The following is a 115,343-nucleotide window of genomic DNA, read 5'->3' on the forward strand; positions in this document are numbered from 1 at the left end:
CGGCGGGGCCGCACCACACCCACGTGACAGATGTCGCCGAGTTGACGGCGGCGTACCTGGTTCTCGCGCCGGAGCGCCAGCAGCTCAGCGTCTTTATGCAGATCAGCGCGGACCAGCACTGTCAGTAGGCCGGACAAGGCCCTCACCAACCGGTAGACCAGCGATGAGAACACCCTTGCGATGGTCGCAGCCGAGGCGCCGATCGACGATCCTGCGGATGTCCTCCGGCATCGGCACCGTGCCAGGGTCAGTCAGACCTGGCTGACCGCGCCCACAGTGACCAGCACGATCGTGGCCGCCAGCCATGCCCGGCCCCAGCGCTGGGTCAGCATCCCGGTGGTCACGTTGACAGCCGCGGCCATCACAACCGTTAGGGCGGCGGCGACACTCCGCTTCACCATCATCCCTCCCCGTCCCTGGACGGAAACGTGGCCGCCATGGGTGACGTGCCCCACGTTCTTCACCACCAGGTCACTTCCGGTTCCGGTGGACGATCTCCTTGTCGCCCTTGCCCGGATACGCCATGATGAGCAGCCGCTGCCCACTCTGCGCCTCGCCCTCCCAGGGGAACCAGGCGTAGTGCACGCGGATGCGGTAGTGCCCTTCGCGCTCGTTGAGGGCGAGGTTGGGCAGCTCGGTGCCGCTGAGGCTGTCGTAGAGCACGATCTCGCCGCCCGGGCTGTAGTAGCCGACCTCGACCACCTTGTCCCAGCCCTTGGTCTCGACGGGCGGCCGGCGGGTATAGGTCTCCAGGGTGACGCAGAGGTCGAAGTCGGGGTGGGTCATGACGGCCAGGACGCCGCGCGCGGAGGAGACCAGCCCGTTGCCGGCGTCCATGTCCGGCTCGGTCTCCTCCTCTCCTTCCCCCTCGTACGTCTGCAGCACCCCGTAGTCGGTCCACTGCGGCTCCTTCATCCGGATCGCCCGGGCCGGCTTGATGCGCGGGCGGTGGCGCGGCGTGGCGTCGCACATGGCTTGGGAGTCGGCCTGCATCGCCGCGATCTCCTGGTCCTGCTTGGCCTTCGCGGCCTGGACGATGGTGGTGGCGCTGGGACAGATGCCGGCCAGAGGATGGGTGAGGGATGCGCGGTCGATCTTCAGCCGGGCCAGCTCCCGTGGGTCGTTGCGGGTGTGGACGCCGCACAGGTGGCGCCCGTAGGCGAGCACGACCTGGTCGGGCGTGGTGTCGGGGAACGCGTGCAGGCCCTGTGCGCCGTAGTCGCCGCGCAGGGAGCACACGAACTTCTGCTCGGCCGTCAGCTCGCGCGGCTCCGCCTCGCCCGTGTCGATCTCCCACCACTTGGGCATCTCGCAGTCCGTGACGGGGCCGCGGGCCATGTCCGCTGCGGGCAGCAGGCACAGGGCCACGGCCGAGGCGAGCCCCGCCAGGAGGACGTGGTGGCGGACGCGGTGGGCGGGCGGGGCGGCGTACAGGAGGAGCAGGATGAGGCCGGAGGCGGTGAGCGCGAGGGCGTACCAGAGCGGGGAGATGCCGGGGGAGAGGAGTTGGGCGCTCTCGTAGGGGACGGTGGCGCCCTGCTCGACGTAGAGGCTTTCCGGGTAGAGCCACAGCTCCCCGAAGAAGGTGGAGTGCTCCGAAGTGAGCGCGCTCACGGCGCCGGCCCCGCCCAGCAGGAACAGGCTCAGCGTCGTAGCGCGCAGTAACGTGCGCGTCCGCCGCCGCACGGCGAGAAGGATCAGCACCGCCGGCGCGCCGACGCCGACGAGGAGGTCGAGCCCGAACCAGTACGCGGTGGCCTCCGATCCGGTGTACTCGCGTACCGCGTCGCTCAGTGCGTTCTTCGGTCCGAGCCAGAACGGCACCCCCTGCGCGAGGTTGACGGCCGCGGGGACCAGCGGGAGCACGATCGCCACGGCCGGCAGTGGCCACCACCTGGCGCGCGCCCGCACGGGCTCCGTCCGGGGCGCGAGAGGCTGGAGCGTGCCCAGGTCGTGCGCGGACCGCGCCCACCAGACCAGAGAGAAGACCGAAACCGCGCCCAGGAGCGAGGGCATCAGCAGCTTCCACGGCACCGCGTCCGAGCCGCCGAACGCCATGATCGAGACCGAGCCGGACGAGAGGAACGACAACAGGACCGCGATCACGCCGGCCCGTACCGTCGCGCCGCACCAGCGCGGATCCCGCGCCTGCGCCACCAGCAGCGACACCGGCCACACCGACCACAGGACGTCCAGCGCCCAGGTCCAGCTCTGCCCGGCGAAGAGGTAGTTGCCCGTCTGGTACGCGATGGTGGTGACCACGTTGTGCACCACGCTGAGCGTGCCGGTCACGAGCATGAGCACCCGCAGCCATCGGCGGGTGGTCGCCCGCAGCACGCGGAAGAACAGCCATATCACCGCGAGCTCGATCACATCGGCGACCAGCGACAGCCACCAGAGGTAGGGGATCGGCAGTTCCCAGGTCAGGACGTACACGACCATGGCGTAGAGAGCGACCCGCAGCAGTCGCGCCTCCCGGCCGTGCCGCGCCGGTTCCCCGCGCAGCCGCCCGCGCAACACCTCCCGATACGCCCACGCCTGCACCGCCGCGATCGGCACCAGCAGGGCGGGCAGCCACGGCCACGCCCCGATCTCGTCCGCCATGTATCCGTCCGGGTCCGCCACGACCCTCCACAGAGGGACGAGGTCTGCGGTGACCAGTCCGACGATGGCAAGGACGATCACGGCGGCCAGGTAGAGAGCCGCGAAGCCGGCGGCGAGCCGGCCGAAACGATGGCGGCGCATGAGGCACTCCGGGATGGGGGTGAGGAGGAAAGCGCCCAACCTTACTGATCCCCGGTCAAGTGGATCAAGCGCCGGCTCTCCTGGGCGGCTCTTGGCCTGTAGCTCGGGCGCGTGCGCCCGGCTGCCGGCGCTCTGGGCCTGCGACGCGCTCGGCGGGAACGCCTGATGGCCGCCGCGCCGCCGCCGGAAAGCACGAGCGTCCACTACGTCGAGATCCCGATCGACGACCGGCCCCTGGTCGCTCAGCGTCACTAACGCCGGATCCCGTACCGAATCTCTGCGGGCCTACTCGTGGCGGGATCCAGGTCGCGAGCGGCCGGAGCGCTCATGCTCGGCATGGCAGAGCCTGAGGTGTGCGGTCCCGGGCCGGCCTCAGGTTCCAGCCAAGGGGTGTGAGCGCTGCCGGAACGGGCCGCCCGTGGGGAGCAGCGAGCCGGGGCCCACGGCCCAGGACGCCCGCAACACGCCGCCCCTGCAGTTGATGTGCGCCGAGTTGCGCCGGACAATCCTGGATGTTTAGTATCCAGGTTATGCGGATGAGTGAGGGAGTGGAATGGGCCCTGCACTGCTGCCTGAACCTGACCTGGGTGGAGTCCGGGGAGGCGATGACAGCGGTCCAGCTGGCGGCGTTCTACGAGCTGCCGGCGGCGTACCTGAACAAGCAGCTTCAGGCGCTGTCGCGGGCGCAGATCCTCACTTCGACGCCCGGCCCCCGGGGCGGGTTCCGGCTGGCGCGCCCGCCGGAGCAGATCACGCTGCTCGACGTGGTGACGGCGATAGAGGGCCCGGGGGAGGTGTTCCGCTGCGAACAGGTGCTGCGCAAGGGTCCCGCCGGGCGGGAGGACGTCGACTACCGCAAGGCCTGCCTCATCTCGCAGTCGATGCGGCAGGCCGAGCTGGCCTGGCGCAGAGAGCTGGCCGGGCAGACCCTGGCAGACATCAAGGGACGGGTGGAGCGCCAGGCGCCCGGGACTCCCCACGCCACGCGCACCTGGTTCGCCAGGCGGCGCTGACCAAGTCCTAGGGCAGGCAGCTCACCCGTCCGCCATAATTCTGGATATCTAGTATCTAAGATAGTGAGAATGGAGAAGGTTCATGCGTATGAGCATTCGCAAGCCCGCCGCCGAAGGGATGAAGGCGATGTTGGCCCTGGAGGCGTACATCGGCGGCAGCCCGGTCCCGGAAACCACCCTCCACCTGCTGAAGCTGCGGGTCAGCCAGATCAACGGCTGCGGGTTCTGCGTCGATATGCACGCTCGTGAGGCCCGGCAGTCCGGCGTGTCCGACCAGCGCCTGTTCGGCGTCGCCGCATGGCGCGACACCCCGTTCTTCTCGGATGAGGAGCGAGCGGCCCTGGCGCTGGCCGAGGCGGCCACGCGTCTGGCCGACAACCCCGACGGCGTGCCCGACGCGGTCTGGGACGAGGTCGCCGACCACTACGACGAGGAGCAGCTGGCCGGGCTCGTCATGGCCATCGCCGCGATCAACGCGTGGAACCGGATCAACGTCACCCTGCGCAACGAGCCCGCCGCCTGATCGGCGGCTCCGCGATCCAGCCGGCTCAGGTGCCTCAGCGCCAGGTGCCTGGCCGGCCTCACGCCGTCGGCCTCTGTCCTCGGCCCGGCAGAAACAGGATCACGCGAAGATCGATTCATGCACCACCTCCGCGGACGTGACCCGCGCGCAGGTGACGTCCCGCGCCGGTTGTGTGCCCTCCTCGCATGGTGTCCGTTAGAGGAATCTCAACGAGACACCTCGCCACCGGACGGTGGCGAGGCGACCCGCGGGAACGTCGTCACTCCCACGACATGGGCGAACACGACTCCGGCCAGGTCATGGGGACCGGTCCCGGACAGACGCCGCTACCATGCCGATATGCTGCGTTTCGATCTTGATCGGCGGCTCAGGAGCGGGTTGACTCACCGAAAGACCGGGCTGGTGCTCGTCCTTGCCGGGGTCCTGCTCAGCGCCGGGTGTTCGAGCGGGCAAGCCGGTTCGCGGGGACCGTCTCCCCATCCGGCGCACTCCTCCGCCCCCGCCTCACCTTCTTCTTTTGCCTCCGCCTCGGCTCCCGCGCAGCTGCGCAAGTATCCCCGGGAGCAGTTGGCGTCCAAGCCGTGCCTGGCTCTCGACGAGCGCGACCTCGCGGCCCTTGGAATCAGCGGCCGGGGGAAACAGGAGCCCCGCAAGCATGGGGTGTCATGCACGTGGAAACTGGCGGGGCAGAACGTCAGCCTCGCACTGGATCTACCACTGTCCTATGCGAAGACGATGACCAAGAACGGGCGCGTCTCGCAGGTGCCGGTGGGACAGCACCAGGCTGTGCAGGCCGAGTTTCAGCGGATCTGCTTCATCTTCGTCGCGGTGGACGATGTCGATCAGTTGATCGGCACGACGACCATTCCGGACCGCGGGGTGTCACAGGACGGTACGTGTCCCGCGGGAGCGTCGGTCGCCGCTGCTGCCCTGACCCATATCCGTTGAAATCAGGAGGACACGATTGACTTCCTCCCTCTCATGAACGACCCCGCTGGGGATCCCCCATTGCGACCAGTGTGGTCATTATTGAGCTACCGGAACGACACTGATGGTGAGATCTTGGCGCTCGGGCGGGGGAGTCGGAGATGCTGGAGAAGCGGCATGGGCGACAGGCGCCCGAGTTGACCACCCAAGTGGTTGCAGAGCCTTTCCCCAATGGGCAGCCTGGCGGTGTGGCTGCGGGATGCGCTGGGCGAAGTGTTCTCGGACGAGTTGCTCGCCGAAGCGTTTCCCGCAGATGGTCGCCTGGCCATCTCGCCAGGTGCGTTGGCGAAGGAGAGGATCTTCGAGGCGGTGATGGAGGTGGCCGCTACTCGCGGACTGCTGGGCTCGCGCGGGCGGCAGCCCAATTTTCGCCTTAGGACCACGATGCCGATCCAACCCGAATGAGGCCGCTAACAGCGAGGTGAAGGCTATGCTGCTCTTCATAGCAGGAGCTCCCCTGTATTTTGCGATAGGAGGATTTGGTGTTGTCATCTTGCTCATCGGATGCACCGCCGAATCCTGGATAGACAACCCGTGGACCTTAGCGGCAGTCGCAGCCGGAATGATGGTTGTCGGCGCTCTAACCTTTATTTTGGCACGGATCGCACAACCATCGAGCAGGTGGACCCCCAGCGGCTTTCATGGATTCACAGCCGTTGTCATCAACATGCTTGTAACATTTATTGGTTTTGCTTTTATGGGGGCGACAGCTGTTGGCATCATGTCCACGCTTGCGCTATGTGCCATGGGTCAGATTGATTATGGATTTGGTTTTCTGGCCATCACGGCAGCAGGCTTCATTGTCGCCAGGACCCTTGAGGACGTCCTCCCATAAGAACCGCGCATGTTCAGCGCACAGCCAAGACACGTGGCATCGGCAGACCACCACCTCCTCCAGTAGTCGTGACGGCAGCGCGCGGCGAAGGGGAGGTTCTGCTCTGCTCCGGCCCGTGCGGCGGCGCTTCCGGCAATGCCCGCGCCCGACGAGGGATCAGCGATGAAGCCTGGGATGACCTGACGTATGACGGCACCCTCATCGTCCGCCGACCAAGTCGAGCGCTGGCGCCAAGCCACCCATGACGATCTTGCGGGCCACGGCCCGGCAGGGGAGGCGTCGGAGAGCTTATCCGTCAGAAATCGGGAAAGATCAGGTTCCGGACCGCCGTCCGCGTCATCCTTGGAGGGTGCAGACGACTGACCTCCTTCACTCCCTCTACGCCCGGCGCCTGCGCCGTCAGGTCATGGCGGGACCCCTGCCCCGCCACGTCGGCCTGATCATGGACGGCAACCGGCGCTGGGCCAAGCAGATGGGCATGGCCAACCCGAGCATGGGCCACAAGTACGGCGCCGACCACATCGAGCACGTGCTGACCTGGTGCGAAGGGCTCGGCATCCAGCACCTGACCGTGTTCCTCTGCTCGACGGAGAACCTCCAGCGCCGCGGCGACGAGGAGGTGGCCTTCCTGCTGAAGGTGATCGAGCAGATGGTCGCCGACCACTTCGACCGCCCCGACGCCCGCTGGCGGGTTCACGTGGCCGGGATGCTCGACATCCTGCCCGACACCACGGCCCGCGCGCTCAAGAGCGCCGTCGAGGCCACCCGCACCTGCGACACCGGCTTCCATCTGACCCTGGCCATCGGGTACGGCGGCCGCCAGGAAGTCATCGAGGCGCTGCGCGAGCTGCTGTACGAGCGGGCCGAGGCCGGGCAGTCCATGGTGGAGCTGGCCTCGTCCCTGACCGTGGACGACGTGGCCCGCCACCTGTACACGGCCGGGCAGCCGGACCCCGACCTGGTCATCAGGACCAGCGGCGAGCAGCGCATGTCGAACTTCCTGCTCTGGCAGTCCGCCTACTCCGAGCTGTACTTCTGCGAGGCGTACTGGCCGGCGTTCCGCGAGATCGACTTCCTGCGCGCGCTGCGCAGCTTCGCTGACCGGCAGCGGCGTTACGGGGGCTGACCGGCAGCCATGTGTCCGGAAGGTATGGGCGGGGCGCTGACCGGTGGCGGCGTTCCGGCAGCCGGCCGGGAGGTAAATCGGTTGCGGGCGGGACGGGGCGGCTGGTGAGGTGTCCCGGTGAATCATGCAGAGGTACTGGCCGCCTTCGATCGGGAGTCGCGGCGCGAGGCCGTGGCCGCCGGCCCGGACACCGAGATCGAGCGTGACGGCGACGTGGTGCGCCAGGTGGGGCCGGAGGACGGCTGGAGCGGTGTTCTCTGGTCCGGCCTGCGCGGCGACGGCCAGGACGCCGATGCCGCGATCGCCGCGCAGGTGCGGTACTTCGGCGCGCTCGGCCGCCCGTTCGAGTGGAAGCTGTACGGCCACGACCGGCCCGCCGACCTCGGCAGCCGCCTCCTGTCCGCCGGCTTCACCCCCGAACCCGCCGAGACGCTCATGGTGGCGCGGGCCGCCGGGATCCCCGACACTCCCGCCCCCGACGGGGTCCGCCTGGTACCGGTGACCGATCAGGCCGGCGTGGAGCTGGTGGCCGACGTGCACGACGCCGCCTTCGGCGCCGGGCGCGTACACATCAGGCAGGCCCTGCTCGCCCAGCTCGCCGCCGGCACCGTCGTCGCGGTCGTCGCCATGGCGGGCGACGTGCCGATCAGCGCCGCCCGCATGGACCTGCCCACCGGCACCCGGTTCGCGGGCCTGTGGGGCGGCGGCACCGTGCCGGAGTGGCGGGGGCGGGGCGTCTACCGGGCGCTGGTCGCCTACCGCGCCCGGGAGGCGGTGGCGCGCGGCTACGAGTACCTGCAGGTGGACGCCTCCGACCAGAGCCACCCCATCCTGCTGCGGCTGGGCTTCGCCGAGCTCACGACGACGACGCCGTACGTCCATCCTTGAGTACCCTTGACTGACTGCTTGTACCGTTTCCCGCTGAGCCCGAGGAGCACGTCACGAACCCCCGAGAGCTCGGCCTGCTGGCCGACTGTGAGAGTTGCTTCGGGCTGTGCTGCGTCGCGCTGCCGTTCTCGGCCTCGGCCGACTTCGCCGTGGACAAGGACGGCGGGCAGCCCTGCCACAACCTGCGCGACGACTTCCGCTGCTCGATCCACGCGCAGCTGCGGGAGCGCGGGTTTCCCGGGTGCACGGTGTTCGACTGCTTCGGGGCCGGGCAGAAGGTTTCGCAGGTCACGTACGAGGGACGAAGCTGGCGGGAGGCGCCGGACACGGCGCGGCAGATGTACGCGGTGTTCCCCGTCATGCGCCAGCTCCACGAGCTGCTGTGGTACCTCGCCGAGGCGTTGACCCTGGACGCCACGCGGTCGCTGCACGATACGCTGCGGCTCGCCCTGGCCGAGACCGAGCGGCTCACCAGGCAGAGCGCCGGCGTGCTGGAGAAGCTCGACGTGGCCGCCCACCGGGGTGAGGTGAACGGGCTGCTGCTGCGGGCGAGCGAGCTGGCGCGGGCCGGGTTGAACGGCAAGGAACGCAGGGGAGCCGACCTCATCGGCGCCCGGCTGAAGGGGGCCGGGCTGCGCGGTGCCAACCTGCGCGGGGCCTATCTCATCGGGGCCGACCTGCGGGGCGCCGATCTGCGGCAGGCGGACCTGATCGGAGCCGACCTGCGGGGCGCCGACCTGTCGGGGGCCGATCTCACGGGCTGTATCTTCCTGACCCAGGCGCAGGTCAACGCCGCCAGGGGCGACTCCGCCACCCGGCTGCCCGCCCGGCTGACCCGCCCTGCCCACTGGGCGCAGGGCGGCAACGGCAGCAATGGCGGCAACGGCGGCAACGGCGGCAACGGCGAGCGTCGCCCGGCTGGTGGCAAGCGTGCGGGCCGCCGCCCGCGCCGCCGCTGACGCCATCCCGCCGACCGGGCTGTACCGCCACGTCACCCTGTCAGGTCACCCCGGCGACGCCACCCCGCTTGGCACGCTTCACAGCGCGTCCGCCGTGTCCCCCAGGGATTCCAGCAGGTCGCGCAGCGTTTCGGCGAGGGCCGCGCGGCGGTCCTCCGGCAGTGCGGCCAGCACCCGGTGCTCCGTCTCGACGTGGTCGGGCAGCACGCGTTCGATCAGCGCGTACCCCTCCTCGGTGAGCGTCACGTGGACGACGCGCCCGTCCGACTCGCTGGGCGTGCGCGTCACCAGCCCGCGCGCCTCCAGGCGGTCGAGGCGCTGCGTCACCGCGCCCGAGGTGATCATGGAGGCGCGCATGAGCTCGGCGGGCGTCAGCCGGTGCGGCGGGTCGCTGCGGCGCAGCGTGGCCAGGACGTCGAACGAGGCCCTGTCCAGCTCGTGTGCGGCGAACGTCCGGCGTAGCTCCGCGTCGATCAGCCGGTGCAGGCGCGCCAGCCGCCCGATCACGCCCATCGGGGAGACATCCAGGTCAGGGCGCTGGTCGTGCCATTGCTTCAGGACGAGTTCGACATGATCGGCCACCGCCCCAGCCTACCGATGTCTTAGCGGTGAGGTAAATCACGCGACAGATTGCTTAGCGTTGAGATACTTTGCCTTAGTGCTAAGGAATCGAACAGGCCTCGTCCTCGTGACCGCGCTGACCCCCGCCATCTGGGGCACCACGTATCTCGTCACCACCGAGCTCCTCCCGCCCGGCCGTCCGCTCCTGGCCGCCGTGCTCCGGGCCCTGCCTGCCGGTCTGCTGCTGGTCGCCATCACCCGGTGCCTGCCGCGGGGGATCTGGTGGTGGCGGGCGCTGGTGCTGGGCGCGCTGAACATCGGCGTGTTCTTCGCGTTGTTGTTCGTGGGGGCGTACCGGCTGCCCGGAGGGGTGGCGGCGACCGTCGGCGCCATCCAGCCGCTGCTGGTCGCCCTGTTGTCGGCGGGGCTGCTCGGCGAGCGGCTCACCTGGCGCACCATGGTGGCCGCCGTGGCGGGCGTGGCCGGAGTCGGCCTGCTCGTGCTGCGTGCGGATGCGCGGCTGGACATGCTGGGCGTGGCCGCGGCGCTCGGCGGGGCCGCCGTCATGGCGGTCGGGGTCGTGCTGAGCAAGCGGTGGCAGTCGCCCGCGCCGCTGCTGGCCACCACCGGATGGCAGCTCGTCGCCGGCGGCGTGCTGCTGGTTCCCGTCGCGCTGGTCGTCGAAGGGGCGCCGCCGGCGACGTTGAGCGGGGCGAACGTCGCCGGGTACGCCTACCTCTCGCTCATCGGGGCGGCGCTCGCCTACGCCCTGTGGTTCAGGGGGCTGCGGGTGTTGTCGGCCACCAAGGTCACCTTCCTCGGGCTGCTCAGCCCCGTCGTGGCGACCGCGCTGGGGTGGATCGTGCTCGGCCAGGAGCTCACCGCCGCCCAGGCGTTCGGCGCGGTCGTCGTGCTGGCCGCGCTGGCCGCCGCCCAGCTCCAGCCCTCCCGGCCGCGCCCCGCCGCGCCGCGCGCGCCCCTCGATGAGCCCGAGCCGGCCGGACGGCGAGCTTGATCAACATGCGCGCAGCTCGATGGGGAACCGCGCGGTGGCGCGGCGGAGCGGCCACGCCACCGCGGGGCCGGGCTCAGTGCCCGCGGTTCGGGCGCTGGACGTACAGGCGGTTGCCCTCGGGGCCGGTCCACTCCATCCGCACCACGCCGGCCACGGCGGCGTCGCCGACGCGTGACGGGTCGGCCCAGTAGCCGAAGGCGGGGTTGCGGAAGAACGTCGCCCAGACCTTGCCGCTGTGGTCGACGAAGAGGTTGTTGTGACCCGCGCCGACGCCCGCGGTCCACCGCCTCGAGTACGGTCCCTCGAACGTGTCCGAGACGGCCACGACGGCGTCGTACTGGTACTGCACCCGGCCGGCGGCGGGCGGGTCGTAGGCGTAGCGCGTGCTGCCGTCGGCGTTGACCGACGACCGGTCCCACGCGGCGTGCAGCAGGTAGTACTTGCCGCCGTGCTTGAAGACGTAGGCGCCTTCGAGGTACGGCTCGGGCGTGTAGGGCGTCTGCTGGAACTTCGGCAGGTTCGTGGTCGGGACGATGTCCTCCATGTCGTCCCGGAACTTCGCGTACAGGTGGTTGTGCAGCACCAGCCACGCGTCGTCGCCCTCGGTGTAGAGGCTGCCGTCGATGTGGTGGTAGGCGCCGGGCTTGATCCAGTTGGGCCCGCCGATGAACGAGTCGCCGAACGGCTTGTCGTGGTTGCCCTCGACCAGCCGGTACGGTCCCTCCACCCCGCCCTCGCTCACCAGCATGAACGAGCCGACCTTCTGGGAGTGGTCGCCCATGCACGCCACGATGTACCACTTGCCGCGGAAGTAGTGCAGCTCCGGCGCCCACGCGTTGCCCCGCTTGCCGAACTGGCCCTCGTCGGTCCAGTACTCCTGCCACGGAGCCACGACCACCCGCCCCGGCCGGTTCTCCCCGGCGAACTCGGGCGACCACACCTTGCCCTTCTCGGCGTCCGGCCGGATGCGCGTGGTGTCGGCCAGCCGCCACGGGCCGCGCAGGGACCGGGCCGTCCAGACGAAGATGCCGTCGTTCCACGGGCCGGCCGCGGCGAGGCCGGGCGCGCGGGTGGTGCCCGTGGCGACGTAGAGGGGGCGGCCGCCCACGCGGAAGCAGTTGACGTAGGTGTCGCGGATCCAGACCCGGCCGAGCTCCTCGTCGCGGGGGCGCAGCTCCAGGGGGAGGACGAAGGAGTTGTCGTCACGCGGCCACAGGTCCTGGCGGGTGTCGGCGAGGCCGTAGGGCTCGAGTTCGGGCCAGTTCGCCGGGTAACGCCGCATCGACGCGGTCTCCGCCTGGGAGGCGACGGCAGCCGCCGGCGAAGTGCCCGCGGACGCCTGGGCCGCGGAGGCCGGCAACGCCGCCGCTCCCAGGAGGCCCGCCACGCCGGTCAGCAGGGATCGTCGGTCGACGTTCGACCCGTTGTCGGAACCAGTCATCAATTGTGTCCTTCCGCCTCGGCGCATGCCGAGCTCGCCCCATCCGGAGGGCCGGGTGCGGGGCCGCCGTTCGTGCGCAATGCGGAGAGTCTGCCCAAGACGCTCAAATTTCGTCAATAACCCGGAAGAAATCTTCTCCGGGCCTCGCGAGCAGGCCACGGACGCCAAAAGTGCAGGTCGGAGGGCCATGAACGGAAGTGTGAGAGTGTACCGTCCGTAACGTTCGCGTAACGGGCTTGTCGGAGCGGCCCGTCGCGCGGTTAGGTGGCGTCCGTGATCAGGCTCACTGCTCGGAGCGCTCGCCCGGCCCGCGGGGGAGTGGCATGACCATCACCGCGTACACCGTCACCGGCCCCGTCGCCGAGCACGGCGAGGGGCCCGTGTGGTCCGCCCGCTGGGGCGGGCTGCGGTGGGTGGACATGCTGGCGGGGGACGTGCTCGCGCTCGCCGCCGACGGCGCGGTGCGCCGCCGGCACGTCGGCGCGGTGGCCGCGGTCGTACGGCCGCGCGTCTCCGGCGGGTACGTCGTCGCGGCCGAGCGGGAGCTGCTGCTGGCCGGCTCCGACGACCTCGACGCCCCGCTGCGCTCGCTGGGCGAGGCGTGGAGCGAGCCCGGGATCCGCATGAACGAGGGCGGCTGCGACCCCGACGGCCGCTTCTACATCGGCAGCATGGCCTACGACGCCTCGCCGGGCCGCGGCTCGTTCTACGTGGCCGGGCCGGGAGGCGCGCTGCGGGTGGTGCTGCCCGAGGTGACGATCTCTAACGGGTTCTGCTTCAGCCCGGACGGGCGGCTGGCCTACTACGCCGACACCGCCACCGGGCGCGTGGACGTGCTCGACTACGACCCCGAGGAGGGGCTGAGCGGGCGGCGGCCGTTCGCCGTGGTGGACCCGGAGCGGGGCGCGCCCGACGGGCTGACGGTGGACGCCGAGGGCGGGGTGTGGGTGGCGATGTGGCAGGGCGGGGCCGTGCACAGGTACGACCCGGGCGGGCGGCTCGACGCCGTCGTCCGGCTGCCGGTGCGCAAGGTCACGGCGGTCACGTTCGGCGGCGAGGACCTCGACCGGCTGTTCATCACCACCTCGGCCCTCGGCGTGGACCGCGCGGAACAGCCGGAGGCGGGGGCGATCTTCTGCGCCGACCCGGGTGTCCGCGGCCTGCCGGTGCTGCCCACGACCCTCTGAGAGTGCGTTAAGCGAGCTGATGCCCCTTTCGTCGTTGCGGTTGGTTGGATGAGGTCTGGTGGTCGGTCAGCCGCCGTTCGGCCTACGGGCGCGGCTGGCGCGGACACCGGACCGCTCGTGAGCAGGTTCTCTGCGTATACCGCGACTGAGCTGGTCACGGTCGGCCCGGTGTCCGCGGCGGCGGGCTTCACGCCGTAGGGCTTTGCACGGACATCTACTGTCGAAGGTCCTGTCGAAGGTCGGTCGTCGCGGGACCGGCTGGGACGGCGGGGGTTCGAGGCCATGTCCAGGCGGAGCGCAGGATGAAGGACAGGAGCAGCACCTCGATTCCGATGGAGAGGCCGTAGAAGGGGGCCCAGTCCCAGGACTCCCCTGCCGCGTTGACCACCGAGTAGGGGATGTAGAGCGATGCCACGACGAGGTTCGTGGCGCGGTTCACCCGGGCGGGCAGCGTCATGGAGAGCATCACCATCAGGGCCGGGATCGACACGGACGCGAGCATCATGGTCAACAACGTCGGGCTGATGTCGAACTCAAAGACGACGCCAGCCAGGATGTTGTCGACGGTGCCAGGCTTGTAAAGGTGGAAGTAGTCGACGTAGATGTAGAGGAACATGAAGCTGGTCCATGCGGCGGCGAGCTTGACCTGCACGGGGACCGGCGGGTTGTCGAGCAGGTTCGGGGTTTTCGTCCGGATGGTCATCGGTTCTTCTTTCGAGAGGAGCGGTCCGTCCGCCGGAGTGGCGGCAGGTTGGGGCTACATACGCACGGGGTTGGGTCGTTCTCGTCGGTCCGGTCGTCAGACGGTGACGACGACCTTCCCTCGGGTGTGGCCGGCCGCGACGTAGCGGAGGGCGTCGGCTGCTTCGTCGACGTTGCGGGTGCTGCACACCCGTCTCCTCGGCGCCAAACGCCTTGGCGATCTGTACGGCGAAGGAGCCCACGCCGCCCGACGTGCCCGTGACCAGCACCGTCTGGCCCGGTCGAACGTTCGCGATCTTGCGCAATGCCTGCAACGCCGTCATGGCCGAGGTGGGCACCGCCGGCGCGTCCACGACCGGCAGGTTGGCGGGCACGGACGCGAGGTTGTCCGCCGGGACGCGGGCGTACTCCGCGAGCGTTCCAGCGGTGCTCTGGCCGAACATCTCGTCGCCGGGGCGGAGAGCGGTGACATCCTTCCCGACCGCTGCCGCCACGCCGGCGAGGTCCCTGCCAGGGATGCCGTGGCGCGGCCGGCGGAGCCTGAACGCCAGGCGCACCACGTACTGCTCACCGGTCATGACGGAGTAGTCGCCAGGATGTACCGAGGCCGCGCCCACCTGGACGAGCACATCGCCTCGACCGGGCAGCGGTAGCTCGACCTCGGACGACTCGAGCGCTGAGCGCGGGCCGTAGCGGTGCTGGACGGCGGCCCGCATCGTCGTCGCCCCGGCCGGACTCGCGCTCGGCACCAGGCGTGCTCCGGTATTCGATCGCTGTTCGATTCCCACCGAAGCCTCCTCACGTCCGAGCTGCGACTCGCGCAGGTTCGTACACCGTACTTCGTACGCCGTACTATGGTAGTACGCTGTACGAATGTCAAGCCGTTCGAGAGCGAGGAGACCCGTTGTCCGCGAGGGAACGACGCCAGGTCGCGTCAGATGCGGGGCTGAGCAAGAAGCGGGTGGTGGTCGAGGCGGTCCGGCTCGCCGACCGCGAGGGGGTCGACGGGCTCAGCATGCGCCGGCTGGCTAGCGTGCTCGGCGCGGGCGCGATGTCGCTCTACTACTACGTGGCGAACAAGGAGGAGTTGCTGGACGCCATGATCGACCTCGTGTTCGAGGAGATCGAGCTCCCGCCTGAAGAGACCGACTGGCAGTCAGCGATGCGACGTCGGGCGGTATCCGCCCGACAGGTTCTCGCACGCCACCCGTGGGCGATCGGCCTGATGGAGTCGCGGACATCGCCGGGGCCCGCGAACCTCCGCCACCGCGAAGCGGTCACCGCCTGCCTGCGGAGGGCCGGCTTCCCGGTCTTGATGGCGACGCACGCCAACTGGTTGCTCGACAGCTACGTCTACGGTTTCGCCCTGCAGGAAGCCAGCCTGCCGTTCGACACCGCCGATGAGTTCGCGGACATGGCCGAGGACGTCTTCCTGCCCCAGCTTCCTCCTGACGAGTTCCCCTACCTCAACGAGTCTGCCGCGGCGCTCGCCGCTGCCGGCTACGACCCGGCGGAGGAGTTCACCTTCGGCCTCGACCTCGTCCTAGCCGCCCTCGAGCCCCTGAGAGTGCCTACGTGAGCCTCCATCCGTGATGTCGTTATGTGATCGTGTGGATTTGTAGTGTTACCGCCAGTCTGCGGGTCCAGTTGTGCTGGGACGGCGCGGTGACTGAGCGCATGCCGTACCCGAGCGACTCAACCGACGCTCAGTAGGCGTTGATCGAACCGGTCCTCCCGGCATGGAAGGCCGCGCACCCCTCGGTCAGCGGCCACGAAGGCAACCATGCGCTGCGGGAGATCGTCAACGCGATCGGCTACCAGGGACGAACCGGCGTCCAATGGGACTATCTCCCGCACGATCTGCCGCCCAAGGGCGCGACGTACTACTACTTCGCCAAATGGCGCGACGACGGCACCGACAAGACGATCCATGACCTGCTGCGCTGGCACCTGCGCGAGAAGAAGGGCCGATCAGCCGACCCGAGCCTAGTCGTACTGGACACCCAAAGCGTCCACGTCGCGGTTGGCGTCCCCGCCACCACGACCGGCCGGGACGTCGCCAAGAAGGTGCCGGGACGCAAGCGAGGCCTGGCCGTAGACGTGCTGGGCCTGGTCATCGCGGTCGTCGTGCTCGCGGCCTCAGCCCACGAGAACACGGCCGGGATCGCCCTGCTGGACCAGGCCGCCGTCGTCACCGAGGGCAGCGTGACCAAAGCGCTGGTCGACCAAGGGTTCAAGAACAACACGGTCGTCGCCCATGGCGCCAGCCTGGGGATCGCCGTGGACATCGTCGAACGCAACCCCGCCGACAAAGGCTTCGTGCCCCAGCCAAAACGATGGGTCGTCGAGCAGACCTACGGAATCTTGATGTTCCACCGGTGCCTGATCCGCGACTACGAGCACCGTCCAGCCAGTTCTGAATCACGGGTGTATTGGCCGATGACGGACGTGATGTCCCGGCGCCCGACCTCCGCGACCCCGTCCTGGCGGTGGACATGACCAGGCCCGATACCCGCCCGCCCGATCCCGGAACCTGGCTTCTGGACCGCCTCGATACCCGCGAACAGGCCCTGACCCGCCAGATCGAGCAGACCCAGACCGACATCGACTCCCTGACCGACATCGACTCCCTGACCGCGCGGCTCAGTGAACTCAGCCAGGAGGCCGAGCATCTGCGGATCAGCCGCAAGACGCTCCTGTCCCTCGCTGAAGCGGACTTCGCTCCGGCCGAACCGGACGCGCCGCCGCTGGTCGGCTTCGATCATCCCGACTACCAGCAGATCCTCACCGTCTTCAGCGAGACCGGCGGCTCGCTGCGCGCCCGCGACCTGGCTCTGGCGATGGACCTGCCCCTGACGCCCAACGGCATCCAAAACGTCCGCGCCAAGCTCAAACGCCTGACCAGCCGCGGCATCCTCATCGAAACCGAGCCCGGCTTGTTCGGTTGGCGGGGGGCGACGTCCAGCACTCGCGGCGGACGGGAAGGGCCGTCCGCGGCGTCAGCCGGCTCCCGGCAACACCACGGCCCGCCGCACAGGCGGCCGACGGGCGGGACACCGGCGTGAACGTCGCCCATGGCTTGGACAGCGTTTGCCCGCCCGCCGGTTCCATCCGGCGCGGAACCCGATCCCGCGGTCGCGCCCGCCCAGGTCAGCGGGGCCCGTCCTGCGGTCGCAGCCCGCCGCGGTCAGGGGTGCCGGGCGGCCGCATGTCCGGCGCCGTAGCCCTCCGCGCGCACGACGATCCGGCCCGACCGCACCCGGAGCGCGACCTCCGTGTCGTCACCGGGCTCCGCCACCCCGGCCGCCGCCGCCAGCGCGCCGCTCTCGTCGTACACCACCCGCAGCCGCGGCCACGCAGGCCGCGGGAACGCCTGCCGCAGGCACGTGCTCACCTCGGCGATCACCAGCCGGGCCAGCGGCAGCAGCTCCTTGGGGGCGCCCGTCGCCACGACGGCGGTGACCTCGGCGTCCGCCGGCGCCGCGCGGACCGCGTCCTCGGCGGCCGAGAGCCGGTGCAGCCCGAGCACCGCCACCACGCCGTCGCGCTCCAGCCGCGCCGGCCCTCCGCCGACCGCGTCGATCGCCCCGGGCGGCGGCGACCAGGGCTCGGCCGTCTCCCGCACCCGGGGGAGCAGGGGCGCCGGCGCCCACCGGTCGCCCAGGTCGAGGCCGGCGAGCTGCTCGCACACCCGGATCACGTTGAACGGCTCCACGAACCCCGGCGCCGCGGCCGACAGCTGCGTGGCTCCCTGCAGGACCGTGAGCACCGACTCGGCCAGCCGCACCAGCCGCCCGTCCGGCTCCTGCGGCGGGCGCAGCCGCTCCATGGCCAGCCCGAGCAGGACCGCGTTGAGCTGCATGAGCTGCGCGTACGGCCGCCGCGTGACCTCGTCGGCGAGGATCTCGGGGATCAGGTGCATGCTCAGCCTGCTCGGCTGGCGCTCGTCCTCGGTGGCCAGCGGCAGCCGGGTCACCCAGGCGCGCGCCACCTCGCCGAGGGCCTCCCGCACGGTGAGCGCGGGTTCCTCCGGGGCGGTCACGGGCACGCGCTCGGCCAGGTCGGCCAGCACGGCGAAGTAGAGCGCCCGCTTGCCGGGGAAGTTCGAGTAGACCGCTCCGCGCGTGAGCTCGGCGCGGTCGGCGATGTCGTCGATCTTGGCTTCCCTGAACCCGCGCTCGGCGAACTCCGCTCTGGCCGCGGCCAGCACCTTCGCGCGATTGCGCTCCTGGGTCTCCGCTCTGGTGAGCCGGGCCAACCGTCCTCCTCGTTGCCGTCCGCTCCGCAGCCAAGATACCGTGAACATCCAGATGATGGGATCATTCGAAATGGGGACACGATGGATGTGCCGGAGATCGACCTGACCGACCCGGCGGTGCTGCACGACCCGTACACGGCGTACGCGCAGGTCAGGGAGCGGTCCGCGGTGGTGCGGCTGCTGGTGCCGGGGTTCGGCCCGTTCTGGGCCGTGACGCGGCACGAGGAGGCCAGGGCGATGCTGGCCGACCCGCGCATGCGGATCAACGAGTCCAGCTTCATGCGTCCCGACGTGCCCGAGCACTGCCTGCCGTACATGCGCACGATGTCGGAGACGAACGGGGCCGAGCACGCGCGCCTGCGCCGGCTGGTCGCGCCCGCGTTCACGCCGCGCAGGGCCGGCGAGTTCGGCGCGCGCATCGAGCGGATCGTCGAGGGGCTGCTGGACGAGCTGCCGGAGCGGGAGCCGGTGGACCTGCTGGAGCGCTTCGCCAAGCCGCTGCCGATCGACGTGATCTGCGAGCTGGTCGGCATCCCGCCCGCCGACCGCCCGCGCTGGCGGGAGTACGGCGCCGCCATCGCCGCCGGGCACGGCGAGCGGTTCGCGCGGTCCATCCCGGGGATCATCGGCGACGCCAGCTCCGCGATCGCCGCGGTCAAGGCGCGGCCCGGCGACGGCCTGCTGTCCGACCTGGCCCGGGTCGTGGAGGAGGACGGCGACCGGCTCTCCGACGACGAGCTGGTCACCATGGTGTGGCTGCTCGTCCTGGCCGGCCAGACCCCGGCCAACCTCATCGCGAACGCCGTCGCCATCCTGCTCGCCCATCCGGACCAGCTCGCCGCGCTGCGCGCCGACCCCGCTCTGCTGCCGCGCGCCGTGGAGGAGCTGGCGCGCTGGAGCCCGCCGCAGCCGATGACCGTGCCGCGTTTCCCCGCCGAGGACGTCGAGATCGGCGGCGTGACCGTCCCCGAGGGGCAGCCGGTCACGGTCTCCGTGGCCTCCGCCAACCGGGACCCGCGCGTGTTCGACGAGCCCGACAGGTTCGACATCACGCGGGAGCCGGGGCCGCACCTCGGGTTCGGCCACGGGCCGCACTTCTGCGTGGGCGCGTCGCTGGCCCGCGTGGAGACCGCCGTCGCGCTGGGGGCCCTGCTGCGCCGCTTCCCTGACCTGGCGCTCGCGGGGGAGGCGTCGTACCTGCCGGACCCGGGCACGAGGCGGCTGGCGTCCCTGCCCGTGACCCTGCGCCCGGCGGGCTGAGGCGGCGCGATGGCACGCACCGGAAGGGACGACCTGCCGCACTGCTCGTTCTGCGGCAGGAGCCAGAGCGAGGTACGCAGGCTCATCGCGGGCCCGCCCTCCGTCTGCATCTGCGACGAGTGCGTGGGCCAGTGCACCGAGCTCATGGCCGAGGAGCGCGCGGCGCGGAGCCCCGCGGCCGTGGAGCCGCCCAGGCCGCGCGAGATCCACGCCTTCCTCGACCAGTACGTGATCGGCCAGGACCAGGCCAAGCGCGCCCTGTCGGTGGCGGTCTACAACCACTACAAGCGCGTCCGCGCGCCCGACGCCGAGCTGGGCAAGTCGAACATCCTGCTGGCCGGCCCCACGGGAAGCGGCAAGACGCACCTGGTGCGGACGCTCGCCCGGCTGCTCGACGTGCCGTTCGCCGTGGCCGACGCCACCGCGCTCACCGAGGCCGGATACGTCGGCGAGGACGTCGAGACCATGCTGCTCGCGCTCGTCGAGGCGGCCGGCCACGACCTGGCCAGGGCCGGGACCGGCATCGTCTACATCGACGAGATCGACAAGATCGCCCGCAAGGGCGAGAACCCGTCGATCACCCGCGACGTCTCGGGCGAGGGCGTGCAGCAGGCGCTGCTGAAGATCCTGGAGGGCACGGTGGCCGGCGTGCCGCCGCAGGGCGGCAGGAAGCACCCCCATCAGGACCTCATCCAGCTCGACACGACGAACGTGCTGTTCATCGCGGGTGGCGCGTTCGCCGGCCTGGAGCAGATCGTCGAGCGGCGGGTGGCGCGGGGCGGCGCCGGCTTCGGCGCCGCCCCGCGGTCAGGACCCGACGACGACCTGCTGGCCCAGGTGATGCCGCAGGACCTCGTCCGGTACGGGTTCATCCCGGAGTTCGTCGGCAGGGTCCCCGTGGTGGCGACGCTGCGCCCGCCGGACCGCGAGGCGCTGATCCGCATCCTGACCGAGCCGCGCAACGCGCTGATCAAGCAGTACCGGCGGCTGCTGGAGCTCGACGGGGTCGAGCTGGAGTTCACGGACGGCGCCGTGGTCGCCGTCGCCGAGCAGGCGCTGCTGCGCCGCACCGGGGCCAGGGCGGTGCGCGCGATCATGGAGGAGGTGCTGCTCAACGTCATGTACGAGGTCCCGGGCCGCGACGACGTGGCCCGCGTCGTGATCACCCGCGAGACGGTGCTGGACCACGTCAACCCGACCCTGGTGCCCCGCGACCGCCCCCAGGGCCGGCACGGCCCCGAACGCCGGGAGAGATCCGCCTGAGCCTGCCCGGAAGAGCGGTCCGGCGCAGCCGGCTGGCGCGGCACCGGCCGGCTGCGCGAATGCCGGCCACCCGGACGGAACCGCCCCCGTCCGGGTGGCCGCAGCCCCAGGGGCCGGGGCGGCCCGGTGGCCCCGGCACTCCCTGAGGCTGGGAAGGGCGGCAGGCTCGGGTGGCGTGAGCCTCGTCCGCCCAGGTGATGGGGCGGGGTCAGCCGGCCAGCCGCTCCAGCGGGCGCTCCGCGCCCGGCTCGCCGTCGCCCCACGTCCCCGCCCCGGGCACGTCGCCCCCCGCGTCCCGCCGCACGATGTCCACCGTCACGAACTGCGCCCGGTCCGGGTGCCGCCGCACGCGGACGTGAGCCGCGCAGCAGGCCGCCGCTATTTCCGCGCCGAACGCCTCGAAGTCGTCGGCGCAAATCCCGGCGCGGAGCAGAATGAAAGCCCTTTCCCCGGAGCCGGTCGGCGTTATCCAGAGGATCAGCGGAATTCTGCCCGCGCGGGTGTGCATGGACGTCTCCGCGCACACCCGCTGGATCCGGTGCCGGGAAAACAGGCACCAGAAGTGCCGCATCATCCATTTCCGGCCGGCCGGCACCGTGGCGGGCACGCCGACGGGGCCCGCCAGCGCGACCGGCGCCCACCACATCCCCCGGCCCACGGCGGTCGCGATCACGACCGCCGCCCCGGCCGCGAGCAGGAGCAGGACGATCTCCGTACGCCACCGCCACAGCCGCGTGACCAGCCCGGGGCCCGGCTCCAGGAGCAGGCCCTCGGTCACCGCGTACGGGTTGTGGCGCGGGTTACGCGGGAACATGACGATCATCTCCTACGGCCGACGACTCCCGCCCGGCCCGCAGCCCGGCGAGCCGGGCCGCCTTGAGCGCGTCGAAGCGCGGGTCGCGATACCGCCTGGAGCCGAACCCCGTTCTGGTGACCGTCCACCCGTACTGGCGGGCCCGCTCGTCCTGGTCCGCGCACAACGCCCGGTCGGCGCGCGCCAGCAACTCGCTGACGTAGGACCTGATTCGCGATACTCGCGCGGCGACGTGAAACATTTCGGCCACCACTCCCCCTCCGTCTTCGTCCCTGTGGAGAACCCCGCATATCCGTGCGCAGATTGGCTGCTGATACCGCCAGTTTGCGTTGCGCCCGCTCATTCAGCGATAAAGCTGGCTCCCGAATCGGTGGTTCGGTTTTCCGCACCCGTTGAGCGGGCGGGGGCGGCGGACTAACGTTGCCACGTGACGTCCTTCCGGGTGGTGATCGCCGAGGACCACCTGCTGGTGCGGGCCGGGATCGAGGCCCTCATCGCGACCGAGTCCGGGGCGGAGGTCGTCGGCGTCTGCTCGGGCTACGAGGCGCTGATGGAATGCGTCGACCAGGAGAAACCCGACGTCGTCGTCACCGACATCCGCATGCCGCCGACCATGAGCGACGAGGGCATCAGGGCGGCCACGACGCTGCGGGCCAGCCACCCCGACGTGGCCGTGCTGGTGCTGTCGCAGTTCCTCGATCCGACGTACCTGCTGGCCCTGATCGAGCAGGGCAGCAGCAGGCGCGGTTACCTGCTCAAGGAGCGCATCGCCGCGCCCGGCGAGCTGATCTCGGCGGTGCGCACGGTCGCCTCCGGCGGGTCGTTCATCGATCCCGTGGTCGTCGAGTCGCTGGTCTCGGCCAAGGCCCGCAACGACGCCGGCATGCTGCGGCACCTGACGCCGCGCGAGCGCGAGACGCTCGCCGAGGTCGCCGCCGGCCGGTCGAACCTGGCCATCGCGACCGCGTTCAACGTCTCCGAGCGCGCGGTCGAGAAGTACATCAACTCCATCTTCGTCAAGCTCGGCCTGCGCGGCGACCGCGACACCAACCGGCGGGTCAAGGCGGTCCTGATGTTCCTCGACTCCGGCTCGGCGCCGGGGTAGGCCGCCGCTCCCAGCCCGGCGGCCCGAAATCCGGCCGGGATAGTGATGGTGGCACCACCGACACGGCGGCGATCGAATGCGACGATCAGCCTGTGGACCAACAGTTCGTGCGCGTTCTGGTGGTGGACGACCTGCCGTCGTTCCGCCGGGCCGTGGCCGGCGTGATCGCGGTGGCGGACGGGTTCGTGCTGGCGGGGGAGGCGGCCAGCGGCGAGGAGGCGCTCGACTTCCTCCGGGACCACGCCGTCGGGATGGTGCTGATGGACGTGAACATGCCCGGCATGGGCGGCCTGGAGGCGGCCCGGCGCATCAGGTGCGGGCATCCGGACGTCACCGTGGTGCTGCTGTCGGTCAACAACACGGAGGACCTGCCTCGTGACGCGATGGTGATGGGGGCCCATTATCGGCACAAGGACCGCTTCGGCCCCGACGAACTGGAGGCGCTGTGGAGCGACGGGGGGCAGGCAGACTCCTAGCCGGCCTGCGGGGGCATGAGATCATCGAGATCGGCGCGCCGGAGTGGGAGCGGCTGCGCACCTACATCCAGGCGGACCTGATCGGCGTCGTGGTGGCCGCGGGCTGGGTCGCGGTGCTGTGGGCGGCGGTCCGGCGCGAGGGCTGGCTGCTGGCCATCGTCGTGCTGCTGCTCATCATGGCGGCGTTCCTGCTGCGTGCGATCCACCTGATCCACCGCTACCGGCGCTTCGCCGCCGTCGTCGTCTTCGCGCTGTCCAACTGGATCGTGGCCGTGGCCGTGACCTCGGTGGTGCCGTTCGCGCTGGCCACGCTGGCGCTGGCGGTGCTGCTGCCGGTGCTGGTGGCGGTGCAGCACATGAACCACGAGCGGCTGTCGGCCATGCTCGGCGCGACGATGCTGGTCGGCACGGCGCTGGTCGTCGTGGGCAGCCTGACGCCCGGGGTCGGGCTGGAACGGCTGGTGCCGAAGACGGTCACGGACGCGCTGGCGATCGTGTTCATCCCGTTCATCACGATCCTGGTGTCGCTGGCCGCGTGGCAGAACCACGGCATGCTGGTCGCCAGGACCGAGGCGCTGCGCGAGTCACGGGCCCGGCTGGTCGCGGCGGCCGACCGCGAGCGCTGCCAGATCGAGCGCAACCTGCACGAGGGCGCCCAGCAGCGCCTGGCCGCCGCCGCCGAGCAGACCCGGCAGGCCCAGCGGCTGCTCGACGCCGACCCCGGCCAGGCCGGCCCGCTGCTGGCCCGCCTGACGGACGACCTGCAGGAGGCCAGCGCGGAGCTGCGCGACCTGGCGCACGGCATCTACCCGCCCCAGCTCGGCCAGTACGGCCTGGAGACGGCGCTGCGCGCCGCCGCCCAGCACGCCCCGATCCCCACCACCGTGCACGCCAGCGGCGTCGGCCGCTACCCGCCCGAGATCGAGATCAACATCTACTTCTGCCTGCTGGAGGCCCTGCGGAACGCGAGCAGGCACGCGGGGGAGCAGGCCACGGTGATCATCACTTTGCAGGACCGCAACGGGCTGTCCTTCGACTTCAGCGACACCGGCTGCGGCTGCGACCCCGGCCTCGTCCACACCGGCACCGGCATGATCAACATGAACGACCGCCTGGGCGCCATCGGCGGCACCCTCACCATCGACACCCGGCCCGGCGGCGGGCTGCGCCTGCACGGGCACCTGCCGCGGTCGGTGCTGGAGAGCGCCGGCGTGGAGCGCTCCCGCCAGGAGCGGGGCGGCGCCGTGCGCGGCGGGCTGCAGGCCGTCTGGCACCTCATCGCCCGGCTGTACACGAGCCTCCAGCGCAGCACCCACCCGCACCCCCACCAGTACATCGTCACCGGCCTGTGGGCCATCATGGGCGTCGCGCTCGGGGCGGGCGCGGTCGCCGCCGCGGCCTTCGCCGGCGTGCACAAGCTCTGGCTGCTCGCCCTGGCCGGCGGCTGGTGCACGGTGGCCCTGCTGGTCGTGGCGGCGCTGCGGGTCGTCAAGCGCCGCCGCATCGATCACGCCATCGGCCTCTCGGCGGCGATCACCTGGTGCTACGCGCTGACGCTGACCGCGATGATCCCGGCCGCGCTGCCGTACGCGACGCTGGTGATCGTGTCGCCGGTGCTGCTGTCGGTGGCGTTCCTGTCGCGGCGGCGCTTCAAGGTCATCATGGGCTGCACGGTCGCCGCCGCCGTCGCCGTCACGCTCGCCGGGCGGCTGGCCCCCGGCATCGGGTTCACCGGGAACGCCCCCGGGTGGCTGATCGCCGCCGTCGTCATCGCCCTGGTGGTGCTGGGCCTGACCCGGGCCTCGTACCTGGCCTGGCACAACCACGTGATGCTGGTGGCCAGGGCGGAGGCGCTGCAGGAGTCACGCGCCCGCCTGGTGGCGGCGGCCGACCGGGAGCGCCGCCAGATCGAGCGGAACCTGCACGACGGCGCCCAGCAGCGGCTCGTCGCCGCGGCCGTGCAGTCCAGGGTCGCCCAGCGGCTGATGGACACCGACCCCGCCCAGGCCGCCCCCGTGCTCGCGCAGCTCTCCTCCGACCTGCGCGAGGCCCAGGCCGAGCTGCGCGACCTGGCGCACGGCATCTACCCGCCGCAGCTCGCCGAGTCGGGGCTGGAGGCGGCGCTGCGCGCGGCCACGCGCCACTCGCCGCTGCCGACCGAGATCCGCGCCACCGGCCTCGGCCGGTACCCGCCCGAGATCGAGATCAACATCTACTTCTGCCTGCTGGAGGCGCTGCAGAACGCCAGCAAGCACGCGGGCGAGCAGGCCGCGGTGACCATCGACCTGCGCGAGCAGGACGGCCTCTCCTTCGACCTCGCCGACACGGGCATCGGCTGCCACCCCGGCCTGATCCGCACGGGGCACGGCATCACCAACATGTACGACCGCCTGGGCGCCATCGGCGGCACCCTCACCATCGAGACCAGCCCCGGAACGGGGCTGCGCCTGCACGGGCACATCCCGGCCACCGCCTACCGCGACGCGGGGTGAGCCGGCGGCGCCGGCGGGCTCGATGATCGAGCCGGCCGGCAGCACCACCGGGACGACCGGGGCGAGCAGCGGATGGCGGTGGCGCGGCAAGGTACGCCGCTGCTCGCCCGCCGGCCGTCCGCGCCGGACCCGGATCAGCCGTCCATGGCCTCGGCCAGCGAGCGGGGGCGCAGGTCGGTCCAGTGGCTCTCGATGTAGTCCAGGCAGGCGGCCCGGCTGCTGTCGGGGAGCACGACCGTCCAGCCGCCGGGAACCTCGGCGAAGGCGGGCCACAGGGAGTGCTGGTTCTCGGCGTTGACCAGGACGAGGAAACGGCCGTCCGGATCGTCGAAGGGGTTGGTCATGTTCGGTCCTTTCCACGAGGCAGGCGATGGGTCATCGGGCCACCGCCTGGCGGTAGGTCTCATCGGTGGCGAGGAGGTTGCGGTGGGTGTCCTCGGCGGTGATGACGCCGCCGTCCAGGACGAGGACGCGGTCGGCGGCGTCCAGGAGCGCGGGACTGCTGGTGATCACGATCATGGTGCGGCCCCGCCGCAGCTCCGCGAGGTTTCGCGCGATGAGCTGCTCGGTGACCGCGTCGACCGCCGTCGTCGGATCGTGCAGGACCAGGATGCCGGGGTCGGCGGCGAGGGCGCGGGCCAGGGAGAGGCGCTGGCGCTGGCCGCCCGAGAGGTTCGCGCCGCGGTCGCGGACGCCGTGGTCGAGCCCCTCCCGGTGCAGGGCGACGACGTCGGTCAGCATGGACGCCTCGACGGCCTCCGCGACCAGGTGGCCGGCGCCCGCCGGGTCGATGTTCGTGCGGAGCGTGCCCGCGAAGATCTCCGCGTCGTACGGGTTCACCAGCAGGTGCTCGCGGATCGCCTCGATCGACAGGTCCTTCAGCTCCCGCCCGCCGACCCGCACCACGCCCTCGTACGCGCCGGGCGGCACGTTCACCGCCAGGATCGAGACGAGATCGGCCGCCTCCCGCGCCCGGTAGGCGGCGATCGCCGTGAACTCGCCCGCGGGCACGTGGAACTTCAGCTCGCGCAGCGACCCGTACCGGACGCTGTCCACCTCCAGGTTCCCGCCCGGTGACGGGCGCCGCGTCCCCGCGACCATCACCGGCGGAGCGGCCAGCACCAGCGCCATCCGCTCCGCCGACGCGCGCGCGATCATCACGTACTTCGGCATCTCGGAGAACAGCTTGAGCGGCTCGATGATGAACTGCGCCAGCCCCACGGCCATGACGAGCTGCCCGATGCTGATCCGGCCGCTCAACGCCAGCCACCCCGCCGCCAGCGTCACCGCGGCGGCGAGGATCGCGTTGAGCGCCAGCGCGGCCCCGGCGTACGCGCCGTTCACCCTGGCGACGGTGATCGCCTGGTCCTTGGCCTCCGTGCTCACCGTCCGGTACGACAGGAACGCCGCGTGGTTGCCGCCGAAGCCGTGCAGCGGGCGCAGGCCGGTGATCAGGTCGGCGACTTTCGCGCCCGCCCGCGCCACCCGGGCCTGCTGCTCGCGGGTGCCCTCGCCGATCCGCCTGGACAGCACGCTCAGGATGGACAGGATCGCGATGGTGCCCACGATCACCAGCAGGCCCAGCCAGACGCTGGCGATGCCCAGCGCGACCGCCGTGATCAGCACCGCGACCAGCGAGCTGATCAACAGCGGCACGACCTCGATGATGTCGGCGGTCTGGTCGGCGTCCTCCGTGGCGATGGTCAGCACCTCGCCGGACTTGAGGTCCGTGTCCCTGGCCACCGGCTGGAGCCCGCACTCGGCGACCTGCACCCGCCAGCGGTGCGCCTCGGTCGTGTTGGCCTTCTGCAGGATGCGCATCCCGAACCGCCACGACAGCGACACGGTCGTGACGATCACGGCCAGCGCCGCGATCGACCAGGCGAGCGAGCCGAGGCTGCGTTCCTGCAGCGCGTGCTCGACGATCAGGCCGAGCGCGATGGGGAAGGCGGTCTCGCCCGCCTGGTACAGGCCCATGAGGAGGGTGCCCCAGGCCATGGCGCCCGCGTTGCGCCGCAGCGCGGTCCGGAGGATGTCCGGGCCCGTGCGGGGCCCGCGCCGGTCAGGAGTGCTCATCGAGGTGCCGGGCAATCGCTTCGGGGGTACGCAGGGCGAACAGGTCACGAATGGTGATCACCGGGCCGTACTCGCGGCGGAGCAGCCCGATCAGCCGCACCGCCAGCATGGAGTGCCCGCCGAGGGCCACGAAGTCGCTCACCGCGCTCACCTCGTCGTCATCCAGGTCCAGCGCCTCGGCGAAGAACTCGCACACCGCGCTCTCGGTCTCGGTCGCCGGGCCGCGCTCGGCCGACGTGGTCAGCGCGCCCAGCGGCTTGGCCTCCGGCAGCGCCTTGGTGTCGGCCTTGCCGTTCACGGTCAGCGGGATGGCCTCCACCTGAGCGTAGTGCGTGGGACGCAGGTAGTCCGGCAGCCCGGCGCCCACCTCGGCGGCGACCGCCGCCAGGTCGCCGTCGCCCAGCACGAGGTAGGCGGCCAGCCGGTACGCGCCGTCCACCTGCGGATCGGACTGCGCGACCGCGGCGACGAACCGCACCGCCGGATGCGCCGCGAAAGCTGCCTCCACCTCGCCCAGCTCGACCCGGTGCCCCCGGATCTTGACCTGCTGGTCGGTACGGCCCAGGTACATCAGGTTCCCGTCGGGACGCCGCAGCACGAGGTCCCCGGTGCGGTACATCCGTTCCCCCGGCTCGCCGAACGGGCACGCCACGAACCGGTGCGCGGTCTGGGCCGGCTGCCCGAGATAGCCGCGGGCGATGCCGATCCCGGACACGTACAGCTCGCCCGGCACGCCGTCCGGCACCGGACGCAACCACGGGTCCAGCACGTACACGTCGGTGTTGTCGATGGCCACGCCCACCACCGGGTCCTGGCACTCGAACGTGCCGACGCCGAGGGTGTTGATGGTGTACTCGGTGGGCCCGTACAGGTTGTATCCGACCGTCCCCTCGGTCTCGGCGAGCCGCCGCCACAACGCCGGGGTGACCGCCTCACCGCCCAGCAACACCAGCGGGGGCCGCCGCGCAGGGTCGTCGAGCAGGCCCTCGGCGACCAGCTGCTGCGCGTAGGTGGGGGTCACGTTGATGACGTCGATGCGGTGCTCCAGACAGTACTCGACCAGACGGGGCGCGTCGCGCCGCAGCTCCTCGTCACAGATGTGGACCTCGTGGCCGTCCGCGAGCCACAGCAGCTCCTCCCACGACATGTCGAACGCGAACGACACGGTGTGCGCGATCCGGAAGACCCGGTGACCGTGCTCGGCCAGCACCGGCTCGAAGATCCGGCGCTGGTGGTTGATCAGCATGTTCGTGAGCCCGGCGTACTCGGTCACCACGCCCTTGGGTTTCCCCGTCGAGCCGGAGGTGTAGATCGTGTACGCGGGGTGCCGCAGGCGTGCGGGGTCGCCGGGCGCGAACGTCACGAACGGCTCTGCCTCGGGCAGCGGGCGGTCCAGCTCGATCAGGTCCCGCTCGGGCAGGCTCCCGGCCAGCCGGGGGGAGACGGAGCTCACGGTGAGGATCACGTCCGGGTGGGCGTCCGCGACGATCGCGGCGATCCGCTCGTCCGGGTGGTCCAGCTCCAGCGGCACGTACGCCGCGCCGGTGCGCAGCACGGCGAACAGCGCCACGATCGAGTCGAGCGAGCGCGGGATCGCCAGTCCCACGGTCGTCCCCGGGCCGAGGCCGCGCCCGGCGAGCACGCCCGCCACCGCGCGGCTGCGCTCCCGGAGCTGGGCGAACGTCATGGCGCGGCCGTGGGCGACGAGCGCGACCCGGCCCGGATCGCGCTCGGCCGCCCGGTCGAACCGGTCCACCACGGTGTCCGTGCCGATGTCCGTGCGCTCGGCCGGCACGGGCTCGGGCCCCGGACCCGGCAGCGCGCCCACAGGCCCGGTCCACCGGGCCAGGTCGTCGAGCACGCGCAGGTAGTCGTCCAGGAGCCGCTGCGCACGGCCGGTGTCGTGGTCGCGGTACTCCAGCTTGACCGTGAGCTGCTCGCCGGGCGTGACGACCCAGGTGAACGGGTAGTGCGTGGAGTCGTCGGCCCGCACCGCGGTGATGCCGTGCCTGGCGTTCAGCTCGGCGAACGCGTCCAGGTCCAGGAAGTTCTGGAGCACGAACAGGTTGTCGAAGAGGGTGTCGTGGCCGCTGCCGCGCTGGATCTCGCCGAGCCCCAGGTGCTCGTGCTCCATCGCCGCCACCCTGGCCGCCTGCACGGACGACAGGTACTCCCGCACCGTGTCGGACGGCCGGGCCCGGGTCCACATGGGCACGGTGTTGAGCAGCACGCCGACGATGCCGGACAGGCCTTCCCCCTCCCGGCCCGAGACGGTAACGCCGAACACGGCGTCGCCCCGGCCGGTGTGCGCGCCGAGCAGCAGGCCGAACGCGCCGGTCAGCACCGAGTTCAGCGTGACCCCGTGCACCTTGGCCGCCTCCCGCAGCAGCCGCGACTGTTCGGCCGTCAGCGTGCGCACGAGCGCGAGCGGCAGCTCGTCCGGCAGCGACGGGGACGGGCCGGCGAGCAGCGTCGGGCCGGGGAGGCCGGCCAGGTGCTCCGCCCAGAAGCGCTCCGAGGCGGAGACGTCCCTGGCGGCCAGCGCCCGGGCGTGCTCCTCGAAGCTCGGCGTGGCAGGGACCGGGTCCAGCGGCCGTCCCGCGACGACGGCCGCGTAGGCGTCGAACAGGTCCCGCAGCACGATCTCGCGTGACCAGCCGTCCCACAGCAGCAGGTGGTAGCTCAGCAGCAGGCCGTCGTGCCCGCCGGGCAGGCGTACCAGCGTCAGCCGGATCAGTGGCGGCTCGCCGGGGTCGAAGCCGGTGTCGCGGTCGCGGGCCCGCAGCGCCTCGGCCTCCGCCTCGGTGGACAGCACGACCGTGCGGACCTCGACCCGCCGGCCCGCCGCGAGCACCTGGACCGGGTTCCCATCGGCGTCGGTGGTGAACCCGGCGCCCACGACCGGGTGCCGGGCGATCACGTACGCCATCGCCTCGGCCAGCGCGTCTGCGTCCAGCCGCCGGTCGAAGGTGAAGTAGCTCTGGGCGACGTAGTGCCCGGCCGGGCCCGTGAGCTGGGCCTGGAAGAACAGGCCGCGTTGCAGCGGGGTCACCGGCGCCGTGCGTTCCGCCGTCGCGCAGGCGCCGGCTATGCGCTCCAGCGCGCGCCGCCAGTGCCCGGTGAGCTCGCCGGGGACGCCCTCGGCCAGGGTGAAGGCGGCGCGCAGGGTGCCGGTGGCCGGGTCGAGCCACGCGTTGACCTCCACGGCGTACGGGCTGCCCTGGTCGCCGCCGGTGATCGGGAGCGCCTGCGACTCGGTGGCCGCGCCGAGGTAGTTGAACAGCACCTGCGGGCGCCGCCGCAGCAGCGGGGCGGTCTGCGGGTCGAGGTACCTGAGCAGGCCGTAGGAGAGGTGCCCGCGCTCGTCCCGCTGGCGTTGCGCGACCTCGCGCGCCGCCGCCACGGGATCGGTGTGCGCCGTGAGCCGCACGGGCGCGATGGCGGTGAACCAGCCGACCGTACGGGTGTAGTCGTGGTGTTCGAGCAGCGGGACCCGGCCGTGCCGTTCCAGCTCGACGGCGAGATCGGCGGGCGCCTGCTGGACGTGTGTCAGCGCGGCCCGCAGCGCGCCGCACAACAACTCGGTGAGGCCGACGCCGAGCGCGGCGGGCGCGGTGCGCGTCAGGGTCGTGGTCACCTCGGGCGAGATCTCCACCGTGGTCTCGCGCAGCTTCCCGATCGCGGGCAGCAGCGCGGGCGCGTCGAGCGTCTCCACCCAGTGCCCGAGGTCGTCGATCGCGTGGGCGGAGCGGGCCGCCAGCGTGTCGGCGTACTCGGCGTAGGACGTGGTGGGCGGTGGCAGGGCCGCTCCTCGCATGGCGGTGGCCAGGTCGTCCAGCAGGATCAGCCAGGACACCGAGTCGACGGCGAGGTGATGCGCGGTGACCACCAGGGTCCGGCTCTCCTCCAGCCAGGTGAACGCGATCACCTCCCCGGCCTCGGGGTCGAGCCGCCCGGCGGCCTCGTTCGCGGCAGCCGTCGCCGTGGTCGTGGCCGCCGCCCGGGTGACCGCCGCCGGGCGGGGCGGCTCCGTACGCAGCGCCCACACCCCGTGCTCGACGCGCAGCCGCAGCCGGAGCGCCGGGTGCGCGGCCACGACGGCGTTCGCGGCGCGCCCGGCGTCGGCGAAGCCGGTGCCCTCCGGCGCCGGCAGGGTCCTGGCCTGGGCGAACCGGGCGAGGGAGCCGCCCAGCTCCCGCTGGCGCAGGATGATCGGCGTGGGCGTCAGCGGGCCGTCCCGGTGGCGGGCGGGTGCGGGCGCGGGTGTCGTGGCCGGTGGCGTGCGCGTGGCCAGGTGCTCGGCCAGCACGCGCGGCGTCCTGTGCAGGAACACGTCGCGCGGGGTGACGGGCAGGCCGAGCGCCCTGGCCCGGTTGACCACGGTGATGGCGATGATGCTGTCGCCTCCGGCACGGAAGAAGTCGGTGTCGCCGTCCACGTCGGTGCCGGGGAGCGTTTCGGCGAAGATCCCGACCAGCGCGGCGAGCGCCGGCTGGTGTGCGAGCGCGGTCGGGTGTGCGAGCGCGGGCGGGTGCGCGAGCGGGGGCTGGTGTGCGGGCGGGGGCTCCTCCGCGAGCGCCGCCGGTCCGTTCGCGAGCAGCCGGGGCTCCCCGGCGTCGAGCCGGGCCGCGCGCTGCGCCAGGGCCTGGCGATCCAGCTTGCCGTTGACCGTCAGCGGCAGCGAGTCCACCGGCAGCACCCGCCCGGGCACCATGTACGCGGGCAGCTTCGCCGCCAGCAGCCGGGTGAGGTCGCCGGGCACGCCGCCCACGACGTGCGCGATCAGATGGTCACCGCTGTCCGCCACGGTGACGGCCGCGTCCACCACGCCGTCGAGTTCCCTGATCGCGCCCTCCACCTCGCCGGGCTCGACGCGGAACCCCTTGAGCTGCACCTGGTCGTCGGCGCGGCCGGCGAAGACCAGCTCGCCGTCGAGCGTCCGGCGGGCCAGGTCGCCCGTGTGGTACATGCGGGAGCCGTCACCCGCGAACGGGTCGGCCACGAACCGGCTCGCGGTGAGCCCCGGCCTGCCCAGGTAGCCGAGCGACACCTGGTCACCGGCGACGTAGATGGCGCCCACCCGCCCCGGCGGCACCGGCCTGAGCCGGTCGTCGAGCAGGTAGGTGACCAGGCCGGGGATGGGGCCGCCGATCGGGGCGGCGTCGCCGCGGGCGGCGAAGTCCTCGGCGGTCAGCACCCGGTGGGTGACGTGGACGGTGGTCTCGGTGATGCCGTACATGTTGACCAGCTCGGGCGAGCCGGTGCCGTACCGCTCGACCCAGCCGCGCAGCCGCCCGAGATCCAGGGCCTCGCCGCCGAAGACGATCCGGCGCAGCGAGGTCAGCGGCTCGGCGGCATGCCGGTCGGCCTCGATGAGCTGGTAGAACGCCGACGGGGTCTGGTTGAGCACGGTGACGCCGCGTTCGCGTACCAGGCGGTGGAAGTCGACGGGGGAGCGGGTCAGCCCGTACTCGGGCACCAGCAGCTCGCCACCGTGCGCGAGCGCGCCCCACAGCTCCCACACGGCGAAGTCGAAGGAGGAGGAGTGGAACTGCACCCACACGTCGTCCGGGCCGAAGCCCATGCCGGGCCGGGTGTTCAGGAGCAGCGTCACCACGCTGGAGTGCGGGACGACGACGCCCTTGGGCCTGCCGGTCGAGCCGGAGGTGTAGATCACGTACGCCGGGTCGTGCGGGCCGGCCTGCGGCCCGCCGGGGGCGGCGTCCAGGGGCGGCTCGTCTCCCTGGACGAGCACGCGGGCCGGCACGCCCGCCCTGGCCAGCAGCTCCGCGAGGCGGTCCCGGCGTTCCCTGTCCACGAGCACGACCCGCGGGGCGGCGTCCTCGAGGACGTACCGCAGGCGTTCGTCCGGGTACGCCAGGTCCAGCGGCACGTACGCGCCGCCCGCGGTGACGGTCGCGACCAGGGCGACGACCTGCTCCACCGAGCGCGGTACGGCGACCGCGACCCGTTCGCCCGGCCCGGCCCCGGCCGCGCGCAGCGCCGCGGCCAGCCGGTCCTTGGCCTCCGCCAGCTCGCCGTAGGTGAGTGACCGGGTGCTGCCGTCGAGCCCGCACTGGGTGACGGCGGTGGCGGCCGGGTCGCGGCTCGCGGCGGCGTCGAACAGCCCGCCCAGGGTCGCCGGAACGCTCGGCGCGCTCGGAATGCTCGGTGCGATCGGCGTGCTCGGCGAGTCCGGCCGGGTGCCACGGGCCGCCGGGTGGACGGTGAGCGGGTCCGGCAGGGCGCCGGACGCCAGGTCGCTGACGAGGCCGTCCGGCCGGGTGAGCAGCCCGGTCAGGGTCCGGGTGAACGTGGCGAGGATGGCCCGGGCGCCCTTCTCCCGCAGCAGCTCGCAGTCGTGGATCAGGTTGAAGCGCGCCCGGCCGTCCGGCGCGCGCTCCACCACCAGCGTCAGCGGGTAGTGCGGGGCGCCCTCGTTCACGACGCCGGTGATGACCAGCTCGTGGCCGGGTTCGCGCAGGCTCTCCACGTCGGTCGCGACGTCGAACACCACCAGCGTGTCGAACAGCGGCCCGCTCCCGGCCTGGCGGCCGATCCTGGCCAGCGAGACGTGCTGGTGCGGCAGCACCGCGCTCTGGTGCTCCCGCACGGCGGAGAGCAGCTCGTGCGAGGTGGTGGTGCCGTCCCACCGGGCACGCACCGGGATCGTGTTGATGAACAGCCCCACCATGTCCTCGATGCCGGGCACCGGCGCGTCACGCCCGGACACCGTGGAGCCGAAGACCACGTCCTGGCTGTGCAGCATGCCGCCCAGCGTCACCGCCCAGGCGCCGTGCACGGCGACGCTCAGCGGCACGCCCGCCGCCCGCGCGGCCCCGTCGACGTCGAGCTCGGCGCCCGGCTGCGCGGCGGTGTCGGCGAAGCGGCCGGACGGGGTGTGCCCCTCGGCGACCAGCGAGGGGCCGGGCAGCCCGGCGAGCTGGTCCCGCCACACCCGGTCGCTGACGTCGTCGTCACGCCCGGCGAGCCACCGTACGTAACCGGGAAAGCCGCCCAGCGGATGCACGCTGCCCGGCGCGTGGTACTCGGCCAGCAGCGCCCGCAACATGGCCGGCACCGACCAGCCGTCGGCGATGATGTGGTGCACGGTCTGCACCAGGACGTTCCCGCCGGAGCCCGCGCGGATGAGCGTGTAGCGCATCAGCGGCCCCGTGGCCAGGTCGAACCCGGCGCGGCGGTCCCGCTCGGCGTGGTCGCGGATCTCCTCGCCGGTCATCCCGGGACGCTCCAGCGTGGTGAACGGCGCGGTCATGCCGCTCTCCAGCACCGAGACCACCCGGCCGTCGGCGAGCGCCACGAACCGCGCGGCCAGGTTCGGGTAGAGCGTGAGCAGCCGGGTGGCCGCCGCGGCGAGCCGGTCGGCGTCCACCTCGCCCTCCAGCGTCAGCACCTGCTGCTCGACGTAGCTGCCCGCCGAGTCGTCGTCGAAGACCGAGTGGAAGTACAGGCCCTCCTGCAGCGGGGTCAGCGGCAGGATGTCGTGCAGCGCCGGGCCGTCCAGGGCGTCGACGTCCGCCTGCGTCAGGGACAGCGGGCGGAAGTCGCTGGGGGAGTGGCCGCCCCGGTCGAGCGCGGCCAGGCCCTCCAGCGCCGCCAGGAAGTAGCCGCCGATCGTCGCGACGTCCTCGCCGGTGAAGACGCCCTCCGGCCAGGAGATGGCGGTGGCCAGCTCGTACTCGCCGGTGGGGCCGGGCTCGGCGATCGCGTTGAACTCCAGGGCGCGGGGCAGCCGCATCCCCGGATCCCGGCGCTCGCCCAGCTGCCCCGTGGAGCCCGCGAGCTGCCAGTCCCCGGGCCCGCCCGCGTCGAAGCGGCCCAGGTAGTTGAACAGCACCTGCGGGGCGGGCGCGTCGAAGGCGTGGCCGGCCAGGTAACGCAGGACGCCGTAGGGCAGGCCGTTGCCCGGCACCCGGGCGAGGTCCTCCTTGACCGCCTTGAGAGCGGCCGACAGGTACTCGGGCGCGGTGAAGTCCGCCGCGGCCCCGGGATCCACGACCACCGGGAACAGCGTGGTGAACCAGCCCACGGTCCGCGACAGCTCCGGCTCGAACCCGGCGGCGTCAGCGACGAGCCGTCCCTCCCGGCCGTGGCCTTCCAGCTCGACGTGCGCGAACGTCTGATCCTGGCCGAGATCGCGGCGCCATCGGGCGAGGGCGACGGCGAGCGCGGTCAGCAGCACGTCGTTGACGCCGGCGTGGAACCTGGCGGGGATCTCGCCCAGCAGCGCGGCGGTGACCTCGGGGCCCGCCGTGACCACCCGGACCCTCTCGCGCGCGACGGTGTCGGCCTCCGACAGCGGGCGCCTGCCCACCGGCTCGTCCTCGCCCGGCAGGGGGCGCTGGAAGTAGTCCAGGTCCGCGTCGGACGCCGTCTGCTCCAGCACCTGCGTCCAGCGCCGGAACGACGTGCCCACCGGGGGCAACTCGATCGGCGCGCCCGCGGCGAGCTGCCGCCACGCCGTGGCCAGGTCCTCCATCAGGACCCGCCAGGACACGCCGTCGATCACCACGTGATGGGCGACCAGGACCAGTTGCCGGGCCGCACGCCGCCAGACGGCACGCAGCATCACGCCCCCGTCCGGATCCAGCCCTTCGGCGGCGAGCGCGACGCACTCGTCGAGCGGCAGGTCGCTCTCCTGCCATCCGGCGGCCGCCTGGCCGGCCTCCGGCACCTCGAAGCCCCAGCGGTCGCCGCGCACCAGCCTGGCCCGCAACATGTCGTGCCGCGCGACCAGGGCGGCGAGGATCTCGTCGAGGGCGCCGGCGGTCAGGCCCGGCGGGGTGTTCAGCACCGTCGACTGGACGAACCCGTCGATCGCGTCGGTGGTCTCACCGAGCCACCGCACGATGGGCGATCCCGTGACGGGGCCGGTCGCGACATCCCCGGAGTCGGCGGGAACGGCCGCCTCGCGCCTGGCCACCGCCGCCAGCGCCCCCACGGTGCCGCCGGCGAAGATCTCCGTCGCGGTGACGTGGAGCCCCGCGTCGCGCAGCGCGCTCAGCAGCGAGATCGCCAGGATGCTGTCACCGCCGAGCTTGAAGAAGTTCTGGTCCACGCCGACCTCGTCCAGCCCCAGCACCGACGCGACCGCCGCGCACACCACCCGCTCGTTCTCGGTGGCGGGCGGCACGAGCGGGCCCGCCCCGATCTCGGGCTCGGGCAGCGCGCGCCGGTCCAGCTTGCCGTTCTCGGTGAGCGGGAACTCCTTCAGCACGACGACGTGCGCGGGCACCATGTGCTCGACCATGTTCGTGGCGGCCCACGCCGTGACCTCCTCCGGCCGCAGGCCCTCGCTCCCGGCCGCCGGGATCACGTATCCCACCAGGTAGGTGCCGCCCGCGGCGTTCTTCCTTGCCACGACGCAGGAATGCCGCACGCCGGGGTGCTCCGCGAGGCCGGCCTCGACGTCCTCCAGCTCCAGCCGCATGCCGCGGATCTTGATCTGGTTGTCGGCCCGGCCGAGGAAGTCCAGCGACCCGTCCGGGGCGAACCGCGCCAGGTCGCCGGTCCGGTACAGCCGGGACCCGTCCGTGGCGAACGGGTTGGCCACGAACCGGGACGCGGTCAGGCCGGGCGCGCCGGCGTACCCGCGGCCCAGGAGGAACCCGCCGACGTACAGCTCGCCGCCGACGCCGACCGGGACGGGGCGCAGCTCCTCGTCCAGCACGTACAGCTCGGTGTTGGGGTTGGCCTTGCCGATCGAGGTGGACAGGCGCTCCGCCGCGCCCCGGTAGATGACGTGGGAGACGCCGATCGTCGTCTCGGCGGGGCCGTAGCCGTGGTACAGCGGGATGCCGAGGCGGGTGCGGAAGCGCTCGTACAGCTCGGGGGTCAGCACCTCGCCGCCGCACCACACGTGGCGCAGGCTGTCCAGCCGCCCGGACTCGCCCGCGATCTCCAGCAGCACGTCCAGCATGGACGACACCAGGTACGTGAAGGTGACGCGCTGCTCGGCGATCACGCTGAGCAGGTGGTGCGGGTCGCGCTCGCCGCCCGGCCGCAGGACCACCAGCCTGCCGCCGCGCACCAGCGGCAGGAAGATCTCGTTGATCGAGATGTCGAACGACAGCGGCGCCTTGAACAGCGAGGCGTCGTCGGGGCCGAAGCGCAGGATCTCGCCGGCCTGCCACAGCAGCCGCTCGCTGATCGCCTCGTGCCGGATCATGGCGCCCTTGGGCCGCCCGGTCGAGCCCGAGGTGAAGATCACGTACGCCAGGGCGGGGCCGGGGATGCCGACCTCGGGGTCCTGGGCGGGGTACGCGCCGAACCGCCAGTCGTCGAGATCGACGGCCACGGCCTCCGGCTCGCCCGCGCCGGCCTCGCCGCAGTGGTCGAGCTGCAGCGCGAGCCCGGCGTCGCCGATGACGACCGCCCGGCGCGCGGCGGGCCAGCGCGGGTCGAGCGGCACGAACGCGCCTCCCGCCATGAGCACGCCCAGCAGCCCGATCACCATGTCGGCGGAACGCTCCAGCGAGATGCCGACGACCTGCTCGGCCCTGAGCCCGCGCTCGATCAGGTGGTGGGCGAGCTGGCCGGCCAGCGCGGCGACCTCGCGGTAGGTCAGGGACCGGCGCTCGTCGACGACGGCGACAGCGTCCGGCCTGGCCCGCGCCTGCTCGCGGAACAGCTCCACGATGGTCGGGCGCTCCCGGTCGGCCCGGGTGTCGTTCCACCCGGCCAGGGTCCGCAGCCGCTCCGCCACGCTGGACGGGCCGATGGTCCCCACCGGCCGGTCGGGGAAGTCGGCCAGGTCGTCCAGCGCGAGCTGCGCGTCCTCCCGCACGACGCCCTCGGGGACGGTGATGCCGCGCCCGTCCCCGGCGACGTCCCAGCCGGCGGGCGCGCGCCCGCCGTTGCCTGCCCAGCCGAGCACGTCGGTGAAGAGCGTGCCGGGGGTGAGGTCGAGGCCGTCGGGGCTGCGGCCCGTCGCCCAGTACGCCAGCCCGATGGCGCACGCTTCGGCGAGAGTCCTGTCGGGATGTTCACCGGTCCGCCGGCGCAGGCCGGCCAGCCGAGCGGAAGAAAGCGAAACAAGACGAGCGCTTGGTTCCAACATCGCAGACTCAGCCATCCCTTTCGGTAACCTCCTCTTGATCACCTAGCCGGCCTCCCGCCAGGCCCGCCACAACCGCGCGTACCGGCCGTCCAGGGCCACCAGTTCCTCGTGGGTGCCCTGCTCCACGACCCGTCCCGCGTCCAGCACGGCGATGCGGTCCGCCGCCATGGCCTGGGTGAGCCGGTGCGCCACGAACAGCGCGGTACGGCCCCGGCACGCGGCCAGCACGGCCCGCTCCAGCTCGGCGGCGCCCTGGCTGCCCGCCTCCGCGGTCGACTCGTCCAGCACCACCACCGGCGAGCGGCCCAGGATCAGCCGGGCCAGCGCGAGCTGGGCGACCTTGCCGCCGTCCAGGCGCTCGCCGCCCTCGCCCACCACGGTGTCCAGCCCGTCGGGCAGCGCCGCGACCCACGGGCCGGCGCCGGCCGTGTGCAGGGCGTCCATCAGCTCGTCGTCCGTCGCCTCGGGCGCGGCCAGCCGCAGGTCGTCGGCGAGCTTGCCGGAGAACACGTGCGTCTCCTGCGTCAGGATGCTCACCAGGACCCGGGCGCCCGCCTCGTCCAGCTCGGCGAGGTCGGTCGGGCCGATGCGCACCGTCCCGGCCTGCGGGACGCCGATGCCCGCGATCAGCGCCGCCAGCGTCGACTTGCCCGCGCCCGTCGCCCCCACCAGCGCCAGCGAGCCGCCGGCGGGGATCTCCAGGTCCACGTCCCGCAGGACCGGCCGCTCGGACTCCGGGTAGCCGAACGTCAGCCCCCGCACCGTCACGGGGTACGGCCCGGCGCCCGCCGGGGCGACGGCCGCGCCGCCCACCAGCCGCTCCTCCGTCGGCTCACCCAGCACCCCGACCAGCCGGGTCAGGCTCGCGCCCGACTTCTGCGCCTCGTCGAAGGTGAACATGATGGCGCCCAGCGGGTTGAACAGCCGGTGGAACAGCAGCGGCGCCACCGAGGCCTCGCCGAGCGTGACGGCGCCGGCCTCCAGCAGCACGTACCCGGTCACGATGATGAGGACCAGCCCGATGAACTCGGCGCGGTTCTCCCTGCCGACGAACCGGCCGAAGAAGTGGAACACCTCGACGCCCAGATCGCGCACCCGCCACGACTCGCGGGCGACCCGCTCGCGGAAGACGCTCTCCAGCCGGTACGCCCGGACGGTGTCGATCCCGTTCAGCCCGCTGATCAGCGCCTGCGCGCGGTCGGCCTGGGCCTCGCGCTGCGCCCGGTAGAGCGGCGCGGACCGGGGCAGGTACCAGCGCAGGGCCAGCGCGTACGCGGGCAGCGCCCCGGCGCCCGCCAGCCCGAGCCGCCAGTCCAGCCCGAACATGCCCACCGTGGCGATGGCGACCAGCACCCCCGCCGAGAACACGGTGGGGACGGCCTGCCGGATGCCCTTGGACACCACGGCCACGTCGTCACCGACCCTGGACAGCACGTCACCGTGGCCGACCTGCTCGATCCGGGCGCTCGGCATGCCCAGCACGGCCCGCACGGCGCCCTCCCGCAACCGCGCGAGCAGCTCCGCGCCCAGCCGCCCGATCAGGTACGCCGACGCCGCGGTGGCCGCCGCGCCGAGCAGCGCCGCCGCGACCAGCAGCACCCCGACGGTGACCAGGATCCCGTGCGGCTCGCCCGCGACCACCCCGTCGACCACCCGGCCGAGCAGCAGCACGGGGATCACCTGGAGCGCCGCCCCGGCCACCGTGGTGGCGGCGGTGGCCGCCGTCAGCCAGGGCGCCTCACGGCAGGCCGCGGCCACCCATCGGGCGGCCTCGCGTCCGGTGGCCGTGCGCAGGGCGGCGCGAACCTCGACGCCGCTCACGTCCGGGCCGTGCCGGGCCGGGGACGGGGCTCGTGCACCGGCGTCATCCCTGGCCGACCGACTTGACGAGCTCGTCGATCGCGTACGGCAGCGACAGCAGGGTGCTCTGCGAGATGGCGGCGCCGACGGCCGGGCCCTCGCTGTCGAGCAGGTACGACACCTTGCCGTTCTTGACCGCGGGCAGGTTGGCGAACAGCTCGAACTTCTTCAGCGCCGCCTGGTCGGCCTGGTCCGCGATGACGAAGATGCGATCGACGTCGATGAGGTCGATACGTTCTGGGGACAGCACGGTGTAGAAGCTACCGCCCGCGATCTCGTCGATCTCCGGCTGCCCCTTGAACCCGATGCCCGTCACCAGCCGCCCGCGCACGTCGGTGGTGGTGAAGGGCGCGACCGAGTTCTTGTACCAGGACAGCGCGACGGCGGTCTGGCCGGCGAACTCCGGATGCGCGGCGCGGGCGGCGTCGAGCTTGGCCTGGACGTCCTGGACCAGTTTCGCGCCCTCGTCCGCCTTGCCGAGCGCCTTGGCGATGTGCAGCGCGTTGTCCTGCCACGGCGCGCTGAACGGCTCCTTCTCGGTCCTGGTGCGGCCCACCGTCGGGGCGATCCTGGTGAGCCGGTCGTAGGCGGCCTGGTCGATCTCGGAGTAGACCGCGATGATCAGGTCGGGCCGCAGCGCGGCGATCTTCTCGTAGTTGGGGCCGGAGTCCCCGTTGGTCATGATGACCTCGGGGCGGGTGCCGCCCCACCGGTCCTTCACCCAGGGCCACTGGGTGTTGATGTCGGGGGTCTTGCCGGGCGGGTTCGGGTACTGGTCGACCATGCCGACCGGCTTGATGCCGAACGCCAGGACGGCCTGGTCGTCGGTGTAGCCGACGGAGACGACCCGCTGCGGGGCCTTGGTGATCTGCGTGGAGCCGAAGGCGTGCTCCACGGTGACCGGGAACGCGCCGCCGGTGGTGGGGGCCGCGCTCCCGGTCTCCGGCTGTGGCGCCGGGGCGGATCCGCAGGCCGCGACGAGGATCGCGGCGGACAGTGCCACCGCTGAGCGCCGTAGGGCCGTCAGGGTCGTTCCGTGTGAAGGCATCGGGGTCCCTTGCTGTCCGCTGCGATCTCGACTGCCAGGGAAACCGTAACACGACGATGTTAGGTAAGGCTAACCTTGCTTATCGGTCTTTTCTGAGGTTCGCCCGCACCAGCAGGTAGACCAGGAAGGGGCCGCCGATGGCGGCGGTGACCACGCCGACGGGGAGGCTGACCGGCAGCGCCGTACGGGCCACCAGGTCGGCTCCGATCAGCAGCGACGCGCCCGCCAGCCCGGAGGCCAGGAGCGGCGGAGTCGCGTGCCGCGCCAGGCGCATCGCCACCTGAGGCGCCACCAGCGCGACGAACGGGACGGGGCCCGCCGCGCTCACCGCGACGCCGGCCAGCAGCACCGCGCACAGCAGCAGGACCGCCCGCACCATCGAGTACCGCACGCCCAGGCTCGCCGCGACCTGGTCGCCGAAGTGCATCGGCCTGAGGGGGAAGGCGAGGTACGACACCACGGCCAGCAGCGCGAGCGTGCACCACAGCGCCACCAGGACCTCGCCCCACGACCGGCCGTCCAGCGAGCCGACCAGCCACGCCTGGGCCCTGGCCACGTCGCGGATGTCGGCGGTGACCAGCAGCCAGGTGGTGATCGCCTCCATCACGGCGCTCACCGAGATGCCGATGAGGATGAGCCGCAGGCCCTCGATCCCGCGCCGCCAGGCCATGAGGTACACCAGCAGGCCGGTGCCGAGCCCGCCCGCGAGCGCCGCCGCGGACAGGCCCACGGTGTCGGCGATCGCCGCGGCGGCCCCGCCCGACACCGTCACCAGGAACACCGAGACCGCGCTCGCGCCCCCGGTGATCCCCAGCACGTCGGGGCTGGCCAGCGGGTTGCGCGCGATGGACTGCGTGATCGCCCCCGACAGCCCCAGCGCGACCCCGACGACGAGCCCGGCCAGGGCGCGCGGCATCCGCAGGTCCATGATCACGAACTCGTCGACCCGCTCGCCCCGCCCGAAGATCGTGGCGATCACCTGGGGCAGGCCGATGGGGAAGTCCCCGACGCCGATGGACAGGCAGAACACCAGGAAGGTCGCGCCCGCCAGCAGCAGCGTGACGGCCAGCAGCCAGGGCCGCCACACGAACGACGCCCGGCCGAGCCGCACGCCCGGCGCCACCGTACGCCTGGCCGTCCCGTTCATGCCTTCCTGAACTTCCCGCGCCACACCAGCGCCGCGAAGAACGGGGCGCCCGCCAGCGCGACCACCACGCCCGCCTGCAACTCGCCCGGCCGCGTCACCACGCGCCCCACGATGTCGCAGGCGAGCAGGACGACGGCGCCGAGCAGCCCCGCGTACGGCACCAGCCAGCGATAGTCCGGCCCCGTGAGGTACCGCGCCACGTGGGCCACCATGAGCCCGAGGAACGCGATCGGCCCGCAGGCCGCCGTCGCCGCTCCCGCCAGCACGGTGATGGCGACGATGCCGGCGGTCCTGCTCCACGTGGTGTTCACGCCCAGCCCCCTGGCCACGTCCTCGCCGAGGTTGAGCAGGTTGATCGCCGGCAGCGTGGTCAGCGCCAGCACCAGCCCGGCCGCGATGAACGCCGTCACCGGCCAGATGACCTCGAAGCCGACGCCGGCCACGGAGCCGGCGTTCCAGAAGCGCAGCGCGTTCAGCGACGCCTGGTCCGACAGCGCGATCGCCGTGGTCATCGCCGCCAGGAACACCGTGACCCCCTGGCCGGTCAGCGCGAGCGTCAGCGGGCTGCCCCCGCCCCTGCCGAGGCTCGACAGCCCGAACACGACGACCCCGGCCGCCGCCGCCCCGAGGAAGGCGAACCAGACGTACTGGAGCGGGTTGGAGAGCCCGAACAGCAGGATCACCGTCACCACGGCGAACGAGGCACCGGAGTTCACCCCCAGCAACCCCGTGTCGGCGATCGGGTTGCGCGTGAACCCCTGGATCAGCGCCCCGCCGACGCCCAGGGCGGCGCCGGCCGCGATCGCGAGCACGGTCCTGGGCACCCGCACGGTCCGCAGGATGAGCGTGATCTCGCTGAGCCGCTGGTCGGCGCCCGGCACCCCGAACAGCCCGTGCCACACCTCCCCGGGGCTCAACGCGCGCGCGCCGACGGCCAGCGACGCCGTCCCCACGAGCGCGAGGACCACCACCAGCGTGACCGCTCCCGCCGCGCGCCGCCGGTGGGCCCGCGCTGCCCCGGAAGTTCCCATGCGATGTTCGTCACCGCCGTCTCGATCAATCGATTTAGGTAAAGCTATCCTTAGTCGCTGGCCGACGGTAGGGACGGACGGGGCTTCGATGGACGACACCTTCGCCAGGTTCGGGTTGCCCGGCGAGCCGGGCACCGAGGAGTTCTGGGCGGCGGCGGCGACGCCCGCGCCGGTGCCCGACGGCGCCGGCGGCTGGACGACCCTGTTCCTGTGGCGCGGGTCCCCCGCGAGCATCGGCTTCGAGAGCTGGTCGGAGCCGGTTCCCCTGCGCCGGTGGGGTGACACGGACTGCTGGTACGCCGAGGTGGCCATGCCCGCGCGGCTGCGGGTGACCTACCAGTTCCGCACCGCGGACGCCGCGTACGCCGACCCGTTCAACCCCGTGGGCGCGGGCGGCGACCGGTCCATCGCCGCGACCCCCGACGCCCCTGCCCAGCCGCACTGGCCCGCCGTCGGCGCCGACGGCGTCCTGCCCCTGCCGCGTACCCGCCTGCGCTGGACCAGCGAACGGCTCGGCGGGCGGCGCACCGTGCGCGTGCATCCGGCGGGCGGTGGCGGGCCGGTGGTGCTGCTGCTCGACGGGGACGACTGGTTGTACCTGCACCCGGCCATGACCGCGTTCGACTCGGCCGTCGCCCAGGGCGACCTGCCTCCCGTCACGCTCGTCTTCGTGCCCGCCAGGGACAGGGAGGCCGAGTTCGCCTGCAGGCCCGCGTTGTGGGAGGCGATCAGGGACGAGCTGCTGCCGCTGGTGGCGGAGAGCGGCGTGCCCGCCGACCGGGACCGGTTGGTGGTCGCCGGTCAGAGCCTCGGCGGGCTGAGCGCGATGTACGCGGCGCTGGAGTTCCCCGGGCTGGTGTCCGGCCTCGCCTGCCAGTCGGGGTCGTTCTGGTGGGCGCCCGGGGCGCAGGACCTCGCCGACCCCATGGGCGGGCCGGTCGGCGGCGCCGTCGCCGCGCGCCTGCGGGAGCGCGCCGACCTGTCCGGGCTGCGGGTCGCCTTCGACGTGGGGGAGCACGAGAGGCGGATGTTGCCGCACTGCGAGCTGGTCGAGACCCTGACGGAACAGGCCGGGGCCGTGGTGCGGGTCTCGCGCTCGCCCTCGGGTCACGACCGGGCGGGCTGGCGGCACGCCCTGCTCAGGGATGTCTCCTGGGTGCTCACGGGTGGTGGTGGCCCGGCCGCCGGGCCACCACACGCTCACGGGTGACGGGTCAGGTAGCCGCCCATGCTCCTGAACACCTCGGTGGCGGGCAGCTCCCTGCCGTCCTCCGTGCGCACGCGTTCGATCACCAGCCCGTGGCTGCGCCCGCGGCGGGCCTCGGCGCCCGCGACGATCACCACGCCGTCACCCTCCCGGATGAAGACCCGGCCGGGCGTGCCGCCGTAGATCCCCTGGGACACCGAGGCCTTGAGCACGCGCACGCGCTCGCCCCTGTAGTGGGTGAAGGCGTTGGGGTACGGGTCGGACTGGGCGCGGACCAGGCGCTCGATGTCCTCGGCGGGCCAGTTCCAGTCGATGTTGCTGTCCTCGATCGACCGCTTGTGGAAGAAGCTGGCCTTCGACCTGTCCTGGGGCGTCCAGGCGGTCCGGCCGGAGTTGATGAGGTCGAGCGCCTCGGTGACGATCGGCGCGATCAGGTCGACGGTGCGGTGGAAGAGGTCGGTGGCGGTGTCGGCGGGCCCGACGGGCACGGCCCGCTGCACGACGATGTCGCCGGCGTCCAGCTCGTCGTTCATCATGTGCGCGGTGACCCCCACCTCCGGCTCGCCGTTGATCAGCGCCCAGATCAGCGGGGAGAAGCCGGCGTAGGCGGGAAGCAGCGAGTCGTGCACGTTGAGGGTGCCGTGGCGGGGGAGGCGGAAGATCTCCGGCGGGATCCAGGTCCGCCAGTTGTTGGCGACGATGAGGTCGGGCTCGGCCTCCTTGAGCCGGACCATCAGCTCCTCGTCGTCGGGCCGGTTGCGCAGGAGCACCGGGACGCCGTGTGCCTGCGCCAGCTCGGCCACCGAGTCGCTCCAGATCCTCTCGTAGGCATGCTCGCTCTTCGGATGGGTCACCACCAGTACGACCTCGTGCGCGGAATCCAGCAGGGCCTGGAGCGTGCGATGACCCCAGGTTTGATAGCCGAACATCACGACCCGCATGGTGCCTCCTTGTCGAGGGGATCGGATTAAGTTAGGCTCACCTTAATTAGGCCAGGCTAACCTAATTTTTGCCATGACTCCACCCCAGTTACGCACCGGCGGAAAGGCATCCATGTCCTCAGCGGAGCAGCACGTGCACGATCTCGTAGGCATCGGCTTCGGACCCTCCAACCTCGCCCTGGCGATAGCGTTGCGGGAACGCCAGGCGCGCACGGGCGACGTGCTCGACGCCGTGTTCCTCGAGAAGCAGCCCGCCTTCGGCTGGCACCGGGGCATGCTGCTGGAAGGCACGACCATGCAGGTGTCCTTTCTGAAGGACCTGGTCACCATGCGCAACCCGACGAGTGAATTCAGCTTTCTCTGCTATCTCCAGGACAAGGGCCGGCTGCTCGACTTCATCAACCACAAGACGATGTTCCCGTCCCGCATGGAATTCCACGACTATCTCGAATGGACGGCCGCCCGGTTCTCCGAGCAGGTGGAATACGGCTCCGAGGTCGTCGCGGTGACCCCCGTCGAGGCAGGCGGGACGATCGAGCTCCTCGACGTGGTCGTCCGTCAGGGCGACGGCACGCTGGTCACCCGTCGCGCCCGCAACCTCGTCCTCGCCGCCGGGCTCGAACCGGTCCTGCCGGACGGCCTGGTCACCGACGAGCGGATCTGGCACAGCGAGGAACTGCTCGGCAGGCTGCCGTCGCTGCGCGACCCGCGCAGGTTCGTGGTGGTCGGCGCCGGGCAGAGCGCGGCCGAGGTGACCGAGCACCTGCACGGCGCCTATCCCGAGGCCGAGGTGTGCGCCGTCTTCACCAAGTACGGATACACCCCCGCCGACGACAGCTCCTTCGCCAACCGCATCTTCGACCCCGTGGCGGTCGACCACTTCTACACCGCTCCTGACGAGGTGAAGTCGCGGCTGCGCGCCTACCACTCCGCCACCAACTACTCCGTGGTGGACCTGGACCTCATCGACGAGCTGTACCGCCGCCACTACCAGGAGAAGGTGCAGGGCAAGGAGCGGCTGCGCATCCTCAACGCCTCACGCCTCGCCGACGTCGAACGCGACGGGAACGGCCTGCGCGTCACGGTGGAGTTCCTGCCCACCGGCGAGCGCACCCTGCTGGAGACCGACGTCATCGTCTACGCGACCGGCTACCGGCCGGCCGACCCGCTCACCCTCCTGGGCGAGGCGGGCCGGTTCTGCGAACGGCTCCCCGGCGGCGGCGTACGGCTGGATCGCGACTACCGGATCGTCACCTCCCCGGCGTTGCGCTGCGGCATCTACGTCCAGGGCGCCAGCGAGCACACCCACGGCCTCACCTCGACCTTGCTGTCCAACACCGCGATCCGGGTGGGCGAGATCGCCGAGTCCGTGGCCGACCGGCTCCGGAGCGGGAGCCTGAGCTCCTACGCGCTGTCACGCTGAGGCGCGCGCCGCAGCGGTCCTGTCGTGCGCTGGCGCGGAAGACCGTTTCCTACGATGATCGCTGCATGCCGTCCCGTATGTCAGCCGCGCTGGCGGGCTTGGCCCTGGCCGTCCTGGCCGCCGGATGCGCCGACCCGGCCGCCGGCCGGGTGTCGCTCGTCAGCGCGTCCCAGCCCCCGGCGTCCTCCCCGCCGTCGCCCACGGCGGTCCCGCAGCCGCCCTCGCCCATGGCGTCCTCGGGGCCCGCGAGGCACCCGTTCCCGATGGCGACCTCCCTGGCCGAGCCCATGGCGACCGGGGCGCCCCTGGCGGCGACGGGCCCGCCGCGGTTCTTCGTCTCCGCGCGCACCCCGCTCGCCCACTTCCCCGGCAGGTCCAAGACCGCCGTCGTCACCCCGGTGCCGCCCGCCGTGCACGACGCCGGGACCGGGGCGTTCATCGCGAACATCCCGCTGCCGCCCGGCATCGAAGGCTCCTCGCACCGCGTGGCCGCCGCCCGGGACAACCGCACGTTCGCCATCGCCGGCTGGACCGGGCAGGCGAAGCCCGGCCTCCGCTTCTTCCTGGTCCGCCTCGGCGAGGACGGGCGGCCCGGCAAGCCGGTGCCCGTCACGCAGACCGACCCGGACGACCTGACGCTGGTCCACGACCTGGCCCTCAGCGCCGACGGCACCCGGCTGGCCTACGCCACCCCGCTCATCGGGGGCGGCGTCAAGATCTCCGTGCTCGACGCCGCCACCGGCCGGCGCCGCGACTGGAGGACCGCGACGCACTCGATGGTGGGCGGCCTGTCCTGGGCCCCGGACGGCCGCTCGCTCGCCTCCGTGCTGGACGGCCGGGCCATCGCCGTGCTCGACCTCGCCCGCCTGGGCGACGGCCCGGACGGCGCCGCGTCCCGGATCGTCAAGAACGCCACCGGCGCCGTGCCGTTCGAGTCGGTGACCCACACCCCTGACGGCGGCGCGCTGATCTACGCCTCCGGGCACACCGTCGAACGCGTCCCCGTGTCGGGCGGGCCGGCGCGGGTGCTGGCCCGGCCGGAACTGCCGCCCGGCGCCTCGCTCAGCCTGCGCTTCTGCGTCGACGGGACCGGCGAGCACCTCCTGTACGCGCACCAGTGGCGCGCCTACCAGATCGGCCTTGACGGCGGTGCCGTCACCTCCGTGCCGATCACGGCCGGCGAGCGTCCGGGCGAGGGCGACTCGCCGCGCGTGGCCTGGTGACCACCGGCCCGTCCCGCGCTCTGAGGACTCCGTGGTGGTCCTCGGGGCCGGTCACCGGCCGGGCGGGAGGGCCGGCTCGCCGCCCGACCCGGGTGAGCACGGGCCGCCGGGAGCCGATGGGGACGGCGGAGGCTGTCTCATGGGCGGGGCGCCCGGCGGTCCCGGCGCGCCTCGAGTTCCTCCTCGCTCACCGGGATGAGCATCGGCTGCCCGGCCACACCGAACATCGTGACGACGAATTCGGTCTCGGCGTCCGGGAGGTTGTTGGCGTCCTGGTAGTGGATGAGGTCGCCGCCCGGCTCCCAGAACGCCTCCCCGGCCTTGATGACCCGTTGCGGCTCGCCTTCCAGCTCGAAGAGCATCTCGCCGCTGATCAGGTACCCGAACGCGGGACCGGTGTGGCGGTGCGGCGGGTTGCCCGCGCTGCCCGGCGGCAGGGTGACCCGGATCGTCATCGCCTCCGCGTTGCCGGGCATCGGCGGCGGAGACGGCACCGACGAGATGAGGTCGATCCTCGGCGGCGGCGTGGTCGCGTCGGGGTTGTCGAGGTGGTGCAGATGTTCGTCGCTCATGGTTCCTCACCGCTACCTTGGCCGATCGTCGACCTTGAGTTCGGCCCCTGTGCCCGAGATGAAAATGACCAGTAGTTTCGCCGGTTGTGTCCGGCTGATGTTCTCCGTGAGCACATGGTGGGCTCCCGGCGGCTCGACCCAGCTCTCGCCCTGGCGGTAGGTGCGCACCGGCTCGCCACTGATCTGGCTGCGGACGGCGCCCGAGAGTACGTAGGCGTAGACGAAGGCGTCGCCGTGCCGATGCGGAACCGCGCGCGCGGTGGGCGGGAAGTCGGCGATCGCCGAGGTGAACGTCTTGCCCTTGACATTCGGGAGCGCCTTCTCCAGCAGGGGCGAGAGCGTCTCGGACGGTGGCTGCGTGACCACGGCGGCGACCGGCGCCCGGCCGGTCGCGGGCTCCGCCGCGGGAGCGGCGCACGCGGCTGCCGGAGCCACCAGGCCGGCGACCAGGAAGCCCCGGGCGAACCGTACTCGGATCATGACGCCTCTCCAATCCTGCTATGTCCGAGTACGCTGTCCGGGCCTTGCGCGGGTTAACCAGGGGCGCGTTCAAGCCCTGGCGATGATTCGCCCAGCTGCAGGGCGTGCGGTGGCCTATCCGCCCTCGGTGACCCGGATGATCGTCTTGCCGCGGGCCGCGAACGCGGCGGGCGCCTCGGCCAGCGTGCGCACGGCCCCCACGATCACGCGGAGCCGGCCCTCCCGCAGCCGCCGGGCCAGGTCCGTGAGGCGGGCGCGATCGGGTTCGACGACGAAGAAGATCGCCCGGCCGTGCCGGGGCTGGACCGCCGGCGGCGCGGCGATGGAGACGAGGGTGCCGCCGGGGCGCACCAGCGCCGCGGAACGGTCCAGGACGTCCCCGCCGATCACATCGAGCACCAGATCGACCTGACCGGCGTCTTCCAGCCGCTCGGCCTGCAGATCCAGGAAGACGTCCACGCCCAGGCCGAGTGCCGTGTCCCTGCCCCCGGCCCTGCCGGTGCCGATCACCCGGGCTCCCGCCTCGCGCGCGAGCTGCACCGCGACCGAGCCGACGCCGCCCGCGGCGCCGTGGACCAGCACGGTCTGGCCGGCGGCGAGGCGCCCGTGGTCGAACAGCGCCTGCCACGCGGTCAGCCCCGAGATCGGCAGCGCGGCGGCCACGGTGTGGTCGATGCCGGCCGGCAGCGGCGCCAGGTTGCGCGCCTCCACCGCCACGTACTCGGCCAGCGAGCCGTTGCGGGTCCAGTCGGTCAGCCCGAACACCCGCTGTCCCACGCTCAGGCCGGTGGTTCCGTACCCCAGCTCCGCCACCGTCCCCGACACCTCATGCCCGGGCACGCTCGGCGTCCGGTCGCGGCCCGCGCGATCCGACCACGTTCCCGGCCAGTCGAGCTCCCCCCGGGTGAACCCCGCGGCGTGCACCCGCACGATGACGTCGTTCTCGGCGGCGTGCGGGTACGGCTCCTCGGTCAGGGAGAGCCCGGCCGGACCGGCGGTCCGGTCGCGGACGGTGATGGCTTGCATGGCAGGTCCCTCGCCGGTGATGTGAGAACTCGAGCAGGGCGAACGTACCCACCGGCCCGGTCGTTCAGCCGTCACCCTGCGGCTTGGCGGCCCGGTGGATCGCCAGGCCGATCAGCAGGACGGTGCCGGCCACGCACAGCCACGCGAACACGTCGCCGATCGCCCGATAGGGGGTGGCGAAGCCGCGGACGGGCACCTCGGAGACGACCACGTGCCGGTCGTCGCGTTCGTGGACGTGCTCGCTCAAGGTCCGTCCCTGCGCGTCGAACGCGCCCGCGAGCAGGCCGGTGCGGGCGGGCCCCGTCCTGGCGAAGCGCATCAGGAACACCGGGAACAGCCACGCCGCCGGCGCGAGGTCGTAGCGGGTCTGCGCGGCCAGCAGGGATAGCGCCGTGCCGATCCCCAGCCACACCCATCGCCGCCGGTCGGCGACGGGGACCGGCCCGGGGGCGGCGGCGGTGACGCCGCTGCGCGGGGCGGCCTGCTCGGTCTGCATCTGATCGATCCCTTCTCCAGCCGAAGCGTCCGTGCGAGGACCGCCGGGCCCCTGGCCCGAGAGGGCGCGATGAGCGGGGGATCTCTCTGAACGAGCCGTGCCGGGCGAACGGCATGTCGCGAGTGCGGTCCAGTCGCTCGGTGTACGCGAAGGCGCTCGCTCAGGCCTTGGGGCGGGCGAGCGCGCTCCAGCCGTGTTCCAGGAGGTCGAAGGCCCGGTTGATGGCCTCGCGGGGGTCGTCGTGGGCGTAGGCGGCGCGGGGGGCTTCGAGGGCGAAGTGGGCCAGGGCGGTGCAGGCGGGGTCGTCCGCGGCGAGGCCGCTCTCCTCGGCGATGGCCCGGGCGAGCGCGGCGGTGTGGCGCAGCCACATGTTCTGCGCGTAGTCGCGCAGCGCGGGGGTGCCGGCCACGAGGTCGGTGAAGGCGGTGAAGGCGGGGTCGCCGTCGGCGGTGGCCAGCCGGGTGGTCAGGGCGTGTTCGCGCAGCGCGGCGGGGACGGACCGGCCCTCGGGCCGCTCACGGACGGCGGCGAGCAGGCGGGCCTCCTGGTCGGAGTCCTCGTCGAAGACGAGGGCCTCCTTGACCGGGAAGTGCTTGAACAGCGTGGTGGTGGACACGTCGGCGGCGTCCGCGATCTCGCGGATGCCGACCTCGTCGTATCCGCGCTCCAGGAACAGGCGCAGCGCGGCGTCGGCGATGGCCTGGCGGGTGGCGGCCTTCTTGCGCTCGCGGCGCCCCACCGGTGCGGGAGAGGGACTGGTCGTGGTGCTGGGCATACCGGCACCCTACCTCTTTGGTGAATCGAGTTCAAAAGTTGTGTTGTTGCACTTATTGATCCGGTGTGTTTTTCTGGGGCGCACAGAACGAACGGAGCATCACCATGAACACCACCGCGGCACCCCGCATCGCCGTCATCGGAGCCGGCCCCGGCGGCCTGACCTGCGCGCGCATCCTCCAGCGGCACGGCATCGCCGCCGCCGTCTACGACCGCGACGCCGGCCCCGCCATCCGCGACCAGGGCGGCACCCTCGACCTGCACGCCGACAACGGCCAGATCGCCCTGCGCGAGGCGGGCCTGCTGGAGGAGTTCTTCCGCCTGGCCCGGCCCGAGGGCCAGGAGATGCGCCAGCTGGACCCGGCCGGCACGATCCTCTTCCACCACGTCCCCGAGCAGGGCGAGCGGTTCAAGCCGGAGATCGACCGCGGCCGGTTGCGCGACCTGCTGCTCGGCTCGCTCCAGCCCGGCACCGTGCGCTGGGGCCACACCCTGCGGGCCGTCAGCGGCCCCGGCGAAGGCCCCCGGCGGCTGCACTTCGCGGACGGCACCACCATCGAGGCCGACCTCGTCATCGGCGCCGACGGCGCCTGGTCCAAGGTCCGCCCCGCCGTCTCCCCGGCCACCCCCCGCTACACCGGCGTGAGCTTCCTGGAGGCCTGGTTCCACGACGTCACGACCCGGCATCCCGGCATCGCCGAGCTCGTCGGCCAGGGCGGCGCCGCCGCGGCCGACGGCGAGCGCGGCCTGTTCGCCCAGCGCAACAGCGGCGACCACATCCGCGTCTACCTCATCCAGCGCGTCCCGGCCGACTGGATCACCGCCGGCGGCCTGTCCATCCAGGCCACCGACGGCATCCGCGCCCTCCTCCTGGAGCGCTACCGCGACTGGTCGCCCCGCCTGCGCCGGCTGATCACCGACAACGACGGCCCCTACGTCGACCGCCCGATCTTCGCCCTGCCCGCGCCGCACGTCTGGGCGCACAACCCCACGGTGACCCTGCTCGGCGACGCCGCCCACCTCATGCCCCCGCTCGGCGTCGGCGTCAACCTCGCCCTGCTGGACGCGTGCGAGCTCGCCCTGGCCATCGCCCGCCACGACACCGTCGAGGAGGCCGTCCGCGCCTACGAGCGGACCATGCTGCCCCGCTCCACGGAGATGGCCCAGCTCCTCGACGGCGCCGCCGACGGGCTGCTGTCCACCGAGCTGCCCGACTTCGCCACCGCCGGCGACGGCTGACCGTGACGGCTGGAGGCCGGCATCACCCGGCCCCGTGCGGTGGGGATCCGGCGGGCTGATACTGTGGCGGTCTCGTACGCAGGATCGTCCTTGGGAGGTGAGACCCATTACCGCTGTGTCAGTCTGGGTGCTCCCCTCGCGAAGTGCGGCCCACAGGGATTAGGTGACCGCGGGAGCGCCCATCGGCATCCCGAAAGGCTCCCATGTCGGTTTTTTCGTCATCTATCAGTACTGCTGCCATCGTCGCCCGCCTCCGCGCCGCCGGATGCGTCTTCGCCGAGGACGAGGCAGAGCTGCTCCTGTCCACCGCGCCCACCCCCGCCGACCTCGACGCTATGGTGGCGCGCAGGGTCGCGGGCGAGCCGCTCGAACACGTGCTGGGCTGGGCGGAGTTCTGCGGCCTGCGGGTGTACGTGGAGCCGGGCGTGTTCGTGCCCCGGCCGCGCACCGAGTTCCTCATCGAGGCGGCCGTCGCGCTGGCGCGCGAGGTCGCGGGCACGCCGGTGGTCCTGGACCTGTGCTGCGGGACGGGCGCGATGGGCGCGGCGGTGGCGGCGGGCCTGCCGCGGGCCGAGCTGCACGCCGCCGATCTCGACCCCGCCGCCGTTCGCTGCGCCCGGCGCAACCTGGCGGGGACGGCGACCGTCCACGAGGGCGACCTGTACGACCCGCTGCCCGCCACGCTCCGCGGCCGGGTGGACATCCTGATCGCCAGCCCCCCGTACGTGCCGACGGAGTCGGTGGGCCTGCTGCCTCCCGAGGCCCGCCTGCACGAGCCGCTGCACGCGCTGGACGGCGGCGCCGACGGGCTGGACGTGGTGCGGCGGGTGATCGGCGGCGCGCCCGGCTGGCTCGCGCCCGGCGGGCGGCTGCTGGTGGAGACCAGCGAGCGGCAGGCGGCGGCGACCGCCGAGGCCGTACGGGCCGCCGGGCTGGCGGTCCGGGTGGCCGCCTCCGACGACCTGGACGCGACGGCGGTCATCGGCACCAGGGAAGCTCGATGACTTAGCGGTGTTAAGGTGATCCGCGATGGCACAGAAGGGACTGGCGCGGGACACCGTCGTGCGCGCGGCGCTCGAACTGCTCGACGAGACCGGCCTGGAGGGCCTTTCCGTGCGCCGCCTCGCCGCCCGCCTGGGCGTCCAGAACCCGGCGCTCTACTGGCACTTCCGCAACAAGCAGGAACTGCTCGACGAGATGGCCCGCGAGCTGCTCGCCCACGACATGGGCGGGCCGGCCGAGGGCGAGGGCTGGCGGGAGTGGCTGACCCGGCGCGCGCACCGCTACCGGCGCACGCTGCTCAGCCACCGCGACGGCGCGCGGCTCGTCGCGGCCGGCGACCCCGGGCCCGGGGTGGCCAGGAGCTTCGAGGAGGAGCTCAGGACGCTGGCCGGGCTCGGCTTCACCCCCGCGCAGGGCCTGCACGCGATCGCCGCGATCAGCCACTACACGCTCGGCTTCGTGCTGAACGAGCAGGCCCGCCTCGACCGGCGAGGCCGCGGCGACAGCCCCGGCCTGGCCGCGTACGCCACGGACTACCCGCTCACGGTCGAGGGGGTCAGGACGGGTGGCGCGCCGACGAGCGACGAGGCGTTCGCGCACGGCCTGCGGCTCATCCTCGACGGCGTCGCCGCGTCGGCCCTCGCCTGATCCCACCGGTCAAGGAGGCGGCGGGTGCGGTTGCCGGCGTGGACGTGGCGGCCCGCCCCTGCCCGCATCGACGCGAACGGCTCGGTGAGCGCCCCGTCCGCGACCGGCCTGCCGGACAGCACGCTGTCCCTGGTCACCCTGCCCGGCATCGCGCAGTGATTTGCGCCTTTTGCAGTGCGGCATGCGGTTGTTTTCTTCGTGGACTTCTCCGGTGAGACGCGCTTTCATTTCCTCCGTCGAACCCCGAGACGGAGGAAAAATTGGCGCGTACACGGAGAAGTGCACGGAGAATTACAGGGATCGCCCTCGCCCTCGCGGTGGTGGCGGGCACGGCTCCGCCCGCGGCGGCCGCCCCGCGGGAGCCGGTGCGGATCACCCGCTTCCTCGGCGAGCAGCGGATCCCGTACCTGGTGAAGTTCGAGGGCACGACCGTGGGCGGCCTGTCGGGCTTCGACCGCGACCCGCGCACCGGCGTCTGGTACTTCGTCTCCGACGACCGCTGGCGCTACAACCCCGCCCGCTTCTACACCGGCCGCCTGGCCATCGACCGGATGACGGGCGACTTCACCGGCGTGCGGCTGACCGGCGTCACCACGCTGACCAGGCCCGACGGGACCCCGTACCCGGGCTACGGCAAGCCGGGCTCGGCCGACCCCGAGTCGATCAGGGTCGACCGGTGGAGCGGGCGGCTGCTGTGGGGCGACGAGGGCGACCGGCCCGACCGCGCGAATCCGGATATTCCCATCTCGCATTCCACAGTGCGCGGAATGAACCCCGAAGGGCGCGAGGCCGGTAGTTTTCCGGTGCCGTCGAATTTGCGCTTCGAGAGCACGGAAAGCGGGCCACGCCGCAATTTCGGATTCGAGGGGCTGGCCGTCACCGAACGCGCCGTCACCGCCGTGACCGAGGGGCCGCGTTACGAGGACGGGCCGACGCCGACGGCCGACAGCGGCTCGGTGACGCGGCTGACCGTGTGGGACCGCGGGGGCCGGGTACGCGCGCAGTACGCCTACCCGCTCGACGCCCTGGAGGCCCCGCCGAACCCGCCGACGGGCCAGAGCGACAGCGGCGTGTCGGAGCTGCTGGCCATCGACGACCACCGCTACCTGGCACTCGAACGCTCCTGGATCCAGGGCGTGGGATACCGGGCCAAGCTGTACGAGATCGACCTGCGCGGCGCCTCGAACGTCATGGGCCGCGACTCGCTGGCGCAGGCCGGCCGGTACCGGCCGGTCGCCAAGCGGCTGGTCCACGACCTCGGCGACTTCCGGCCGCCGGTGCAGAACCTGGAGGGCATGGCCTGGGGTCCCCGACTGGCGAGCGGCGAGTGCACGCTGGTGATCGGCTCCGACGACAACTTCTCCGAGCAGGAGGTGACGCAGTTCATGGCCTTCGCCGCCACGGGCTGTCGCTGACCTGCGTACCGTCAGATGCCGTGGATGCGGCGCCCGGTGATCTGCTGGGGGACGATGCGGATGTAGAGCTGCCGCTCGCCCCCGGCCCACGGGGTGACGCCCGTGCCGGCCGCGCCGTCCGCCTCCTCCGGCGGCAGGTGGTGCGCGGGCCCCTGGACCAGCACGCTCCACCCCTCCCTGTTGGTCTCGTCGAAGTTGTCGACCTCGAAGGCGATCACGATGTCGACGCCTTCCAGCCCGGTGCTCAGGTCCTTGTCCATGGCCCCGCCCGCGGCGGTGCGGAAGACGATGGCGCCCTCGTGCACCTTGTAGTTGACCGGCAGCACCGTCGGCCCGTGCGAGCCGTTGAACGCCACCCGTCCGATCCCCCCGGGCGCGATCAGCCGCCGGCACTCCTGCTCGTCCAGCGTCTCCAGGGACGGGTGGGCCATCGCGGGGCCGCGCCCGGGCGGCCGGTCCTGGCCGCCGCCCAGCAGGTCGTCCACCGTCGTGCCCAGCGCGTCCGCCAGCCGGTAGAGCGCACCGGTGTCGGGCGTGTCGGCGTTCTCCTCCAGATATTTCAGGTAACCGGGTGACATGTCCGCGCGCTCGGCGACCTGCTCGCGGGTCAGCCCGAGGCGCTCGCGGTGGTGGATGACGCGGCGGCCGAGATCGCCTGTGCCTGTCATGATGACTTCCCCTCTGCGATAGGTACGGCGTGCGGCGCCGTTGAGCCGGGCCTCGTGATGGTCGGCGTCGATGAACACCTGACGCCCGCGGTAGCGGATCGGCATGGACACGAGCCCGAGCTCGTCGGGCAGCAGCGGGTCCAGCCGCAGCCCGTCGGGCCTGACCTCCAGGCCCAGGAAGCAGCGCTGCAGCAGGTCGAGCGTGCCGCCCATGGCGCCCAGGTGGATGCCTTCCGCGGTGGTGCCGCCCTGGACGTCCTTGATGTCGCTGTAGAGGGCCTCGGTGAAGAAACGCCACGACTGCGCCCGGTTCGAGCGGGCCAGCACCCAGGCGTGCACGACGGCGCTGAGCGTGGAGCCGTGGCTGGTGCGCCGCAGGTAGTAGGAGACGGTGCGGGGAATGAGATCCGGCTCGACCGGGTAGCCGAGCCGCTCCAGGGTGCCGGTCAGCTCGTCGCCGGTGAGCAGGTAGCAGAGCATGAGGGTGTCGGCCTGCTTGGACGCCTTGTACCGGTTGACGTCGTCGCCGTCGGCCTCCAGCGCCCGGTCCAGGCGGCGCACGCCGGCGTAGCGGTCCCAGTCGAGCTCCAGCAGGTCGGCGTACCCGGTGAACTGGCTGATCACGCCGTCGTGGAAGTCGACCCGCAGGCGGCGGCCGAGGTCGTCCCAGCGGTCCAGCTCCGCGGCGGGCGGGGCCAGGTCGGGGACCAGCGCGGCGGTGTCGCGGGCGCGTGCCATCAGCCATGCGGTCATGACGTTGGTGTAGGCGTTGTTGTCCAGGCCGGGGACGGACGCGCCGGGGTAGGCGTCGTGGTACTCGTCGGGGCCCATGACGCCGCGGATCTCGTACCGGTCGCCGGCCGGGACGGCCAGCGAGGCGAAGAACCTGGCGATGTCGAGCAGCAGCTCGGCGCACCACGGCGGCATGGTGCCGGTGGACAGGTAGTGGTGCCAGACGTTGTAGGCGATGGCCAGGCCGACGTGCCGCTGCAGCCGGGAGTGGTCGGGCAGCCAGCGGCCGGAGGCGGGGTTGAGGTGCAGGGTCTGCGTCTCCTCGCGGCCGTCGCTGCCGCTCTGCCACGGGAACATCGCGCCGTCGTGGCCGGCCTCCCTGGCCGCGTCCCGCGCCTCGGGCAGCCGCCTCCAGCGGTAACGCAGCAGCCCTCGGGAGATCTGCGGGAAGCGCAGGTCCAGCCACGGCTGCACGAACAGCTCGTCCCAGAACACGTGCCCCCGGTACGCCTCGCCGTGCAGGCCCCGGGCGGGCACCCCGGCGTCCAGGTCGGCGGTGTGCGGGGACAGCGTCTGCAGCAGGTGGAAGATGTGCAGGTGCACGACCAGAGACAGCTCGGGGCCGTCCACGTCGAGCCTGGCCCGCCGCCACAGCCGCTCCCACGCCGCCTCGTGCCGCGCCAGCAGCTCCGCGAACGGCGGCGCCCGGCGTACGTGCCGCAGCGCCGACGAGCGCGGATCGTGGCAGGCCGGGTCGCGCGAGGACGTCAGCGCCACGACCTTCGTGAAGTCGGCCGGCACCCCCTCGGCCAGGTCGAGCACGTGGTCGGAGGTGATGTGACCGGTGCCGAGCGCCGGCCTGGCGGGCACGTCGCTGTCGATCCTGGCGGCCAGCGCCACGACGACGTGGGAGGAGCGGGTGCGCGCCGTCAGCCAGGCCAGGTCGTCCTCCGAGCCGGTCGCGTGCCCGGTGAGGTGGTCGCCGCGCAGGTCGCGGTAGCGGGCCACGCCCTCGTTGCGCACCCGGCCCTCCAGCGTGGCGTGCACGCGCAGCGGGCCCGACCAGTTCTCCGCGGTGAACGTGGTCTGCATCGCCGCCAGGTACGGGTCGGCCATCGACACCAGGCGGCGCTGGCGTACCCGGGTGATCCGGCCCGCGCCGTCGCGCCAGCGCAGGTCCCGCACCAGCACGCCGCGGCGCAGGTCCAGCACGTGCCGGTAGAGCGGCAGGTCGGCCCCCTCGGGCCGGAACCAGCCGGAATCGGGCGTGGCGAACGTCAGCGGCAGCCAGTCGGGCAGGTTGACGATGTCCTCGTTCGTCACGGTATGGCCGGCCACCACGGAGTCGAGCCGGTCGTAGCAGCCCGCCAGGTACGTGCCCGGCGTGCGCGGCTCCCCGTCGGGGGTGGCGCCGCGCGTGGCGAACCGGCCGTTGCCCAGCGTGCACAGCGCCTCGCGCAGCCCCTCGCTCGCGGGCTCGAAGCCCTCGTAGACCAGCGCCCAGGCGTCCGCCGCGGGAGGAGCGTTCATCGGCGCCCCACGGGCACGCGGCCCGCCACGTCGGCGTCGGCCAGGTCGGCGACGACCGCGCCGGCCCCGGCCGCCAGCATCGCGGCGGCCTGCGTGCCGCTCCTGTCCACCGCGACGACCTGCCCGAACCCGCCCCTGCGCCCGGCCTCCACGCCGGGCAGCGCGTCCTCCACGATCGCCACGTCGCCTGGCGGCAGCTCCAGCCGCCGCGCCGCCTCCAGGAACAGCGCGGGATCCGGCTTGCCCGGCAGGCCCAGCCGGGCCGCGTCGTTGCCGTCCACCAGCACGTCGAACAGGTGCAGCAGCCCCGCCGACGACACCACCGCCCGGCAGTGCCTGCTGGCCGAGACCACTCCCGTACGGCAGCCGCGCTGCCGCAGCTCGTGCAGCAGCGCCACCGTGGCGGGGAAGGCGGCCACGCCGTGCTGGCGGATCTGCTCCATGAACAGCGCGTCCTTGGCCAGCCCCAGCCCGTGCACGGTCGGCGCTCCCGGCTCGTCGTCCGGCCCGCCCTCGCGCAGCGAGATGCCGCGCGAGGCCAGGAACGTGCGCACGCCGTCGAGCCGGGGCCGGCCGTCCACGTGGGCGAGATAGTCGGCGCGGATGTCGAAGGGCGCCGAGCGCCCCCGGAGGAAGGCGTCGAAGACGTGCTTCCACGCCGCGGCGTGCACCCGGGCCGTGTCGGTGACCACGCCGTCGGTGTCGAAGACGACGGCGCGCAAGCTGGTCAGATCGAAGGTGGCCATGTCTGGACGCTACCCGCGCACGCGGCGCCCAGCCATGGCCGTCGGACCTCTTGACCCAGGACCTCCGGCCCGTCCCACGGGAAGCGGGAGCGGGCAGTGGGTACGTCTGTCACCAGGCCGCGCCACGTGAATCCCCGAACCCGCCGGCCCTGGCAGGAGGCGCCGCATGAGAGCGTTGACCGTAGGAGTGTTGTCGTTGCTCGCCGTGCTGGGGGTGGGGGTGGCGGGCTGCGGTGACGCCGGGCCGCCGGACACCGCCACGCTGAGCCTCTCGCCCGCCCCCACCACCCCCTCCACCACGCCTGCTGCCTCGTCACCCGCCCCCACCACGCCCGCCCCCACGCCCGCCTCCTCCTCGCCCGCCTCCTCCTCGCCCGCGGGCACCCCGCGGGCGCAGCCCACCCCGCGCGAGACCCTGATCGGCGGCCGCTACCAGCCGCTGTGGCCGTTCTCCAGCCCCGAGGAGGTGGCGGCCTGGCAGCGCGAGTACCGGGCGAGCGGCCACGAGCCGTGGCACCTCGACGCCCGCCGCACCGCGATCGCCTTCAGCCGTGACTTCCTCGGCTTCGCCGGCATCGACCGCGCCGTCAAGACCGTGACGGACGGCCCGCACGCGCGCGTGCACGTCGGCTTCCGCGCCGAGGACGCCTCCCGGCCGCTGGTGGCGGCCGTCGTGCACCTCATGAGGTACGGCCCCGGCCAGGACGCCCCCTGGGAGGTGGTCGGCACCGACGACACCACGCTCACCCTGACCAGGCCCGCGTACGGCGCCGCCGCCGGCTCGCCGGTGACCGTCGGCGGCCGCGTCACCGGCGTGGACGAGAGCATCAGGGTCCAGGTCCGCCACCCCGGCTCGGACACCCCGGTGGGGGAGCGCTGCTGCCTGCCCGCGGGAGGCGAGAACGCGCCCTGGTCGGCGCGGGTCTCGTTCACGGCGCAACCGGGGCGGACGCTGACCATCGTCGCCTCGACCGGCGGCCACGTGGCCGAGGTCGAGCGGTTCGCGGTGACGGGGGTGACGTCGCCCCCCTGACGGGCCGCCGCTGTGACGGCCGCCTCGTTGACGGGCCGCCTCCCTGACGGGCGCCTCGTTGACGGGCCGCAGCCCTGACGGTCGCCTCCCTGACGGCCGCCGTCCTCGCGAGGAGAGCTGCTAGTTTATAAACGCGCATTCACTAAGGCTCGGGGGGAAGCGATCATGGGCAGGCCCCGCACCACCAGCGACGAGGCGATCCTGGGAGCGACCGCCCGCGCGATCGGCCGGCACGGCCCGCAGGGGCTCACGCTGGCCGCGGTCGCCCAGGAGGCCGGGCTGTCCCCGGCCACGCTGGTGCAGCGGTTCGGCTCGAAGCGCGGCCTGCTGCTGGCGTTCGCCGCCCACGCCACCAGCACCGCGGCCGAGCCGTTCGAGCGGGCCCGCCAGGAGCACGCCTCGCCGCTGGCCGCCCTGCGTGCCGCGCTCGTGCACCTGGCGGAAGGCGTGTCCACGCCCGAGGAACTGTCGGGCAGCCTCGGGTTCCTGCAGCTCGACCTGACCGACCCCGACTTCCGCGCGCACGCGGCCGAGCACGCCCGCCGCACCCGCGACGAGATCGCCGCCCTGCTGGCCGCCGCGGCGGCGGCGGGGGAGCTGACCGCGGAGGCGGAGTCGGGCTCGCTGGCCAGAGCGGTGCAGGTGGCCTACAACGGCGCCCTCATCCTGTGGGCGCTGACCGGCGACGGCCCGCTCCCCGACGCGATGCGCGACGCCGTGGGGCAGACGCTGCGCCCGTACCTCGCCGGATGAGGTCCTCGACTCCGCGACGCTCCGGCCCAAGACTGGACCGGCGCCCCCTGTGACGGGGGATGATCAACAAGCAAGAACCATCGGCCACCGCGCGGGCCGGCACGGTGACCGCAACGCTTCGAGGTGCTCATGAGCCAAGTGGAAGACCCCGCACCGCAGTCGCTGGCGGAGCTGGCCCGCAGGCACGGGCTCAGGCCCGCCATCGCGCGCCCCCGATTCCCCGTCTACCTGCACCAGCTCTGGCAGCGGCGGCACTTCGTGCTGACGTACGCGACCTCGCGCAACGTCTCCAAGTACTCCGGCTCGGCGCTGGGCCAGCTCTGGCAGGTCATCACCCCGCTGCTGAACGCCGCCATCTACTACGTGATGTTCGGCCTTATCCTCGGCGGCAGCAAGGGCATCGAGAACTATCCGGCGTTCCTGCTGACCGGGATGTTCGTGTTCACCTACACGCAGCGCACGGTCACGGCCGGGGCCAAGTCGATCTCCGGCAACCTGTCGCTGATCCGCGCCCTGCACTTCCCGCGGGCCTCGCTGCCGCTGGCGTACACGATCCAGGAGCTGCAGCAGCTCGTCATCTCCATGGGCGTGCTGCTGGTCATCGTGGTGATCACCGACGAGCCGCCGACCCTGCTCTGGCTGATGATCCCGATCGTGCTGGTGCTGCAGACGATGTTCAACATCGGGGCGGGGCTGATGCTGGCCAGGCTCGGCGCCTCGCTGCGCGACCTCAACCAGTTGCTGCCGTTCATCATGCGGACGTGGCTGTACGCCTCCGGCGTGTTCTTCGCCATCCACGACAAGGTCGTCAACAGCGCGGGCCTGCCCGAATGGGTGGCCACCGCGATGTACCTGAACCCGGCCGCCTCCTACATCGAGTGGATGCGGGACATCCTCATCGCCAGCCACACCCCGCCGCGGATGGTGTGGGTGTCGTGCGTGGTGTGGGCGGTCGTCGCGCTCGTCGGCGGGTTCTGGTACTTCTGGCGGGCCGAGGACCGGTACGGGCGGGGCTGACGGCCCCGTCACGGGCCGGGTCACAGGGGCGGGGTCCGCGGGCCGCGGTACGGCAGGGGCTGGCTGTAGACGAGGTTGGTCGTGGTGCTACCGAACCGGGCGAGCTCGTCGACGATGCGTTCGAGATGCGCCATGGAGCCCGCCGCCACCTTCAGCGTGTAGCAGTCCTCGCCGGTGGTGCGCAGGCACTCCAGGATCTCCATGCGCTCGCCGAGCAGGTGGCGCAGCGGCTCGTGCCGGTTGCCCGGGTACTTCAGGCGCACCACGGCCAGAATGGCGTAGCCGACCTTGGTGAGATCGACCTCGGCCCGGTAACCGGAGATGACGCCCAGCGCCTCCAGCCGCCTGACGCGCTCGGTGGTGGCCGAGGCGCTGAGATTCACCCGGCGGCCCAGCTCGGTGAAGGGGATGCGGCCGTCCCGCTGGACCTCCGCCAGGATCGACCAGTCGGTCTCGTCAAGTTCCTCGGTCATCGTGCCAAATTACCGGCAGATTCCCGGTCACCTGCCGCCAAGGGCGTGAACAATGCCTTCAGTTCCGGGTGGCCGCCTCGATAGCCTCCTTGCCATGCGAATCGGGGTTAACGTGCCGAACTTCGGGCCGGGGACGGACCCGGCCGTCCTGCGGCGCTGGGCGCGGACGGTGGAGGCGCTCGGCTACGACCTGTTGATGATCTCCGACCACGTCGTGGTGACACCCGACGTCGCCGAGCAGTATCCGGCGCCGTTCTACGAGCCGTTCACCACGCTCGCGTGGCTGGCCGGCGTCACCGACCGGATCAGGCTCGGCACCTCGGTCCTCATCGTGCCGTACCGCCACCCCCTCCTCATGGCCCGGATGGCGGCGAACCTCAACCGGTTCAGCGGCGGCCGGCTCGTCCTCGGCGTGGGCACGGGCTGGGCCCGCCAGGAGTTCGACGCGCTCGGGGTGCCGTTCGAGCGGCGCGGGCGGCTGACGGACGAGCACCTCCAGGCGATGCGGGCCGCGTGGGCGGACGAGGACGACTACCGCGCCGGGCCGATACCCCTCTGGGTCGGCGGGAACGGCGAGGCCGGGCTGCGCCGGGCGGTGCGCCTGGGCGAGGCGTACCATCCGCTGCGCACGACGCTCCCGTGGCTGCGGGACGCGGCGCAGCGGCTCAAGACCGTCGCCGCCGAGCTGGGACGGCCGGCGCCCGCCCTGGCCCCGCGCATCGTGCTGCGGCTGACCGGCACGCCGGTCACCGGCCCGCAGCGGCGCGCGGGGGAGGGCACCATCGGCCAGATCGTCGAGGACCTGGAGGAGCTGCGCGCGCTCGGGGCCGACACCGTGGTGCTCGACCCGTTCGACGGCGACCCCGCCGAGACGCTGCACCCGGCGACGGCCTGGCACGCGCTCGCCGCCGTGGCCGACCGCTGGACCCTGGACCCGCACGGCTGACCGGCGTGGACCCGCTCGACTGGCCAGCCTGGACCCGCACGACCGATCAAGGGAGCGACAGTGACACCTCAGGAGGAGACCTTCCTGCGCAGGGCCATCGAGCTGGCCGCCAAGGCCCGCGCGAGCGGGGACGCCCCGTTCGGGTCCCTGCTGGTGGGGCCGGACGGCGACGTGCTGGCCGAAGCGCACAACACCGTCACCAGCGAAGGCGACATCGCCGCCCATCCCGAGCTGAAGCTGGCCCGGTGGGCAGCCCGCGAGCTGGATCCGGCCACCGCCGCGGCCACCACCATGTACACCAGCTGCCAGCCGTGCGACATGTGCCGGGGCGGCATCGAACGCTCCGGGCTGGGGCGCGTGGTGTACGCGCTCTCCAACGACCAGCTCGCCCAGCTCAAGCCGGGCGGCGGCTGGCCCCGGGTGCCGCAGGAGGGGCCGGCGCTGTTCGAGGAGGCACGCGTCCCGGTCGAGGGCTTCTACCGCTGACCGCCCCGCCGGCGATCACGCCGTGGGCCCCCAGGCGGGACGCTGCCGGGCAGCCGCCTTGCGGCCCAGCTTCCCGGCTCTGACCTGCACGGCCAGACTGTCGAGGATGACCCGGGCGCTGAGCAGCGCCGTCTGCTCCGCCCAGTCGTACGGCGGCGAGCACTCCACCACCTCGATCCCGGCCAGCCCCGGCTCGGACACCAGCCGCACCAGGTTCAGCGCCTCCCGGGGCAGCAGCCCGCCCGGCTCCGGCCAGCCGGTGCCGGGGACGAACCCGGCGTCGATGACGTCGATGTCGAAGGAGAGGTAGACGGCCTCGGCGTCCTGCCAGGCGATCTCCAGGGCGGTCTCGGCGACGCGTTCCACGCCGACCCGCTCCACGTCACCCACCGTGATCACGGTGGTGCCGCGCTCGCGGCCGACCTTGACCCCGGCCCGGGGCGCCTGCCAGCCACCGATGCCGACCTGGACGAGGTTGGTGGCCGGCGCGTTCCTGATGTTGGTGGCGTGGAACCAGGGCGTGGTGTGCATGCGCTCGTCGAGGTCGGTCTCCTGGGTGTCGACGTGCCGGTCGAAGTGGATGATGCCGACGTTCCCCTCGTGATGGGCGGCGAGCCCGCGTACCGTCGGGAACCCGATCGAATGGTCCCCGCCCAGCACCACCGGCATCGTCCCCTGCTGGACGACGTGGCTCATCGCCTGGCTGATCTGGTCGAACGACTTCTCCAGGTTGCCGGGGATGGTGAACACGTCCCCGATGTCCACCAGGTTGAGCTGCTCGCGCAGGTCCACGCCGAGCTCGTAGCTGTAGGTGCCGAACAGGTTCGTGCTGCGCCGGATGCCCTGCGGCCCGAACCGCGTGCCCGGCCGGTACGTCGCCCCCGCGTCGAGCGGCACCCCGAAGATCGCGACCTCGGCGTCCCCCACCTCGTGCACGTCCTCCACGTACGGGCACTTCAGGAACGTGCCGCGCTCACCCGCGAAGTGCGGCAGCTCCCCCCGGGCGAACGTGGGGATCGTCCGATCCGTGAGCGTGGGCGCGCCCGGCAGCCCGTAAGCCAACGCCCGTTCGAGCTCCTCCTCCCTCCGAGCCGTCGGGATTTCCGCCTCCGCCCGCTGGGCCCAGGCGCCTTCCTGGTTTACGTTGGCCATGATCTGAGTCTTCGCTCGCAACGATCGGCTGTCCAGCATGGTCATTCTGGGTGTCGCGCTCGCCATCGTCTCCATGATCGTCGTTGGGCTGCTGGTGGCCCGGCGTGTCGCGGGCGACAGCAGGAACTTCCTGGTCGCCGGCCGGAGCCTGGCCCTGCCCGTGGTCGCCGCCTCGCTCATGGGTCAGGCCGTCGACACGAACGCCACCCTCGGCGCCACCGACCTGGCCGCCGGCCTCGGCTTCTGGGCGGGAGCCGGGCTGCCCCTCGGCCTGGCCCTGTGCCTGCTGCTCACCGGCCTGTTCTTCGCCCGGCCGATGAACCGCATGGGGCTGACCACGCTGCCCGACTTCTTCCGGCTCCGGTACGGCAGGGCCGTCGAGGTCGTCGCCGCGCTCCTGATGATCGCCGCGTTCGCGATCCTGGTCGCGGGCAACCTGGTGGCGGGCGGTTTCCTGTTCGAGCGTTTCCTCGGCACGTCCTACAGCGGGGGAGTGCTCATCATCGTCGCGGTGGTGCTGATCTACACGCTCGCGGGCGGGCTGCTCAGCGACGCCTACACCTCGATCGTGCAGATGCTCATCACCGCGGCCGCCTCGTTCGCCCTGCTGTTCTGGGTCGCCGCCACCTTCGGGCTGCGGCCCGCGCCCGGCATGGGGCCGTTCGACCTCGGGCAACTGTCCGATCCGGGGCAGGGCGCGGTCGTCAACTGGGCCACGCTGGTCGCGCTCGGGATCGGCGACATCGTCGCCATCGACTTCATGCAGCGCATCTTCGCCGCCCGCTCGCCGGACGTCGCCCGCCGTGCCTGCTTCATCGCCGCCGCCGGGACCGCCGTGATCGGTGTGCCGTTCGCGCTGGTCGCCGTCGCCACCGGCCAGGGGCTGCTCGCGCTGCTGGACGGGGCCGCGCCGGCCGGGCTGAGCGTGCTGGTGCTGGCGGGCATCGTCAGCGCGTCGCTGTCCACGGCCGACGGCGCCGTTCTCGGCACCGCCGCGGTCGCCGTGCGCAACGTGGGCTCGGCCCGCCGCGTCCACCGGCCCGGCCGGGCCGACCCGCTGCTGCGCGCGACCCGCTGGGCGATGCTGCCCGTGGTCGGCGGCGCGCTGCTGCTCGCGTTACGGGTGCCGCAGACGGGCGTGCTGCTCACGCTGGCGTTCGACCTCATGCTGGCCTGCCTCGCCGTGCCGTTCTTGCTCGGCCTGTTCTGGCGGCGCGGCTCCGCGCCCGCCGCGCTGGCCGCCCTGGCGGTGGGCCTGGTGGTGCGGCTGGTGCTGTTCGCGCTGACACCCACCATGTACGGCGCGCCCAACACCCTCCTCTACTTCCCGAACACGCTGGCCGGCGCGGCCTTCGACGGGTGGCCCACGTTCATCGCGCTGGGCGCGTCCCTGCTCGTCTACGTGGGCGTGGCGCTCAGCACCGCGCCGGCCGGGATCCGCGGCGTGGACCTGCGCATGGAGGAGACCCGGGAGGAGGCGGCGCCCTCGTCCCCGTGAGTCCGGCACCGGGCGGGGGTCAGCGGCAGACCCTGGGCAGCTCGGCTGGACGGGTCGAGACGAGCTCGGCGGCGACCGCCTTCACGTTCTCCTCCATCAAGGTCGGCAGGGAGGCGACGCGGGGATGGCGGGGGTGGGCGCGGCCCATCGCCGCGATGATCGCCCGGCGCTCGGCGCGGGTCACGCGGCGGCCCGCCGGGGAGCTCTCCCGTACGGCGCGCTTCACCAGGCCCCGGAAATGCTTGATGTAGGCCTGCTGCCGGCTGATCAGGTCACGGGCCGGAGCGGGAGCGCCGTGGCCGGGATGGGCCAGGCCCGCCGCGGGATACCGCTCGCGCAGCCGGTCGAGCTGGACGAGCCAGCCGCAGCTGTGTCCTTCGACGAGAGCCGGCGTCACCCGGTTGCCGAGCAGGTCACCGGGGAACAAGGTGCGGCTCTCCGGCTCGTAGTACACGGTGGCCGCGTCCGACTCGGCGTGGGGGAACTCGGCGGTGCGGAGCCTCGTCCCGGCGATCGTCAGCGTCGCTCCCGCTCGGAAGACCTTGTCGGGATGGGTGAGTTCGCTGGGGAAGTCGGAGCCGGGGAGTGACCGGGTGAGGGCGTAGAGCCCGCGCCTGTCCTCGCGCATGGCCTTGGCGCTCGCCTCCGAGGCGTAGATCGGCGCCCGCGGGAACGCCTCCTTGAAGATGCCCGCTCCGCCGACGTGGTCGGGATGGGCGTGCGTCAGCAGGATGGCCGCCACCGGTTGGCCGGTGTCCCGGATGCGGGCGAGCGCCTGCCTGGCGTCGGTGAGCGTGCGCAGGGTGTCGAACAGGATCAATCCCTCCGGCGCCCGCATCCAGTAGGTGTTCACGGAACCCGGTTGGGGTGAGGCGAAGCGTTCGATGCGGGGATCCTCCTGGGGGCCGGCGTCCGCCGCCCAGGCAGGAGCCGCCGTGACAAGGGGCGTGCTTGTGAGAATGGCAACAAGTGCGACGATGACCTGCTTTTTCACGGTTTTGACCCTTCTGGCGGATCTTGGCTCACCGAGATGGTGGCAGCAGGCCGGAAAAGGTGGATAGTGTCCGCATCATCAGGCGCATATGCATTTCGCATACTTCAACCGGAGTGTGTCAGTGAGGCGGACCGACGACGATCTCCCGCTCCGGCTCGCCCGCGCCATGTTGTGGGCCTCGTTCGGCATCCTGTTCTACATCCGCCTGTTCAGCGCCCTGGACAGCGACCCCGGCCCGGCCGCGACGCTGCTCCCCATGCTGTCGTACCCGCCGCTGGTGGCGCTGGTGGTGTGGCGCTGGAGCGCGCCCGTCAGGTACGGGCTGCTGGCGGCCGTGGTGGTGCTCTACTTCGTGCCGTTCCTGGTGGTCGGGGAGCTGTGGGACTGGGTGCCGTGGACGGTGGCCGCCGCGGTGCTGTGCGCGCTGCCCGCCCGGCTGGCCTGGCCGCTGTTCGCCCTCGTCGTGGCGGCGTCCGGCGCGGCCGTGGTGGTGCTCGGGTTCGACCTCGCTCCCGGGTACGAGGGACAGATCACCGTCGGATACATGATCATCACGGCGGACGACGGGCTCATCCTGTTCAGCCTGTCCGCGCTCGTCCGGGCCGTCGAGCAGTTGCACGGCACCAGGGAGGACCTGGCCAGGTGGGCCCTGGCCAGGGAGCGCCTGCGGCTGGACGGAGAGCTGCGGGACCTGCTCGGCGGGAAGCTCCAGGCGATCGCCTTCCGCATGCGCAAGGCGGGACAGGCGGAGCCGGACAAGGCGCGGCAGGACGTGCGGGAAGGCGTCGCGCTGGCCCGGAGCACGCTGGCCGAGGTGCGGGCGACGGCCGGGGCCTACCGGGCCGGGCCGCCGGCGCAACCGCCGCCGATCGAGTCGCCGCGGCTGGCCCGGCGCGTGCTGCTCGCGGTGCTGGTCATCCAGTGCGTGCTCGTCATGAACATCCTGGTCCGGATCCATCCCTACGACTGGCCGGTCCTCGGCTTCGCCGCGGCCCTGCTGGCCGGCATCATCGCCCTCCAGACGCTGCCGCAGTCGCGGGCGGTCCTGATCACGCAGGGCCTGCTGATCCTGCTGCCACTGGCGATCTTCCCCGACGCCTGGGACCGGCTGCTGAGCATCGTCACCGGCAAGCTGCTGCTCACCGTACGGCCACCCCTCTCGTGGGTGCTCGCGGGAGCCGTCCTGGCCGGGCACCTGACCTGGTTCCTCCACACCATCGACGGCAGCCACCTCCTCGTCGACGACCTCGCCGCCGCGCTCGCCCTCTTCGGCGGCCACCTCATGATCATGTGGCTGGTGTACTGCCTCGGCCGGCTGAGCGGGCTGCTGACCGTCCTGGAGCGGGCGCGGCACGAGCTGGCCGAGGTCGCGGTGCGCCGCGAGCGCGCCCGCGTCGCCGGCGACCTGCACGACGTGCTGGGCTTCAGCCTGTCGGCGGCCGCGCTCAAGGGCGAGGTGGCCGAGCGCATCCTGGACACCGACCCCGCGCGGGCCAGGTCCGAGCTCGCCGCGCTCGCCCAGCTCGTCGAACGAGCCCTGGCGGAGCTGCGCTCCATCACCGGGCACGGGGTCGAGCTGCGGCTGGCGGCCGAGCTCGACGCGGCACGGGAGGTGCTGACGGCCGCCGGCATCGAGGTGACGGTACGGGACGGGGCCGGGCCGCTGCCGGTCGACGTCGACACGGAGGTGGCCACCGCTCTGCGCGAGACCGTCACCAACGTGCTGCGCCACAGCCGGGCCCGCACCTGCGAGATCACCCTCGACCCCGCCCCCGCCGCCGTACGGCTACGCGTGGTCAACGACGGCGCCGGCCCGGAATGCGCCCCGACCGGCTCCGGGCTCGGCAGCCTCGCGCGGCGCACCGGCGGCCGGCTGACGGCCGGGCACCGCTCCGGCGGCAGGTTCGAGGTGGTCGCGGAATTCCCCCTGGACGCTCGTCCCGAGCCGGTGGCGTTCCACACCTGACGGGTGAACGTCAAGCGTCCGCCTCACGCCCAGGCACCCTCGGCGGCGGCCTGCTTCACGAAGGCGGCGAAGGGGCGGGGAGGGCGGCTGAGCGCGCGCTCGACGCCGTCGCTGACGTGGGCGCCCTCGTCCTGCGACACCCAGGTCAGCAGCCGTGCCTGCAACTCGGCGAACGGGCCGCTCCGGCCGGCGGCGGTCAGCTCCGACACGTACGCGCCGGGCGTGACGGGCCGGTAGCGGACGGCCAGGCCGGAGCCCTCGGAGATCGCGGCCACCACCTCGGCCAGAGACAGCGGCTGCGGCCCGGACAGCTCGTAGACCTGTTCGTGGTGGCCGTCCCCGGTCAGCGCCGCGACCGCCGCCTCCGCGACGTCCCCGGCGTCGACGAACGCCTCCCGCCCTGCCCCGGCAGGCAGGCGCAGCTCGCCCGAGCGCACGGCGCCGGCGAACATCCCCTCGCTGAAGTTCTGGAAGTACCAGGTGGGGCGGAGCACCGTCCAGGCCGCGCCGGACTGCTGGACGATGCGCTCGCGCGGCCGGTCCAGCCCGGGACCGCCGGCCCGGGCCGACAGCAGCACCAGCCGCTCGGCGCCGCGGGTCACGGCCCGGGCGGTGAAGGCCCGCAGGAGGTCGTCGGGATGCAGCTCGGGCCGTACGAGGTAGACGCCGTGCACGTCGTCGAGGGCGGCGTCCCAGGTGCCGGGGTCGTTCCAGTCGAAGGGGACGTCGCCGGCGCGTGAGGCGGGCCGGTGCGGCACGCCCAGCTCGCGCAGCCGCGCCGCGACGCGCCGTCCGGTCTTGCCGCGGGCGCCCAGGACAAGGATCTTGCTCATGTCACCGTCAACCTGCGATCGCGGTGATCTGTTCCGGCGAACTGTTGGCGTGGCCAACGAATCTGGGTATAGTTAGTGACGTAAACGTTGGTGACGCCAATGAAATGAGGATGGCATGTCCGCGGAAACTCTGATCGCCGACCGCATCGAGATCGCCGACCTGTTCACCCGCTTCGCGCTCCTGCTCGACGAGGCGCGGTGGGAGGACGCCGGCACGGTCTTCGCCGACGATGTGGCGGTGCATTCGCCGCGCGGAGGTGAGCTGCGCGGCCTCGACAAGGTCGTCGGCTTCATGCGGCAGTCGGAGGTCGAGGGGCAGCGCGCCCAGCACACCACCACCGACCTGCTGGTGGACCTCGACGGCGACCAGGCGGCCGCCTCGGCGAACTCGCTGGTGTACTACTTCCGCGACGGCCAGGCGCCGCACTTCACGGGCGGCCTGCGACTGGCCGCCACCGCGGTGCGGACCCCGGCGGGCTGGCGGCTCCGCGAGGTGCGGATCACGCCCGCCTGGACGCGCGCGGAGGCGTGAACGGTCCGGGAGCGTGGAACCTGCGCGCCCGGACCGCCTGCGGCCGTTCGCGCCGCCGAGCTCTCCGGACGACAATGTGCGATGTGATGAGGGTTGACGCGTGAACGGCCGGCTCAGCGGGGCGCTCTCCGAGGACGACCCGGTGGTGGAGGCGGTGCTCACCGCCAGCCGGGCCCTGGTGGGAGTCGCCGCCCGCTCGATCGCCGCGGCGGGCGGGGACGTGACGCTGCCGCAGTACCGCGCGCTCGTCCTCATGGCGGCGCGGGGCCCGCAACGGCTCATCGACCTCGCGGACGCCCTGGACGTGAACAGATCGACGGCCACCCGCATGTGCGACCGGCTGGTGGCCAAGCGGCTGGTACGGCGCAGCCGCCTGCCCAGCGACCGCCGCACGGTCCGCATCGTGCTGACCGGCGAGGGGCGCGCCCTGGTGGACGGCGTGACGCAGAAGCGCAAGGCCGATCTGGCGCGGATTCTCGCCCAGCTCACGCAGGAGCAGCGGGTCGCCGTGGTGGCGGCGCTGTCGGCGTTCGCGGAGGCCGCCGACGAGAAGGAGGTCTCCGCGCAGGCCGACGTCCCGGAGTTGTGAGGGGAGGGGCTGCCCGGAAGGGTTCAAGGCGCGCTCCGTCAGGAGGGCGGCGTGGGGAAGCTCGCCGGCGTGGTCAGGCCGGTGCTCTCCAGCAGGCGCTGGTGGTTGAGCACGGCGGCGTTGGCCTGCTCGGAGAAGCGGCGGACCAGCGTGTTCTGGGTGCTGCCGCGGACCGTGCCGATCAGGGGGAAGATCTGGCCGTGGGCCAGGCGCAGCCACTTGACGTACGTGGTGTCGTAGGCGGCGCCGGTCCTGCCGGAGATGTCGCTCATCCAGGCCTGCTGCTGCGTGGTGGGTTTCACCGGCAGCTTGATCTGCAGCTTGGCGGCCACGTCGCGGACCTGCCGGTCGAGCGTGTGGTGCTGGGAGGCGATCTCCTTGCTGATCTCGCGCACGCGGGCGGTGCCGGCCCGCTGCACCGCGTCCTGAGCCATGGGCATCTCCCACAGGCTCGCCAGGCGGACCTTGCGGATGAGGTCCCTGTCGACCTCGGACAGCGGGCCCCACTCGGTCTGCCGCGTCCCGCCGTCCCGCTCTTCCCCGGTCGGGGTGGCGGGCGGCTCGGTCGTCTCCGTGCCGATGGCGGCCGGTACGGTGCTCACCGCGGCCGTGTCGGAGCTGGGCGTGGGCGTGTAACCGGCGCAGGCGGTCGCCGCGCAGAGCAGGCCGAGACCGCAACCGGCGAGTACGCGACGGCTGTGGCGCATGCACCGTCACCCCTTCCGGGTACTGGGGCGTGCCTTCGTGCGGCACTGGTCACTGTTGGATACGCCGCGCGGCCGGGAAGCGTTCACGGCACTGTTCGAGCCGTGCCGCATGCCGGGTCGCGGCGCGGACGCTACGGTCCGGGAACGGCGTGACCCGCTGCCGATCGGTCTTCGCGCAGCTCCCTGCGCAGCTCGACGGCGCGGTGCAGGTAGTGGGAGGCCAGCGCGGCACGCCCGGTCGAGCGGTAGAGCTCGCCGAGCGTCTGGAACGTGGCCGCCTCGCCGCTGCGGTCGCCGAGCTGCTGGAAGATCGCCAGGGACGCCTGCAGGCGGTCGGAGCCGTCGGACCGCCTGCCGTTGGCCGCCTGCAGCCCGCCGAGGCTCTGCATCGCGTACGCCCCGCAGTGCCGGTCGCCGAGCCGCTCGAAGATGTCCAGGGCCCGCCCCTGGAACCGCATCGCCTCCTCGGCGTCGGCTTTCATGTCGTGCAGGCGGCCCAGCTGCATCGACACGCACCCCTCGCGGTGGGTGTCGCCGAGCTCCCTGGCCAGCCGCAGCGCCTCGGCCAGCCACCTGGACGCCTGGCGGAGATCGCGCAGCGACAGGAAGATCCGCCCGATCGCCTGCCGCGCGTACGCCTCGCCGCTGCGGTCACCGACGGCCAGGAACATGGCCAGGGCGTGCCGGAAGGAGCCGAGCGCCCGCAGGTGCTCGCCGGAGAACTGGCTGACCGCGCCCAGCCCGCAGATCGAGATCGCCTCGCCGCGTGGGTCGCCGAGCTCGCGGAAGAGCGCGCGAGCCCGCCTGAGCATGTCGCCGGCCTCGGCGTAGCGGTCCTGGTACAGGCACACCTGGGCGAGGCCGCGCAGCATGGCGGCCTCGCCGCGCCGGTCGCCCGCCGCGCGGGCGCCGTCGAGGGCCAGGCGGTGCGTGAGCTGCCACTCCTCCAGGCGGCAGTGCAGGTCGAAGTAGGGGACGAGGGCGGCGGCCAGCCCCCACGCCGAGGAGGCCAGCCCGGTGCCGGCGGCCAGCCGTACGGCCTCCACCAGCGACTCGCGCTCGGCCTCGAACCACGACAGCGGATCGGCGGTGAGCTGGGCGAGCGTCTCGCCCGGCAGGCTCCAGGAGGCGGGTTCCTCGGGGGTGAGGCTGAACAGGGTGGTGGGCAGGCGGGCCGCGGCGTGGCCGGTGGCGCTGGCCCAGCCGCCGAGCACGCGGGCGAGCGCCTGCCGGGCCGCGTCGCCTCCCGCGCTGCCCTCCGCGTGCTGCCTGGCCTGGCAGCGCATCAGGTCGTGCAGCTGGTAGCGGGGCTGGCCGAGGGCGTCGGTGCCGGCCAGGCGCAGGAGGTTGGCGTCCACGAGGGAGTCCACGACGGCTTCGGTACGGGGACGGCCCAGGACGGCGTCGGCCACCCAGCCGGGCACGGAGGCCGGGCCGAGCAGGCCGAGCGTGTGGAAGGTGGTGGCCGCCTCGCCGGTCAGGCGCCGGGTGCTGCGCTCGAAGGAGCCGCGTACCTCCAGGTCGCCGGCGCGCAGCTCGTCGAGCCTGCCGGCCTCGTCGGCCAGGCGCCGCTGGAGCACGCTGAGCGGCCAGTTGGGCCGGCCCGCCAGGCGGGCGCCGGCGATCCGGACGGCCAGGGGCAGGTGGCCGCAGGAGTCGAGGATGGCCAGGGTCGCCTGCCGGTCGGCGGCCAGCCGCTGCGGGCCGACGATGCGGCCGAGGAACTGCTCGGCCTCGTCGGGCGGCAGGACGTCGAGCTCGAGCAGGAGCGCGCCAGGCAGCTCGGTGATGCGCCGGCGGCTGGTGACCAGGACCGCGCAGCCGTTGCCCGGCAGCAGGGCGCGCACCTGGGCCGCGTCGGCGGCGTCGTCGAGGAAGACGAGCATGGGGCGCTCGGCCAGCAGGGAGCGGTAGAGGGTGGAGCGTTCGTGCACCGTGGGCGGCAGGGCGGCGTCGCCGACCCCCAGCGCGCGCAGCGCCTCGGCCAGCAGGTCCGCCGGGTCCGCGGGGGCCGGGTCGGTGCCGCCGAGGCACAGGTGCAGTTGCCCGGCCGGGTAACCGGGCCGTACGGCGTGGGCGCAGTGCACGGCCAGCGCCGTCTTGCCGACGCCCGGCGGCCCGACGACCACGGCGATCGACGGCGGCCCGTCCGGCCGCCGTTCCCCGGCCGCCAGGGCGTCCGTCAGGGCGGCGACCGCGGCGGCCCGGCCGGTGAAGTCCGCTATGTCGGGCGGGAGCTGGCAAGGCCGCGGCACCCCCACGCCCGCGCCCGCACCTGAGTCCGCGCCCGCACCTGAGCTCGCGCCCGCACCTGAGCTCGCGCCCGCACCTGAGCTCGCGCCCGCACCTGAGCTCGCGCCTGCGCCGGAGCCCGATTCCGCGACCAGAACCGCACCCGCGCCCGCACCTGAGCCCGCACCCGACCCCGTGCCTGCACCCGGAGCCAGGCTCGACCCCGACCCCCTGCCCGCACCCGGATCCAGGCCCGCGCCTGCGTCTGCGCCCGCATCTGAACCGGCGCCCGCACCAGCGTCCGCGCCCAGAACCACTGCGGCGCCCATCCCCGGCCCGGCGCCGCGGGCGAGGGCGGGCTCCTCGAAGTCCTCGGCCAGGACGCGGGCATGGGCCTCACGCAATTCCTGGCCGGGCTCGATACCGAGATCATCGACGAGCTGACGCCGGATGACGGTGTAGGCGTGCAGCGCCTCGGCCCGCCTGCCGCCACGGTGCAGGGCCAGGATGAGCTGCTGCCAGAGATCCTCCCGGTACGGATGCTCGCCGATCAGCTCGCGCAGGTCGTCGATGGCGGAGGCGTGCTCGCCCACGGCCAGTTTCGTCGCGACCAGCTCCTCGGCCGCGCCGAGCCTGGCCTGGGTGAGCGCGCGCAGCTTCGCGTCCCACGCGGGGCTGGCGGGCAGGTCGCTGAGGGGTTCGCCGCGCCACAGCGCGAGCGCCTCCCGCAGGTGCGCGGCGGCCTCCGCGGTACGCCCGCCCGCCCGCGCCCTGGCCACCAGGTCCTCGAACAGCAGCAGGTCCAGCCGCTCCGCCGCCACCTCGATCGCGTAACCGGAGGGATGGGCGGTGATGCCGGCGCCGGCCGTGCCGAGGACCCCGCGTAAGGAGCTCACGTACGTGCGCAGGTTGGCCGTGGCGGACGAGGGCGGGTTCCCGGCCCACAGGACCTCGATGAGCGTGTCCGAGCCCACCACCTGGTTGGCGTCGAGCAGCAGGGTGGCCAGCAGCAGCCGCGGCTTGGGGCCGCCGACGCGCAGGCTCCGGTCCGCGGCCCGGACCTGTAACGGCCCGAGGACACCGAAGGCTGGTTGATCAACCACTATGACCGCACCTATCTCCTTGGCTGGAGGTGTTGCAACCATTACCGGGTTGAGCCTTTATACCGATTTTGGATGTTCTTTGTACGCCGTACTCGCAATCTTGAGCCCCAGCAAGCGCACGTCGAGAGATCCACTTGATCATGATCGGCGCCGGGCGGATCCCGTCCCGGAGCCGTACGGAAAGGATCCTTATGCGACCCAGCAGGGTGCTCACGGTGGGGTTCGTGCTGGTGTGCGGGCTCGCCGCCGGCCAGGCCGCCTCCGCCGCCCCGACGCCGGCCCCCTCGCCGTCCGCCTCCCCCGCGGCCACGGCGACGCCGACGCCCGCGCCGGACTCGAACGACCCGCCGAACCAGGTCGAGGTCCCCGAGGTCTCGACCCTCGCCGCGCCGAGCTTCCAGCTCCCCTTCCCCTGCGGCCAGAGCTGGACGGGCAACTCCAGCGCCAGCAGCGCGCACCGCTCGTACGAGATCGACTTCAACCGCGGCAGCACCGCCAACGCCGACCTCGGCGACACCGTCGTGGCCGCCGCGGCCGGCACCGTGGTCATCTCCGCCCACCAGGGCTCCGCGAACGGCTACGGCAACCTGGTCAAGATCGACCACGGTGGCGGCTACACGACGTACTACGCGCACCTGAACTCGCGCTCGGTCGCCGCCGGCGCCCAGGTCGCCCAGGGCCAGAAGATCGGCACGCTCGGCAAGACCAGCAAGCCGGGCAACAACATCAGCCCGCACCTGCACTACGAGGTCCGCCAGGGCAGCAGCTACCCGAGCAACGTCCGCAAGGCCGTCTTCAACGGCGTCACCTTCGGCTACCCGAACCAGACGCTGACCTCGAAGAACAAGTGCGGCGGCAGCGGCACCACCAACCCGCACACCGCCACGTCGGTCTGCGGCGCCGGCTACAAGGTGATCGACAGCGCCGCGCTGGGCACGGCCGGCACGGTTCACCTGCTCTACAACTCCGCCAACGGCAACAACTGCGTCGCCACGATCAAGAAGTCGTCGCTGGGCAAGGCCACCGCCACCAGCGCGTACCTGGAGGTGCAGGGCAAGGCCCGGGTCACCGACAGCGGCAGCTTCGCCTACTACGCGGGCCCGGTGCGCGCCGCGGCGGCCGGCAAGTGCGTCAAGTGGGGCGGCAAGGCCGGCTCGGCCGTCTACGACAGCACGTTCGAGCACTGCGGCTAGAGCGCGTACCCCCCACGAACGAGACATCCTGAGGAGAGAACACTGTGCGAGCCCGACTGCGCCGCTCAGCCGCGCTGCTGACCGGCGTGCTGATCCCCGCCTCGCTGCTCATGGTGAGCCCGGCCGCGGCCACGTCCGCCGACGGCCCCGTGTCCGCGGCGTTCGCGCGGGCGGCCGCCACCTACGAGGTGCCGCGCGACCTGCTGATCTCGCTCGCCTACGCCGAGACCCACCTGGACGGGCACGACGGCGAGCCCAGCGCCAGCGGCGGCTACGGCATGATGCACCTGGTCACCTCCCGCACGCTGGAGCGCGCGGCCACCCTCACCGATCAGCCTGTCCAGGAGCTGAAGAGCGACGACGCCGCCAACATCGCGGGCGGCGCCGCCGTGCTGCGCGCCTACGCCGACGAGGCGGGCCTGGACGCCGCCGCCCGCAAGGACCCCGCCCGCTGGTACGGGGCCATCGCCCGCTACGGTGGCGCAGCCTCTGCCGACGTGGCCCGCCTGTACGCCGACACCGTCTACGACCTGATGGCGGAGGGCGTGCGCGCCACCAGCACGGGCGGCGAGAGCGTCACGGTCAAGCCGCGCGCCGTCGAGCCCGACCGCGGCGCGTACGCCAGGGCCAAGGACCTGGACGCCCCCAGCACCTTCGCCGCCTCGACGGACTACCCGCAGGCCGCCTGGGTGCCGGCCAACAGCGCCAACTACGCCGTCTCCAGCCGCCCGACCAGCGACAAGATCGACCGGATCGTCATCCACGTGACGCAGGGCTCCTACGCCGGGACGATCTCCTGGTTCCAGAACCCGGCCGCCAAGGTCAGCTCCCACTACGTCGTTCGCTCCTCCGACGGCGCCGTCACCCAGATGGTCAGGGAGAAGGACCGGGCCTTCCACGCCGGCGAGTACAACCGGCGCTCGGTCGGCATCGAGCACGAGGGCTTCGTGAACGACGCCACGTGGTTCACCGACGCCATGTACCGCTCGTCGGCCGCGCTGACCCGCAACATCGCCGACCGGTACGGCATCCCCAAGGACCGCACGCACATCGTCGGCCACAACCAGGTCCCCGGCACCGACCACACCGACCCCGGCGGCCACTGGAACTGGACCACGTTCATGCGGTACGTCACGGGCGGCAGCGGCGGCCCCACCAACCCGCACACGCCCGAGTCGGTGTGCGGCAGCGGCTACAAGGTGATCGACAGCGCCGCGCTGGGCACGGCCGGCACGGTTCACCTGCTCTACAACTCCGCCAACGGCAACAACTGCGTGGCCACGATCAAGAAGACCTCGATCGGCACGGCGACCGCCATCAGCGCGTACCTGGAGGTGCAGGGCAAGGCACGGGTCACCGACAGCGGCAGCTTCGCCTACTACGCGGGCCCGGTGCGCGCCGCGGCGGCCGGCAAGTGCGTCAAGTGGGGCGGCAAGGCCGGCTCGGCCGTCTACGACAGCCCGTTCGAGCACTGCGGCTAGGAAGAGCGAAGAGCGCAGCGGCCAGGAAGGCGCTGCGGTCAGGAAGGACGGAACAGGCGGCGGGCGGGTGCGGGCAGGAGCCCGGGCCCGCCCGCGGCGTTCACCCGGGTGCCCGGAACCTGGGGACCTGGAACCGGCCGCGAGGAGAGCTCGGCAGCTAGATGACCTAGCGGGCCCCGGGGGGCCCGCCTGGAATCGAACCAGGAGAAGGAAGCTGCCGAATGGCCTCACGGCACGGCGTGCGAGGAAGGCGGGAAGGCTAGAGGTTCTTTGCAATCAGCAAGGGAGAAGGAAGCCCTCCCATGGCCTCGCGATCGGCACTGTATCAGGCCGGGATCAACTCGTGCAGCGTCGCCGGCGTGTACACCCGGGCGCCTTCCGGCAGATCGGCCGGCGCCCGCAACCCGATGTACGTGGTGTGCTCCCCGGCGCGGCCACGGCGCCCGAGCAGGTCGGCCAGGTAGCGGACGCGCAGGTGGTCGCGTTCGACGATCGAGCGCACCAGGAGCGAGGTGGTGACGCGGTTGCCTTCCACCTGGTTGAAGCCGGGGCGTCCCTTCAGGTAGAGGTGCAGCCACTTCGCCTGCCAGGCGCCGCCCTCGCCGCGCAGGAAGGCCAGCGGCAGCGCGACGCGGCCCGCGCCGCGCAGGTCGGACTTCATCCGCACGGTACGCGGCTCGAACGGCCTGCCCTGCTGCCCGGCGTCCCTGGTCATGAACCCGAAGAACGCCTCGGCGGCCTCGTCGAACGGCTCTCCGGCGTAGATGTGCACCTGCGGGATGATGATCGGCTTGGTCGCCCGGGGGAGGCGGATGTCGATGAACTCGCTCGCGCCGTCGGTGGCGTCGGTGAGGTCGCCGGAGTACGTGGCGAAGGCGTTGCGGTAGCTGGTCCAGGAGACGTGCTCGGGGTCGCCGAAGGAGGCGTCCAGCATCAGGGCCGACAGGTCGTAGTCGGTGCGCCGCTCGGCCTGGCGCCAGTGGACGAAGAAGCGCAGCAGCTCGCCGTCCACGGCCGACAGCGAGCCGCGCGGCAGCATGCCGAGGCCGGGCGCGACGGCCTTGCCCGACAGCGGCAGGGCGACGTCGAGCACGTCGGGATCGACGATCAGGTTGCCGGGGTCGGGCAGGCGGCGGGCGATCTCCTCGTCCAGCACGGCCACCGCCCGCGACAGGACGCTCTCCTCGATCGGGGTGCGGGCGTCAGGCGTGGTCCACGCCCGGCCGTGCCGGTTGGCGAAGACGCGGCCGGCGACGGGCCCGAGCCGGTTGTGCAGGTGCTCGCGCAGCGACAGCAGGACCCGGCCGGACGCGCCGGCCGCGGCCCGCTCGGCGGCGTCGAGCACGGCCGAGGGGTCGGGGGCGGTGCGCAGCAGGTGGTCCAGCCGGCGCAGCAGCGCGCCGGGCGCCTGGCTGAGCAGGTCGAGCGCCTCCCCGGTGCGGCCCTGCGCCAGGGACGACTCCAGCCGGCTGTCGAAGCCGCGCGCCCGGCGGGCCCCGCGGGCGACCTCGAAGACCTGCGCGGCGCGCGGGAAGCGCGGGTGCTCGTGCGGGTGCAGCCGCTCGCCGAGCCGCTTCCACTGCTCGCGGTGGCGTGGCACGTCGCCGAGCCTGGCCGGGGAGGCGACCGCGTCCAGGGCCTGGAGCAGGGCGCGGCGTTCGGCCCGGCGGAACGAGCGGAACCGGGTGGGGGCGGCCAGCGTGACGTCGCCGCCGGAGGCGCCGCAGGCGAGCCGCAGCACGTCGGTCACCGTGTCGACGAGCAGCGGCCGGCCCGTGGCCAGGCGCTCCTCGTTGACGACCGCGCGGTTCTCGCGCACCGGGATGTGCTCCGGCTCGTCCGGGCAGAACGCGGCCAGGGCCCGCAGGGCGGCCAGGTCCTCGGCGGGCAGCGGCACCTGCGAGCCGGCCATCGAGAAGAACAGCTCGCGTGCCTCGGACTCCAGGCTCCTGCCCAGGTCCAGCACGGTCACGCGGTCGCCGGCCAGCGGGATCAGCTCGGCGTGCGCGGCCAGCAGGTCGGCGTAGCTGTGCTGGTAGCGGCCGTAGCCGGGCAGCGCGAGCAGGTTGAGCGTGGCCGGCTGGACCCGGGCGGCGGTGGCGGGGTCGAGCAGCCTCTCCCGCAGCAGGCCGGCCCAGAACTCCATGGTGTCGGGCACGCCGCGGGGGAAGCCGATGAAGTAGGCGTTGTGCCGCACGTGGTCGCCGACGAGCTCGCGGACGGCGGACAGCACCCGCACGCCGAGGTCGAGGACCGTCTCGCCGCGCAGCGCCGCCAGGCGCTCCAGCAGGGCCGCCGAGCACTTGAAGCCCACGCTCAGCAGCGCGGCGTCGAGCTGGCGGGCGGCCGCCTCCCCCCAGCCCTGATGGGTGCCGGCGGGGGCGTCGCCGATCGGGACGCGCAGGCGGCGGGCGATGACGAGGGCTTCAAGATTGTCCACGGGCGCACCCTATAGCCGGTACGAGCGGAAATTCGGGCATTTTCCGTCGATCCGGGATTGACGGGACGTGGCTAATGGCATTAGCTTACCGGCTATGGACATGAACCGCGAGACCGAGTTCCTTGACATCGACGGCGGCCGGCTCGCCTACGACGTGACCGGGCAGGGCCCGCTCGTCGTGCTCGCCCACGGCATGGGGGACAACAGGGCGGCCTACCGCGCGATGGCGGCCGAGCTGGTGGCCGCCGGGTTCCGGGTCGCGAGCATGGATCTGCGCGGCCACGGCGAGTCCAGCACCGGCTGGACGTCGTACACGCGCACCGACGTCGCCGGCGATCTCCTCGCTCTGATCAGGCGGCTGGGCGGCCCCGCCGTCATCGTGGGCCACTCCTTCGGCGGCGGCGCCGCCACCATCGCGGCCGCCCAGGAGCCCGGCCTGGTCAGCGCCGTCGTCGAGATCGGCCCGTTCACCCGCGCCCAGCAGGTGAACCTGGGCGCCCTGATCTCCAACGCCCGCTATCGCAAGGGCATGACCCTGCTCATGGGGGCCGGCCTGTTCCGCAGCGTGGGAACGTGGAAGCGCTACCTCGACCACGCCTACCCCGGCACCAAGCCCGCCGGGCACGCCGAGCACGTCGCCGCGCTGGAGGCGGACCTGCGCAGGCCGGGCCGGATGGCCGTGGTCAGCCGGATGGGCACGTCCGCGCCCACCGACGCGGGCGCCCGGCTCGGCGACATCCGGTGCCCCGCCCTGATCATCATGGGCACCCTCGACCCCGACTGGGCCGACCCCGCGGCCGAGGGTGCAGGCATCGTGGCCGGCATGCCGGCGGGGACCGCCCGGCTGCACCTGGTCGAGGGCGCCGGCCACTACCCGCACGCGCAGTTCCCCGTCGAGGTCGCCGCGGCCGTCCTGGACTTCCTCGGAGCCGGTCGGCGTGGCTAGGGCGGCGCTGTCGGCCGATGCCATCGTCGACCTGGCCCTGCGCGTCGTCGACGAGGGCGGGCCCGCGGCGCTGACGCTGTCGGCGGTGGCCGGCGCGGCGGGCGTCGCCCCTCCGTCGCTCTACAAGCACGTGCGCAACCTCGCCGAGCTGCGCGCGCTGGTGTCCGCGCGGATCATCGGCGAGATCGCCGACCAGGCCGGCGAGGCCGTGCTCGGCCGCTCCGCCGACGATGCGGTCCGCGCGCTGATGACGGCGTGGCGGGCCTACGTACGGCGCTGCCCGAACCGCTACGCCGCGATCGTCCAGAGCCCCGAGCCGCGCACGGCGGAGGCCGGGGCGCGCCTGCTCACCATCATGTCCGCCACCCTGCGGGCCTACGGGATGGAGGACTCGGCGGCGATCCACGCGGCCCGCTGCCTGCGCGCGGCCGTCCACGGGTTCGCGGTCCTGGAGGCCGAAGGCGCCTTCGGCCTGCCCGAGGACCTGGAGGAGAGCTACGACCTGCTGATCCACATGGTGATCGCCGGGCTGCACACTCCTCCAGGACGTTGACGGGCCGGTCAGGTGCTGCCGCTCAGATCAGGCCGAGCGCCAGCATGGCGTCGGCGACCCGCCGGAAGCCATCGATGTTGGCGCCGGCCACATAGTTGCCCGGCATGCCGTACTCGTCCGCGGTCCCCAGGCAGCGGGCGTGGATGTCCCGCATGATCTCCCGCAGGCGGCGCTCGGAGAACTCGAACGTCCACGAGTCGCGGCTGGCGTTCTGCTGCATCTCCAGCGCGCTGGTCGCCACGCCGCCCGCGTTGGCCGCCTTGCCCGGCCCGTACGCGACGCCCGCCTCGACGAACACCTTGATGCCCTCCGGGGTGGTCGGCATGTTGGCGCCCTCGCCGACCGCGATGCAGCCGTTGCCCACCATGAGCGCGGCGTCGCGGCCGGTGATCTCGTTCTGCGTGGCGGACGGCATCGCCACCTCGCAGGGCACCTCCCACACGTTGCGGCCCGGCACGAAGGTGACGTGATCGCCGCGGCGTGCCGCGTACGCGTCCAGCCGGCCGCGCTCGACCTGCTTGACCTGCTTGAGCAGGCCCAGGTCGATGCCCTTCTCGTCGAGCACGTAGCCGGAGGAGTCGGAGCAGGCCACCACGACGCCGCCGAGCTGCTCGACCTTCTCGATGGTGTGGATCGCCACGTTGCCGGAGCCGGACACCACGACCCGCTTGCCGTCGAACGACGTGCCGCGCGCCTTGAGCATCTCCTCGACGAAGAACGCACACCCGTAGCCGGTCGCCTCGGTGCGCACCTGGGCGCCGCCGTACACCAGCCCCTTGCCCGTGATCACGCCGGACTCGTAGCGGTTGGTGATGCGCTTGTACTGGCCGAACAGGTAACCGATCTCCCGCCCGCCGACCCCGATGTCGCCGGCAGGCACGTCGGTGTACTCGCCGATGTGCCGGTACAGCTCGGTCATGAAGCTCTGGCAGAAGGCCATCACCTCGCGGTCGGAGCGGCCCTTGGGGTCGAAGTCCGACCCGCCCTTGCCGCCGCCGATCGGCAGGCCCGTCAAGCCGTTCTTGAAGATCTGCTCGAAGCCGAGGAACTTGACGATGCCCAGGTAGACCGACGGGTGGAAGCGCAACCCGCCCTTGTACGGCCCCAGCGCGCTGTTGAACTCGACCCGGAAACCGCGGTTGATCTGCACCTCGCCCCGGTCGTCGAGCCACGGCACCCGGAAGATGATCTGCCGCTCGGGCTCGCAGATCCGCTCGATGATCTTGGATTCGGCGTACTCGGGATGCTTGCCGAGAACCGGGCCGATGCTGTCGAGCACCTCTCGCACCGCCTGGTGGAACTCGACCTCTCCAGGGTTGCGGCGCAGGACGTTGTCGTAGATCGACGACAGTTTCTCGTGCAAGAGGGACTCCCAACCTTACTGGTGTAGACCACCTCACTTTACGGTTCGGCCCATTGTGAGAAGAACGCACCCCACCTCGTGCGTTCAGCCCGGTCGGCGCGCCGAGCGGCCGCGGGCGGGTCGTCCCGCCCGCGGCCGCCGTCACGCTACTGCACGGTGATCCTGTCCACTTCGACGGTGATGCCCCTGACCTCGGGCGTCGAGGTGGCCGTGGTGACCTTGCCGGTACCGGGGCTGACCCCTCTGACCCTCATCGAGTACGTCAGCGTGCCGCCGGGAACGGCCGGCGTGCTGGTGACCCGCAGGTCCCCGGCGGGCGGCCCGGCGATCTGGGCTCCCGCCGTGCCCTCCTCGTTCTCGGCGCCCACGGTGAGGCCGTAGCTCGCGGGCGGCTCGCCGGGCAGGTCGGCCGGGTCGTAGACGTAGCTGATGTCCTCGGCGCCGCCGAGCCCGATCCACTGCTGGAACACCTTCTGGGTCGTGGTGCCGTACAGGTTGACCCGCCACTCGACGACCAGCCAGCGGTTGGTCCCGTCCGACAGGACCGTGGCCAGGATGCCCGGCGCGCCGGTGCCGTCCAGGTCGGTCCAGTAGGGGGCCAGCACGCCGTTCGGGCGGGCCGGGTCGGGCAGCGTCTGCGGCACGAAGTCGATGTCGGCGGACGTGGCGCCGCCCGCGACGCTGTAGCCGTTGGAGGTCACGCCCAGCCGGGTGTAGCTCCTGCCGGCGAAGGTGAACGGGGCGGGAGGCGTGAGGTTGAGCGCCTGCTCGTCCCCGATCGGGATGGGGGTGACGCCGAGCTCGTCCAGCGGGACGTACCCGCCGGGGCTCGTGCCCGGCGCTATCGACGGGCTGGCGGGCTGCCTGGCGGCCAGCGTCGCCCTGGCGGTCGCGACCTGGCTGCCGACCCTGGTGGCTCCGGTGACGCCGTTCAGCCGCAGGCGGGCGTCGAGCGTGCTCACCGCGGTCACCTCGGCGTCCCGCAGCGTGTCGTTCGCGATGGTGACCGTGCAGGTGGACTCGCCGGTGTCCCTGGGGATCGTGGCCGGTGCGCAGGTCTGGTCCACCGGGATCGCGCCCTCCTGGCGGAAGAACGCGACCGGCAGGTGCAGCGCCCGGGAGCCGCCGGCCTGCTTGAGGTCCACCTGCCCGAAGTACTGCCCGTCGGGCAGGTCGGGCGCGGTGATCACGATGCTCAGCGTGACGCTCTTGCCCGGCGCGACCGAGAAGCGCGGCGGCAGCACCGCGATGCCGGCGCCGCTGACGGTCCTGCCGGAGGCGGTGAAGGTGAGCGTCCTGTCCGTGACGTTGGTGACCGTGCGCTTGGTGGTGATGACGCCCGGCATGACGGGGGCGTTCACCGACGGCAGGTTGAGGTCGATGCGGTTGAGCGGATCGGCGGCCGAGGCGACGAAGTCCGCGGCGCTCTCGTCCAGGGTCAGGCCCGGGTCGCCGGCCTTGGTGAGGTCGATGCGCCCGCCGCCCATGTCGAACGGGTCCGCCGGCGTCGTCCTGTCCTGCTTGGTGACCGCCGTCCTGGCCGTGGTCTCCAGCGCGGACTTGACCTGCCCGGGCGTCCAGCCGGGGTGCAGCGCGAACAGCAGCGCCGCCGCGCCGGCCACGTGCGGCGCCGACATCGACGTCCCCGAGATGACCTGGTAGAGGTTGCCGGGCGGTCCCTCCGCCGGGGACTCGGGCGTCGGGGTCATGCCCGCCATGATGTGCAGGCCGGGCGCGGTGACGTCCGGCTTGAGGAAGTCGCCGCCGGGGCCGCGCGAGGAGAAGTGCGTGATCGCGTCGCCCTGCCAGGCGCTCTTCGTGCCCTGGGTGAAGGAGGCGGTGGCGCCGGGATGGGCGGACAGGAAGCTCAGCAGCGTGTCGGCCTCGGGCTTGTCGAGGTGCACCGAGGGGATCCAGTGGGCGTCGGTGAAGACGTCGAACGGGAACGTGTTGTAGATGATCATGCCGGCCGCGCCGCCCTGCATGACGTTGAAGCTCTTCAGCACCCGGTTCGGGGTGCGCTCGCAGGCGACGATCTTCCCGGTGAAGGTGCCGGGCGGCGCCGGCGTGGTGCAGGCCGCGTTGCTGTACGGGGGCGCCGAGGCGAGCACCACGGGCAGCGGCGAGCCGATCCCCTGGGTGATCGAGGCGCCCTTGACGGTCGCCGTGGCGCCGCCGCCGGTCAGCGTGACGGTGGACTGGAACGTCCTGGTCTGCGTGGATGCGGCCACCGTGGTCGTCCAGGGGCCGAGGTGGTCGGTGGTGTCCGCGCCGGGCCCGGAGTTGCCCGCCGACGCCGACACCAGCACGCCCGCCGCGTACGCGTCGAGGAAGGCCAGCTCCACCGGGTCGCTGTACGGGTCGCTGCCGCCGGAGATCGAGAAGTTGAGCACCTGGGCGCCGTCCAGGATGGCGCGGGCCACCGCCTGCGCCGAGTCCGACGGGAAGCAGCCCTGCGCGCCGCACACCTTGTAGACCGACACCGCCGCGCCGGGCGCGATGCCGTGGATCGGGCCGCGGCTGATGCCGAGCGGGTTCGCGTCGGCCACCGGGCCGCCCGCCGACGTGCTCGCGGTGTGGGTGCCGTGGCCGTTGGAGTCGCGGGCGCTGTCGGGGTAGACCTCCCCGCCGAAGACCGCGTTGTACGTCTCCAGGAACGGCTGCCCGCCGACCAGCTTGTTGTTGCAGGTGAACGGGTCGGTGGCGGGGGTGGTCGGGTTGTCGCCGAAGTCGCAGACCCGCGTGGTGCCGTCCTTGGTGGGCGGCGGGGCGGGCAGGCCGGGCCGGGCGGCGAACGACGGGTGCTCGGGCCAGGCGCCGCTGTCCAGCACGCCCACGATCACGCCCTTGCCGGCCGTCTTGTCGGTGTCGCCGAGCTTGCCGTAGATCGCCGGAGCGCCGATGAAGGCGGGGCTCGCGTCGGTGAGCAGTTGCTGCGGCTTGTCCTCCTGCACGGCGACCGCGCCGGGCAGCTTCAGCACCTCCGCCGCCTTGTCGCCGGGGATGCGCAGCGCGATGCCGCCGTACACCGTCCTGATGCGCTGGCCGGGCACGGCGCCGGGAACCTTCGCGGCCAGCTCGGCGAGGAAGGCGTTCTCGACCTCCTCGATGTGCTCGCCGTACTTCCTGGCGTCGGCGCTCCTGGCGTCCAGGGCCCGGCCGGTGACCGAAGGGCTGGTGCCCGGCAGGCCGGGCAGGCCGCCCCCGTAGGCGGCCAGCGAGTCGTAGTCCAGCTTGACCACGACGTTGACCGGCGCGGGCGAGGTGTTGCGCAGCAGCGCCGGGTCGCTCTTGGCGAGCTTGCCCGTCGGGGACTTGGCGCCCTCGACGACCTCGGCGGGGGCGAGCGGGGTGGACGTCCACTTCTTGGCCGGCGGGGACGGCGTCGGGCTCGCCGCGGCGGCCGCCGCCGGGCTGAGGGTCAGGACGACGCTCAGGGCGACGGCGGCCGGGACGAGCCGCCGCGCGCGGGATAACAGGGCACCGGATGACACGGGGGACCTCCTTGGCGAGGGGCTGCCTGGCCCGCCAGGGAGGCGTCAGGTCACCCGTCCGCGGGCACGCCGGAGGGAGCGCTGACCCTCCCCGGCGGGTGACGAACGGGAACGAAACTCATCTTCGTTCGACCGGAGTGTAGACAGCGATCGGCGCCGGAGAATCCCACCGAGTTGCCAGAATCTCGCGAAGAATCCGGCACACTTCAGGATCGACATCTCCCGCCCGAGCTGCTTCGCGTCCGGCGCCGCGGCAGTGGGGGGCAGCGGCGGACAGGCGGCGGACAGGTGGCGGACAGGCGGCGGGCGGGGCGTCGCCGCGCGGCCCGCGAAATGATGGGTTACTCTCGCTTTAGTGACACGCGGTCAGTCAAGATCGTCCGAGGCGGGCCTTCTCGGGAGTTGACATGAGCGATTCTGTGACGTTGCCCCTGCACATGCGGCGCAGCGGGTTCGATCCCGATCCCGAGCTGTCGGCGATGCGCGACGAGGAGGGCGTCCGCCGGGTGACCACCGCGTTCGGCCTCGACGCGTGGGTCGTCAGCCGGTTCTCCGACGTGCGGGAGGTGCTCGGGGACGCCGGGCGCTTCAGCAACGCCCAGGTCGCGGTGTTCCCCCTGGCCGGCCGGCAGCAGTACAGCGAGGAGCAGCTCAAGGCGATGCGGGCGGGCAACCTGCTCGCCTTCGACCCGCCCGAGCACACCCGGCTGCGCCGCATCCTGACGCCCGAGTTCACCATGCGGCGGATGCGCCGGCTGGAGCCGCGCATCCACGAGATCGTCGAGCAGCACCTGGACGCGATGGAGAGCGCCGGCGCGCCGGCCGACCTGGTCTCCGCCTTCGCCCTGCCGATCCCCTCGCTGGTCATCTGCGAGCTGCTGGGCGTGCCGTACGCCGACCGCGGGGACTTCCAGCGGCGTACCGGCAAGGTGCTGGACATCTCGCTCCCGATCGAGGAGCGGCAGGCGGCGAGCCAGGAACAGCGCTCCTACATGGCCGGGCTCGTCGCCCGCGCCCAGGCCGCCCCGGGCGACGACATGCTCGGCATGCTGGTACGCGAGCACGGCCACGACCTGTCCACCGACGAGCTGGTGGGCATCGCCGGGCTGCTGCTGCTGGCCGGCCACGAGACCACCTCCAACATGTTCGGCCTCGGCACCCTGGCCCTGCTGCGCCATCCCGGCCAGCTCGAGCTGCTCAGGAAGGAGCCCGAGCGGATCGGCGCCACCGTCGAGGAGCTGCTGCGCTGGCTCAGCATCGTGCACTCCGGCACGAGCAAGGTCACCACCACCGAGGTCGAGCTGTCCGGCACCCGCATCCCGGCCGGTGAGCTCGTGCTCTGCGCGCTGCCCGCGGCCAACCGCGACCCGGCGTTCATGCCCGACCCGGACCGGCTCGACATCACCCGCGGCGAGCTCGGCCACGTCGCCTTCGGCCACGGCGTGCACCACTGCCTGGGCGCGCCGCTGGCCAGGATGGAGATGCGGATCGCCTTCCCGGCGCTGTTCGAGCGCTTCCCGGGGCTGCGCGAGACCGGCACCGCGCCGCAGTTCCGCTCCTTCAACGTCGTGTACGGCCTGTCCGCCTTCGAAGTCGCCTGGTGAGACCCTCCTCCTTCCGGCTGCTAGCGTTCACCGTGTGCACGAGCAGCGACAGCGAGCCGACGCGCTGCGCAACGCCGACAAGATCGTCCGGGCCGCCATCACGATCCTGCGCGAACGCGGCCCCGAGGTCTCCCTCGACGAGATCGCCCGGCAGGCGGGCATCGGGAGCGCCACCGTCTACCGGCGCTTCGGCGACCGCGACGGCGTGATCAGGGCCGCCTTCGAGACGTACTTCGCCGAGGAGGTCGAGCCGCTGGTGCTGGCCGCCCGCGACGCCGCCGACCCGGGGGGCGCGCTCGCCCGGGCGCTGACGGCGGCGGTCGACACCCTGGCCGCCCACCACGGGCTGCTGAAGGCCGCCCGGCAGTCGGGCGCCTCCACCGTCGACATCGCGGCACGCTTCATGGGGCCGCTCGGCACCGTCCTGGTACGCGCGCAGCAAGCCGGGCAGGTACGCGACGACCTGATCGTCCGGGACCTCGCCGCGATCGTGGTCATGGCCCTGGCCACCGCTCACCCGGGCGATCCGGCCCATCACGATCCGCGCCGCTACCTGGCCCTGCTGCTGTCGAGCCTGCGGCCGTCGGACGACGGCCTGCCCGCGCCCTCCCCGGCTCGCCTCCTGGACCGGAGCTCCGCCCACTGACGACGCAGACGGGCCTCTTCCCGGCGTCCCGCCAGGCGGCTCCGCCGTCCGCCGGGCCAGGCGCCCCGGCCACCGCCGCACGGCGCCGCCACCTGCGGGGCCCGAGCCGCCGGGCGCCTGGCCGGGAGGGTGTCAGCGCCGCAGGTTCACCGGGAGGGCGGTCAACCGGCTGCCCTGGATGCCACCGAGGTCGGTCTGCTGGAGCGCGGAGAGCGGGACCGCGAGGCGCGCGTCGGGGAAGTCGGCCCGCACGACCGCCCGCCTGCCGGGGTGGCATCCTCCCTGCCTCCGGCGAGCCCCGGCGATCGAAGACGTGTCGCGGCCACGGCGAGGAGGGCGACGGCGGCCAGGGCGAAGACGGCGTTCCCCGCCAGGTCGATCGCCGGCTCCACGGGTACGGCGGGAGGCTGCGCGAAGCCGTGCCAGGCATAGGTGAGCACCCCACCGGCCGCCAGCGCGAACACCTGGCCACGGCCCCAGCCCGCGCGCCGGGACCAGCGTGCCACCAGGCCGCAGACCGTGGCGTAGACGGCGAGGTTGACCGCCACGACCGGCCAGGCGCCGAGCGTGTCGAGGGCCATGGCGGCCGCCCAGAACACGGCACCGGCCGCCAGAGAGAAGCCGAGCGCCGGCCAGGGCCCCGGCGCCTGCCCCGGCAGCCCGGCCGCCGGGCGGCGGCGGCGCAGGGCGAGCACGATCAGCAGCCCGGCCGGCACGATCACGCCCGCGAGCTGGGCGATGGAGAGCCGGGGGGCGGACGGGTCGAACAGGGCGGTGGCCACCGCCCCGGCAACGAACAGGACCCCCGTGGTCACCAGCCCGGGAAGGCGCAGCCACGGCTGAGCCGCCCTGTCCGGTACCAGGGCCTCCGTGACCGCGATGGGCACGCAGATGCTGCCCGCGGCGTGCACGCCGCCCAGCACGAAGCTCGCCCACCAGGCGCTGACCTCCACGCCGGGGATCCAGGCGTAGGAGGTGAGGTCCATGCCGGCGTAGCCGGGGTTGAAGAGCGAGCGCGTGACCAGGCCCTCCTCGATGAGGCCGTAGGCGACGGCGAGCAGGACGATGCCGGGCCAGCCGGCGCCCCGGCGCCTGGCCAGCTCGCGGATGAGCAGCGCGCCGCCCCCGTACAGCGGGGCCAGGGTGATCAGCGCGACCAGCATGGTGACGGGCAGGTTGCCCAGCAGGAACTCGCCGATCAGCGGCGACAGGAAGAAGAGCCCGAGCGCGGGCGCGATGCGTTTGACCATGCCTCCAGCCTCGCCAGGGCGGGGTGGCGCCGGTAGTGACGTTCGTCAGAGCCAGCCCTTGCACTCGGCGGCGCGCGCGGCCTCGGCCCGGTTGCGGACGCCGAGCTTGCCGATGGCCGACGACAGGTAGTTGCGTACGGTGCCGTCGGACAGGTAGAGGCGGCGGGCGATGTCGGCGATGGTGCCGCCCTCGGTGGCGGCGCGCAGCACGTCCCGTTCGCGGCTGGTGAGCGGGTTGGCGCCGGCGGAGAGGCTGGCGGCCGACAGCTTGCGGTCGAACACCCGCTCACCGGCGTGCACCCGCCGCACGGCGTCGGCCAGTTCGCCCGCCCGGGCGTCCTTGACCACGTAGCCGGCCACGCCGGCGTCCATGGCCCGCCGCAGGTATCCGGGGCGGCCGAAGGTGGTCAGGATGATCACCCGTACGCCGGTGAGCCCGGCCGCCGTGGACAGGCCGTCGCGGCCGGGCATCTCGATGTCGAGCAGCACGACGTCCGGACGCAGCCGGGCGACGGCGCCGGGCACCTCGTCACCGCGGCTCACCTGCCCGACGACCTCGAGGCCGGGCTCCAGGCCGAGCAGGGCCGCCAGCGCCTCGCGGACGAGATGCTGATCGTCGGCCAGCAGCACGCGGATCACGGCGTCTGTCCGACGGACGGCAGCAGGGCGCGGTTCACGGTGTCTCTGCGAGGGACGCGGGCCCGCCGCAGCCGGGGGGTGCGGATCACGGCGCGTCCGCCAGGGGCAGCCGGGCCGACAGCAGGAAGCCGCCGCCCTCGGCGGGACCGCCCGCCAAGGTGCCGCCCGCCACGTGAACGCGCTCGGCCAGGCCGCGCAGCCCGTTGCCGCCCGTGCCCGCGCCCCCGGCTGCGGCGGGCCCGCGTCCGTCGTCGCGCACCTCCGCGTACGCTTCCCCGCCTTCGACGCCGAGGCGGATGCGGCAGCGCCGGGCGCCGCTGTGCCGGACGACGTTCGTCGCGGCCTCCCGGACCACCCAGGCCAGCACCGGCTCCACATCGGCGGGAAGCGGCCCCGCCGCCACCTCCAGCCGCACGCCGGCGGTGCCGAGCGCGCGGCGGGCGCCCTCCAGCTCCTCCGGCAGCGACAGCTCCCGGTAACCCGCGATCGCCTCGCGCACCTCGCACAACGCCTGCCGGGACAGCTCCTCGACCTCCTCCATCTCGGCTCTGGCCCGTTCCGGGTCGGCGACGGCGAGCCTGCCCGCGAGCTGGCTCTTCACCGTGATCACGGCCAGGCTGTGACCGAGGAGGTCGTGCATGTCCCGGGCGAAGCGCAGCCGCTCGTTGTCCACCGCCAGCCGCTCGACCTCGACGCCGGCCTCGCTCAGCGCCCTGTTCGCGGACTCCAGCCGGAGGTAGGCGCGGATGGCGGCGGTGAACACGACCGCCTGGAGCGGCATCCACCAGTACTCGGCCAGCGGCCTGCCGAGCAGCGGCAGGGCCAGCGCGACGGCCGCGATGGTCGCCCCGGCCGCCGCCGGCAAGGCCCGCTCGGGCAGCGACGTGGCGACCGCGGCGATGAGGAAGTACGACGTCGTGAACACCCACATCTCGCCCAGGACCGGCGCCACCGCGGCCGTGACCACGAAGAGCAGGACCAGGGCGTACGGGGTGGCGTTGCGGTTCGGCCGCACCAGAGCGGTCCACACGACCCGCAGGTAGAGGGCGACGAAGCCCGCCACTCCGGCGGCCACCAGCACGACCGTGACAGCGGACGGCGCGGACGCCAGGAACCCGGGCACCGGCCACACCAGGGCGACGAGATAGACGGAGGTCCGCAACCGGCCCTTCATGCGTTTCACCCTATCCAGCCGCCCTCTCGCCGGCCCCTGACGAATGTCACGAAGCCGGCGCGGCTGCGGGGCGGCAGGCGGGTGTCACGCGGGGGAGGAGCCACGTCACAGCCGCACGCCTCCGGCGGGGAACCCGGTCCAGCGCAGGTCGGCCGGGAGGTGGCTCATGTCGTTGAACATCACGATCGTGGGCGGCAGGCCGGCGCGGTACGCGATGACCGTCAGCGCGGTGTTGGCGCTGTTCAGCCCGAGCCACCGGGACGGCGGCGCGTCCAGCGCGTGCCGCACCAGCCACGCGATCTGGTAGGCATGCGTCACCAGGACCTCGTGAGTGTCGGGCCGGGCCCCCTCCGCGGCCGGGCCGGGCACCTGCGCGAACCGGGCGACCAGGGCCTCGGCGAGCCTCCGGCCCGCCGCCGCCTCGGCGTCGTCGTAGCCGTCGAAGAAGCCCTTCCAGGACGGGGGCGTCTCGGCCGCGGTGGGGACGTAGGGCACGTGGTCGACGAGTTCGGCGGCCTCGGCCACGGGCACGTCCGGCAGGTGCCGGGCGAGCTCGTGCGCGCTCGCCACGGCGCGGGGCAGCGGGGAGTGCCACACGGCGTCGACCGGTACGCCGGCGAGCCGTTCGCCCAGGAGGGCCGCCTGCCGGCGCCCGATGTCGGTGAGCTCGCCGAACGCGTCGGCCGCACCGTGGCGGGCCAGGTAGAGGTGTCGCGTCGTCATCAGCGGTCGGGGTGCGGCGCCCGTGGGGCGCGCTTTCCCCTTCTCCTTCCGGGTCAGGCGCTGGTTTGGTCGATCGTCGTGACGGTGCCGGTGGTGCCGTCGATGGTGATCAGGGTGCCGTCGTGGAGCGCGCGGGTGGCGCCCGGGATGCCGAGGACGGCCGGGATGGCCTGCTCGCGGGCGACGATCGCGGCGTGGGACAGCACGCCTCCGGTCTCGGTGACGACGCCGCCGGCGATGCGCAGCAGCGGCGTCCAAGCAGGGTCGGTGAAGGGGCAGACGAGGATGTCGCCCGGCTGCACGCGCGCGAAGTCGCCAGGACCGCGGACGATCCTGGCACGGCCGGTCGCGGTCCCGCGGCTGCCCGGGGTGCCGGTGTGAGTGCCGGCGGGGATGCCGGGGGTGCCGGTGTGAGTGCCGGCGGGGATGCCGGGGGTGCCGGTGTGAGTGCCGGCGGGGATGCCGGGGGTGCCGGTGTGAGCGCCGGCAGGGATGCCCGGGGTGCCGGTGCCAGCGCCGGCGGGGACGTCCGGAGGCGAGGGGCGCCGTGGGGGTGCGGCGGTGATCGGCCGTGCTTGCAGGATCCAGGTGCGGCCGCCGGCGATCGCCCACTCGATGTCCTGCGGACCGCCGAGCACGGTGGCGATCTCCTCGCCGAGCGAGGCGAGCCGCGTGGCCGTCGCGTCGTCGAGCGCCGGCCGGCTCCGGTCGCGGGCGGGCACGTCGCGCACCGCGAGCCGCGTGCCACGCCGGTCGAGCCGGGTCCGCTTGTCCGCGATGGTGCGCGTCACCGTCCCGTCCCGGGCGACGCGGTAGGCGTCAGGGGTGACCGTGCCGCCGACGACGCTGGGCCCCAGGCCCCAGGACGCCTCGATCTCGGTCGCGACGTCCGGGCCCGAGGGCGTGAACATGACCCCGGACACCTCGGCATCCACCTGCCGTTGCACGATGACGGCCATCACGGGGGCGGCGGACGCCCGCTCGTCGCCCCGGTAGGCGATGGCCCGCGGGGACAGCAGCGAGGCCCAGCAGGCACGTACGGCCACGGCGACCTCGCCGGCCCCGTGCACGGCGAGAAAGCTCTCGTGCTGACCGGCCGCCGACGCCTGCCCGGTGTCCTCGCCCGCCGCCGATGATCTCACCGCCACCGGTGGATCCCCGAGCCGGCCGAGCCCGCGTCCCAGCGCGTCGATCACGGTGGCGTGCAGGGGACGGGCCGCGATCGCCTGCCGTGCCGCGGCCAGGTCGTCCGGCCGCCCGAGCTCCAGGTCACCGACGGCGGCCCGGTAGGCGGCGAACGGGACGACGAAGCCGTCAGGGACCGGCAGGCCCGCGCGCAGCAACGCGCCGAGCGTGCCGGCCTTCCCCCCGCAGGTATCGGCGACAGCCTCCATGAGGGGTATGATCATCCGCCCTGCTTTCAACATTTTGTTGACAAAATTTCGTTGATTATGCAGGGTGAGTCGCATGGCACGCAAGCCCAACCTCTCCCACAGCGCGCATTCCGACCACGTCCAGGCGCAGCGCGAGCAGGACGCGCGCGAGCGTCTGCTGAGCCTGGGCGCGCACGCACTCGACGCCCGCCCGTGGCGCCCGGCGCCCGCCCCGCCCTCGGCGGTCGACCTCGTGCAGTTCGCCGTCTGGCGCAACACCGACCTGACCCCGGAAGCCGTGCTGAGCGCGCTCACCCTCCTGCCCGCCGCCCGCGCCGAGGTCGAAGGGCTCGAGTCCGCCCTGCTGTTCATGGCCAGGAGCGCCGGGCTGACCTGGGCGCAGATGGCGCACGCGATGGGGTTCAACTCGCCGCAGGCGTGCCAGCAGCACTACACCCGCCTGACAGCACGACAGGACATCGGCTCGTGACGCCGCCGGACTCCGCGCCTGACCTCCTGGTCCTGCACGCCGTGCGCATCACCGGGCTCGCGGACACCCAGGTGGTCGCCCACCGGTACGGCCTCGACCCGGCCGGGACGAAGGAGCTGCTGCTCGACGCCGAGGCGCATGGCTGGGTCGAGCACACCTCCTTCGCCGGCACCGGAGGCTGGTCGCTGACGGAGCGGGGCCGGGCCGAGAACGAGCGCCGGCTCGCGGCCGAGCTCGCCGGCGTCGGCGGCGCCGGCGAGGTCCGTGACGTCTACCGCGCGTTCCTGCCGCTGAACGCGCTCCTGCTGCGAGCCTGCACCGACTGGCAACTCCGGCCCACCGCCGGGGACCGGCTGGCCATCAACGACCACTCCGATCGCGCCTGGGACGCCAGGGTCCTGCGCGAGCTCGAAGAGATCGGCGACGGGCTCCGGCCGCTCGCGGGCCGGCTCGGGAGCGTCCTGACCCGGTTCCGCGGCTATGACACCCGGTTCGCCGCCGCCCTCGCGCGTGCCCGGTCGGGGGAGGACGCCTGGGTCGACCGCACCGACGTCGACTCCTGCCACCGGGTCTGGTTCGAGCTCCACGAAGACCTCATCGCCACCCTCGGCCTCGACCGGAACGCGGAACCCTGACACGGGATCCCCATCCGCCCCTCATCCGCCGCCGCCTCCCGCACGAACCGTTCCTGACCTGTGAGCGACATGACCCAGTGAATGGAGCGGAACGTGCGCGAGAAGCAGACACATGTCCTGCCGCGGCTGTGGCGGCTGCCGGCGCTGCTGGTCGCCGTGATCGCGCTGGGCGCGGCGGCGGCACCCACCTCCGCGACCGCGGCGGCACCCGGCTCCGCGACCGCGGCGGCACCCACCTCGCCGCCGGGCCAGGCCCGCCCGCCCGCCTCGGCGCTGCGTGCCTTCGACGCGGTCACCACCGTGAACGAGCGGAAAGCCTGGAAGCACATGGCGTTGATCGGCAACCAGTACGCCATCTACACCGACCGCGGGCTCATCGAGGGACCGGCGCCGATCAAGAAGAAGTGGCCGTTCCTGCCCAAGCAGTTCACCCGCGACATCGACGCGGCCGCGATCGCCTTCAGCGGCCCCAAGTTCCGCTGGCGGCACACCTGGACCAAGGGCACCCAGGCGATCGTCTTCGAGGACGGCGGCATCGTCACCGGCCCGTTCAGGATCCCCCTGCCGTACGACGGCCTGAGCGACGTCAACGCCGGCGACGCGGGCGCCGCCCGGATCCAGCACCTGGCGGTGCGGGGCGGGTCCGCCACGGTCCCGTTCACCAAGGCCTTCGAGATCCCCGGCCTGCCGCTCTACGGCGAAGCCCTCCTGCCCGAACGTTTCCGCAGCGACCTCGACGACTTCTCGGTGGAGTTCGAGAAGAACGCTCCGAAGTTCAGTTACTACAAGGGCAACGAGCGCGTCGTCTTCGACGACCGCCGGGTCATCGAGCTGGTGAATCTCGACGTCAAGTGGCCGTTCCTGAACGCCTGGCGCTCCGGCAGGTGACGCGGGTCAGCCCAGGGGCACCAGGGCGGTGATCTCGGCCAGTTCCCCGGCGGTCGGCTCCCAGTCGCCGGCGGCCGCGTTGGCCCGGATCTGCTCCGGGCTCGTCGCGCCGGCGATCACCGAACCGCAGCCGGGCAGCGCGGCCAGGGCGCCGATGGCCACCTCCAGGACGGACCGGCCGTGCTCGCCGGCCCAGGCAGCCAGCGCCTCCACCCGATCCAGCTTCTCCGGCGTGACGAGGTGGGGCAGCCTGGCGAGCCGGGATCCGGCCGGCGGCTCCTGCCCGCGCCGCACCTTCCCCGTCAGCAGCCCGTGGGCCAGCGGGAAGTAGGGCAGGACGCCGACCCCGTAGTGCGCAGCTGCCGGCACCACCTCGCGCTCGGCGCCGCGGTCCAGCAACGACCAGTGGGTCTGCGTCGACACGAACGGCGCGTGGCCACCCGCGCGGGCCAGGTGCGCGGCCTCCGCGATCCGCCAGCCGGGGACGTTCGAGCTGCCGAGGTAGCGCACCTTGCCCTCGCGCACCAGCTCGGTCAGGGCGGACAGGGTCTCCTCGATCGGGGTGACGCCGTCCGGCACGTGGTACTGGTACAGGTCGAGGTAGTCGGTGCGCAGGCGGCGCAGCGAGCCCTCCACCGCCCGCCGGATGGACGACCGGCCGCCGGGCGCTCCGCGTGCCTCGCCCCGCCCGTCGTCGGGGCGGTGGCCGGGGCTGCCGAACTTGGTGGCCAGCACCACCTTGTCCCGGCGCCCCGCCAGCGCCGCGCCGAGCAGTTCCTCGCCGGCGCCGGCGGGCTCGCCGTACGACTCGGCGGTGTCGAAGAGCGTGACCCCCTCCTCGATCGCCGCGTCCACCAGCGCCCTGGTACGGGTCACGTCGAGACCCTTACCGATGCTGTTGCAGCCCAGCCCGACCACCGACGTCCGGAGACCGGAGTCACCCAGGGTCCTGTAGCGCATGATCTCGAACCTTTCTCGGTTGGTCCGCCGGAACGACGCCCCAGGCGACCGGCAGCCGGTCCACTCCGTACACCGCCATGCGGTCGCGGGTCGGCACCTCGGCCGGCGCAACCGCCAGGCGCAGGTCGGGGAAGCGCTCGAAGAGCGCGGTGAGCGCCACCCTGAGCTCGGCGCGCGCGAGATGCTGCCCGAGACACTGGTGGACGCCATGCCCGAACGCCAGGTGCCCGGCCGCGGAGCGGGTCAGGTCGAGCGCGTCCGGGTCGGGGAAGTGCCCGGGATCGCGGTTGGCCACCGGCAGCGCCAGCACCACGGTCTCGCCGGCCGCGATGACCTGGCCGCCGATCTCGACCTCGACCAGCGCGGTGCGCCGCACGTCGAACTGGAGGATCGACAGGTAGCGCAGCAACTCCTCGACCGCCCGCTCCGGATCCGCTGCCAGGCGGGCCCGCTGGGCCGGGTCGGTCAGCAGGACGAACGCCCCGAGCGCGAGCATGCTCGCCGTGGGAAGGTGGCCCGTGGCCAGGAGCACCATCCCGAGGTTGGTGAGCTCGTCGTCGCTCAGGTCGCCGGTGGCCGCGGCGTGCGCCAGCAGCCCGCCGCCCGGCGGGCCGCCGGCCAGGACGCCGCGCACCGTCGCGGTGATCGACCCCACGGCGTCGGCCACCTGCTCCGGACGCGAGTCCAGGTTGTTCATCACCGCGGTGGCCGCCTGGATGCGTTGCCGGTCCTCCGCCCGCACGCCCAGCAGCTCGCAGATCACCAGCGCCGGGATCGGCATGGCGAACGCGGCGACGAGGTCGGCGGGCGCCCCGCCGTCCGCCATGTCGCGCAGGGCCCGCGCGGTGTGCCGCTGGATCGCGGGCGTCAGCTCGGCGACGCGCCGGGCCCCGAAGTGGTGGCTGAGCAGGCGGCGGTACCGCGTGTGCTCAGGCGGGTCCATGTGCGGGAAGATGCCCGGCTCCGCGGGTGTGGGCCGCTCGGTCGCGCGCTCGCGGCCGACCGGCTGGTGCAGCAGCTCGCGCCGGGTGCTGAACCGCGGATCCGCCAGGATGGCCCGGGTGACGGAGTATCCGGTGGCCACCCAGCCGAGGTGCCCGTCGGGGTAGGCCAGTCTGCTCAGCGGGGCTCGGCGGCGCAGCCCGATGGGCGGGTCGAAGGGGGTGGGCCGATCGGTTTCCAAGGGCTGGGCCGGTTGGCCGTCGCGCATGGGCGACCTCCGTTGATCAACACCGAAGGGGATTATGCATGACAAATCAGGTAAATGCCACCACTAGTAATTTTTGAACCACCCGATTTAGCATCGGCACTACCTGAACAGACACATCTGCCAACACATGAGAAGCACGGCCCACGCCCGGCACCGCCGCCGCTCCGTGGCCGGCTGTCCAGCGTTTCCTCCAGCAGGTTCACGCCCCCAGCAGAGGTATGTATGGCACAGGTCGTGGTAGTCGGTGGTGGCCCGATCGGGCTCATGCTCGCGTGCGAGGTGGCACTGCACGACGTGCCGGTGGTGGTGCTCGAGCGACTGCCGGAGATCGAGACACACCCGAAGGCGGAGGGCATCACCGGCCGGGCCATCGACATCCTGGACCGGCGCGGCCTCATGATCGGGGTGGACGGCACCCCCGCGCAGCCGACGGCCGAGCAGCGGGCCCGCATCGCCGAGGGCGAGCGGCGGCCGGACAGCCTGCACCCCAAGGCCTTCCCCGGCGCGCGGCACTTCGCCACCATGTTCGTGCTCCGTCCCGAATCTCCCGACCTGCTGGTGCCGCAGCAACTGCTGGAGCAGGACCTGGCCCGGCGGGCCGCCGACCTCGGCGTCGAGGTACGGCGCGGCCACACGGTCACCGGGTTCACCCAGGACGGCGACGGCGTGCGGATCGACGTCGACGGCCCGGACGGGCCGTACCGGATGCGCGCCGGCTGGCTCGCCGGATGCGACGGCGGCCGCAGCACGATCAGGAAACTGGCCGGCATCCCCTTCCCCGGAACGGACGGCATCACGACCGGGTACCGCGCCTTCGCGGAGATCGACGACCCCGGCTTCCACCTGCCCGGCTGGTTCCGCAAGGACAACGGCCTCCTGGTGTACGAGGAGGGCCCGCCCCGCTTCATCACCCTCGAGTTCATCGGCCCGCCGGCGAACCGGGACGCGCCGATCACGCGCGAGGAGTTCCAGGAGGCGCTGCGCCGGCTCAGCGGCACCGAGGTGACGGTCACCAAGGTCCACAAGATCAACCGGTTCACCGACAACGAGCGGCAGGCCGCCACCTACCGCCAGGGGCGGGTCCTGCTCGTCGGCGACGCCGCCCACGTGCAGTCGCAGTGGAGCGGCCCGGGCCTGCGGCTCGGGCTGGGCGACGCCGTCAACGCCGGATGGAAGCTCGCCGCGGTCGCGCGAGGCCAGTGCCCCGAGGACCTGCTCGACACCTACACCTCGGAACGGCATCCGGTCGGCGCGCAGACGCTGGAGGTCCAGCGTGCCTCCATCGCGCTGATGCGCCCCGGCCCGCACGTCGACGCGCTGCGCCGCCTGCTCACCCGCCTGCTGCTCCACGACGACACGAACCGGCAGCTGACCGCCCTGGTCGACGACCTGCACATCAGCTACGACATGGGCGACCCGTCGCTGACCGGCCCGCTCGTCGGGCGCTACTGCCCCGATCTGCGGCTGAAAGGCGCCCGCGGCACCGTACGGCTGGCCGAGCTGCAGCGCACCGGGCGGCCGCTGCTGCTCGACCTCGGCGCCGATCCCGGACTGCGCGCGCTCGCCGGGCCCTGGTCCGACCGGGTCGACGTGGTCACCGCCGCATGCGCCGACGCTCCGGCGGACGCCCTGCTGATCCGTCCGGACGGCTTCGTCGCCTGGAGCACCCCCGCCGACGAGGCGTCGCTGACCGGTGCTCTCGCGCGGTGGTTCGGGCCCCCCGCCCGAGCCGCCTGACCACACCACCAGACACAGCCCTCCCGGAGGCCGGGATGACCGATTCCACGCCGACGACCCTTACCACCCCGACCACCCTGACCACCCTGACCACTCTGCCCGCCTCGGCGTCGATCGACGAAGCGATCGACGCGGTCGAAGCGGCCGGAGCAGTGATCATCGAGGATTTCATCGACCCCGGCACGCTCGACGGCCTGTGGGAGGACCTGGGCCCGGCTCTGGCCCGCCAGGAGGACGGCGACGGGCGGCTGGTCGGCGAGAAGACCCGGATCCTGCCGGGCCTGGTCCGCCGCAGCGCCCGGTCGGTGACCGTCATGCGGCAGCCGCACTTCCTCGGCCTCGCGCGGCACTTCCTTCAGCGGCCGGTGCGCGCCTGGCTCGGCGAGCAGCGCATCGAGTTCGTCCCGACGATCCAGCTCGGCATCTCGCGGGCGATCCAGATCCAGCCCGGCGTGGCCCCCCAGGGCCTGCACCGGGACGACACCGCCCACCTCCGCACCCACCCGGGCCCGGAGAGCCGGGTCCAGGTCATGGTCGCCGCGAGCGAGTTCACCGCGCGCAACGGCGCCACCCGGGTGATCCCGGGCAGCCACCGCTGGGACGACGAGCGCGGGCCACGCGAGGACGAGGCGGTGCCCGCCGAGATGCGGGCCGGCTCCGCGCTGCTGTGGCTCGGCAGCACCTACCACGGGGCCGGCGCCAACGCCTCGGACGCGCCCCGCACCGGCCTGTCGTACGCCTACGACCTCGGCAACCTCCGCCAGGAGGAGAACCAGTACCTGTCCATCCCCCTGGACGTGGTCCGCGGCTACCCCGAGGACATCCAGCGGCTCCTCGGCTACGAGGCCTGCCCGCCGATGTGCGGCCTGTACGAGCTGGCCGACCCGATGCTGCTGCTCCGCGACGGGCCGGGCGATCCCGTCGCGGCACCGCGCACCCAGTGAGCCCGTCCGGCACCGAGGAAAGGTCAGATGCGCACTCCCGGCACGTACCTGCGCAGCATCGGCGTCCATCTGCCCCCGGTGGTCACCATCGGGACGGCAGTCGCCGAGGGCCGGTACCCGGCCGATGAGGCGGAGCGCTTCGGCCTGGCCGGCGCGGCGGTGGCCGGCGACGTACCGGCACCGGAGCTGGGCCTGCGCGCCGCCCGGCAGGCGTTCGAGCGCTCCGGCGGGCTGTCGCCGCGCGACCTCGACCTCATGCTGTACTGCGACGTCTGGCACCAGGGCCCGGAGGGCTGGGCGCCGCAGTACTACCTGCAGCAGCAACTCGTCGGCGGGGACGTCCCGGCGATCGAGCTGCGGCAGGGCTGCTGCGGCCTGTTCAACGCGCTGCAGCTCGCCGCCGGATACCTGCGCCCCGGCGGCAGCGCGCTGCTGGTCGGCGCCGACAACCACGGCACCCCGCTGGTCGACCGGTGGCGGATGATCGAGGGCACCGTGATGGGCGACGCCGGCTGCGCGCTGCTCGTCACCACGGACACCGGCTTCGCCGAGCTGCGGTCGGTCAACGTGACCGTGCTGCCGGAGGCCGAGGCCGTCAACGACGGCGGCGTGCCGATGTTCCCGCCGGACGCGACCGTGGGCCGGCCACTGGACTTCGCCGCGCGCAACCGGGAGTTCCGCAGGCGCCTGCTGGACGGTGACGGCGCCCGGGTGATGCTGGCGATCCAGGCGACGATGATGGAGCTGGTCGACCGCACCCTCAAGGAGGCGGAGATCACGCTCGACGACGTGGCGCGGGCGGCCTTCCCCCACGTACGCCGGGACGACGTGGAGCACCGCGGCGTCAACTGGCTCGGTCTGACCCTGGCCGACACCACCTGGGAGTACGGCGCCCGCGTCGGGCACCTCGGGGTCAGCGACCAGTTCGTCGCCCTGGACCACCTGCTCGCCACCGGAGCGCTGGCCCCCGGCGACCACCTGCTGCTCGTCGGGTTCGGCGCCGGCACCACCCTGGCCTGCGCCGTCCTGCGGATCCTGGACATCCCGCCGGAGTACGCCTCCGGAAGGCCGGACTGACCTGTTCGAGCGAGCCGGGAGGCGATATGGAGACGGCGGACATGTACATCAGCGGCGTCGGTTCGTACCTGCCCGACACCGTGGCGGTGGATCACGCGGTGGCGGCGGGCTGGTACCCGGCCGAGGAGGCCGAGTTGCACGGGATCGCCTCCGTCGCGGTGGCCGGTGACCTCCCGGCGCCGGAGATGGCGTTACGGGCGGCACGCACCGCGCTGGCCCGCAGCGGCCGCCCCCCTGCCGATCTGGACCTCCTCCTCTACACCTCCACCTGGCACCAGGGCCCGGAAGGCTGGCCACCGCAGGCCTACGTGCAGCGCCATCTGGTCGGCGACGGCGTCCTGTCGACCCAGCTCAAGCAGGGCTGCAACGGCATGTTCGCGGCCCTGGAACTGGCCGCGAGCTACCTGCGGGCCGACCCCGGGCGGCAGGCGGCGCTGCTGGTCGCCGCCGACAACTACGGCACTCCGCTGGCCGACCGCTGGCGGATGCTGCCCGGGGCCATCGCCGGCGACGCGGCCAGCGCCGTCGTACTCGACACCGAGCCGGGATTCGCCCGGCTGGCCTCGGTGAGCACGATGTCGGTGTCGCAGGCCGAGGAGATGCACCGGTGCGCCGAGCCGCTGTTCCCGCCGGGCGTCACCGAGGGCAGGACGGTGGACTTCGCCGCGCACAACGACACGTTCCGGCGCCGCGCGGTCGCCGGCGGCGAAGGGACCATGGTGCTGGTGACGCTGGACGAACGCATGGTCGAGGTGATCGACCGCGCCCTGTCGGAGGCCGGCGTCAAGGCGGCGGACGTGACCCGGGTGACCTGCATGAACACCTCCCGGGAGATCGCCGAGCAGATCTGCGAGCACCGGCTGGGCATCCCCGCGTCCCGCTCGACCTGGGAGTTCGGCCGGACCATCGGCCACTGCGGGGCCAGCGACCAGGTGCTCGCCCTGGAACACCTGGTGCGCGGCGGCGGCCTGGGACCCGGCGACCATCTCCTGATGTTCGCCTACGGCCCCGGCGTGACCATCTCCGCCGCCGTCGTGGAGATTCTCGAGACGCCCGCGTGGTCGCCGAGGCGGGGAGGGGACGCGTGATGAACCGGCCGTCCGAAGCGATCGCGGTGATCGGCATCGGCTGCCGGCTGCCCGGCGGTGCCGACTCGGCCGACGCGTACTGGAACCTGCTGTGCCAGGGACGGGACACCAGCGGGCCGGCGCCCGCCGGGCGCTGGCAGGACTACGCCGGGCGCGGCCCGTCCTACGCGGCGGCGGTGCGCCGCACGGTGCCGCGCGGCCACTTCCTGAGCGAGGTGGCGGACTTCGACGCGGAGTTCTTCGGGCTCTCGCCGCGCGAGGCCGAGCTGATGGACCCGCAGCAGCGCCTGGTGATGGAGACCGCGTGGGAGGCCCTGGAGCACGCCGGGATCCCGGCCGGCGCGCTGGCCGGCACCGACGCGGGCGTGTACGTGGGTGTCTGCACCGGCGACTACGGGCACCGGCTGCTCGAGGACCTGCCCGACGTCGAGGCGTTCACCGGGATCGGCGCCGCCACCTGCGCGGTGGCCAACCGGGTGTCGCACGCGCTGGACCTGCGCGGCCCGAGCCTGGCCGTGGACACGGCCTGCTCGGCGTCCCTGGTCGCCGTCCACCTGGCCGTGCAGGCCCTGCGGGCGGGGGAGACCGACGTGGCACTGGCGGGCGGGGTCAACCTCATCCTGTCCCCCGGGGAGACACTGACCCTGGACGCCGCGGGCACCCTCGCGCCGGACGGGCGCAGCAAGTCGTTCGACGCCGCCGCCGACGGGTACGGGCGCGGCGAGGGCGCGGCGGTCGTGGTGCTCAAGCGGCTGCGCGACGCCGAGCGGGACGGCGACCCGGTGCTCGCGACCATCCTCGGCAGCGCCGTCAACCAGGACGGCCGCACCGTCGGCATCATGGCGCCGTGCGGCCAGGCGCAGGAGCACGTCATGCGCCGCGCCCTGCGGCAGGCCGGCGTCGATCCCCGCACCGTCGGCTACGTCGAGGCGCACGGAACCGGCACCGCGGTCGGCGACCCGCTCGAAGCCGGCGCGCTGGCCGCCGTGTACGGGGCGGGCAGGCCAGCGGACCAGCCGTGCCTGATCGGTTCCGCGAAGTCCAACATCGGTCACCTCGAAGGCGCCGCCGGCATCGCCGGCCTGGTCAAGGCCGTCCTGGCGGTCGAGCGTGGCGAGCTCCCGCCGAGCCGGCTCATGGAGCCCACCCCGGCCGTGAACTGGGCGGGCGCCGGGCTGCGGGTGGTCGGCGCGCCGGCGCCGTGGCCCGCCTCCGCGGGTCCGCGCCGCGCCGCGGTCTCCGCCTTCGGCTACGGCGGGACCGTCGCCCACGTGATCCTCGAACAGGGGCCCCCTGCGCCGGCGCCCGCCGAAGGGCCCGCCGGACGTCTGTTCCCGGTGTCCGCCGCGTCGCGGCCGGCGTTGCGGCAGGCCGCGGGCGACCTCGCCGGCGTCGTCGGCCGGGTGCCGCTGCCGGGCCTCGGGCACACGCTCGCCCTGCGCCGGACCCACCTCAAGCACAGGGCGGTGGTGGCCGCCCGCGACGAGGCCGAGCTGACCCGCGGGCTGCGTAACCTGGCGGCCGGCGCGCCGAACGACGCGGTGACCACGGGGCGGCCACTCGGCGATCCCGGCCCCGGGCCGGTGTTCGTGTTCTCCGGCCACGGCTCGCAGTGGGCCGGCATGGGCCGGGAACTGCTGGCCGCCGAGCCGGCGTTCGCCGCCGTCATCGACGAGCTGGAGCCGGTGTTCGCCGACGAGATCGGGTTCTCGCCGCGGCGGATGCTCGGCGGGGGAGAGCTCACCGAGGTCGACCACGTCCAGACCATGATCTTCGCGATGCAGCTCGGCCTGGCCGAGCTGTGGAGGCAGCACGGGGTGCGCCCGCACGCCGTGATCGGCCACTCGGTCGGCGAGATCGCCGCCGCGGTGACGGCCGGAGCGCTGAGCCGCCTGGACGGCGCCCGGCTGATCTGCCGGCGATCACGCCTGCTCCGCAGGGTCGCCGGCCGGGGCGCGATGGCCATGGTGCGGCTGCCGTTCGCCGAGACGGCGCGGCGACTGGCGGACCACCCCGGTGTGGTCGCCGCGATCGCGTCGTCACCCGGCTCCACGGTCGTCTCGGGCGAGCCGGACGCCGTGGCCGAGGTGCTGGCGGGCTGGCTCGAGGAGGGGATCCCGGCCCGCCGGGTGGCCTCGGACGTGGCGTTCCACGGCCCGCAGATGGACCCGCTCCTGGCGGACCTGACCGCGGCCGCGGCCGGCCTGACGCCCGGCCTCCCCGGCATCGCCGTCTACTCCACGACGCTGGACGACCCGCGGACGGCGCCGGGCTTCGACGGCGCGTACTGGGCGGCCAACCTGCGCCGGCCGGTGCGCCTGGCCGGTGCCGTCACCGCGGCCGCCGCCGACGGGTACCGCGCGTTCATCGAGATCTCCGCACACCCGGTCGTCACGCACTCGGTGCTGGAGACGCTGAACGACGGCGGGCACGAGGACGTCTTCGTGGGCGCGTCGCTGCGCCGCAACCGGCCGGCCCAGGCGGCCCTGCTCAACGCCGTGGCCGCGGCGCACTGCGCCGGCCTCGACGTGGACTGGCGCCGGCTGCAACCCGCCGGCGGGCCGGTCGTGCTCCCGGCCTACCCCTGGCAGCGCCGCAGGCACTGGCGCGCGCCGTCGCCCCCCGACACCGGCGGACGCGGCCACGACCCGGACACGCACACGCTGCTCGGCGACCATGTCGACGTCGCCGGGACGGACGTCCGGTTGTGGCGGACCGTCCTGGACGACCAGACCCGGCCCTATCCCGGCAGCCACGCGATCGAGGGCGTGGAGATCGTACCGGCCGCGGTTCTCGCCGCGACGTTCTTCGCCGCCGCCGGTCGCCGGGCGCTCGGCGAGGTGACGATGTCGGCGCCGCTGCTGACCGCCGGCCGCCGCGAGGTCCAGATCGTCCGGCAGGGCGCCGAGCTGCGGCTGGCCGCCCGTCTCGCCGGCGAGCCCGAGGCCGCATGGCAGCCGATCGCCACCGCCCGGATCCCCGGCGAGCCGGGACAGCCGCCGGCACCTCCGCGGCAGCCGCTCCCCTCGGCGGAACCCGGCCTGGTCGCCCGCCGGCTGGCCGCCGTCGGCGTGCCGCACACCGGCTTCGACTGGAGCGTCGAGGAACTGCGGCGCGGGCACGGCGCGCTGCGCGCCCGGGTACGCTGCGGGCCGGCCGCCACCTGGGCGCCCGTTCTGGACGCGGCGATGTCGGTGGCGCCGAGCGCGTTCCCCGGTGACCCGCTGCTGCGCATGGTGACGAACGTCGACCGGCTGGTCACGGTCGCAGAACCGCCGGACCTGGTGACCATCGAGGTGTGGCTCGACCCCGAGCGGGCCGACACCGTGCACGTCCTGGTGACCGGCCAGGCCGGCGACGTGCTCGGCTGGCTGTCGGGCCTGCGGTACCCCGTGATCGACACGCCGGCTCCCGGGGAGGACGGGGCCGGCCGCGAGCGGCTCACCGAGTCGTTCGCCGACCTGGAGCCGGAGAAACTGCGCGCCTTCCTGATCGAGGAGGTCGGCGCGCAGATCGCCAAGGAGATGCGGCTCGCCCCCGCCGACCTGTCGCCACACCGGCCGCTGATCGAGCAGGGGCTGGACTCGGTGCTCACCGTGGTCGTCAGGCGGCGGCTGGAGCAACGATTCCGGTGCTCGCTACCGGCGACGCTGCTCTGGGCGCAGCCGACCATCGCCGCCGTCTCCGACTACCTCGCCGGAGTGGTGTCCGGCTCGAACGGGGAAGCACGATGAGCACATCGGAGCACGACCCGGCCCCGGCCTTCCCGATGGCGCGGACCTGCCCCCTCGCACCGCCGGACGAGTATCAGCGGATGCGCGCCACCGCGCCGGTCGTCCGGGCGGCCCTGCCCAACGGCGCGCCGGTCTGGGCGGTCACCCGCTACGCCGAGGCGCGGCAGATCCTCAGCGACCCGAGGATCAGCTCCAGCACCGGACGCCCCGAACGGCCGCGCGGCCCCGAGGACGACCGCCCCGACGACGGCTTCTTCGTCGATCTGGATCCACCTGAGCACACCCGGTTCCGCCGCCTGTTGATCCCGGAGCTCGGCGCCCGCCCGATGGAGGCCATGCGGCCGGCCCTCCAGCGCATCGCCGACACGGCGATCGACGAGTTGCTGGAAGCCGGGCCGCCCGCCGACCTCGTCGCCTCGTACGCCCGCCGGGTCCCGTCGCGAGTCCTGTGCGAGCTGTTCGGCGTCCCGGCCGGCGACCACCACTTCTTCGAGTCGCGGCTGCGCATGTTGTCGGTGACGAGCATGGACCCGAGCGTGGCGGCCCAGGCATCCAGCGACGTCCGCGGCTACCTGCGCGAACTCATCAGCGGCGCGCAGCGCGAACCGCACCGGGGCATGATCCGTCGGCTGGCCGCCCGGCACCTGCCCACCGGCGAGCTGACCACGGACGAGCTGATCAACATCGGGTTCCTCCTGCTGCTCGCCGGCTACGACTCGCCGGCGAACACGATCTCCATGGGCGTGCTCACGCTGCTGCGGCACCCGGCGCAGCTCGCCGCGCTGCGCGCCGACCCCGGCCTGCTGCCGGGCGCGATCGAGGAGCTGCTGCGCTTCCACTCCGTGCAGGACTGGGTCAGCTTCGACCGGGTCGCGACCGCCGACATGGAGATCGGCTCCGCGCGGATCCGCGCCGGTGATCGCCTGACGGTGCTGGCCGCGTCCGCCAACCGTGACGCGCGGGCGTTCCAGAACCCCGACGACTTCGACATCCACCGCCCCGCCAACCACCACGTGGCCTTCGGCCACGGGGTGCACCAGTGCATCGGCCGCAACCTCGCCCGCGCCGAGCTGCAGATCGCCGTCGGCACGCTGCTGGCCAGGATGCCTTCGCTGCGCCTGGCGGTCGGCTTCGAGGAACTGTCCTTCGCCTACGACGCCCCGTTCTTCGGGCTGCACGCGATGCCCGTCGCCTGGTAGCGCCGCCTACGCGCCGGCGACGTAGGCGTCCTCGGCCGCGTAGGGGAACCAGACGCCGGAGCCGTGGCGGGCGACCAGATCAGGGAAGACGTCCTGCCAGCCGCCGCCGCCCGCCTCCGCCTCGGACACGGCGGCGACGGCCCACTCGATGTCCTGGCGCAGCGCGTCGTCGTAGGAGACGGCGGGGCGGTAGCCGAGCTCGGCCCGGGCCCTGTCCATGCTGAACACGATCGGCTCCGGCACGTTCCACGGATGGAAGCCCAGGCCGTCCGGGCGCGACGGGCCCGCGAAGGTGACGATCTGCGCCTCGTGGCCCATGACGGCGAAGATCCTGGCGCCGATCTCGGCGACGGTCAGCGGGTCGTCGGCGATGTTGAGCACCCGGGCCGCCGGGCGCTGCGCGCACAGCCGGATCAGCTCGGCGACGTTCGCCACCGCCGTGGTGGGGAAGCGGCTGCGCCCGTCTTGGGCGAGCACCACGTGCGGCCGCTTGTCCAGCGCCCGCTTGATGAACAACCAGTGATCCAGCGACTTGCCGTGCGGCCCGTGCAGCACGCCCGTCCGCAGGATGCTGACCGGCAGGCCCGGCGTCGCCAGCAGGCAGCGCTCCAGCGCCGCCTTCCCCGCCGGATAGTCGTGGGCCTCACGCTCGACCGTCGGCCACGTCTCCGGGATCGGCACCGGCAGGCCGGGAGCCTGATAGACCGCTCCCGTCGAGATGACCACCAGCGAGCCGACGCGGCCGGCCAGCCGGGCGAGCTGCTCGCCGTGGTGCGGGGTGAACGCGACCGTGTCCACCACCACGTCGTGGCCGTCGAGAGCCTTCAGCAGCGCCTCGGTGTCGGCCCGGTCGACCTGGACCGACACCACCCCGTCCGGCTCCACGGCGCCCGGACGGGGCCGGCGGTGCCCGAGGGTCACCGCGTATCCGGCCGCGACGAGCCGGGCGGCCGTGGCCCGGCCGATCTGCCCCGTGCCGCCGATGATGAAGGCCCTTCGGTCATGAAGCGTCACCAGCCGATCTTAACCTCGCCGCAGCCGGGAACCCAGGGGTCATGATCGGCCATGAGTGACCCCGTGGGAGCGGTGGCGGCCCGGAGGTCACTCCTTGCGGACGATCAGCTCCGCCGGCCGTACGGTGAGGACGCCCTCGGTCCACGGCACGTCCTCGGCCCGCCCGGCCAGCCTGAGGTCCGGCTGCCGTGTCACCAGCACGCCCAGGATCTCCTGCAGCTCCATCCGCGCCAGGTTCGCGCCCAGGCAGAAGTGCGCTCCGCGCCCGAAGGTCAGGTGCGTGGCCTGCCGCTCGGGCCGCAACACGTCCGGGTCGGGGAAGACCGACGGGTCGACGTTGGCCGAGGAGACGGAGGGGATCACGGCCTCGCCCTCGCGCACGGTGCCGGAGGGCAGCTCCACCTCCTCCCTGGCCACCCGCAGGAACGGGCTGTCGCCGACGATCTCCAGCCTGAGCAGCTCCTCCACCGTGCCCGGGATCAGCCCGGGGTCACCGGCCAGCCGCGCGTAACCCTCGCGCGGATTCAGCAGCCGCAACATCGACCTGGACAGCGCGGTCCCGGTCGTCTCGTGCCCGGCCAGGAACAGGACCAGCGTGTTGGTCACCAGCTCCTCCTCGCTCAGCCGGTCCTCGCCGTCGCGGGCGTGGATCATCGTGGCGAGCAGGCCGTCGCCTGGCTCGTCCCGGTGCGCGGCGATCACCTCGGAGATGTACGCGGCGAACTCCATGGCGGCGCCCATCTGCTCCTCCGGCGACAGGCTGGAGGTGGAGAGCATGGCGTCCGACCAGGCCCGTACCCGCTCGGTGTCGATGCCGGGCACGCCCATGACATCGCAGATGACCTGGACGGGCAGCGGGAAGGCGAAGTCGCGCACGAAGTCGAACTCGTCGGGCAGGGCGTCGACCAGCTCGGCGGTGAGCGCCCGCAGCCTGGGCCGCCACCCGTTGACCTGGCGCGGCGTGAACACCCCGGACAGCAGCCTGCGCAGCCTGGTGTGCTCGGGCGGGTCCATGCTGGAGAGCATCCCCGGCGTGTTGAACAGGGAGAACCCGCTGAACATGCGGGGCGAGCCGGGACGGCTGAGGTCGCTGCCGAAGCGCGGGTCGCTCAGCGCGGCGAGCGTGTCCTGGTACGTCGTGGTGAGGTAGGCCGTGCAGCCGCTGGGCAGCCGCACCTTCCCCAGCGGGTCCTTGTCCCGGCGCACGGCGTACGCGTCGGCCAGAGCCCCTCGTGGGCCCGGCCCGAACGGGTATTGCTCGAAATCGGCCATGACTCGGACGGTAACCAGTGAGCGGCACGCCGAACAGACCCGTCCCCGGCCCCTCGCGGGCCACCGGTGGGCGCCGCCTCTCAAGCGGCGCCGGCCGGCGTCAGTCGAGTTCGGCCTCGCGGCCGTGGACGATGAGGGCGTACAGCACGAGCACGTCGACCGCGATGACGGCGAGCGACCACCACGGGTTCACCGCGATCCAGGTGAGCTGTGTCAGGGCGTTCAGCATCACCAGGACGACGCCGACCATCCGGGCCCAGGTCTGGCCGACGGTGATGGCGATGCCCGTGGCCAGGAGGAGCAAGCCGAGGGCGAAGTGCAGCCAGCCCCAGGTGGTGAGGTCGAAGAGCAGGAGCCGGTTGGGTGTCTGCACGTAGATGCGGTTGGCGAAGGCGGCGGTCAGGCCGGTGATGACGTTGAACAGCCCGGCGAGGACCATCATCATGCCGCCGAACCAGATCCAGCCCACCCAGCCGGTCATCTGCCGTGTGTGGTGGGTGTGAAAGGTCATCGGAACGCTCCCTCCGGAGTTCTGGCTTCGTCCGCTGCGGACGACGGCTCAGCGGTGCCGTGGCCGGTTCTCCCCGCCTGCCGGATGTTGCGGCATCCGGTCCGGCCTCGCTCGGGCCGCCTCACAGGTGCTTCCCCGGCCAACAACGCAAATCACGACATAAATGGATAAATAGGCATAAATCGGGTCTAGATTGGCGGGCGATTTGCCGCAACTTGGAGGACTTCCGCAATCGGGCGCCCGGCGCTCACCGGCCAGGCCGGAGGTCACGGACATCTGCAGGCGCTACCTGTGGCGGCAAAAAGGTCGAAACCATCCCATTACGGCCGATGATCCACTAGACATCTGACCATGACGATCAACCAGCCGCACCCGTCCGTGTCGAACGGCCTGAGCAGGCGGCGTTTCCTGGCGGCGGGCGCCGCCACTTTGCCCGCCCTGGCGATGGGGACCGCTTCCCGTCCGGCGTTCGCCGCGACGGTCCAGACCGCCGGCGTGGCGCCGGCCGCGCTCGCCGGTTTCGACAATGTGATGAAGACCTACGTCGTGGAGCGCGCCATCTCCTGCGCGCAGCTCGCCATCACCAAGAACGGCAAGCTCGTGCTGGCCAGGGCCTACCGCTACAGTGACGACCCGGCCGTGCCGACGTTCACCCCCACCTCCCTGTTCCGCATCGCCAGCCTGAGCAAGCACATCACCGCCGTGGCGATCATGAGGCTGGCGCAGGACGGCAAGCTGAGCCTCGGCGCGTCCGTCGCCACCTTGCTCGGGCTGCCGACCACGGCCGACCCCCGGCTGGCGAACGTGACGGTGTGGCGGCTGCTGCAGCACACGGGCGGGTGGGACCGCGACATCTCCGGCGACTACCTCTACCTGGACCACACCATCTCCCGGTCGCTGGGCGTCACGCTGCCGATCACGCGCGACCACATCGTCCGGTACGCCGGCGGCCGCCCCCTCGACTTCGCGCCCGGCAGCAGGTACGCCTACAGCAACTACGGCTACCTGCTGCTCGGCATGATCGTCGAGAAGGCGTCGGGCATGGCGTACGAGACGTACGTGAAGCAGAAGATCCTGGCGCCCGCCGGCATCACCCGCATGCGGCTCGGCCGTACCCTCAAGGCGCAGGCCGCGCCCGGCGAGATCGTCTACGAGTCGGCGCAGACGAGCAGGACCGTCACCGACGCGTCCGGCGCGACGGTGCCGGCCCCGTACGGCGCCTTCAGCATGGAGAACCGCGGGCCGGGCGGCGGCTGGCTGGCCTCGGCGGTGGACCTGGTGCGCTTCGCCCGCATCCTCGACGCCCCCGGCACGGTGCTGAACGCCACCTCCATCGGCAGGATGGTGGCCAAGCCGGAGATCGGCGTCACCGAAAGCGGCTCCTGGTACGGCGCCGGCCTGTGGGTCCGGCAGGTCACGGGGCACCTCAACACCTGGCACAGCGGCGGGCTGCCGGGCACCTACACCTACACCGCCCGGCTCCAGAACGGCTTCACCTACGCCGCCCTGTTCAACCGGAACGAGGAGAGCGGGTCGCCGGACTTCGACGTGCTCAGCCCGCGCATGAACGCCGAGATCGGCAAGGTGACGACCTGGCCGACGACGGACCTGTTCCCGCGGTACCTCTGAGCCGTCATCGGGCCGGACCGGCGGGGCGCCCGCCGGCTCCAGCACGGCGGCCCGGCACGGCGGCCCGGCACGGCGGCCCGGCACGGCGGCCCATTACGGCGGCCCGTCAAAGCGGCCCGTCAAAGCGGCCCGTCAAAGCGGTCCATGAAAGCGGCCCGTCACCGCGGTCCGTCACCGCGGTCCGTCACTGCGGTCCGTCACCGCGGTACGTGGGCGTCCCGGACGGTCGTAGGGGCCGGGACGAGCAGCGCTTCCGCGGCGATGGGGACGTAGCCGGCGGCGAGGAACGTCCGGACGCTCGCCGCGTTGCCCGGCGCGATCTGGGCCCACAGCGGCCGCTCGACGAGGTGCCGGGCGGCGCGGGCCAGCGCCCGGCCCAGCCCGCGCCCCCGGCCGGCCGGCTCGACCTCGACCGCGACCTCCCATCGCCCCGCGACGCCGCGCCCCACGACCAGCAGCCCTCCCGGGCAGGTCCAGACGCGTACGCCGGCGCGGCGGCGGCGGGCGCGCCGGACGCGGGGGTGCGCCGCGTCCGTGACCTCGGCCAGGTCGATCGGCGGGTCACCGGCGCAGGGGCCGCCCAAGGCGAGCATGTCGATGGTGTCGACCCGGCGCCCCATGCGTTCCTCCAGATCCCTGAGGAAGGGCGGGTTGAGCGGCGCCGACAGGTCGCCCTCGGGGATCCGGGACCTGATCCAGTCCTCGCCGACGTCGGCGTAGATCACGTTGTGGCCGGTGAAGGCGATCACTCCCGCGTCGCGAGGGGAGGGCTGCGGGACGATCGTGGGACCGGTGCCCGGCTCGGGCGTACGTCCGCTCTCCGCGCCGGCGAGGATGTCATGCAAGGTGATCACCCCGAGATCGTAGGTGAGACCGGATCGACTCGCCGCCCAGCAGGAACACGACCGCCGCGCCGCCAGGCACCCGGTCCTGAGCGAGCCGGCCGCCCCTCGGCCGCCGAAGGCAGGGCGGAACGGGCATTGCCGGCGCCCAAATTGTTAGTTAACTTTCCTGTATGAAGTCCCGCTTACTTGCCGCCCTCGCGCTGGCCGCCCTCGTCGCCGCACCCGCTCTCGCTTCCCCCGCCCTGGCGGCCTCCACCTCCGCCGCCTACGTCAAGCACGGCAGCTACGGCTGGCCCGACCAGTGTCAATGGTTCGGCCGGCAGGGCCAGGCCGACCACACCTGGAGCTCGTACTACTGCGAGACCGTCATCCCGACCAACTGGACCGCGCCCGGCCTGTACAACCTGTGGGTGCAGTACTGACCGGCCACGTCCCCGGGCGCCCGGGGACGCAGGTCTCGAACGCCGGGGGTCAGCTCTTGGCGCGGGCGTCGAACCAGGGGTAGATCTGCTGCTTCTTGCCGACCTTCACCAGGGTCTGGACGACCTTGCCCTTGAGGTCGACGACGCCGAAGCCGTCCCGTACGGGCGCGAGCAGGTGCTGCTCGTCGTACCAGCCCAGCACGGGGCCCCAGACGGGGCTGAAGGCGATGTCGATGCGGGTGACGGCCTTGCCGGTGCGGGTGTCCCAGACGCAGGCGGCCTTCTCCAGCGAGGTGCATGCCGTCACGAAGCGGCGGCCCGACGGGGAGAACGTGCCGAGGCCGTGGCCGACGGGCCTGCCGCGTACCTGCCAGGTGCGCTTGACGGCGCCGGTGAGGTCGTACTGGCGGATGGCGGACGCGCCGTTCCTGCCCCAGCGCACCACGACGCCCTTGCTGTCGCGGGTCCACTGGAAGCCGCC

The 115,343-nt window shown here is 72.9% G+C and carries 96 protein-coding genes (1 of these 96 running past the window's edge); 52 read left to right on the plus strand and 44 right to left on the minus strand.

The features are described 5' to 3' along the window. Window positions 1-251: 251 nt before the first annotated feature. Together AB0I79_RS41660 and AB0I79_RS41665 are read right to left on the minus strand one after the other, a co-directional pair. Window positions 252-467: a hypothetical protein gene (locus AB0I79_RS41660; RefSeq protein ID WP_357885576.1), complete on the minus strand. Its 216-nt coding sequence runs from the start codon at window positions 465-467 to the stop codon at window positions 252-254. Window positions 468-471: 4 nt separating this feature from the next. After that, window positions 472-2,745 carry a hypothetical protein gene (locus AB0I79_RS41665; protein WP_357885578.1) on the minus strand — a complete coding sequence of 758 codons (2,274 nt, stop codon included), beginning with the start codon at window positions 2,743-2,745 and terminating at the stop codon, window positions 472-474. 536 nt (window positions 2,746-3,281) lie between these two features. Between AB0I79_RS41665 and AB0I79_RS41670 the strand changes: the two genes are divergently transcribed. The 8 genes from AB0I79_RS41670 to AB0I79_RS41705 all read left to right on the plus strand — a co-directional run bounded on the left by AB0I79_RS41670 (window position 3,282) and on the right by AB0I79_RS41705 (window position 9,076). Next, complete coding sequence (locus AB0I79_RS41670) at window positions 3,282-3,758, plus strand: Rrf2 family transcriptional regulator (protein WP_357885580.1); 477 nt, start codon at window positions 3,282-3,284, stop codon at window positions 3,756-3,758. 88 nt (window positions 3,759-3,846) lie between these two features. Further along, window positions 3,847-4,281, plus strand: coding sequence for a carboxymuconolactone decarboxylase family protein (locus AB0I79_RS41675; protein WP_357885582.1), 435 nt, complete (start codon window positions 3,847-3,849; stop codon window positions 4,279-4,281). A 339-nt stretch (window positions 4,282-4,620) separates the two neighbouring features. Beyond that, complete coding sequence (locus AB0I79_RS41680; RefSeq protein ID WP_357885584.1) at window positions 4,621-5,229, plus strand: DUF3558 family protein; 609 nt, start codon at window positions 4,621-4,623, stop codon at window positions 5,227-5,229. Window positions 5,230-5,439: 210 nt separating this feature from the next. Continuing rightward, window positions 5,440-5,673 (plus strand): hypothetical protein, encoded by a 234-nt coding sequence (locus tag AB0I79_RS41685; protein WP_357885586.1) that lies wholly within the window; start codon window positions 5,440-5,442, stop codon window positions 5,671-5,673. A gap of 25 nt (window positions 5,674-5,698) precedes the next feature. Next, the gene (locus AB0I79_RS41690; RefSeq protein ID WP_357885588.1) at window positions 5,699-6,103 is read left to right on the plus strand and encodes a hypothetical protein; all 405 of its coding nucleotides are present in this window, start codon (window positions 5,699-5,701) and stop codon (window positions 6,101-6,103) included. A gap of 349 nt (window positions 6,104-6,452) precedes the next feature. Continuing rightward, on the plus strand, window positions 6,453-7,229 hold the full coding sequence (uppS, locus tag AB0I79_RS41695; RefSeq protein ID WP_357885589.1) for a polyprenyl diphosphate synthase: 777 nt from the start codon (window positions 6,453-6,455) through the stop codon (window positions 7,227-7,229). Window positions 7,230-7,346: 117 nt separating this feature from the next. Continuing rightward, window positions 7,347-8,117 (plus strand): GNAT family N-acetyltransferase, encoded by a 771-nt coding sequence (locus tag AB0I79_RS41700; RefSeq protein WP_357885591.1) that lies wholly within the window; start codon window positions 7,347-7,349, stop codon window positions 8,115-8,117. Between the two features lie 74 nt (window positions 8,118-8,191). Beyond that, a complete protein-coding gene (locus AB0I79_RS41705) occupies window positions 8,192-9,076 on the plus strand; it encodes a pentapeptide repeat-containing protein (protein ID WP_357885903.1) in 885 nt (294 codons plus the stop codon). 78 nt (window positions 9,077-9,154) lie between these two features. Here AB0I79_RS41705 and AB0I79_RS41710 read toward each other — a convergent pair whose 3' ends face one another. Then, window positions 9,155-9,658, minus strand: a complete 504-nt coding sequence (locus AB0I79_RS41710) for a MarR family transcriptional regulator (protein WP_357885593.1) — start codon at window positions 9,656-9,658, stop codon at window positions 9,155-9,157. 106 nt (window positions 9,659-9,764) lie between these two features. On the opposite strand from AB0I79_RS41710, the gene AB0I79_RS41715 reads away from it, so the two are divergent. Then, window positions 9,765-10,652: an EamA family transporter gene (locus AB0I79_RS41715; protein WP_357885595.1), complete on the plus strand. Its 888-nt coding sequence runs from the start codon at window positions 9,765-9,767 to the stop codon at window positions 10,650-10,652. A gap of 73 nt (window positions 10,653-10,725) precedes the next feature. Here the strand turns inward: AB0I79_RS41715 and AB0I79_RS41720 are convergent, their stop codons facing one another. Then, on the minus strand, window positions 10,726-12,093 hold the full coding sequence (locus AB0I79_RS41720; RefSeq protein WP_357885597.1) for a family 43 glycosylhydrolase: 1,368 nt from the start codon (window positions 12,091-12,093) through the stop codon (window positions 10,726-10,728). 323 nt (window positions 12,094-12,416) lie between these two features. Between AB0I79_RS41720 and AB0I79_RS41725 the strand changes: the two genes are divergently transcribed. Further along, window positions 12,417-13,280, plus strand: a complete 864-nt coding sequence (locus AB0I79_RS41725) for an SMP-30/gluconolactonase/LRE family protein (RefSeq protein ID WP_357885599.1) — start codon at window positions 12,417-12,419, stop codon at window positions 13,278-13,280. 214 nt (window positions 13,281-13,494) lie between these two features. Here the strand turns inward: AB0I79_RS41725 and AB0I79_RS41730 are convergent, their stop codons facing one another. Further along, window positions 13,495-13,983, minus strand: coding sequence for a DUF6326 family protein (locus tag AB0I79_RS41730; protein ID WP_357885601.1), 489 nt, complete (start codon window positions 13,981-13,983; stop codon window positions 13,495-13,497). Between the two features lie 903 nt (window positions 13,984-14,886). Between AB0I79_RS41730 and AB0I79_RS41735 the strand changes: the two genes are divergently transcribed. The 3 genes from AB0I79_RS41735 (at window position 14,887) to AB0I79_RS41745 (ending at window position 17,047) form a co-directional block, all read left to right on the plus strand. Continuing rightward, complete coding sequence (locus AB0I79_RS41735; RefSeq protein WP_357885603.1) at window positions 14,887-15,561, plus strand: TetR/AcrR family transcriptional regulator C-terminal domain-containing protein; 675 nt, start codon at window positions 14,887-14,889, stop codon at window positions 15,559-15,561. Window positions 15,562-15,698: 137 nt separating this feature from the next. Next, entirely contained in the window at window positions 15,699-16,481 is a 783-nt protein-coding gene (locus AB0I79_RS41740; RefSeq protein WP_357885605.1) for an IS5 family transposase, read from the plus strand. Further along, window positions 16,472-17,047 (plus strand): hypothetical protein, encoded by a 576-nt coding sequence (locus AB0I79_RS41745; protein WP_357885607.1) that lies wholly within the window; start codon window positions 16,472-16,474, stop codon window positions 17,045-17,047. The genes AB0I79_RS41740 and AB0I79_RS41745 overlap by 10 nt, the downstream gene beginning before the upstream one ends. Window positions 17,048-17,169: 122 nt before the next feature. Here AB0I79_RS41745 and AB0I79_RS41750 read toward each other — a convergent pair whose 3' ends face one another. Next, window positions 17,170-18,240: a TetR/AcrR family transcriptional regulator gene (locus AB0I79_RS41750; RefSeq protein WP_357885609.1), complete on the minus strand. Its 1,071-nt coding sequence runs from the start codon at window positions 18,238-18,240 to the stop codon at window positions 17,170-17,172. An 81-nt stretch (window positions 18,241-18,321) separates the two neighbouring features. On the opposite strand from AB0I79_RS41750, the gene AB0I79_RS41755 reads away from it, so the two are divergent. After that, window positions 18,322-19,500, plus strand: a complete 1,179-nt coding sequence (locus AB0I79_RS41755) for a cytochrome P450 (protein ID WP_357885611.1) — start codon at window positions 18,322-18,324, stop codon at window positions 19,498-19,500. A gap of 9 nt (window positions 19,501-19,509) precedes the next feature. After that, complete coding sequence (gene clpX, locus AB0I79_RS41760; protein ID WP_357885613.1) at window positions 19,510-20,763, plus strand: ATP-dependent Clp protease ATP-binding subunit ClpX; 1,254 nt, start codon at window positions 19,510-19,512, stop codon at window positions 20,761-20,763. A 208-nt stretch (window positions 20,764-20,971) separates the two neighbouring features. Here clpX and AB0I79_RS41765 read toward each other — a convergent pair whose 3' ends face one another. Next, on the minus strand, window positions 20,972-21,577 hold the full coding sequence (locus AB0I79_RS41765) for a hypothetical protein (protein WP_357885615.1): 606 nt from the start codon (window positions 21,575-21,577) through the stop codon (window positions 20,972-20,974). Further along, on the minus strand, window positions 21,564-21,827 hold the full coding sequence (locus AB0I79_RS41770; RefSeq protein WP_357885617.1) for a hypothetical protein: 264 nt from the start codon (window positions 21,825-21,827) through the stop codon (window positions 21,564-21,566). The genes AB0I79_RS41765 and AB0I79_RS41770 overlap by 14 nt, the downstream gene beginning before the upstream one ends. Before the next feature lie 177 nt (window positions 21,828-22,004). On the opposite strand from AB0I79_RS41770, the gene AB0I79_RS41775 reads away from it, so the two are divergent. The 3 genes from AB0I79_RS41775 to AB0I79_RS41785 all read left to right on the plus strand — a co-directional run bounded on the left by AB0I79_RS41775 (window position 22,005) and on the right by AB0I79_RS41785 (window position 25,650). Continuing rightward, entirely contained in the window at window positions 22,005-22,682 is a 678-nt protein-coding gene (locus tag AB0I79_RS41775) for a response regulator transcription factor (protein WP_357885619.1), read from the plus strand. A 92-nt stretch (window positions 22,683-22,774) separates the two neighbouring features. Continuing rightward, the gene (locus AB0I79_RS41780; protein WP_357885621.1) at window positions 22,775-23,158 is read left to right on the plus strand and encodes a response regulator transcription factor; all 384 of its coding nucleotides are present in this window, start codon (window positions 22,775-22,777) and stop codon (window positions 23,156-23,158) included. Beyond that, entirely contained in the window at window positions 23,128-25,650 is a 2,523-nt protein-coding gene (locus AB0I79_RS41785) for a histidine kinase (RefSeq protein WP_357885623.1), read from the plus strand. Before AB0I79_RS41780 ends, AB0I79_RS41785 begins: the two co-directional genes overlap by 31 nt. 134 nt (window positions 25,651-25,784) lie before the next feature. Here AB0I79_RS41785 and AB0I79_RS41790 read toward each other — a convergent pair whose 3' ends face one another. From AB0I79_RS41790 to AB0I79_RS41820, 7 genes are all read right to left on the minus strand, one after another. Next, window positions 25,785-25,994, minus strand: a complete 210-nt coding sequence (locus AB0I79_RS41790) for an MbtH family protein (protein ID WP_357885625.1) — start codon at window positions 25,992-25,994, stop codon at window positions 25,785-25,787. Between the two features lie 31 nt (window positions 25,995-26,025). Next, a complete protein-coding gene (locus AB0I79_RS41795; RefSeq protein ID WP_357885627.1) occupies window positions 26,026-27,726 on the minus strand; it encodes an ABC transporter ATP-binding protein in 1,701 nt (566 codons plus the stop codon). Next, the gene (locus AB0I79_RS41800) at window positions 27,713-38,806 is read right to left on the minus strand and encodes an amino acid adenylation domain-containing protein (RefSeq protein WP_357885628.1); all 11,094 of its coding nucleotides are present in this window, start codon (window positions 38,804-38,806) and stop codon (window positions 27,713-27,715) included. Before AB0I79_RS41800 ends, AB0I79_RS41795 begins: the two co-directional genes overlap by 14 nt. Before the next feature lie 42 nt (window positions 38,807-38,848). Continuing rightward, the gene (locus AB0I79_RS41805; RefSeq protein WP_357885630.1) at window positions 38,849-40,627 is read right to left on the minus strand and encodes an ABC transporter ATP-binding protein; all 1,779 of its coding nucleotides are present in this window, start codon (window positions 40,625-40,627) and stop codon (window positions 38,849-38,851) included. A gap of 43 nt (window positions 40,628-40,670) precedes the next feature. Further along, on the minus strand, window positions 40,671-41,669 hold the full coding sequence (locus AB0I79_RS41810; protein WP_357885632.1) for an iron-siderophore ABC transporter substrate-binding protein: 999 nt from the start codon (window positions 41,667-41,669) through the stop codon (window positions 40,671-40,673). Between the two features lie 124 nt (window positions 41,670-41,793). Further along, window positions 41,794-42,861: an iron chelate uptake ABC transporter family permease subunit gene (locus AB0I79_RS41815; protein ID WP_357885634.1), complete on the minus strand. Its 1,068-nt coding sequence runs from the start codon at window positions 42,859-42,861 to the stop codon at window positions 41,794-41,796. Further along, window positions 42,858-43,892 (minus strand): iron ABC transporter permease, encoded by a 1,035-nt coding sequence (locus AB0I79_RS41820; protein WP_357885636.1) that lies wholly within the window; start codon window positions 43,890-43,892, stop codon window positions 42,858-42,860. The genes AB0I79_RS41815 and AB0I79_RS41820 overlap by 4 nt, the downstream gene beginning before the upstream one ends. Before the next feature lie 88 nt (window positions 43,893-43,980). Between AB0I79_RS41820 and AB0I79_RS41825 the strand changes: the two genes are divergently transcribed. Beyond that, entirely contained in the window at window positions 43,981-45,102 is a 1,122-nt protein-coding gene (locus AB0I79_RS41825) for an alpha/beta hydrolase-fold protein (protein WP_357885638.1), read from the plus strand. Here AB0I79_RS41825 and AB0I79_RS41830 read toward each other — a convergent pair. Continuing rightward, window positions 45,093-46,040, minus strand: a complete 948-nt coding sequence (locus tag AB0I79_RS41830; RefSeq protein ID WP_357885639.1) for a methionyl-tRNA formyltransferase — start codon at window positions 46,038-46,040, stop codon at window positions 45,093-45,095. The genes AB0I79_RS41825 and AB0I79_RS41830 overlap by 10 nt on opposite strands. Window positions 46,041-46,152: 112 nt before the next feature. Between AB0I79_RS41830 and AB0I79_RS41835 the strand changes: the two genes are divergently transcribed. Then, window positions 46,153-47,463, plus strand: a complete 1,311-nt coding sequence (locus AB0I79_RS41835; protein WP_357885641.1) for a lysine N(6)-hydroxylase/L-ornithine N(5)-oxygenase family protein — start codon at window positions 46,153-46,155, stop codon at window positions 47,461-47,463. 65 nt (window positions 47,464-47,528) lie between these two features. Further along, window positions 47,529-48,686, plus strand: a complete 1,158-nt coding sequence (locus tag AB0I79_RS41840) for a hypothetical protein (protein WP_357885643.1) — start codon at window positions 47,529-47,531, stop codon at window positions 48,684-48,686. A 137-nt stretch (window positions 48,687-48,823) separates the two neighbouring features. Here AB0I79_RS41840 and AB0I79_RS41845 read toward each other — a convergent pair whose 3' ends face one another. The 5 genes from AB0I79_RS41845 to AB0I79_RS41865 all read right to left on the minus strand — a co-directional run bounded on the left by AB0I79_RS41845 (window position 48,824) and on the right by AB0I79_RS41865 (window position 52,035). Continuing rightward, window positions 48,824-49,258 (minus strand): cupin domain-containing protein, encoded by a 435-nt coding sequence (locus AB0I79_RS41845; protein WP_357885645.1) that lies wholly within the window; start codon window positions 49,256-49,258, stop codon window positions 48,824-48,826. 12 nt (window positions 49,259-49,270) lie between these two features. Beyond that, complete coding sequence (locus AB0I79_RS41850; protein WP_357885647.1) at window positions 49,271-49,738, minus strand: cupin domain-containing protein; 468 nt, start codon at window positions 49,736-49,738, stop codon at window positions 49,271-49,273. A 114-nt stretch (window positions 49,739-49,852) separates the two neighbouring features. Next, a complete protein-coding gene (locus tag AB0I79_RS41855) occupies window positions 49,853-50,764 on the minus strand; it encodes an NADP-dependent oxidoreductase (RefSeq protein WP_357885649.1) in 912 nt (303 codons plus the stop codon). A gap of 64 nt (window positions 50,765-50,828) precedes the next feature. Next, complete coding sequence (locus AB0I79_RS41860) at window positions 50,829-51,260, minus strand: hypothetical protein (RefSeq protein WP_357885651.1); 432 nt, start codon at window positions 51,258-51,260, stop codon at window positions 50,829-50,831. 160 nt (window positions 51,261-51,420) lie between these two features. Further along, the gene (locus AB0I79_RS41865; RefSeq protein WP_357885653.1) at window positions 51,421-52,035 is read right to left on the minus strand and encodes a TetR family transcriptional regulator; all 615 of its coding nucleotides are present in this window, start codon (window positions 52,033-52,035) and stop codon (window positions 51,421-51,423) included. 104 nt (window positions 52,036-52,139) lie between these two features. Here AB0I79_RS41865 and AB0I79_RS41870 point away from each other — a divergent pair, with 104 nt between their 5' ends. The 5 genes from AB0I79_RS41870 (at window position 52,140) to AB0I79_RS41890 (ending at window position 56,338) form a co-directional block, all read left to right on the plus strand. Further along, complete coding sequence (locus AB0I79_RS41870) at window positions 52,140-53,273, plus strand: NAD(P)/FAD-dependent oxidoreductase (protein ID WP_357885655.1); 1,134 nt, start codon at window positions 52,140-52,142, stop codon at window positions 53,271-53,273. Between the two features lie 203 nt (window positions 53,274-53,476). Beyond that, a complete protein-coding gene (locus AB0I79_RS41875; protein WP_357885657.1) occupies window positions 53,477-54,277 on the plus strand; it encodes a putative protein N(5)-glutamine methyltransferase in 801 nt (266 codons plus the stop codon). Between the two features lie 25 nt (window positions 54,278-54,302). Continuing rightward, window positions 54,303-54,923 carry a TetR/AcrR family transcriptional regulator C-terminal domain-containing protein gene (locus AB0I79_RS41880; RefSeq protein WP_357885659.1) on the plus strand — a complete coding sequence of 207 codons (621 nt, stop codon included), beginning with the start codon at window positions 54,303-54,305 and terminating at the stop codon, window positions 54,921-54,923. A 24-nt stretch (window positions 54,924-54,947) separates the two neighbouring features. Further along, the gene (locus tag AB0I79_RS41885) at window positions 54,948-55,082 is read left to right on the plus strand and encodes a hypothetical protein (protein ID WP_357885661.1); all 135 of its coding nucleotides are present in this window, start codon (window positions 54,948-54,950) and stop codon (window positions 55,080-55,082) included. Between the two features lie 161 nt (window positions 55,083-55,243). After that, window positions 55,244-56,338, plus strand: coding sequence for an esterase-like activity of phytase family protein (locus AB0I79_RS41890; protein WP_357885663.1), 1,095 nt, complete (start codon window positions 55,244-55,246; stop codon window positions 56,336-56,338). An 11-nt stretch (window positions 56,339-56,349) separates the two neighbouring features. Here the strand turns inward: AB0I79_RS41890 and AB0I79_RS41895 are convergent, their stop codons facing one another. Both AB0I79_RS41895 and AB0I79_RS41900 read right to left on the minus strand, forming a co-directional pair. Further along, a complete protein-coding gene (locus AB0I79_RS41895) occupies window positions 56,350-59,268 on the minus strand; it encodes a pyridoxamine 5'-phosphate oxidase family protein (RefSeq protein WP_357885665.1) in 2,919 nt (972 codons plus the stop codon). Then, complete coding sequence (locus AB0I79_RS41900) at window positions 59,265-60,014, minus strand: HAD-IA family hydrolase (protein ID WP_357885667.1); 750 nt, start codon at window positions 60,012-60,014, stop codon at window positions 59,265-59,267. The genes AB0I79_RS41895 and AB0I79_RS41900 overlap by 4 nt, the downstream gene beginning before the upstream one ends. 166 nt (window positions 60,015-60,180) lie before the next feature. Here AB0I79_RS41900 and AB0I79_RS41905 point away from each other — a divergent pair, with 166 nt between their 5' ends. From AB0I79_RS41905 to AB0I79_RS41915, 3 genes are all read left to right on the plus strand, one after another. After that, window positions 60,181-61,047, plus strand: coding sequence for a hypothetical protein (locus AB0I79_RS41905; protein WP_357885669.1), 867 nt, complete (start codon window positions 60,181-60,183; stop codon window positions 61,045-61,047). A 165-nt stretch (window positions 61,048-61,212) separates the two neighbouring features. Further along, window positions 61,213-61,800 carry a helix-turn-helix domain-containing protein gene (locus tag AB0I79_RS41910; protein ID WP_357885671.1) on the plus strand — a complete coding sequence of 196 codons (588 nt, stop codon included), beginning with the start codon at window positions 61,213-61,215 and terminating at the stop codon, window positions 61,798-61,800. A gap of 129 nt (window positions 61,801-61,929) precedes the next feature. Further along, entirely contained in the window at window positions 61,930-62,817 is an 888-nt protein-coding gene (locus AB0I79_RS41915) for an ABC transporter permease (protein WP_357885673.1), read from the plus strand. Between the two features lie 20 nt (window positions 62,818-62,837). Here AB0I79_RS41915 and AB0I79_RS41920 read toward each other — a convergent pair whose 3' ends face one another. Beyond that, the gene (locus AB0I79_RS41920) at window positions 62,838-63,290 is read right to left on the minus strand and encodes an Lrp/AsnC family transcriptional regulator (protein WP_357885675.1); all 453 of its coding nucleotides are present in this window, start codon (window positions 63,288-63,290) and stop codon (window positions 62,838-62,840) included. A 94-nt stretch (window positions 63,291-63,384) separates the two neighbouring features. Here AB0I79_RS41920 and AB0I79_RS41925 point away from each other — a divergent pair, with 94 nt between their 5' ends. Beyond that, window positions 63,385-64,236, plus strand: coding sequence for an LLM class flavin-dependent oxidoreductase (locus AB0I79_RS41925; protein ID WP_357885677.1), 852 nt, complete (start codon window positions 63,385-63,387; stop codon window positions 64,234-64,236). 60 nt (window positions 64,237-64,296) lie between these two features. Then, window positions 64,297-64,722 carry a nucleoside deaminase gene (locus AB0I79_RS41930; RefSeq protein ID WP_357885679.1) on the plus strand — a complete coding sequence of 142 codons (426 nt, stop codon included), beginning with the start codon at window positions 64,297-64,299 and terminating at the stop codon, window positions 64,720-64,722. Window positions 64,723-64,737: 15 nt separating this feature from the next. Here the strand turns inward: AB0I79_RS41930 and speB are convergent, their stop codons facing one another. Beyond that, window positions 64,738-65,874: an agmatinase gene (gene speB, locus AB0I79_RS41935; RefSeq protein ID WP_357885681.1), complete on the minus strand. Its 1,137-nt coding sequence runs from the start codon at window positions 65,872-65,874 to the stop codon at window positions 64,738-64,740. Window positions 65,875-65,911: 37 nt separating this feature from the next. On the opposite strand from speB, the gene AB0I79_RS41940 reads away from it, so the two are divergent. Beyond that, on the plus strand, window positions 65,912-67,372 hold the full coding sequence (locus AB0I79_RS41940) for a sodium:solute symporter family protein (RefSeq protein ID WP_357885683.1): 1,461 nt from the start codon (window positions 65,912-65,914) through the stop codon (window positions 67,370-67,372). Between the two features lie 19 nt (window positions 67,373-67,391). On the opposite strand, the gene AB0I79_RS41945 is transcribed toward AB0I79_RS41940, so the two are convergent. After that, window positions 67,392-68,225, minus strand: a complete 834-nt coding sequence (locus AB0I79_RS41945; protein ID WP_357885684.1) for an MBL fold metallo-hydrolase — start codon at window positions 68,223-68,225, stop codon at window positions 67,392-67,394. Window positions 68,226-68,487: 262 nt separating this feature from the next. Here AB0I79_RS41945 and AB0I79_RS41950 point away from each other — a divergent pair, with 262 nt between their 5' ends. Further along, a complete protein-coding gene (locus AB0I79_RS41950; protein ID WP_357885686.1) occupies window positions 68,488-70,332 on the plus strand; it encodes a histidine kinase in 1,845 nt (614 codons plus the stop codon). A 23-nt stretch (window positions 70,333-70,355) separates the two neighbouring features. On the opposite strand, the gene AB0I79_RS41955 is transcribed toward AB0I79_RS41950, so the two are convergent. Continuing rightward, window positions 70,356-71,165: an SDR family NAD(P)-dependent oxidoreductase gene (locus AB0I79_RS41955; RefSeq protein ID WP_357885688.1), complete on the minus strand. Its 810-nt coding sequence runs from the start codon at window positions 71,163-71,165 to the stop codon at window positions 70,356-70,358. Between the two features lie 115 nt (window positions 71,166-71,280). Between AB0I79_RS41955 and AB0I79_RS41960 the strand changes: the two genes are divergently transcribed. Continuing rightward, entirely contained in the window at window positions 71,281-71,697 is a 417-nt protein-coding gene (locus tag AB0I79_RS41960) for a nuclear transport factor 2 family protein (protein ID WP_357885690.1), read from the plus strand. Window positions 71,698-71,797: 100 nt separating this feature from the next. Then, on the plus strand, window positions 71,798-72,286 hold the full coding sequence (locus AB0I79_RS41965) for a MarR family transcriptional regulator (RefSeq protein ID WP_357885692.1): 489 nt from the start codon (window positions 71,798-71,800) through the stop codon (window positions 72,284-72,286). Window positions 72,287-72,324: 38 nt separating this feature from the next. Here the strand turns inward: AB0I79_RS41965 and AB0I79_RS41970 are convergent, their stop codons facing one another. Together AB0I79_RS41970 and AB0I79_RS41975 are read right to left on the minus strand one after the other, a co-directional pair. Continuing rightward, entirely contained in the window at window positions 72,325-72,993 is a 669-nt protein-coding gene (locus tag AB0I79_RS41970; RefSeq protein WP_357885694.1) for a DUF4142 domain-containing protein, read from the minus strand. Between the two features lie 131 nt (window positions 72,994-73,124). Next, window positions 73,125-76,328 carry a BTAD domain-containing putative transcriptional regulator gene (locus AB0I79_RS41975; RefSeq protein ID WP_357885696.1) on the minus strand — a complete coding sequence of 1,068 codons (3,204 nt, stop codon included), beginning with the start codon at window positions 76,326-76,328 and terminating at the stop codon, window positions 73,125-73,127. A 191-nt stretch (window positions 76,329-76,519) separates the two neighbouring features. On the opposite strand from AB0I79_RS41975, the gene AB0I79_RS41980 reads away from it, so the two are divergent. Together AB0I79_RS41980 and AB0I79_RS41985 are read left to right on the plus strand one after the other, a co-directional pair. Beyond that, window positions 76,520-77,521 (plus strand): M23 family metallopeptidase, encoded by a 1,002-nt coding sequence (locus tag AB0I79_RS41980; protein ID WP_357885698.1) that lies wholly within the window; start codon window positions 76,520-76,522, stop codon window positions 77,519-77,521. Between the two features lie 44 nt (window positions 77,522-77,565). Beyond that, complete coding sequence (locus AB0I79_RS41985) at window positions 77,566-79,002, plus strand: peptidoglycan recognition family protein (protein ID WP_357885700.1); 1,437 nt, start codon at window positions 77,566-77,568, stop codon at window positions 79,000-79,002. Window positions 79,003-79,327: 325 nt separating this feature from the next. Here the strand turns inward: AB0I79_RS41985 and AB0I79_RS41990 are convergent, their stop codons facing one another. Next, complete coding sequence (locus AB0I79_RS41990) at window positions 79,328-81,442, minus strand: hypothetical protein (RefSeq protein ID WP_357885702.1); 2,115 nt, start codon at window positions 81,440-81,442, stop codon at window positions 79,328-79,330. A 94-nt stretch (window positions 81,443-81,536) separates the two neighbouring features. Here AB0I79_RS41990 and AB0I79_RS41995 point away from each other — a divergent pair, with 94 nt between their 5' ends. After that, complete coding sequence (locus tag AB0I79_RS41995; RefSeq protein ID WP_357885704.1) at window positions 81,537-82,388, plus strand: alpha/beta hydrolase; 852 nt, start codon at window positions 81,537-81,539, stop codon at window positions 82,386-82,388. Then, a complete protein-coding gene (locus tag AB0I79_RS42000) occupies window positions 82,381-82,941 on the plus strand; it encodes a TetR-like C-terminal domain-containing protein (RefSeq protein ID WP_357885706.1) in 561 nt (186 codons plus the stop codon). The genes AB0I79_RS41995 and AB0I79_RS42000 overlap by 8 nt, the downstream gene beginning before the upstream one ends. 22 nt (window positions 82,942-82,963) lie before the next feature. Here the strand turns inward: AB0I79_RS42000 and gdhA are convergent, their stop codons facing one another. Together gdhA and AB0I79_RS42010 are read right to left on the minus strand one after the other, a co-directional pair. Beyond that, window positions 82,964-84,304, minus strand: coding sequence for an NADP-specific glutamate dehydrogenase (gene gdhA, locus AB0I79_RS42005; RefSeq protein ID WP_357885708.1), 1,341 nt, complete (start codon window positions 84,302-84,304; stop codon window positions 82,964-82,966). Between the two features lie 146 nt (window positions 84,305-84,450). Next, a complete protein-coding gene (locus AB0I79_RS42010) occupies window positions 84,451-87,798 on the minus strand; it encodes a S8 family serine peptidase (protein ID WP_357885710.1) in 3,348 nt (1,115 codons plus the stop codon). Between the two features lie 407 nt (window positions 87,799-88,205). On the opposite strand from AB0I79_RS42010, the gene AB0I79_RS42015 reads away from it, so the two are divergent. After that, complete coding sequence (locus AB0I79_RS42015) at window positions 88,206-89,402, plus strand: cytochrome P450 (RefSeq protein WP_357885712.1); 1,197 nt, start codon at window positions 88,206-88,208, stop codon at window positions 89,400-89,402. A 34-nt stretch (window positions 89,403-89,436) separates the two neighbouring features. Beyond that, window positions 89,437-90,048: a helix-turn-helix domain-containing protein gene (locus tag AB0I79_RS42020; protein WP_357885714.1), complete on the plus strand. Its 612-nt coding sequence runs from the start codon at window positions 89,437-89,439 to the stop codon at window positions 90,046-90,048. Between the two features lie 161 nt (window positions 90,049-90,209). Here AB0I79_RS42020 and AB0I79_RS42025 read toward each other — a convergent pair whose 3' ends face one another. From AB0I79_RS42025 to AB0I79_RS42045, 5 genes are all read right to left on the minus strand, one after another. Continuing rightward, on the minus strand, window positions 90,210-91,298 hold the full coding sequence (locus tag AB0I79_RS42025) for a hypothetical protein (RefSeq protein ID WP_357885716.1): 1,089 nt from the start codon (window positions 91,296-91,298) through the stop codon (window positions 90,210-90,212). 45 nt (window positions 91,299-91,343) lie between these two features. Continuing rightward, on the minus strand, window positions 91,344-91,937 hold the full coding sequence (locus tag AB0I79_RS42030; protein ID WP_357885718.1) for a response regulator transcription factor: 594 nt from the start codon (window positions 91,935-91,937) through the stop codon (window positions 91,344-91,346). An 85-nt stretch (window positions 91,938-92,022) separates the two neighbouring features. Then, window positions 92,023-93,111, minus strand: coding sequence for a histidine kinase (locus tag AB0I79_RS42035; RefSeq protein ID WP_357885720.1), 1,089 nt, complete (start codon window positions 93,109-93,111; stop codon window positions 92,023-92,025). A gap of 105 nt (window positions 93,112-93,216) precedes the next feature. Then, window positions 93,217-93,834, minus strand: coding sequence for a histidine phosphatase family protein (locus AB0I79_RS42040; protein ID WP_357885722.1), 618 nt, complete (start codon window positions 93,832-93,834; stop codon window positions 93,217-93,219). 53 nt (window positions 93,835-93,887) lie between these two features. After that, window positions 93,888-95,243, minus strand: coding sequence for a PEP/pyruvate-binding domain-containing protein (locus AB0I79_RS42045; protein WP_357885724.1), 1,356 nt, complete (start codon window positions 95,241-95,243; stop codon window positions 93,888-93,890). Window positions 95,244-95,301: 58 nt separating this feature from the next. On the opposite strand from AB0I79_RS42045, the gene AB0I79_RS42050 reads away from it, so the two are divergent. From AB0I79_RS42050 to AB0I79_RS42060, 3 genes are all read left to right on the plus strand, one after another. Continuing rightward, window positions 95,302-95,697, plus strand: coding sequence for a DNA-binding protein (locus AB0I79_RS42050; protein ID WP_357885726.1), 396 nt, complete (start codon window positions 95,302-95,304; stop codon window positions 95,695-95,697). Continuing rightward, complete coding sequence (locus AB0I79_RS42055; protein ID WP_357885728.1) at window positions 95,694-96,332, plus strand: transcriptional regulator; 639 nt, start codon at window positions 95,694-95,696, stop codon at window positions 96,330-96,332. The genes AB0I79_RS42050 and AB0I79_RS42055 overlap by 4 nt, the downstream gene beginning before the upstream one ends. A gap of 93 nt (window positions 96,333-96,425) precedes the next feature. Next, window positions 96,426-97,220 carry a hypothetical protein gene (locus AB0I79_RS42060; RefSeq protein ID WP_357885730.1) on the plus strand — a complete coding sequence of 265 codons (795 nt, stop codon included), beginning with the start codon at window positions 96,426-96,428 and terminating at the stop codon, window positions 97,218-97,220. 6 nt (window positions 97,221-97,226) lie between these two features. Here AB0I79_RS42060 and AB0I79_RS42065 read toward each other — a convergent pair whose 3' ends face one another. Further along, window positions 97,227-98,180, minus strand: a complete 954-nt coding sequence (locus AB0I79_RS42065; protein WP_357885732.1) for an aldo/keto reductase — start codon at window positions 98,178-98,180, stop codon at window positions 97,227-97,229. Beyond that, window positions 98,158-99,390 carry a cytochrome P450 gene (locus AB0I79_RS42070; protein WP_357885734.1) on the minus strand — a complete coding sequence of 411 codons (1,233 nt, stop codon included), beginning with the start codon at window positions 99,388-99,390 and terminating at the stop codon, window positions 98,158-98,160. Before AB0I79_RS42070 ends, AB0I79_RS42065 begins: the two co-directional genes overlap by 23 nt. Window positions 99,391-99,612: 222 nt before the next feature. Here AB0I79_RS42070 and AB0I79_RS42075 point away from each other — a divergent pair, with 222 nt between their 5' ends. The 6 genes from AB0I79_RS42075 to AB0I79_RS42100 are packed head-to-tail and all read left to right on the plus strand — an operon-like array spanning window position 99,613 to window position 109,169. After that, window positions 99,613-101,127: an FAD-dependent monooxygenase gene (locus tag AB0I79_RS42075; protein ID WP_357885736.1), complete on the plus strand. Its 1,515-nt coding sequence runs from the start codon at window positions 99,613-99,615 to the stop codon at window positions 101,125-101,127. Between the two features lie 35 nt (window positions 101,128-101,162). Further along, the gene (locus tag AB0I79_RS42080; RefSeq protein ID WP_357885738.1) at window positions 101,163-102,071 is read left to right on the plus strand and encodes a phytanoyl-CoA dioxygenase family protein; all 909 of its coding nucleotides are present in this window, start codon (window positions 101,163-101,165) and stop codon (window positions 102,069-102,071) included. 27 nt (window positions 102,072-102,098) lie between these two features. Beyond that, window positions 102,099-103,148 (plus strand): ketoacyl-ACP synthase III family protein, encoded by a 1,050-nt coding sequence (locus AB0I79_RS42085; RefSeq protein ID WP_357885740.1) that lies wholly within the window; start codon window positions 102,099-102,101, stop codon window positions 103,146-103,148. 26 nt (window positions 103,149-103,174) lie between these two features. Then, complete coding sequence (locus AB0I79_RS42090; RefSeq protein ID WP_357885742.1) at window positions 103,175-104,236, plus strand: ketoacyl-ACP synthase III family protein; 1,062 nt, start codon at window positions 103,175-103,177, stop codon at window positions 104,234-104,236. Then, entirely contained in the window at window positions 104,236-107,970 is a 3,735-nt protein-coding gene (locus AB0I79_RS42095; protein WP_357885744.1) for an acyltransferase domain-containing protein, read from the plus strand. Before AB0I79_RS42090 ends, AB0I79_RS42095 begins: the two co-directional genes overlap by 1 nt. After that, complete coding sequence (locus AB0I79_RS42100; RefSeq protein ID WP_357885746.1) at window positions 107,967-109,169, plus strand: cytochrome P450; 1,203 nt, start codon at window positions 107,967-107,969, stop codon at window positions 109,167-109,169. The genes AB0I79_RS42095 and AB0I79_RS42100 overlap by 4 nt, the downstream gene beginning before the upstream one ends. A 6-nt stretch (window positions 109,170-109,175) precedes the next feature. On the opposite strand, the gene AB0I79_RS42105 is transcribed toward AB0I79_RS42100, so the two are convergent. From AB0I79_RS42105 to AB0I79_RS42115, 3 genes are all read right to left on the minus strand, one after another. Beyond that, a complete protein-coding gene (locus AB0I79_RS42105; RefSeq protein ID WP_357885748.1) occupies window positions 109,176-110,183 on the minus strand; it encodes an NAD-dependent epimerase/dehydratase family protein in 1,008 nt (335 codons plus the stop codon). An 87-nt stretch (window positions 110,184-110,270) separates the two neighbouring features. Next, a complete protein-coding gene (locus AB0I79_RS42110; protein ID WP_357885750.1) occupies window positions 110,271-111,455 on the minus strand; it encodes a cytochrome P450 in 1,185 nt (394 codons plus the stop codon). A gap of 100 nt (window positions 111,456-111,555) precedes the next feature. Beyond that, entirely contained in the window at window positions 111,556-111,966 is a 411-nt protein-coding gene (locus AB0I79_RS42115; protein WP_357885752.1) for a hypothetical protein, read from the minus strand. Window positions 111,967-112,317: 351 nt separating this feature from the next. Between AB0I79_RS42115 and AB0I79_RS42120 the strand changes: the two genes are divergently transcribed. Further along, the gene (locus AB0I79_RS42120; protein WP_357885754.1) at window positions 112,318-113,595 is read left to right on the plus strand and encodes a serine hydrolase domain-containing protein; all 1,278 of its coding nucleotides are present in this window, start codon (window positions 112,318-112,320) and stop codon (window positions 113,593-113,595) included. A 197-nt stretch (window positions 113,596-113,792) separates the two neighbouring features. Here AB0I79_RS42120 and AB0I79_RS42125 read toward each other — a convergent pair whose 3' ends face one another. Beyond that, a complete protein-coding gene (locus AB0I79_RS42125; protein ID WP_357885756.1) occupies window positions 113,793-114,449 on the minus strand; it encodes a GNAT family N-acetyltransferase in 657 nt (218 codons plus the stop codon). Window positions 114,450-114,610: 161 nt separating this feature from the next. On the opposite strand from AB0I79_RS42125, the gene AB0I79_RS42130 reads away from it, so the two are divergent. Further along, entirely contained in the window at window positions 114,611-114,862 is a 252-nt protein-coding gene (locus AB0I79_RS42130; protein ID WP_357885758.1) for a hypothetical protein, read from the plus strand. A gap of 49 nt (window positions 114,863-114,911) precedes the next feature. Here AB0I79_RS42130 and AB0I79_RS42135 read toward each other — a convergent pair whose 3' ends face one another. Beyond that, a protein-coding gene (locus AB0I79_RS42135) for a hypothetical protein (protein ID WP_357885760.1) crosses the window boundary here: on the minus strand, window positions 114,912-115,343 show its final stretch. 519 nt of this gene lie beyond the right edge of the window; only the last 432 of its 951 coding nucleotides appear in the window; its start codon lies beyond the right edge, outside the window; the stop codon is at window positions 114,912-114,914.

It is taken from the genome of Nonomuraea sp. NPDC050202 (genome assembly GCF_040656115.1).
Lineage (GTDB): Bacteria > Actinomycetota > Actinomycetes > Streptosporangiales > Streptosporangiaceae > Nonomuraea.

Bases quoted from the DNA above. Each gene is read 5' to 3' on its own strand.
- AB0I79_RS42075 (WP_357885736.1), top strand. From the start codon at position 99,613: ATGGCACAGGTCGTGGTAGTCGGTGGTGGCCCGATCGGGCTCATGCTC.
- AB0I79_RS41730 (WP_357885601.1), bottom strand. From the start codon at position 13,983: ATGACCATCCGGACGAAAACCCCGAACCTGCTCGACAACCCGCCGGTC.
- AB0I79_RS41820 (WP_357885636.1), bottom strand. From the start codon at position 43,892: ATGGGAACTTCCGGGGCAGCGCGGGCCCACCGGCGGCGCGCGGCGGGA.
- AB0I79_RS42100 (WP_357885746.1), top strand. From the start codon at position 107,967: ATGAGCACATCGGAGCACGACCCGGCCCCGGCCTTCCCGATGGCGCGG.
- AB0I79_RS42080 (WP_357885738.1), top strand. From the start codon at position 101,163: ATGACCGATTCCACGCCGACGACCCTTACCACCCCGACCACCCTGACC.
- AB0I79_RS41845 (WP_357885645.1), bottom strand. From the start codon at position 49,258: ATGAGCGACGAACATCTGCACCACCTCGACAACCCCGACGCGACCACG.
- AB0I79_RS42110 (WP_357885750.1), bottom strand. From the start codon at position 111,455: ATGGCCGATTTCGAGCAATACCCGTTCGGGCCGGGCCCACGAGGGGCT.
- clpX (WP_357885613.1), top strand. From the start codon at position 19,510: ATGGCACGCACCGGAAGGGACGACCTGCCGCACTGCTCGTTCTGCGGC.
- AB0I79_RS41685 (WP_357885586.1), top strand. From the start codon at position 5,440: ATGGGCAGCCTGGCGGTGTGGCTGCGGGATGCGCTGGGCGAAGTGTTC.
- AB0I79_RS41865 (WP_357885653.1), bottom strand. From the start codon at position 52,035: ATGCCCAGCACCACGACCAGTCCCTCTCCCGCACCGGTGGGGCGCCGC.
- AB0I79_RS41835 (WP_357885641.1), top strand. From the start codon at position 46,153: ATGTCCTCAGCGGAGCAGCACGTGCACGATCTCGTAGGCATCGGCTTC.
- AB0I79_RS41815 (WP_357885634.1), bottom strand. From the start codon at position 42,861: ATGAACGGGACGGCCAGGCGTACGGTGGCGCCGGGCGTGCGGCTCGGC.
- AB0I79_RS42070 (WP_357885734.1), bottom strand. From the start codon at position 99,390: ATGCGCGACGGCCAACCGGCCCAGCCCTTGGAAACCGATCGGCCCACC.
- AB0I79_RS41980 (WP_357885698.1), top strand. From the start codon at position 76,520: ATGCGACCCAGCAGGGTGCTCACGGTGGGGTTCGTGCTGGTGTGCGGG.
- AB0I79_RS41800 (WP_357885628.1), bottom strand. From the start codon at position 38,806: ATGTTGGAACCAAGCGCTCGTCTTGTTTCGCTTTCTTCCGCTCGGCTG.
- AB0I79_RS42095 (WP_357885744.1), top strand. From the start codon at position 104,236: ATGAACCGGCCGTCCGAAGCGATCGCGGTGATCGGCATCGGCTGCCGG.
- AB0I79_RS41995 (WP_357885704.1), top strand. From the start codon at position 81,537: ATGGACATGAACCGCGAGACCGAGTTCCTTGACATCGACGGCGGCCGG.
- AB0I79_RS41765 (WP_357885615.1), bottom strand. From the start codon at position 21,577: ATGTTCCCGCGTAACCCGCGCCACAACCCGTACGCGGTGACCGAGGGC.
- AB0I79_RS41895 (WP_357885665.1), bottom strand. From the start codon at position 59,268: ATGAACGCTCCTCCCGCGGCGGACGCCTGGGCGCTGGTCTACGAGGGC.
- AB0I79_RS41840 (WP_357885643.1), top strand. From the start codon at position 47,529: ATGCCGTCCCGTATGTCAGCCGCGCTGGCGGGCTTGGCCCTGGCCGTC.
- AB0I79_RS41905 (WP_357885669.1), top strand. From the start codon at position 60,181: ATGAGAGCGTTGACCGTAGGAGTGTTGTCGTTGCTCGCCGTGCTGGGG.
- AB0I79_RS41855 (WP_357885649.1), bottom strand. From the start codon at position 50,764: ATGCAAGCCATCACCGTCCGCGACCGGACCGCCGGTCCGGCCGGGCTC.
- AB0I79_RS41825 (WP_357885638.1), top strand. From the start codon at position 43,981: ATGGACGACACCTTCGCCAGGTTCGGGTTGCCCGGCGAGCCGGGCACC.
- AB0I79_RS42065 (WP_357885732.1), bottom strand. From the start codon at position 98,180: ATGCGCTACAGGACCCTGGGTGACTCCGGTCTCCGGACGTCGGTGGTC.
- AB0I79_RS41755 (WP_357885611.1), top strand. From the start codon at position 18,322: ATGGATGTGCCGGAGATCGACCTGACCGACCCGGCGGTGCTGCACGAC.
- speB (WP_357885681.1), bottom strand. From the start codon at position 65,874: ATGGCCAACGTAAACCAGGAAGGCGCCTGGGCCCAGCGGGCGGAGGCG.
- AB0I79_RS42085 (WP_357885740.1), top strand. From the start codon at position 102,099: ATGCGCACTCCCGGCACGTACCTGCGCAGCATCGGCGTCCATCTGCCC.
- AB0I79_RS42115 (WP_357885752.1), bottom strand. From the start codon at position 111,966: ATGACCTTTCACACCCACCACACACGGCAGATGACCGGCTGGGTGGGC.
- AB0I79_RS41875 (WP_357885657.1), top strand. From the start codon at position 53,477: ATGTCGGTTTTTTCGTCATCTATCAGTACTGCTGCCATCGTCGCCCGC.
- AB0I79_RS41915 (WP_357885673.1), top strand. From the start codon at position 61,930: ATGAGCCAAGTGGAAGACCCCGCACCGCAGTCGCTGGCGGAGCTGGCC.
- AB0I79_RS42120 (WP_357885754.1), top strand. From the start codon at position 112,318: ATGACGATCAACCAGCCGCACCCGTCCGTGTCGAACGGCCTGAGCAGG.
- AB0I79_RS41920 (WP_357885675.1), bottom strand. From the start codon at position 63,290: ATGACCGAGGAACTTGACGAGACCGACTGGTCGATCCTGGCGGAGGTC.
- AB0I79_RS41670 (WP_357885580.1), top strand. From the start codon at position 3,282: ATGAGTGAGGGAGTGGAATGGGCCCTGCACTGCTGCCTGAACCTGACC.
- AB0I79_RS42035 (WP_357885720.1), bottom strand. From the start codon at position 93,111: ATGAAGGGCCGGTTGCGGACCTCCGTCTATCTCGTCGCCCTGGTGTGG.
- AB0I79_RS41850 (WP_357885647.1), bottom strand. From the start codon at position 49,738: ATGATCCGAGTACGGTTCGCCCGGGGCTTCCTGGTCGCCGGCCTGGTG.
- AB0I79_RS41665 (WP_357885578.1), bottom strand. From the start codon at position 2,745: ATGCGCCGCCATCGTTTCGGCCGGCTCGCCGCCGGCTTCGCGGCTCTC.
- AB0I79_RS42025 (WP_357885716.1), bottom strand. From the start codon at position 91,298: ATGGTCAAACGCATCGCGCCCGCGCTCGGGCTCTTCTTCCTGTCGCCG.
- AB0I79_RS41675 (WP_357885582.1), top strand. From the start codon at position 3,847: ATGAGCATTCGCAAGCCCGCCGCCGAAGGGATGAAGGCGATGTTGGCC.
- AB0I79_RS41880 (WP_357885659.1), top strand. From the start codon at position 54,303: ATGGCACAGAAGGGACTGGCGCGGGACACCGTCGTGCGCGCGGCGCTC.
- AB0I79_RS41910 (WP_357885671.1), top strand. From the start codon at position 61,213: ATGGGCAGGCCCCGCACCACCAGCGACGAGGCGATCCTGGGAGCGACC.
- AB0I79_RS41870 (WP_357885655.1), top strand. From the start codon at position 52,140: ATGAACACCACCGCGGCACCCCGCATCGCCGTCATCGGAGCCGGCCCC.
- AB0I79_RS41680 (WP_357885584.1), top strand. From the start codon at position 4,621: ATGCTGCGTTTCGATCTTGATCGGCGGCTCAGGAGCGGGTTGACTCAC.
- AB0I79_RS41900 (WP_357885667.1), bottom strand. From the start codon at position 60,014: ATGGCCACCTTCGATCTGACCAGCTTGCGCGCCGTCGTCTTCGACACC.
- AB0I79_RS42050 (WP_357885726.1), top strand. From the start codon at position 95,302: ATGGCACGCAAGCCCAACCTCTCCCACAGCGCGCATTCCGACCACGTC.
- AB0I79_RS41970 (WP_357885694.1), bottom strand. From the start codon at position 72,993: ATGCGCCACAGCCGTCGCGTACTCGCCGGTTGCGGTCTCGGCCTGCTC.
- AB0I79_RS41720 (WP_357885597.1), bottom strand. From the start codon at position 12,093: ATGACTGGTTCCGACAACGGGTCGAACGTCGACCGACGATCCCTGCTG.
- AB0I79_RS41940 (WP_357885683.1), top strand. From the start codon at position 65,912: ATGGTCATTCTGGGTGTCGCGCTCGCCATCGTCTCCATGATCGTCGTT.
- AB0I79_RS41955 (WP_357885688.1), bottom strand. From the start codon at position 71,165: ATGAGCAAGATCCTTGTCCTGGGCGCCCGCGGCAAGACCGGACGGCGC.
- AB0I79_RS41790 (WP_357885625.1), bottom strand. From the start codon at position 25,994: ATGACCAACCCCTTCGACGATCCGGACGGCCGTTTCCTCGTCCTGGTC.
- AB0I79_RS41860 (WP_357885651.1), bottom strand. From the start codon at position 51,260: ATGCAGACCGAGCAGGCCGCCCCGCGCAGCGGCGTCACCGCCGCCGCC.
- AB0I79_RS41690 (WP_357885588.1), top strand. From the start codon at position 5,699: ATGCTGCTCTTCATAGCAGGAGCTCCCCTGTATTTTGCGATAGGAGGA.
- AB0I79_RS42045 (WP_357885724.1), bottom strand. From the start codon at position 95,243: ATGATCATACCCCTCATGGAGGCTGTCGCCGATACCTGCGGGGGGAAG.
- AB0I79_RS41795 (WP_357885627.1), bottom strand. From the start codon at position 27,726: ATGAGCACTCCTGACCGGCGCGGGCCCCGCACGGGCCCGGACATCCTC.
- AB0I79_RS41925 (WP_357885677.1), top strand. From the start codon at position 63,385: ATGCGAATCGGGGTTAACGTGCCGAACTTCGGGCCGGGGACGGACCCG.
- AB0I79_RS41960 (WP_357885690.1), top strand. From the start codon at position 71,281: ATGTCCGCGGAAACTCTGATCGCCGACCGCATCGAGATCGCCGACCTG.
- AB0I79_RS42130 (WP_357885758.1), top strand. From the start codon at position 114,611: ATGAAGTCCCGCTTACTTGCCGCCCTCGCGCTGGCCGCCCTCGTCGCC.
- AB0I79_RS42015 (WP_357885712.1), top strand. From the start codon at position 88,206: ATGAGCGATTCTGTGACGTTGCCCCTGCACATGCGGCGCAGCGGGTTC.
- AB0I79_RS41725 (WP_357885599.1), top strand. From the start codon at position 12,417: ATGACCATCACCGCGTACACCGTCACCGGCCCCGTCGCCGAGCACGGC.
- AB0I79_RS41830 (WP_357885639.1), bottom strand. From the start codon at position 46,040: ATGCGGGTCGTGATGTTCGGCTATCAAACCTGGGGTCATCGCACGCTC.
- AB0I79_RS42090 (WP_357885742.1), top strand. From the start codon at position 103,175: ATGGAGACGGCGGACATGTACATCAGCGGCGTCGGTTCGTACCTGCCC.
- AB0I79_RS42040 (WP_357885722.1), bottom strand. From the start codon at position 93,834: ATGACGACGCGACACCTCTACCTGGCCCGCCACGGTGCGGCCGACGCG.